This is a genomic window from Acidobacteriota bacterium (assembly GCA_039028635.1).
GTDB lineage: Bacteria > Acidobacteriota > Thermoanaerobaculia > Multivoradales > JBCCEF01 > JBCCEF01.
Genome location: JBCCHV010000022.1, coordinates 1 through 88,845 on the forward strand (window position 1 = coordinate 1; position 88,845 = coordinate 88,845).

Annotated in this window: 67 protein-coding genes and 2 tRNA genes; 26 read left to right on the forward strand and 43 right to left on the reverse strand. The window is 66.4% G+C overall.

The window, feature by feature from the left end; genetic code table 11:
- Positions 1-102: 102 nt before the first annotated feature.
- The 4 genes from AAF604_10720 to AAF604_10735 form a co-directional block, all read right to left on the reverse strand.
- Positions 103-1,029, reverse strand: coding sequence for a Clp1/GlmU family protein (locus AAF604_10720; protein MEM7050127.1), 927 nt, complete (start codon positions 1,027-1,029; stop codon positions 103-105).
- Between the two features lie 101 nt (positions 1,030-1,130).
- Positions 1,131-5,267, reverse strand: a complete 4,137-nt coding sequence (locus tag AAF604_10725) for a choice-of-anchor D domain-containing protein (protein MEM7050128.1) — start codon at positions 5,265-5,267, stop codon at positions 1,131-1,133.
- A gap of 141 nt (positions 5,268-5,408) precedes the next feature.
- Positions 5,409-5,861, reverse strand: a complete 453-nt coding sequence (locus AAF604_10730; protein ID MEM7050129.1) for a hypothetical protein — start codon at positions 5,859-5,861, stop codon at positions 5,409-5,411.
- Complete coding sequence (locus AAF604_10735) at positions 5,746-8,367, reverse strand: GTPase domain-containing protein (GenBank protein ID MEM7050130.1); 2,622 nt, start codon at positions 8,365-8,367, stop codon at positions 5,746-5,748. The genes AAF604_10730 and AAF604_10735 overlap by 116 nt, the downstream gene beginning before the upstream one ends.
- Before the next feature lie 294 nt (positions 8,368-8,661).
- Here AAF604_10735 and AAF604_10740 point away from each other — a divergent pair, with 294 nt between their 5' ends.
- The 3 genes from AAF604_10740 (at position 8,662) to AAF604_10750 (ending at position 11,007) form a co-directional block, all read left to right on the forward strand.
- A complete protein-coding gene (locus AAF604_10740) occupies positions 8,662-9,618 on the forward strand; it encodes a multicopper oxidase domain-containing protein (GenBank protein ID MEM7050131.1) in 957 nt (318 codons plus the stop codon).
- Positions 9,615-10,619, forward strand: a complete 1,005-nt coding sequence (locus AAF604_10745) for a multicopper oxidase domain-containing protein (protein MEM7050132.1) — start codon at positions 9,615-9,617, stop codon at positions 10,617-10,619. Before AAF604_10740 ends, AAF604_10745 begins: the two co-directional genes overlap by 4 nt.
- A 166-nt stretch (positions 10,620-10,785) precedes the next feature.
- A complete protein-coding gene (locus tag AAF604_10750) occupies positions 10,786-11,007 on the forward strand; it encodes a type II toxin-antitoxin system prevent-host-death family antitoxin (GenBank protein MEM7050133.1) in 222 nt (73 codons plus the stop codon).
- A 104-nt stretch (positions 11,008-11,111) separates the two neighbouring features.
- Here the strand turns inward: AAF604_10750 and AAF604_10755 are convergent, their stop codons facing one another.
- The 5 genes from AAF604_10755 to AAF604_10775 all read right to left on the reverse strand — a co-directional run bounded on the left by AAF604_10755 (position 11,112) and on the right by AAF604_10775 (position 14,759).
- The gene (locus AAF604_10755) at positions 11,112-11,759 is read right to left on the reverse strand and encodes a hypothetical protein (GenBank protein MEM7050134.1); all 648 of its coding nucleotides are present in this window, start codon (positions 11,757-11,759) and stop codon (positions 11,112-11,114) included.
- Between the two features lie 173 nt (positions 11,760-11,932).
- On the reverse strand, positions 11,933-12,361 hold the full coding sequence (locus tag AAF604_10760; GenBank protein MEM7050135.1) for a hypothetical protein: 429 nt from the start codon (positions 12,359-12,361) through the stop codon (positions 11,933-11,935).
- A 349-nt stretch (positions 12,362-12,710) separates the two neighbouring features.
- Entirely contained in the window at positions 12,711-13,637 is a 927-nt protein-coding gene (locus AAF604_10765) for a hypothetical protein (protein ID MEM7050136.1), read from the reverse strand.
- Positions 13,621-14,259 carry a hypothetical protein gene (locus AAF604_10770; GenBank protein MEM7050137.1) on the reverse strand — a complete coding sequence of 213 codons (639 nt, stop codon included), beginning with the start codon at positions 14,257-14,259 and terminating at the stop codon, positions 13,621-13,623. The genes AAF604_10765 and AAF604_10770 overlap by 17 nt, the downstream gene beginning before the upstream one ends.
- A gap of 68 nt (positions 14,260-14,327) precedes the next feature.
- Positions 14,328-14,759 (reverse strand): hypothetical protein, encoded by a 432-nt coding sequence (locus AAF604_10775; protein MEM7050138.1) that lies wholly within the window; start codon positions 14,757-14,759, stop codon positions 14,328-14,330.
- 270 nt (positions 14,760-15,029) lie between these two features.
- Between AAF604_10775 and AAF604_10780 the strand changes: the two genes are divergently transcribed.
- A complete protein-coding gene (locus AAF604_10780; protein MEM7050139.1) occupies positions 15,030-18,572 on the forward strand; it encodes a carboxypeptidase regulatory-like domain-containing protein in 3,543 nt (1,180 codons plus the stop codon).
- A gap of 6 nt (positions 18,573-18,578) precedes the next feature.
- On the opposite strand, the gene AAF604_10785 is transcribed toward AAF604_10780, so the two are convergent.
- Positions 18,579-19,010, reverse strand: coding sequence for a VOC family protein (locus AAF604_10785; protein ID MEM7050140.1), 432 nt, complete (start codon positions 19,008-19,010; stop codon positions 18,579-18,581).
- 97 nt (positions 19,011-19,107) lie between these two features.
- On the opposite strand from AAF604_10785, the gene AAF604_10790 reads away from it, so the two are divergent.
- From AAF604_10790 to tesB, 4 genes are read left to right on the forward strand one after another with little or no spacing between them, the layout of a single operon-like run.
- The gene (locus AAF604_10790) at positions 19,108-19,689 is read left to right on the forward strand and encodes a sulfur transferase domain-containing protein (GenBank protein ID MEM7050141.1); all 582 of its coding nucleotides are present in this window, start codon (positions 19,108-19,110) and stop codon (positions 19,687-19,689) included.
- Between the two features lie 19 nt (positions 19,690-19,708).
- Positions 19,709-20,131 (forward strand): hypothetical protein, encoded by a 423-nt coding sequence (locus AAF604_10795; protein MEM7050142.1) that lies wholly within the window; start codon positions 19,709-19,711, stop codon positions 20,129-20,131.
- Complete coding sequence (locus tag AAF604_10800; protein ID MEM7050143.1) at positions 20,128-20,685, forward strand: isoprenylcysteine carboxylmethyltransferase family protein; 558 nt, start codon at positions 20,128-20,130, stop codon at positions 20,683-20,685. Before AAF604_10795 ends, AAF604_10800 begins: the two co-directional genes overlap by 4 nt.
- A gap of 50 nt (positions 20,686-20,735) precedes the next feature.
- Complete coding sequence (gene tesB, locus AAF604_10805; GenBank protein MEM7050144.1) at positions 20,736-21,611, forward strand: acyl-CoA thioesterase II; 876 nt, start codon at positions 20,736-20,738, stop codon at positions 21,609-21,611.
- Positions 21,612-21,620: 9 nt separating this feature from the next.
- On the opposite strand, the gene AAF604_10810 is transcribed toward tesB, so the two are convergent.
- On the reverse strand, positions 21,621-22,214 hold the full coding sequence (locus AAF604_10810) for a gamma-glutamylcyclotransferase family protein (GenBank protein ID MEM7050145.1): 594 nt from the start codon (positions 22,212-22,214) through the stop codon (positions 21,621-21,623).
- Positions 22,211-25,006: a TIR domain-containing protein gene (locus tag AAF604_10815; protein MEM7050146.1), complete on the reverse strand. Its 2,796-nt coding sequence runs from the start codon at positions 25,004-25,006 to the stop codon at positions 22,211-22,213. Before AAF604_10815 ends, AAF604_10810 begins: the two co-directional genes overlap by 4 nt.
- A gap of 363 nt (positions 25,007-25,369) precedes the next feature.
- On the opposite strand from AAF604_10815, the gene AAF604_10820 reads away from it, so the two are divergent.
- The 3 genes from AAF604_10820 (at position 25,370) to AAF604_10830 (ending at position 34,552) form a co-directional block, all read left to right on the forward strand.
- Positions 25,370-27,865, forward strand: coding sequence for an Ig-like domain-containing protein (locus AAF604_10820; protein MEM7050147.1), 2,496 nt, complete (start codon positions 25,370-25,372; stop codon positions 27,863-27,865).
- A gap of 22 nt (positions 27,866-27,887) precedes the next feature.
- Complete coding sequence (locus AAF604_10825; protein ID MEM7050148.1) at positions 27,888-33,002, forward strand: RHS repeat-associated core domain-containing protein; 5,115 nt, start codon at positions 27,888-27,890, stop codon at positions 33,000-33,002.
- Positions 33,003-33,106: 104 nt separating this feature from the next.
- Positions 33,107-34,552 (forward strand): winged helix-turn-helix domain-containing protein, encoded by a 1,446-nt coding sequence (locus tag AAF604_10830; GenBank protein ID MEM7050149.1) that lies wholly within the window; start codon positions 33,107-33,109, stop codon positions 34,550-34,552.
- On the opposite strand, the gene AAF604_10835 is transcribed toward AAF604_10830, so the two are convergent.
- Positions 34,549-36,894 (reverse strand): DNA polymerase II, encoded by a 2,346-nt coding sequence (locus tag AAF604_10835; GenBank protein ID MEM7050150.1) that lies wholly within the window; start codon positions 36,892-36,894, stop codon positions 34,549-34,551. The two genes, AAF604_10830 and AAF604_10835, sit on opposite strands and share 4 nt — an antisense overlap.
- A 120-nt stretch (positions 36,895-37,014) precedes the next feature.
- On the opposite strand from AAF604_10835, the gene AAF604_10840 reads away from it, so the two are divergent.
- From AAF604_10840 to AAF604_10870, 7 genes are all read left to right on the forward strand, one after another.
- The gene (locus AAF604_10840) at positions 37,015-37,407 is read left to right on the forward strand and encodes a GntR family transcriptional regulator (protein ID MEM7050151.1); all 393 of its coding nucleotides are present in this window, start codon (positions 37,015-37,017) and stop codon (positions 37,405-37,407) included.
- A complete protein-coding gene (locus AAF604_10845) occupies positions 37,404-38,399 on the forward strand; it encodes an ABC transporter ATP-binding protein (protein ID MEM7050152.1) in 996 nt (331 codons plus the stop codon). Before AAF604_10840 ends, AAF604_10845 begins: the two co-directional genes overlap by 4 nt.
- Positions 38,400-38,408: 9 nt before the next feature.
- Entirely contained in the window at positions 38,409-40,298 is a 1,890-nt protein-coding gene (locus tag AAF604_10850; GenBank protein MEM7050153.1) for a hypothetical protein, read from the forward strand.
- Positions 40,295-42,289, forward strand: a complete 1,995-nt coding sequence (locus AAF604_10855; GenBank protein MEM7050154.1) for a prolyl oligopeptidase family serine peptidase — start codon at positions 40,295-40,297, stop codon at positions 42,287-42,289. Before AAF604_10850 ends, AAF604_10855 begins: the two co-directional genes overlap by 4 nt.
- Before the next feature lie 215 nt (positions 42,290-42,504).
- A complete protein-coding gene (locus tag AAF604_10860) occupies positions 42,505-43,830 on the forward strand; it encodes a hypothetical protein (GenBank protein MEM7050155.1) in 1,326 nt (441 codons plus the stop codon).
- A gap of 385 nt (positions 43,831-44,215) precedes the next feature.
- The gene (locus AAF604_10865) at positions 44,216-47,146 is read left to right on the forward strand and encodes a TonB-dependent receptor (protein ID MEM7050156.1); all 2,931 of its coding nucleotides are present in this window, start codon (positions 44,216-44,218) and stop codon (positions 47,144-47,146) included.
- Between the two features lie 117 nt (positions 47,147-47,263).
- Positions 47,264-47,563, forward strand: coding sequence for an isoamylase early set domain-containing protein (locus AAF604_10870; GenBank protein MEM7050157.1), 300 nt, complete (start codon positions 47,264-47,266; stop codon positions 47,561-47,563).
- 109 nt (positions 47,564-47,672) lie between these two features.
- Here the strand turns inward: AAF604_10870 and AAF604_10875 are convergent, their stop codons facing one another.
- The 6 genes from AAF604_10875 to AAF604_10900 form a co-directional block, all read right to left on the reverse strand.
- Positions 47,673-49,463, reverse strand: coding sequence for an alpha/beta fold hydrolase (locus AAF604_10875; GenBank protein ID MEM7050158.1), 1,791 nt, complete (start codon positions 49,461-49,463; stop codon positions 47,673-47,675).
- 287 nt (positions 49,464-49,750) lie between these two features.
- On the reverse strand, positions 49,751-51,073 hold the full coding sequence (locus AAF604_10880) for a hypothetical protein (protein MEM7050159.1): 1,323 nt from the start codon (positions 51,071-51,073) through the stop codon (positions 49,751-49,753).
- A 111-nt stretch (positions 51,074-51,184) separates the two neighbouring features.
- Positions 51,185-51,580, reverse strand: a complete 396-nt coding sequence (locus tag AAF604_10885) for a nuclear transport factor 2 family protein (GenBank protein ID MEM7050160.1) — start codon at positions 51,578-51,580, stop codon at positions 51,185-51,187.
- 48 nt (positions 51,581-51,628) lie between these two features.
- Positions 51,629-52,975, reverse strand: coding sequence for a 1-acyl-sn-glycerol-3-phosphate acyltransferase (locus AAF604_10890; GenBank protein MEM7050161.1), 1,347 nt, complete (start codon positions 52,973-52,975; stop codon positions 51,629-51,631).
- Entirely contained in the window at positions 52,972-54,300 is a 1,329-nt protein-coding gene (locus AAF604_10895) for an MFS transporter (protein MEM7050162.1), read from the reverse strand. The genes AAF604_10890 and AAF604_10895 overlap by 4 nt, the downstream gene beginning before the upstream one ends.
- Entirely contained in the window at positions 54,297-55,862 is a 1,566-nt protein-coding gene (locus AAF604_10900) for a sigma 54-interacting transcriptional regulator (GenBank protein MEM7050163.1), read from the reverse strand. The genes AAF604_10895 and AAF604_10900 overlap by 4 nt, the downstream gene beginning before the upstream one ends.
- Before the next feature lie 199 nt (positions 55,863-56,061).
- Between AAF604_10900 and AAF604_10905 the strand changes: the two genes are divergently transcribed.
- From AAF604_10905 to AAF604_10915, 3 genes are read left to right on the forward strand one after another with little or no spacing between them, the layout of a single operon-like run.
- A complete protein-coding gene (locus AAF604_10905) occupies positions 56,062-58,161 on the forward strand; it encodes a VIT and VWA domain-containing protein (GenBank protein ID MEM7050164.1) in 2,100 nt (699 codons plus the stop codon).
- Positions 58,158-58,799, forward strand: a complete 642-nt coding sequence (gene rrtA, locus AAF604_10910; protein MEM7050165.1) for a rhombosortase — start codon at positions 58,158-58,160, stop codon at positions 58,797-58,799. Before AAF604_10905 ends, rrtA begins: the two co-directional genes overlap by 4 nt.
- 15 nt (positions 58,800-58,814) lie before the next feature.
- The gene (locus AAF604_10915) at positions 58,815-59,216 is read left to right on the forward strand and encodes a hypothetical protein (protein MEM7050166.1); all 402 of its coding nucleotides are present in this window, start codon (positions 58,815-58,817) and stop codon (positions 59,214-59,216) included.
- A gap of 39 nt (positions 59,217-59,255) precedes the next feature.
- Here the strand turns inward: AAF604_10915 and AAF604_10920 are convergent, their stop codons facing one another.
- From AAF604_10920 to AAF604_10955, 8 genes are all read right to left on the reverse strand, one after another.
- Positions 59,256-59,921, reverse strand: a complete 666-nt coding sequence (locus AAF604_10920; GenBank protein MEM7050167.1) for a ricin-type beta-trefoil lectin domain protein — start codon at positions 59,919-59,921, stop codon at positions 59,256-59,258.
- A gap of 216 nt (positions 59,922-60,137) precedes the next feature.
- Positions 60,138-62,516 carry a serine/threonine-protein kinase gene (locus AAF604_10925; GenBank protein MEM7050168.1) on the reverse strand — a complete coding sequence of 793 codons (2,379 nt, stop codon included), beginning with the start codon at positions 62,514-62,516 and terminating at the stop codon, positions 60,138-60,140.
- Positions 62,516-63,136, reverse strand: a complete 621-nt coding sequence (locus tag AAF604_10930) for an ECF-type sigma factor (GenBank protein MEM7050169.1) — start codon at positions 63,134-63,136, stop codon at positions 62,516-62,518. The genes AAF604_10925 and AAF604_10930 overlap by 1 nt, the downstream gene beginning before the upstream one ends.
- A gap of 138 nt (positions 63,137-63,274) precedes the next feature.
- Entirely contained in the window at positions 63,275-63,832 is a 558-nt protein-coding gene (locus tag AAF604_10935; protein MEM7050170.1) for a DinB family protein, read from the reverse strand.
- Positions 63,833-63,836: 4 nt separating this feature from the next.
- Positions 63,837-66,554 (reverse strand): serine/threonine-protein kinase, encoded by a 2,718-nt coding sequence (locus AAF604_10940; protein MEM7050171.1) that lies wholly within the window; start codon positions 66,552-66,554, stop codon positions 63,837-63,839.
- Positions 66,551-67,126, reverse strand: a complete 576-nt coding sequence (locus AAF604_10945; protein ID MEM7050172.1) for an ECF-type sigma factor — start codon at positions 67,124-67,126, stop codon at positions 66,551-66,553. Before AAF604_10945 ends, AAF604_10940 begins: the two co-directional genes overlap by 4 nt.
- A gap of 10 nt (positions 67,127-67,136) precedes the next feature.
- Entirely contained in the window at positions 67,137-67,412 is a 276-nt protein-coding gene (locus AAF604_10950) for a DUF2277 domain-containing protein (protein MEM7050173.1), read from the reverse strand.
- 179 nt (positions 67,413-67,591) lie between these two features.
- Positions 67,592-69,775 (reverse strand): ATP-dependent RecD-like DNA helicase, encoded by a 2,184-nt coding sequence (locus AAF604_10955; protein ID MEM7050174.1) that lies wholly within the window; start codon positions 69,773-69,775, stop codon positions 67,592-67,594.
- 135 nt (positions 69,776-69,910) lie between these two features.
- On the opposite strand from AAF604_10955, the gene AAF604_10960 reads away from it, so the two are divergent.
- Positions 69,911-71,278, forward strand: a complete 1,368-nt coding sequence (locus AAF604_10960) for a sigma-54 dependent transcriptional regulator (protein ID MEM7050175.1) — start codon at positions 69,911-69,913, stop codon at positions 71,276-71,278.
- Positions 71,279-71,284: 6 nt separating this feature from the next.
- Positions 71,285-71,500, forward strand: a complete 216-nt coding sequence (locus AAF604_10965; GenBank protein MEM7050176.1) for a hypothetical protein — start codon at positions 71,285-71,287, stop codon at positions 71,498-71,500.
- A gap of 8 nt (positions 71,501-71,508) precedes the next feature.
- Here AAF604_10965 and AAF604_10970 read toward each other — a convergent pair whose 3' ends face one another.
- Positions 71,509-72,057: a hypothetical protein gene (locus tag AAF604_10970; GenBank protein ID MEM7050177.1), complete on the reverse strand. Its 549-nt coding sequence runs from the start codon at positions 72,055-72,057 to the stop codon at positions 71,509-71,511.
- Positions 72,058-72,191: 134 nt separating this feature from the next.
- On the opposite strand from AAF604_10970, the gene AAF604_10975 reads away from it, so the two are divergent.
- Entirely contained in the window at positions 72,192-72,632 is a 441-nt protein-coding gene (locus tag AAF604_10975; protein MEM7050178.1) for an SRPBCC family protein, read from the forward strand.
- Positions 72,633-72,647: 15 nt separating this feature from the next.
- Here the strand turns inward: AAF604_10975 and AAF604_10980 are convergent, their stop codons facing one another.
- From AAF604_10980 to AAF604_11035, 12 genes are all read right to left on the reverse strand, one after another.
- Positions 72,648-73,394 carry a pyridoxine 5'-phosphate synthase gene (locus tag AAF604_10980; protein MEM7050179.1) on the reverse strand — a complete coding sequence of 249 codons (747 nt, stop codon included), beginning with the start codon at positions 73,392-73,394 and terminating at the stop codon, positions 72,648-72,650.
- Positions 73,391-74,758 carry a phosphoglucosamine mutase gene (gene glmM, locus AAF604_10985; GenBank protein ID MEM7050180.1) on the reverse strand — a complete coding sequence of 456 codons (1,368 nt, stop codon included), beginning with the start codon at positions 74,756-74,758 and terminating at the stop codon, positions 73,391-73,393. The genes AAF604_10980 and glmM overlap by 4 nt, the downstream gene beginning before the upstream one ends.
- Entirely contained in the window at positions 74,755-75,432 is a 678-nt protein-coding gene (locus AAF604_10990) for a CdaR family protein (GenBank protein ID MEM7050181.1), read from the reverse strand. Before AAF604_10990 ends, glmM begins: the two co-directional genes overlap by 4 nt.
- Positions 75,429-76,214, reverse strand: a complete 786-nt coding sequence (gene cdaA / locus AAF604_10995; GenBank protein ID MEM7050182.1) for a diadenylate cyclase CdaA — start codon at positions 76,212-76,214, stop codon at positions 75,429-75,431. The genes AAF604_10990 and cdaA overlap by 4 nt, the downstream gene beginning before the upstream one ends.
- Positions 76,208-77,098, reverse strand: coding sequence for a dihydropteroate synthase (gene folP / locus AAF604_11000; GenBank protein ID MEM7050183.1), 891 nt, complete (start codon positions 77,096-77,098; stop codon positions 76,208-76,210). Before folP ends, cdaA begins: the two co-directional genes overlap by 7 nt.
- Before the next feature lie 7 nt (positions 77,099-77,105).
- Complete coding sequence (ftsH, locus tag AAF604_11005) at positions 77,106-79,097, reverse strand: ATP-dependent zinc metalloprotease FtsH (protein MEM7050184.1); 1,992 nt, start codon at positions 79,095-79,097, stop codon at positions 77,106-77,108.
- Positions 79,098-79,188: 91 nt separating this feature from the next.
- The gene (tilS, locus tag AAF604_11010; GenBank protein ID MEM7050185.1) at positions 79,189-80,589 is read right to left on the reverse strand and encodes a tRNA lysidine(34) synthetase TilS; all 1,401 of its coding nucleotides are present in this window, start codon (positions 80,587-80,589) and stop codon (positions 79,189-79,191) included.
- Between the two features lie 180 nt (positions 80,590-80,769).
- Positions 80,770-81,228 (reverse strand): hypothetical protein, encoded by a 459-nt coding sequence (locus tag AAF604_11015; protein ID MEM7050186.1) that lies wholly within the window; start codon positions 81,226-81,228, stop codon positions 80,770-80,772.
- A 10-nt stretch (positions 81,229-81,238) separates the two neighbouring features.
- On the reverse strand, positions 81,239-81,784 hold the full coding sequence (locus AAF604_11020; protein ID MEM7050187.1) for a hypothetical protein: 546 nt from the start codon (positions 81,782-81,784) through the stop codon (positions 81,239-81,241).
- 421 nt (positions 81,785-82,205) lie between these two features.
- Positions 82,206-82,709, reverse strand: coding sequence for a hypothetical protein (locus AAF604_11025; GenBank protein ID MEM7050188.1), 504 nt, complete (start codon positions 82,707-82,709; stop codon positions 82,206-82,208).
- A gap of 54 nt (positions 82,710-82,763) precedes the next feature.
- A complete protein-coding gene (locus AAF604_11030; protein MEM7050189.1) occupies positions 82,764-83,807 on the reverse strand; it encodes a pentapeptide repeat-containing protein in 1,044 nt (347 codons plus the stop codon).
- 447 nt (positions 83,808-84,254) lie between these two features.
- Entirely contained in the window at positions 84,255-85,130 is an 876-nt protein-coding gene (locus AAF604_11035) for a DJ-1/PfpI family protein (GenBank protein ID MEM7050190.1), read from the reverse strand.
- Between the two features lie 145 nt (positions 85,131-85,275).
- Here AAF604_11035 and AAF604_11040 point away from each other — a divergent pair, with 145 nt between their 5' ends.
- Entirely contained in the window at positions 85,276-86,280 is a 1,005-nt protein-coding gene (locus AAF604_11040) for a GlxA family transcriptional regulator (GenBank protein ID MEM7050191.1), read from the forward strand.
- A 455-nt stretch (positions 86,281-86,735) separates the two neighbouring features.
- Here AAF604_11040 and AAF604_11045 read toward each other — a convergent pair.
- From AAF604_11045 to AAF604_11055, 3 genes are all read right to left on the reverse strand, one after another.
- Positions 86,736-86,812: transfer RNA gene (locus AAF604_11045), tRNA-Met, on the reverse strand.
- Between the two features lie 207 nt (positions 86,813-87,019).
- Positions 87,020-87,358 carry a metalloregulator ArsR/SmtB family transcription factor gene (locus tag AAF604_11050; GenBank protein ID MEM7050192.1) on the reverse strand — a complete coding sequence of 113 codons (339 nt, stop codon included), beginning with the start codon at positions 87,356-87,358 and terminating at the stop codon, positions 87,020-87,022.
- 449 nt (positions 87,359-87,807) lie between these two features.
- Positions 87,808-88,401: a superoxide dismutase gene (locus tag AAF604_11055; protein ID MEM7050193.1), complete on the reverse strand. Its 594-nt coding sequence runs from the start codon at positions 88,399-88,401 to the stop codon at positions 87,808-87,810.
- Positions 88,402-88,639: 238 nt separating this feature from the next.
- On the opposite strand from AAF604_11055, the gene AAF604_11060 reads away from it, so the two are divergent.
- A tRNA-Val gene (locus AAF604_11060) sits at positions 88,640-88,716 on the forward strand.
- Positions 88,717-88,845: the final 129 nt, after the last annotated feature.

Genomic DNA, 88,845 nt, shown 5'->3' on the forward strand with positions numbered 1-88,845 from the left:
AGGCGCACGACATGTGCGTGCGCCTGAGGGGGGCGCCTTTAGCCCCCCTGAAACAAACAGCAGGCGCTGAACAAGTCGCTTCGCGACTTGTTCAGCAGCCTGCTAGCCGTCGAGGAAGTCGAGCTTGGTGTCGGGCGAGGATGGCCCTGGGACGGGTCGTTGGGGAGCGATCCAGGAAGACGCCAGGGCGCCGTCTTCGTCGAGCCGGAAGTCTCCAACCTGCGCCCAGCGCAAGGACTCCGCCGGTACTGCGGTGAGAATCTCGAAGCGGTCTTCGTGAATCTCCTGCAGGCGGCCGAGGCCCTGGCAGAAGCCCTCGGAATCGATCAGGCCGAGGACGGTGCCGATTTCCGGCTCTCGGGTGAGGACCGACGAGATGTCCCAATCGCGGCCGAGAAGCTGGCGGCGGGGCAGGACTCGGACCTCGGCCGAAAGGAAGTGAGCCCGCAGGCGGCCGTCTTGCCGCTGGCGTCGATCCTCGGCGCTGCGCGGCCGGGCACTCGGCGACACCGGCAGCCGGTAGATCTGGCAGGAGTCGGAAAGGAAGTCGAGCAGCGGCTCGATCTCTTCACCTTTTTGCAGCGCGATCACCTGGCGCGCCTCGAGGGCCCGAATCGCCTGTACGGCGAGCTCGCGATGGGCTGAGCCAGCGAGGCCGGGAAGATCGACGATCAAGGTGCGAGCGTCGGCCTTGCGAGCTCGCCGCGCCAGCATGGCGAGGCCGGCGACGCTCGGCGCGCGGCGCTGATCCGGGGCGGTCGAGCCGAGAAATACCGAGGCGGCGGGGGCGATCCAGGGATTGGTCAAGGCCATGCTCAGGCATCCCGGGGCGCCGATCGCCGGCAGTCCCGAGTCGCCGTCGAGCAGCGCGATGCGGCCCAGACCGCGACGTAACTGACCGACGAAGTAGCGCGCCAGGCTGGTCTTGCCGGTGGCCGGGGTGCCGAGCACCAGGATGGTGCCGCGTTCGAGACGGCCCAGCACTTCGTGCCAGGCGCTCGCCGGGTGAATGCGCGCCGCGGAGCTCATGGCGGCAACATAGCATTGCCCTGGCCCAGGCGAGGGAGGGGATGCGGGCCGGCTCCCAAGGGTCTGGAAGCCGGCCGTCGGTGAGGGGTTAACTCAAGCGGTCAGTTCATCAGCGGCACGAAGCGATCCATCTCGGCGACCGTAGCGCCGAGGATGCGGCGTTCCACTGCCTCCTCGACATCGGCCGGATCCTCCATGCCGGCGAGCACCGCTTCACAGAGCTCCCATTCGCTCGCGCTCGCCGTCTGGGCCCGATCGAGGATGGGCTCGATGACGGCCGGGCCGATCTTGATCAGCGCGGCGGCGGCCGCGGTCAGTTCATCTTCCTCGATGAGACCGAAGAGTCGGAACTCTTCCTCGAGGCGACCGATCAGCAACGGAATGGAGCTTTCGTCCTGCAGCTCGCCCAGCAGGTTGATGGCCAAGAGGGGCCGTGAGAACGGTTGCTGACCGCGGTAGTGGGGATTGCTGGCGATGATTCGCAACTGGTTCAGGAGATCCTGTCGATCAGAGGCAGTGATCTTTCCGCTGGCGAGCGCGGCGTAGATCGTCGCGGCTCCAGAGTGCCGAATCGTCCAGTTCGATGAGACGAGCTGGCTCAGCGCCTCCGAGAGATTGAAGGGTGATTCTGCGATTCCCGGACTTGATGGGACGACACAGGCCAAGGGTGAATTCTGGACAAGTTGATTTCCCGTACCTTCCGAGCTTTCAGTCCAGTATTGACCATTGCAGAAGGTCCGTGTGCTTGCGGACCACTTCTGAATCCCACCCGCAATTTGACCGTCGACCCGCAACCATTCGTCGAAGTTCAGGCAGTTGAGCAGGGTGTATGGGCCGCCTGCGCCGGCGCAAGGCTCCGTTCCGAATCCTGGAGTGTCAATGGAGAAGAGTCCGCAACCCGGAGGACCATCGAGGACGAGATCCTCATCAACCGTGCCATCGTTGTGGTCGATGTCGTCCGAACAATTGCCTTGCGGACAATGGCCCCGCAGGGGGACGAAGGAGTCGTTCCGGATCGTTCCGATCACTCCCTGGCGGGTTCTTCTGATATCGAACTCGCAACGCAGGTTGGGATCACAAGGAGTAACCCTCGCCTTGATTTCCATGTTCTTGAACCAGCCGATGGTTCCGGGGTGAGTGGTGAATGCAACCGGACCCAGGTTCGGCATTCCGAAATGCGTCGCCGTCGTATTCAGTGCCGCATTCATCGGGTCGGTGCGCCCCGAGCCTCTCCAATTGAGATCGACATCGACGACCGATAGGTCGATCGAGCTTCGGCAGGTCGTTCCGGTGGGATCGGTGTACTCGACCTCGAGCTCGATGTCGTCGGCCGATTGGCTGACGGCGTTGCCCCGCAGGCGCACACTGTCGGTGTCTGTCGGGCCTTCGATGGCGACCCGGTTACCGCCCTGCACCACCTGCCAAGAATAGTTGCCATTGGCCGGCATGCCTTCGGCCTTGAAGCTCTGGATCTTCGAGTTGACGATACAGGCCCTGGGTTGATCGAAGGTCACCATGCAGGGCTCCATCCCACACCCTTCGCCCGGTGTTGTCGTGCCGGCGTTGGGTGTCGATATGTTGAATGGTATGAAGTATTGCGACCCGGTGAAGCTGGTGCCGCTGGCCGCCACGCCGATCGGCTGCTCGCAGCAGTCGTTTTGCTCGACCTGGGCGAAGGTCAGCCCCTCCGAGGGCGGGCCTTGCTGGGTGACCTCGGCGCAGGGCCCGCCGACGATGGTGGTGGTGTCGGTGCTTCCAGAGGTGAATTCGTCGCCGCCACCGCCGGAGCAGAAGTCGATCTGGAAGGCGAAGCCGGCGCGCCCCGGGATCTCCAGTGCCGAAGTGATGCGCAGACAGAAGATTGGGAAGCTCCAGCCGCGGAAGTCGCAGCGGAAGCGGATGACCAGATCGATGTCGAGGAAGAAGGACAGCACGAAGGACCCGATATTGACCCGGTCGCCGAGGTTGAGCCCTTGCAGCACTGTGTCGCCGATGCGACCGGTGTCCGGGTCGAAGACCACCGCCACCTGCCAGTGGAACTCGGCGAGGTCGATCGGAATGCTGCAGATGATGCCGGGGAAGATCATTCGATTGTCCCCTTCCGGAGCCACCAGAACGCGGTCCTCGCTGGGGCTGAGATCCGGGTGTAGCACCACGACGTCATCGGCGCTCGCCACCGTCAGCTCGGTGTGACGCATCGAGAAGTCCTGGAAGTAGAGGGCCGGTTGCGGACTGCCTCCGCTGCGCGGCGTGGTGATGCCCTGCTCGACGAGAAGATTGCGAGTCAACAGGGTGGTTGCGCCCTGCGCCGTGACCTCGATCGGCAGCGAGATGGTTCGCCCGGCGGGATCCCGCACCACCAGATCGAGGGGCCCGAGGGCTGCGCCTGGCAGCACCTCCATCAGGGCGTTGAGGCGGTCTTGACGGCCGTTGTCGACGCTGAAGATCCGCACCCGGCCGGAGAGGCTCGGCGACACCGTCGCGTGGCGCAGATTGCGCCCGACGATCGACAGCACGTAGGCGTTGCCCAGCATCGGCTCCGCCGGCGTCCAGGCGTCCACCAAGGGGCCGACCGGTAGCACCCGGAAGGGTTTGCCGGCTTCACCGGCGTCGTTCGACAGCAGCAGGTTGTAAAAGTCGAGGATGCGGGTGTCGGTGGCGTCCACCAGCACGCGCATCTCGGTGCCTGCCTGGTTGATGCTCTCGATGGTGGCGGTCGGGAAGACGCGATTCATCGGCTGGCTGGGGTCCGGCGAATCGCTCGGAATCGACAGGGTGGTGCCGTGGAAATTGCTGCCGGTCAAGGTGATGATGTGGGTCTCACCGTGCACGATGCTCTCCGGTTCGAGACCGAGGATCACCGGGGCTGCGCCCTGGACCGGTTCTTCGGTGACCTCGAGACCCACCATGGTCGTCCGGGTTCTGCCGCCGGATCGTCCGCTGACGGTCAGGGTGCGGGTGCCGAGCGGGGTGCTGGCGCTGGTGAAGACCTCGAGGGTGGAGGTGTCCCCCGGCTGCAGCGTTCGGGGCGTGAAGCGTGCGGTGGCGCCGGCGGGCAGGCCGGCGAGAGACAAGGTGACGTCGTCGGAGAAGCCGTTGCTCGGCTCCACCTGCACCGTGTAGAGGGTGGTTTGACCGCGCTCGACGCTGCGGCTTCCGGGCGAGGCGGCGAGGGAGAAGTCCGCTCCGCTGGTGACCACCAGTCGGCTGGTGGCGCTGCGCGAGACGCCGCCGGAGGTGGCGGTGACGGTGAAGGTGCTATCCGACAGCGGCGTGTTGGTGCTGGTGTCGAGCTTGAGCTCGGTGGTGCCGCTGCCCTGGACGGTGCTGGGGGTGAAGCGGGCGGTGGTCGCCGCCGGCAGGCCGCTGATGCTGAAGGTGACCGTGCCGGTGAAGCCGAACTGGCCCGTGATGGTGGCGGTGTAGAAGGCGTTCTGGCCGGGCAGGATGGTGCGCACCGGCGGGCCGAGGCTGAGGCCGAAGTCGGAGGTGCGGGTTTCCGCGGTGACGAAGAACTCGTAGCGCGCAATCCCTCCCACGAAGAGCTCCACCTCACTGGTGACGCTGCCGAGGGCGGCGGCATCGAAGTGCAGCCGGAAGGTCGCCGAAGCGCCCGGAGCGACGTTCGAAACTTGGTTGTCGGTCACCGAGAATCTCGCCGGATCGTTGGCGTGACGAACCAGGGCGATGGGCGCCACCGAGAGCGGCAGGTCGCCGACATTGGTCACCGTGAAGGTGCGCTCGAGGGCTTGGCCGACGCCGGTGTCGCCGAAGTCGAAGGTCGAACCCTGGGGCACCACCGCGCCGTTCTGGCGCAGCTCGATCACCGGTCCGATGGGCGTCGCGGCGGTGGCTCGGGCGTCGAATTCATAGGCCCGAATGCCGCCGACCACCAGCGAGATCTCATTGGTGACGGTGCCGGTGTCGGTGGATTCGAAGGTCAGGTCGAAGCCGCCGGTGTCACCCGGCGGAAAGACCCCGAGATCGAAGTTGCCGGCGGTGAAGCGTCCCGGATCGAGGTTGTTGCTGAGAATCGAGACCTGGGTCACGTCGATGGTCGTCACGCCGACATTGCGCAGCGTGACCCGCCAGGTCCGGTCGACCCCTTCGGGGCCGCTGCCGAAGTCGTGGAGGGTGCCGTTCGGAACCACCGTGGATTCCATTTCGAACTGGATCTGGCCGCTGGCCGGCAGGGCCGCGACGAGGAGTAGGGCGAGAAGCAAGAGCCGTCTTTTCATGGGGTGCCTTCTCCGGAGATGGACAAGCGAAGGTCGGTCCATGGTGGCCCGACCCTCGCGCGGACCGAGCCGGGCTGGCTCGGCTTCTGAGGAGAACGCGCCGAAAGCGGCTGGAGTCTCTACACGGGCTTGCTTCGGGAATCAGGCGCTGTGGGACGAAGGCACCGCTTCGCCGAGCTGCGACTCCTTGGCGAGAGCGGTTCTTCGCAGGTCGGAGAGTTTCTCGAAGGTGTCCCGATAGCGCTCGATGTGTTTCTCGAGGCGCTGGATGTAGTGGTCGCTGGTGCGGTCGACTTGGTCCTGGAAGGCGTTCGTGAAGTGGTCTTCGACCTCCGAGTAGGTGGTGTTGATTCGCCGATGAATTCGATCCAGCAGGCGCTGGATCATGCGCGCTTCGATCTCTGCCAGATCTTGGCTGGTGTCGAAGGTCAGGGTTGCAGCGGCTTTGACCTGCTCGTCGAGGCTCGGGAGTAGTTGCTTATTGGTGCTGTCGCAGATTTCGATGATCTTGTCGTGAGCCTCCTGGAGGTCCGAACGCAGGGCATCGTTCTGCTTCTTGAGGACGGATGAGAGCTGGCTTTTCGCCTTGGCCATGGCCTCGGCGATCTCTCTCGTCAGCTGGTTCCTCTGCGCCTCGTAAGTGACTTGGAGCAGGCGTTGGTAGATGGTTTTTTGGTGGAGAAGGGAGTTGAGGGCCCAGGTCGCCGCGAAGGCGGCTACCAGAACGATGGCGGCCGGGACGGCGAGCTCTTGCAGGTCCGAAGTGACAGCGTCCCAGGAGCCTACGGTGACGACGAGTTGCAGGATCGCACCAGCGATGCCCAGCGACCGCTGTCGCCCACTTTGCAAAGACTTTCCGCTTGTTCGTTTTCTTGGCGCTCGCCAGAGCGTCCTCGATGAGGTTCTGGCGGTCTCGGGCGAGCTTTCTCACACCCTCCCGGTACTCCCCGAAGATCTGGGTGGCACGAACGATGCCAGCTTTGCGCGCTGCCTGGATCCGCGCGCTGCTTTGGGCTCGCAGGGTCTTCAGCTGGCCCGAGGTCTTTCGCGAGCTGTCGATCAGAAGGTTCGAGTCCGCCTCTAGGCGGTCGCGTCTTTTCTGCCAGGTGCTCTTCTCCTGCTCGACCTCCCGCACGAAGTCAGCCGCCACGCCTTCGATCGGCTCGATGACGGACCGGAGATTCTCCTCGGAGTCGAACTGATAGGTGGGTTCCGGCGCCATCTCGGCGATCAGGAACTCATCGGTGGACCGGGGGCCGCCATCGCCGTCTGCGAAGAGGAAGTCGAGTGCTTCCTTGGTCGGTAAGTAGACAAAGTCGTTCAGGTACCTGAACGACTCGGACTTCAAGCTGGCCGAGCTTTGCCGCGTGAGCGTCGCCAGTCCATCGTAGTTGCTCTTCACGTAGGCCTTGGCCGACTCGGCCGCCATGTTGCCGTATCGCAGGATTCTCTTGATGCTCTGCGGCAGACTCAGGCTCATGTTCTCCATCAGCTCGGCATGGCGGTTGAAGATCGTTTTCTTGATGTCGGCGCCGTCGTAGTAGGCGGCGGCGCCGAGGGCTGCGTCGTCGAAGTGGCCTGCCAGGTAGAGGGCGCGCTCTTCGGAGTACTCGCCGACGAGGTCCGCGAGGGGGAGTGAGTCGAACGCATCGCGGACGAGCTCTTCGAGATCGTTGCCCTGGCCTCGGAGGTCGACCAGCTTCGCCAAGACGGCGGCGGACTCCCAGCGTGCGTCAAGGCTGCTCACGATGGCCTTGATGAGGGTCAGCTTCAGATTCTCGATGTCGGTCTCGATATCTCGCGCGTTGAAGAGCAGGGCCGGCTTCTTGAGCTCGAAGCCTTCCTTGCGGCGTCCCTGTCGGAGGTCTTCGAGGTGTCGGTTCAACAGGGTGAGCTCCGGTGCTTTATAGCCGCGGGCGAGGGCGAGGGGCTCGATGGGGCGAAGATGGGACACCTCGAGGTTCAGGGGATGTTGGGAAAGCTGGGTGTGTGCCTTGCGCGATAGGGCGCCGCCTGCGCTCGCGATGGCGGTGGACTTGAAACGCGAGACGTCGGCCTTGATGACCGTGTTGGACATCTGGCTGAGCAAACTCATCAGGCTTCTGATGTGATGCTCGGCACGCGCCACGAGCTCGCTGAAGCGCCGGTAGGCGGACCGGATCTGCTGGTCGAGCTGCTGCTGCTTCTGGCTCTTCTTGAGCTCCGAACCGAAGGTCTCCTGGACGTGGCGGAGGAGCTTCTCGGTGCGATGTCGGTACCTCGCGTCGACCAGGAAGGTATTTCCTCCGACGGCAAAATCGATGTTCTTGACCACCAGGTCCCGGGCTCGGGCTTCTTCTTCGTCTCGGCAGTCGCGTTGCTCGAGCTTCTTGCGGGCAGCCTTCAGGTCGTCGGCGAAGCGCTGCAGGTCGAGGGTCGACCAGTCGAGCTGCTCGGTGTACTGATCGGCGCCGGTGACCACGAAAATTGTCGGAGTCTCGGGAAAATACCGAATCTTCACGGCGAGTGCCTCGACGGAGAGGGCGTCCAGCACCTCGGTGGGCTTGAACAGAAACAGCATGACGTCGGCGGCGCTCAGGAGATTGCTGATTCCTCGCTCGGTGAAGGCTTCCCAGCCGGTGCCCGGGGTGTCGATGAAGTTGAGCTCCTGGAAGAAGGGGTGGTCGACGGTGGTGACATCCAGGTTTTTGCTTTCCTGAAAGTGCCCGGAATCGCCCGAGTGGGTGATGTAGGTGAAGCGTGTGTCGACGCTGGTCGCACCCACCTGCCGGCGCAGCTCTTCCGGCGGCTCGCCGGCGAAAATGTGGTGGAAGAAGGCGTTGAGCAAGGACGACTTACCGCTGCTGTACTTCCCGATCACACCGACCAGGGTTGGGATCTCGATCCGCTTCGAGATGTTGTCGAGGGTCACCCTCAGGTCTGTGAGCCCTTGGAAGATGCGGCGCTTCTCCTCGAAGGCTTCCGCCGACTTCAGGGAGATTCCCAGGCGCGGCGAGGGGGTTCTCTGGAGATCGGGAAAGTCTTCGATTGCCTGGACGGAGGAGCGGATGAGCTCGAGCAGGTCATTGATTGCGGCGTGATGCGCCTGTGAACTGTGCATTGGAGGAGCTCCCGGGATGGACTTGGCGCCTGGGCGCTGGCGAGGTTCGCCAGCTCGGCGGGCAGAGGGTCCGAATTATTTTCGAGTCGACGACGCGATATTTCGAGCTTACTGTATATGCGATGGCGAGTGCCGGTCCGAGGTGTGAGCCCTACGCGACAGGGCCGACGCCCTAGGAGCGGGCCCTGGCCAACGCCTGGTAAGATCCGATTTGGACGCATCGGAGTATGCAGCGAGCCAGGAGGCTCGGGGGCCTCGCATCCTCACCGCGCGATCACGCAACGCGGAGACCACATGAAACGCAGAGAATTTCTCAAGTTGGGATTGGGGAGCGCTGCCGCCTTTTCGCTCTCCGGGCTGACCCTCGCCAAAGTGCGGCCGCGGGTCGGCGCGGCCACCATCAACGTCACCCTGGTGGCGGAGGCCTACACCAAGAACCTGATCGACGGCGGCACCGTCACCTGCTGGCGCTTTCGCGACGCCGCCGGCGGCGGGCCGGGCAATTTGGCCTCGGGGCTGATGGCCGAGGTCGGCGATACCGTCAACGTCACCGTCACCAACAACCTCGACCGCGCCATCAACTTCGTCGTGCCGGGGCTGCTCACCGGCACTGCCACGGTGGCGGCCAGCAGCTCACGGCTTTACAGCTTCACGGCGAGCGCCGCCGGCAGCTTCCTCTACCGTGACGACAACACCGCCGGCATCGCCACCGCCATGGGCCTCTCCGGGCCGCTGGTGGTCATGCCCGCCGGCATCACCGACCGGCTCTACCCCGGGGCGCCGGTCTTCGATCAGCAGTACACCCTGGTGATGCAGGACATCGACGACCGCCTCAACGCGGCCGTCGCCGCCGGCGGCTCGTACAACCTCGACAACTACGAGCCCAACTACTTCTTCTTGAACGGGCTGAGCTTCCCGGACACCAAGAACGACGCCGAGACCATGCTGATGATCACCACCGGCGAGGACGTCGCCATTCGCTTCATCAACGGCGGCACCATCTCGAGCCCGATGCACTTCCACGGCTACCACGTCGACGTCGCCACCCGCGACCGCGTGATCGAGACGGCGGTGATCGAGAAGGACACCGTGCTGGTGCGCGTCGACGAGTGTGTCGACGTCATGCTCAACGTCAGCCAGGCGGGCGCCTTCCCGCTCCACACCCACTATGTTCCCGGCGTGACCGCGAACGGCGTCTACACCAACCCGGTGGGCGGCGCCCTGACCATGATGATGGCGAGCGATCCATGAGAACTTTCGAATTCCTCGGCCCCAACATCGTTTCCCTGGGTGTGGTGATGAGCGGCATGCAGCAGATGGACGACGGCACCAACCTCGGCACCTGGTACTTCCGCGAGGGCAGCGGCCTCGGCTTCAACAACGATCGCACCGTGCCCTGTCCGGTGATCGAAGCCGTCGAAGGGCAGACGGTGAGCGTCACCCTGGCCTCGAACCGTCCTCACACCATCCACTTCCACGGCCTCGACGTCGACCAGGCCAACGACGGCGTCGGCCCGACCTCGGGCTACGTCGCGGCGGTGGTGCCGGGCGACGACTTCGGCCGCGTCAACGGCTACACCCGGCTGGTGTCGCCCTTCACCTACACCTTCACCGCGCCCCACGCCGGCACCTACATGTACCACTGCCATGTCGACACCGTGCTGCACATCGAGCGCGGCATGATCGGCACCGTCATCGTGCGTCCGCCGGACGGCTCCACCGACACCGTGTGGAACGGCGGGCCGACCTTCGACAAGGAATACGTCTGGCACCTGCACACCTTCGACAGCGCCTGGCACAGCATCCAGATCAGCGACTCGAACACCGTGCGCCACAGCCCCGATTACTTCCTGATCAACGGCAAAGACGGCAATCAGATCGACGCCGATCCGGCCAGCGCCATCGCCGCCGGGGCCGGCGACCGGGTGCTCATCCGGGCCACCAACGTCGGTTACCAGCCGGCCCTGGTCAAGCTCGGCGGCCTGGCCTTCGACGTCGTCGCCAGCGACGGTCGGCCCCTGGCCTCCACCCTCGCCGGCGTCACCGAGCAATGGGTCGCCCCGGGCGAGCGCTACGACCTCATCCTCACCATGCCGGCCTCGGCCAACGCCACCGCCATGGTCGAGTACTGGGACCCGCGCATCGCCAACATCCTCGGCACCGCCACCGCCCCGGTGGTCGAAGACCCCACCCTCTTCGCCGACGGCTTCGAAACCGGCAACACCAGCCGCTGGTCGAACACCGTGGAGTAGGGCGCTAGAGAAGGCGCGCGGCTCGCGGAGCTGCGTTGCCCTGGTGGTCGTAGGACGAACGGCCCATCGCTTCGGCGGTGGGCCGTTTTCTTTTCGGGGATTATTCCTATCCTTCCGGTGAGCCGTAGTCGTTGACTTGAGCTTCGCAGTTATCTACTCTGGAAAAATGCTCGAGATCGACCTCCAGAAAGCCGAGGCCCGGCTCTCCCAACTCCTCGAGCGGGTTGCTGGCGGCGAAGAGATCCTCATCACCCGCGAAGGCGAGCCTGTAGCGCGGCTGATTCCACCGACGCCGCGCCTGCTCGGCCGCGACGTCGGTCTCTACGAAGTTCCCGAGGACTTCAATGCTCCTATGCCCGAGGAAGAGCTGCAACGGTTCGAGGTCTGAGGTCCGACTCGGCTCAGCCCATCGAAGGCCCCGCCGTCTCTGCTGAGTCGACCAAGGCTTGCGAAAATCGAGTCTCCTGATTGAAGGGAACCGAGCCGACTCCATCAGTTGCAGCGGAAGAAGCCGCGGCTCATCTGAAACTTGATGCTCTGCGGATTGGGGCGGCCGCCGATGGTGTCGGCGACGTTCATGCCGAAGCCTTCCCAGCTAGCGCAGAAGCCGAAGCTGGTGCCGCCGGGGCAGTTGCAGCTGCCGCTGGCGCAGTGGTTGTTGTGGTGGCAGTAGGCGCCGGCGGCGCCGGTGCCGTCGTTGGGGGCGCAGCGGCCGCCGGAGCCGGTCCAGAAGTCGAGCTGGCCGACTTTGCCCTTGTCGGCGCAGTGGCCGGAGTTGCAGTTCTCGTTCTTGGTGCAGTCGTTGCCGTTGTCGCGGCGATCGGTGCAGGTGCCGGAGCCGCCGGAGCGCCAGTTGTTGCAGAAGCTGTCCGGCCCGCGCAGGCCGTTGTCGCAGCCACAGCGGCCGCTGCGACAGTGGTTGTCGTGGTGGCAGTACTCATTGGCCAGGCCGGTGAAATCCATCGGCGCACAACGACGGCCGTCGGCACAGTAGCCGGACTGGCACTCGCTGCTCTGGGCACACAGGGCGCCGTTGGTCTTGCTGCCGCGCACCGGATTTGACTGGCAGGCGGCGGTGGTGAAGAGGACGAAAAGGACGAGTAGGGACAGCAACGCCAGCTTGGCGGAAAGTTGATTCATGGTTTCCTCCCGAATCGATGTGAGTTCTGAAAGTACTGACCTCACAGGCGATGACCGATCGGGAAGCGTTACTCGCCCCCGGCACTCGGATCCAACGTGCCGGGGGCGACGATCCGACGTTTCCTCGGGGAGTCACGGCGGCTCCCAGCGAAGAAGCGAGGGTTACTGGGGTCCTAGTAAGAGGGTGGGAAGCCGCCCGAGCACGAGGTACAGCTCGGAGGGCACCAGCCTGCGGTGTAGGTGCAGCCGCCGCCACCGGAACCGGAGCCGAGCGGGCCTTCCCGCAGGCCCTCGAAACCTTCGACGGCTCCTTCCGTTTCGCGGGTCGATTCGTTGCCCGAGCTCGGTGGCTCGAGGGCGGTTTCGAATTCCGCCCGCCGCTCGTTGGCGAGGGCCGTCACGGTGTTCTGCCAGGCGTTGGCTTCCGAGCGCATTTCGGCCGTCATCGGCACGCCGCCAGCCTCCTTGAAGGCTTCTGAGCGTTGGACTTCAGAGATCGTCTCGCCGAGATAGATCGATCCCTGGGATTCCGAAATGATCGCCGTTGCGGTGAAGATCGCCACGGCGGCGAGGAGGAGGGTACCGAGTTGTTTGGGTCTCATGCTGTGTTTCTCCTCGTGGGCTGGGTTGAAAGGACCAAGAGCTCCCGGCCCACAGTCAGGAGATCTGGTATGTAATTGCTTACGGATTATTCTGTAACTAGTTACGCATTGATTCGCCGAAGGTTTCTCCGCGAGGTTCGCCTCGGGTGGAGTCAAGGCGCTTGGACGGCTGGAAGGGCTACTGCGAAAGGCCCTGCAGGAGCTTAGAGGCAGCGCCGGATTGGCGCCGAACTTGGATTCGAAAGGGGAGGAAGCGTTGCCTTCGAGCGGTTTCCGGCTCTTGGGAGGAAAGGTCAGCGAGGAGGGGCGAAGGGGAGCGCTTCGGCACCCTCCTCGGTCGCCAACTGGGCTAGATAATGCCCATCCGGCTCAAGGGAGGCAGAAGCAGGGAGGCCCAGCTTCCGGTGTAGACCAACATCAACAAAAAGACTCCGACATAGGCCAGGCGCAGTCGGTGGTTTTCTTTCGGGACGTGCGCGATCGCCATGATGATCAGCAGCCAGCCGAAGCCGATGACGGTGGCAACGGAGTAGGTGGTGACGGCGAAGAGCAGCAGGAGTGCGTGGCGCCAGACCACCGGTGGTCCCCAGCGAGCCGGTAGGAGGAAGATCAGCCCGATCAGCCCCTCGATGCCAATGGTCCACCAGGTGAGGAAGGTCGCCGTGGCGTCGAGCCGTGGCGTGCTGGCGAGCTGCACTTGCTCGATGATGCGTTGATCACGAGTTCCCACCAGTAAGGTTTTCTCGAGGCGATCGTTGCGATAGAAGTCCTCCGGATCGAGACCGCCCACGGCCTCCGCGACGCTGCCGAATCGGCCGTCCGTGAGCAGGGTGTGACGGAAGAAGCTGCCGTCGAGATAGTCCGGCGAGATGATCTTCCAAAAGGTTGCAAACACCATGCATAGGCCGATCAGCAGGCGGGCATTGTTCGCCAGCAGGCTGCGCTGCCGTTCGGTACCGCGGTGAAAGAAGATGATCGTCAGGACAAGCGTCCAATAGGTCATCAAATACTTGTGATTGTCGATCACGTACCAGTTCTGATAGTTGCTCGCGACCAGGAAGCAAGTGGCGAGAAACCAGAAGACTCCGCTGCGATAGATCGGCCGGTAGAGCAGCGCACCGATACACAGGACGCGCAAGGGAACGGTGAGATACCAATAGTTGCCGGCATAGAGGATCAGCAGGATCAGGGTCAGCCGGGGGGCGAGGTCGAGGGGGTCGATGTTGCGCAGGTCCTTCTCGGCGCGGAGAGCGAAGTCCTTAACGGCTTGCCACATGGATCGCCTCCTCGTCGTCCTGCGGCAACTCGAACTGGGCGCTGAGCCAGCGCTCGGAACGCAGGGTGTGGGTGTCGCCCTCGAAGGTCATGCGCCAGAGCTCGGCACGGGCCGATCGAAGGCCGAGGAAGGCTTCTTCCGGAGGCTCGGGCTCGCCCGACTGCAGCAAGCGGACTCGCGGTTGGTCGATGGGGCGCAGGGACTCTTTGGCGATTCCCGAAGGATCGAAGGTGCCGGCTCTCGGGGGTAGGGTGTCCGCCCCAGCGATCGAGGATTCCGACAAGCGAGCAATCGGATCGTAGTCCGCCCACAGCCACTGCGAGGTGGCGGTGGCTTCCGCGACTTTTTCGAGCAGGGGTTGGGATGGGATCACCTGCAGGCGCCGGATGGCGCTGCTGGCGAGGCCCGGAATCGGGACCTCGAGGTCGAGGCCGTCTTCGGTGACGATGAAGGTTCGCACGTAGCGCGCTCCAGGACTGTCGACGGTGCAAAACATCCCGAAACCACCACCCTTCCAGGGGCTCTGGCGGTAGGCGTGGGCGCGATAAATCTGTAAGAAAGCGATCGCGATCAACAGGATGGGGGCTATGTAACCAACCAGGGATCGGAGTTGGATCTTCATGGAGTGCTCCCGAGGTCAGTAAAAACGTGCCCGGCCCGCGGGCCGGACACGACGATGTCGATCAGGAATCAGTAAGCCGGCGGGAAGCCTCCGCTGCAGGACATGCAGCTCGGCGGGCACCAGCCACCCGAGTAGTTGCAGCCGCCGCCGCCACCGCCACCGGTGTTCAGCGGACCCTCACGCAACTCCTCGAAGCCACCGATGGCGTTCTCCGATTCGCGCTCCGACTCGGTGCCGTGGGTCGGCGGCTCGATGAACTCCTCGAATTCCTGGCGGAACTCGTTGCCCGGGTTGGTGAACTCGCGCTGCCACTCGGTGGCCTCGCGACGCACCTCGGTGCTCATCGGATTGCCGCCGGCCTCGATGAACTCTTCGGTGTTTTGCGTTTCCCGAATCTTCTCGCCGAGACTCCCGAACGCTTGCACGTCGCTGGTGACGGCGACGAAGGCGAAAATCGCCCCCGCTGCGAGGAGAAGTACTAGGAACTTGCTTCGACTCATGGTGCTGTTCTCCTCGTGGACCGGTGCCGTGAAAAATCACCCGGCAGCGTCGGTCCACGAAAGGCCGCCCCCGGGTGAAGAGCGATCAAAAACAGCCATGAAGGACATCTTCTAAGGCTAGATACGGGTCATGCGTACGTAAGTTCTTGTTTATTTTTCTTGAGCAGATCATTTGCCGATGACGTACGTATAGAAACCTATAGACCTGTTGGACAAAGTTCCGTGCCGCACTGCTTGGAATCGACTTCATGGAAGGAACGGAGCACCGAGATGAACCCTTCGACCCATCGAATCGTCTTGTGGCGGTCTCTCTGGAGTGGCGCTCTCGTCGCTGTTTTCACTTGGTCCATCGCGTTCGCCTTGCCAAGCTCCGCGGCGGAGATCACCGTTTCCGGCATGGTGTCGTCGGCCGGGGGAGAGCCTCTGGCGGAGGTCGCGATCGGCCTGCAGCCGGTGGTCGATCCCCATCGCCGCGCTCTGGAGGTGCGCCGAGGACGAATGCGCGGCGAAGCTGTCGTCTCAGGTCGGAGTCAAGCAGACGGCACCTTTCGCCTCGAAGTTCCTCGCGGCGGCCTGTGGCGGGTGGTGCTCGAGCATCCGGGGTGGATCTCGATGCGAACCGCTCCCTTGCCGCTGGTCGATGATCGGCTCTTGCCGCCGGTCGCTCTGGTTCGGGAGCAGGGAACGGAGGTCACCGTCGTCGATGAGTCCGGCCGCCCGGTTGCCGGGGCCCACGTGCGCGCCCTCGGCCTCGACGAGGCTCAGCGCCTGCAGCGCGGCGAGCTCTGGCAGTTTCTGCCGCGGACGGCAGTCACTGATGACACCGGCCGGGCGAGGCTGGCGCGGGCAGCCGAGGAACGTCTGGGCTTATGGGCGGTGGCTCCGGGTTTCTGGCAGCGGACCGGAGAAGTCGCCGGCCCCGCGGCGCGGCTGGTGCTGCCGAAGGGCGTCGAGCGCCGGGTCGAGGTGCGCGATGCCGCCGGCCGGCCGGTGTCGGGGGTGGTCGTCGGGGTCGGGGAGACGGCCTGGCCACTGGCCGTGACCGGTGACGATGGTCGAGCTGCCTTCGCCGGTCCGCGGCGTGGTCGCACGCCATTGACGCTGATCCACCCGGCCGGTTGGCGGGTGCCGGATGTTCTGCCACCGGTCGCCCCGGCGTCCTCGGGCCTGGTGACTCGCCAGCTTCCCCCAGTGAGCCGTTTTCAAGGCACCGTGAGTCGCCGCGATGGCCGGGAGCGGCTGGCCAACGCGCTGGTCTGGTCGGTGGCGCTCCCGGCGCTGGCGGTGCGCACGAACGCCCGGGGAGAGTTCGCTTTTCCACCACTGCCGGTCGGAGCGCCCTTTTTCCGCGCCACCGCCGCGGGCTCCCTCGCCCGCACCGTGCGGACCACCCTCGAGGCCGGTATTCCGGCGAGGCAGGCCATCGTCTTGCAGCCGGCGACCCGCATCGCCGGCCGGGTGACAGGCCGCCAAGAGGCTCTGGCGGGAGCCCTGGTGGAGCTCGAGCCGCGGGCCGCCGGCGCCGCGGCGCTGCGCTGGCGAACCGCTTCTGATGGTCGCTTTTCTCTACCGGGTCTCGATCCGGCGGCGGGCTATCGGCTGACCGTCTCGAAGGACGGCTACGGCAGCGAGCAGCTGGCCTTCGAACCCTTGCAGCATCGGGCCGATCGCACAGCGCTCTCGGTCGTGCTGGCGGCGGAGCAGATGGCGGTGGGGCAGGTGGTCGATGGTCGCGGGCGGGGGATTGCCGGCGCTCGAGTGGGGTGGAGCGATCGCCGGCGGCGTCAGGCGGCGCCCGTCGCCAGCGACCGCGAGGGCCGTTTCGAGCTGCGCGATCTGACCGCCGGGCCGATCACTTTGCAGGTCGAAGCGGCGGGTTTTGCGCCGGCGCTGCTGCGCGGTGTCGAGCTGCGAGCGGGCAACGGTCCGATCGCCCTCGGAACCATCGCTCTCGAGCCCGAAGCGGTGCTTGGCGGAAGGGTCGAGGATGGCCGCGGCCGGCCGGTCGCAGGGGCTCGGGTAGAGGCGGCTCGGCGATCGCTCGAAGGACTTGCCTTGCCGGTGGCGCGTTCCAACGAGCAGGGCAGGTTCCGACTCGTGGGCCTGGCCCCCGGGGAGCGCCTCGAGCTGGCTGTCGAGGCGCCCGGCTACGCCCGTCGTGCCGGCGACACGGTGGATGTTCCGCTCGATGCGGAGCTGGTGCTGGTGGTGGATGCAGCCGCCGTGCTGCGGGGCTTCGTCACCAACGACGGTGGCGAGCTGGTCGAAGGGGCCGAGGTCTGGGCGCGCCTCGGCGAGGCCGGGTCGCTGGCGGTGCGCAGCGATGCCGCCGCTGCCGAGGACGTGCGCATCGGACCGGTTCGGAGCGACCGCGAAGGTCGCTTCGAGCTCGCCGGCGTGCCCGGCGGCCTGGTCTCCCTGGGCGCCTATGCGCGCGGTTATCTGCGCCTCGATGTTTCGGCCTTCGAGGTCGACCCGGAGGCCCCGCCGGGCGAGCTCGAGCTGGTCCTCGAGCGCGGCGCACTGGTGCGAGGCAAGGTGTCGTCGGCGGCCGGGGCGGCGGTGGCCGGGGCGCGCGTTTTCGTCGATCGGGGCGTCGGGCGCGTGCGCGGCGAGCAGACCGGCGTGGTGAGCGATGGCGACGGTCGCTTCGAGCTACCGGGAGTGCCTTCCGGGCCGGTGCGGGTGGCCGCCAAGCATGATCGCCTGGGGGTGACCACGGCCGGTCTCGAGGTCTCCGCCGGCGAGCATTCTCTGGACCTGGTGTTCGAGGGCCGCGGTGCGATTCGGGGGCGGGTGATCAACGCGGCCGGCGTCGGGGTGGCCGGCGTCGAGGTGGTCGCCGACTCTGGCGAGCAGCGCTTCCGCGGCCGTAGCGATGCCCAGGGGACCTACCACCTGCCGACGGTCGAGGACGGCGAGTACCTTCTGACGGCGCGCACCGCTGGCCTGGCGCCGGCAGAGCTCGAGGAGCCGCTGGTGGTGGCCGGCTCCGAAGTGCTGGCGCCGGATCTCGAGGTCGGCTCCGGCGGCGCGATCATCGGCAATCTGGTCGGCCTGACGGACCAGGACTGGCCGCGGGTGCAGGTTCTCGCCCGCGGGCCCGGCACCGGCGCCGGCCAAGCCGGCGAGGTCGCCTATGGCGGCAGCTATCGCATCGCGCCGCTGGCCGCCGGCAGCTACACCGTCACGGCGCAGCTTCCGGGATCGGGGCGCCAGGCGCGGGGCCGGATCGAGATCGAGGCCGGAGCCGAAGAGGCGGTGCTCGACCTCGAGTTCGATGTCGGTTTGCGCCTCGCCGGCCGGGTTCTCGACGCTGGACAGGGGTTGGCCGGGGCGTCGCTGGTGCTGGTGGGCTTGGACCGTCCGGCGCGGGCGTCGTCGGAGTCGCGCTCCGGCGGCGATTTCGAGATCAGCGGTATCGATCCGGGGCTCTATCGCCTCGAGGTGGCGGCTCCCCGAGGCGGCGCCCAGACGGCGAAGCTGGTGGCGATGACCGCCGACAAGCGGCTCGAGGTGGATCTCGGCAGCGGCTCCCTCGCCGGGGAGGTGCTGGCCTCCGGCTCCGGCGAGAGCCTGGCCGATGTCGCCCTGCGCTTTCAGCCCCTCGACCTCGAGCTCGAGCCGGGTTGGCAGGGGCCCGCCGGCAGCACCGATAGTGACGGTCGCTTCGTCCTGCAGGGGGTCGCCGCCGGGCGCTATCGTCTCGAGGCCCTCAAGTTCGGCTATCAGACGGTAACTGTCGAGGTGGAGGTACGAGCCGGGGAATTCACCGACGGCCTGCGCCTCGAGCTGCCGCGCAGTGGGGGTTAGGTCGATTTACTGCTGGTAGAGCTCGACGGTGTTGCCGTCGGGGTCGCGGATGGCGCCGTGGACCTGGTCGCCGTCCGTCATCACCTCACCCTCCTGGCGGCCGCCGTGCTTTTCCGCCAACGCGATGACGGCGCGGACATCGGCGACGGCGAAGCCGAGCTGGTGTGAGGGGTAGCTGACGAAGTCTTCGTTCTCGCGCAGGGGGACCAGCTTGAGGGTGAAGCTGCCGAGGGTGCCGAACTGGGACCGGATACCGAAGGTGTCGACCTCGCGAAACTCGAAGCCGAAGGCCTGGCTGTAGAAGGCCACCATCGCTTCGGTGGCGTGGCTGCGCAGGGCGATGGTGGTGAGCTCGGCGCTGGTCGCCTCTTCGTTGGCGAGGGCGGTGATGGAGAGCATCAGGCCGAGGGACAGGATCAGGGCAGCGGCAAATCTCATCGTTCCTCCCTTCACAACATCCGGAGCGAGAGCCATCGAGGGTTGAGAGACGGCGTCGATCGGCTCGCTCCGATGCGGTCTGTGGCAGGATTGTGCCATGGAGATCTCGACCCCTCGATCGCGTTTCCTTCCGGGGCTGCTGATGGCGGCTTCGATCCTCCTTCTGATCGCCGGCGGCTGCCAGAGCTCGGCGGCTGGCGCCGGCTCCGGCAGCGCCACCGCGGTAGACGAGTCCGTCGACTGGCAGGGGCTGGTGCCCAACGCCCGCCAGCCGGCCGATGGCGTGGTGTCCGGCGGTCAGCCGACGGCGGACCAGCTCGCGGCGGCCCAGGAGGCGGGCTTCCAGACGGTTATCAATCTGCGCACCGAGGGCGAGCCCGGAGCGCGCCAGGCGGAGGTCGAAGCGTTCGGTCTGTCCTACGTCGAGCTGCCGATCGCCGGTGCCGCCGGCCTGACCCGCGACAACGTCGAGGCCCTGGCGGAGATTCTCGAAGAGGTCCAGAAACCGGCCCTGCTGCATTGCGGGAGCGGCAATCGCATTGGTGCCCTCTTCGCCCTCAAGGCATTCTGGCTCGATGGCGAAGCTCCCGAGGCGGCGCTCGAAAAGGGCCTCGACTCGGGCCTGACCCGGCTCGAGCCCAAGGTCCGCGAGCTGCTCGGCCTGCCGGCCGGAGAGTGACGGGCTCTCTCATCTCGCAGTGAAGCCGACGGCTCAGCTCGAAGGTGCCGGCGACGAGATCGCGGCAGAGCGGTCTGCCGCTCGCTCCTGGGCGGTGCCGTATCTCATTCTGCAGGGGCTGGGAATCGCCGCCTGGTGGATCTTGATGTGGAGCCTCCCCGAGTGGCGGCAGCCGTTCCGCGACCCGGCGGCGCCCTGGAGTGCCCTCGGCGCCTTCGGGCCGGCGGATTTGATGTGCGTGGCGGCCTGCCTGTTCGGGGCCTGGGGCGTGGCCCGAAGGCGGCCGTGGCGGCGCCCGGTTCTGTGGCTGCTCGCCGGCGCGATGGTCTACGCCGCCTCCTACTGCCTCGCTCTGACGGCGCTCACCGGGCACGCCGTGGCGGCGCCCCTGCTGATGGTGCCGGCGGCGCTGATCACGCTGTGGTTGGCGAGGGGCGAGTGAAGCCCCTCTGGCGGCTGGCCTTTCGACCCGCTCCGGAGCGGCCCGCCGCGGTTCACCTGGCCTGGACGGCGCTTCAGACGTTCCTCTTCTGGGGCTTCTTTCTGGCCCTTTGTCCCTGGTTGATCGTGCGCCTCGAATCCTCCTCCGGCCTGCCGCGATTCGCGCTGCCGGGGCCGCCGGGCTGGCCCTGGGGCCTCTTTGCCCTCGCCGGATCTCTCGGCCTGTGGAGTGGCTACACCATGTCGCGCCGCGGTCGCGGCACGCCGCTGCCGCCGCTGGCACCGGCGCGCCTGGTGGTGGCCGGACCCTACCGCTGGCTGCGCAACCCGATGGTGGTGGCGGGGCTGGCGCAGGGCGTGGCGGTGGCGCTGGCTTTGGGCTCCTGGAGTGTCTTGGTCTATGCCCTCGCCGGGGCGCCGGTCTGGCACTTCCTGGTGCGGCCCTTCGAGGAGCGCGATCTCGCCGAGCGCTTCGGATCCGAGTACGAGCGTTATCGCCGCCGAGTACCCCTCTGGTGGCCGCGTTGGCCAGCGGTGGAAAGGCCCGGCGAATAGGGCCGAAAGGGCGCTCGCTGACGGCGGGTTCGGGATAGGATCCCTCTCCCATGAGCGCGATTCTCGAAGACCTCATCCAGCTCCTCACCCTCGAACGGCTCGACACCAACCTCTTCCGGGGGCAGAGCCGCGACATCGGCACCAATCGGGTGTTCGGTGGTCAGGTGCTCGGCCAGGCCCTGGCGGCGGCCAGCAACACGGTGGAGGACCGCGTCGTCCACTCGCTGCACGCCTATTTCCTGCGCAAGGGCGACCAGGAATCGCCGATCATCTACGAGGTCGATCGTCAGCGCGATGGCCGCAGCTTCACCAGCCGCCGGGTGGTGGCGGTGCAGCACGGTCGGCCGATCCTCAACATGGCGGCCTCCTTCCAGGTGCCGGAGGACGGCCTCGAGCACCAGTCGGCGATGCCCCAGGTGCCGCCGCCGGAGAAGGTGCGCGACGTCAACGAGTACAAGAAGGAGCTGGTCGACCGGATCTCGGATTTCAAGCTGCCGCGCTACCTGCTGCACGATCGGCCCTTCGAGTTCCGGCCGGTGCAGCTGCCGCAGTTCATCGACCCGGAGCCGCGCGAGCCGCGGGCCAGAATCTGGTTCAAGACCACCGGCGCCATGCCCGACGACGACGCCCTGCATCGCTCCATGCTGGCTTATGTTTCCGACTACTACCTGATCGGCACCGCCACCCGGCCCCACGGTACCTCCGTCTTCGACCCTCGCCTGCAGCTCGCCAGCCTCGACCACGCCCTGTGGTTCCAGCGCTCCTTCCGCCTCGACGAGTGGTTGCTCTACTCGATCGAAAGCCCTAGCGCCTCCGGTGGCCGCGGCATCTCCCGCGGCAAGATCTACCGCCAGGACGGTGCCCTGGTGGCGGTGGTGGCGCAAGAAGGGGTGATGCGCATGTGGCCCGTGGAGGACGAGGGCTAGGGCAGAGGATTACTCAGCGGCCAGCTCCGCCAGCAGTCGCTGGGTGCGCTCCTCCCAAGACTCGCCGTAGGCCGTCGCCAGCGGCGTGACACCGTCCGCCAGGAAGGTCGTCCGGTCGAAGTCTTCGCCGAAGGTCCGACCGATTCGGTAGGCGCCGCGGCGACCCAGCTCGACATCGAGCCAGCGCGGCAGCAGGCGGGTCGGATCCGGCTCGATCCACTGCGCCGAGGGCGGTGCCGAGTACAGGCTGCCTTCGCCGATCGATTCTCCCGTTACGAAGTCGAACAGTGCCTCAACCCGCCGCTGGTAGTAGCGTTCGCGGTGATCGAGGCGGTCGAGTTCTTCGGCATCGACCTCGAAGGCCAGGGCGTTGAAGTGGTGCCCCTCTGCCGGCTCGACATTCATCGCGCCAGCCTCGATGCCTTCCTTGCCGAGCTCACAGCTCGCTTCGTAGTGGTCGGGTCGCAGGTTGAACAGCCGGCGGTAGTCGTGCACCACGATCGGTCGGGCGACCTTGGTACCGGCGCGGTCCGCGCCGATGGTGTCGCCGAGGGAGGCCTGGTCGAGGAGGGTGCCGTAGCCCACCAGCAGGACGCGGCTCATTGGCCGGCGGCGCCATCGGCGATGGTGATGGCGCGAACCGCCTCGACCGCGTTGCGGCGCTGCCAGTCCACCACCTCGTTCCGGGCGGCGCTCCACGCGCGGTCGCCGATCTGGTCTCGGGCTCCCTTCAATCGAGTCTCCATGGTGTCTTTGTCGGTGGGTCGCTGCGAGATTTCCATCGCCTCTCGGCGACGCTCGGCGAAGGCCGAAAGACGGGCAGCGGCTGGGCCGTCGCCGGCCAGGGCGGCGATCTCGGCGGCGATTTCCCAGCAGCGGAGAATCGAGGCCTGGTCATCGACTTCGTCGTAGAGCCGAATCGACTCGCGCAGGGTGTCGCGGCTGGCGACCAGGTCGCGGGTCATGAGATGAGCTCGAGCGATGCCCAGCAAGCTGTTGGCGACGTTGCGGCGGTCACCCACCAGCAGGCGCCGCTCTCGGGCCTTCTCGAAATAGACCTTTGCCTCTTCCGCCTGGTTCTCTTCGAGGGCGAGATTGCCCAGCCCGATCAGGGGGAAGCCGCTTTCCCAGAGGTTGCCTGCGGCCTCGAAGCCGGCGACGCTGTCTCTCAGCAGGGTGCGAGCCTCGGGGAAGCGTTTGCGGTACAGCTCGGTCTTGCCGAGGTTGTTGTAGGCCACCGCCAGCAGGCGGTCATCCTTGGCTTCTTCTGCCAGATGGAGGCCCTCGCGGAAATATCCCATCGCCTTGTCCGGGTCCCGGTGCATGGACAGGAGACCGACGTCGCCGAGGGCATTGGCCAGCCGGTCCGGTTTACCGAGGCGCCGCTCGAAACCGAGGACCCGGCGAAAACAGCGGCTCGCTTCGACGACGTCTCCCTGGCGATAGGCCAGCAGCCCGAGTCCGCTGAGCACCGAAGAGTGCAGCTCGTCCTCCACCCGGTCGTCCGCCTGCAGGGCCTCGGGATCGGTTCGCGTCTCCTCCGGCACCAGCCGGGTCAGCCGGCCTCTCCCCTCGTGGAAGAAGCCGCGCATCTCCCAGAAGCGCCACATCGCGATGCCGAGGCGGTAAGCCGTCTCGCGGTCGCCGGCAGCGCGCAGAGCAGCGCGGAGGTTCGGGTGCTCTTGGTCGAGGAGCTGGAGGCGCTCTTTCTGGCCGGTGGCGAGCATCTCTTGGTTGGCCGCTTCCGCAATGTCGAGAAAGTAGGTCGCATGGCGGGCCTGCACCAGTGGCTCCTCATCGGCATCTCGGAGTCGGCGCTCGGCATACTGACGGACGATCTCCAGGAAGTGGAAACGCTCGTTACCGTCCTTCTCCAGGAGGGACTTGAGGACCAGATCCTCGAAGGGTTCGAGGATGTCGTCGAGTCCCTCGCCGGTCGGCGGATGGTCTCCGCAGATCGCTTCCGCGGCCTCGAAGCTGAAGGAGCCGCGGAAGGCCGCGATCCGCCGGAACAGTCGCTTCGCTGCCGGTGCGAGCAGGTCGTGGCTCCAGTCGAGGGTGGCGTCGAGGGTGACATGGTGGGGGTTCTCTGCGGCCTGTGGGCTCTGCCGCAGGAAGCTCGGATCATCGAGGCGATCGGCCACCCGCTCGACGGCGAGCGGCGAAACTCGTGCGGCGGCCAGCTCGAGGGCGAGGGGGATGCCCTCCAGACGGCGGCAGATGCGCGCCACCGCGCTCGCGTTCGAGGGGTTCAGCCGGAAGGCCTCGTCGCTCCGCTGAACGCGATCGACGAAGAGCTGAACCGCCGGAACGCGAATCAGCTCCTGCGGCGGCAGCCCGCTGTGGCGAGGCACTTCGAGCGGTGCCAGTCCCAGCATCACTTCGCGTTTTCCCAAGTTCAGAGGCTCTCGGCTGGTGGCGAGAAACTTGACATCCGGGCACTCGTCGAGGAGGTAGCGCAGCAACTCGGCGCAGGCCGAGATCAGGTGCTCGCAGTTGTCGAGGACGATCAGTAGCCGCTTCTTGCGTAGCTGTTCGGCCAGCGCGCGGGTTGGCGGCTTCTCCGCCTGTTCGCGAATCGACAGGGTCTTCGCCACCGCCTGCGGCACCAGCGCCGCCTCCACCACCGGCGCCAGGGAGACGAGCCATACGCCGTCCGCAAAGGCGCCGATCTGGCGCCGGGCGACCTCGAGGGCCAGGGAGGTCTTGCCGAGGCCGGCGAAGGCGGCCAGGGTCACCAGACGATGGCCGCCCAGCGCCTTCTCGACCCGCTCGATGTCGCCCCCGCGGCCGACCAGGGGCTCCTCCGCGGGCAGGTTGTGAAGCGGCGCTGGCTTTTGACTCTCGGTTGCTTCTGGAACGCTCTGAGATCGAAGAGAGAACTCGGGCGGATTGCCGAGCGGTGGCTTTTCCACCGCTTGGCGGCCGTAGAGGTGAAGAAGCAACCGATCGAATTCTTCTCCTTGGCTGAGATCGAAGGTGGTGAATCCTCGGATCTCGGCTGGTATCAACCCGATGTCGGCGCGATCGAAGACCGTCGGGATGAGCTTCAGATTCTGGCTTGGCGAGTCGTAGAGGATCTGTTTGATCAGGGCGGCTTCCCAACGCACTCCCCGTCCTTCGCGGACCACCTCCTGCCCATCGACGTCGTCCCCTTCGAATCGCCGGGAGTAGGTGGAGTCGAAGAGGAGGAGAGTGAAGTCCGCCCGTCTGATCATTCTCGCGCACCATTCGGGCCAGCGCACGACAGGAGAGATGTAGTACTGGTCGATCTCGGCATCGACTCCTCTATCGCGGAGCCGCTTGGCCAGATCCTTCACGCGCTCCATGTGCTGAGTCGGACCGTGGGCGTAGCTGATGAAGACTCTGGGTGGTTGAGTGGACGATGTCGTCATGAAGTCATCCCTGAAGCGCGCTGAACCTCGATCGGCGCTGAGGGTCCTTCCTTTCGGCGCGAAACATTGAAGAAGATTCTTATCCCAGCATACCGAACATAGGCCTCGTGCCACCACGAGCCGTTACCTCTTTCCAGCGAGGTCGCGGTCTGCTAGCTCGGCCTTCTCACCGGATTGCTCGGAGACGATGCGGTAGACGAACTCCTCGATCGGTCGCTCGAAGAGCAGGCGCTCGTCGAGTCCTCGCAGGCTGCGAGGACTTTCTAAGGTCGGTCTAAGGAGACCTAAGTTGATCCGCTGCAGGACTTTCGGCGATTTTCGTCGGCAGCTTCGTACGCCGCGAACTTCGACCGGAGGTCTCTCTTGTTGCAGCGAAAAACCGTCCTACTCCTCGTATTTGCTCTCTTGATCGGCGGGATTCCCTCGCTGGGGGACCAGCCGCCGGAGGCCGAGAACTTCGTCGTTCCCGGCTTGACGGCGGATGATCTGCCACTCTTCATCGATCTCTTGTCGGTGGCTTCGGATGTCGATGGCGACCCATTGGGCTGCCGCTTCACGTCGCCTCCCAGCCCCGCCCTGGGGACGCTGGTGCCGGGACCTTCGCCCTGCACCTGGGTCTACGATCTCGATCTGACCGAGGTGCAGCCCTCGGTAGAGCTCGAGTTCGAGATCTTCCAGCTCGCCGACCCGAGCCGAGCGGTGACCGCTTCCCTCGAGCTGACCTTCACCAAATCGGCCCCGGGGAATCCCACGGCGACGGCCCTTGGGCCGACCGCGATTCGCCTGCTGTGGTTCGATGTCCAGGACGAGCTGCGCTACGAGATTTATGGCGGCATGGATAGCGGGGGTCTCGGGCCCCTGGTCACGCTGGACCCGGTGGTCGGTGGCAACGTCCTCTACTGGGACCACACGGATCTCGAAGCCGGAGAGGAGTACTTCTACCGCATCGATGTCTGCTACGCGGACGGCTGTGTGTCATCTCCGATCCTCTCGGCGATGACGCCGGCGTTGCCGGTGGGGCAGGCACCGATCGCCGTCGACGATGAGTTCTCCGTCGCCCAGGGGCAGAGGCTCTTCATCCCCTATGAGCAGCTCCTGGACAACGACGTCGATCCCCAGGGGGACCGCATCACTTTCCACGATTGGGAGCTTGTCAGCCTCCAGGGCTCCAACGAGCTGGACCAAGTCGAGGATGGCTTCGTCTTCAGATCACATCCTTCGACGGTTCTCACCGGCAGTCCCGACGTCTTCCGTTATCGCATCACCGATGGCCAGCACTACTCGGACTGGGCCACCGTGGAGCTGTTCATCGTTCCCCGGCTACCGGCCCAGGCAGAGCCCGATTTTTTGCAGGCCGAGTTCGGTCAAGTGCTCGAAATCTCTTACCAGGACGATCTCTTCGCCAACGACTTGGGTGTGCTCGAAGCGGTCACGCTGCACTTCCGGCAGCCGCAGCATGGCCGTCTCGACTTCTGCTGCGCCCCGGACCGGCTGCGTTACGTCCCGGATCCTGGGTATAGCGGCCCGGATTCGTTCTGGTACTCGATCCGGGGGGGCGGGGAGAGCTTCGCCTCCGCCGAGGTCGTGGTCGACGTGGTCGCTTCGAGCGTGGTACCCGCGACTGCCTCCCGGCCGGATGAATTCTCGCTGCCGCTCAAGCCCGACGCGGCCGGCGTGACGCGGGCTCCTCTGCTTTTCTCGGATCTCCTGCTCAACGACCAGGGGCGTGACCTGGTGTTCGGTTTTCCGATCACTCCGGGAGCCCAGCAGGCCGGCGGCGAGATCACTCTGCTGACCCCCGGCCATGACCCGGCGAGTGGGCCGGCACCGCCGGGCTACGAAGGAGTGGTCATCTACGAAACCGACCTGGCGGCGATTCCGCCCTGGGCGTCCGGTGGCGTGGTGCGGGACAACTTCACCTACCAGGTTCACGGGGCCGGCAGCGTTGCATCGACGCACCAGCCTGAGCTCGCGTTGCGAGTGGTCGAGCCCGTCCTGATGGCGTCGGATCCGGTGGTGGTCCACGACCTCTTCGCCGTCCACGAGGGTGAACGCTTGGCGCTCGGTTGGGGAGATCTCCTCGACAACGACCTGGTCGACCGCAGCGGCAGCAGTCCGGTCTATTCGCTGCGCTTCGGGCCTCCGGTGCATGGCGAGATCGCCAAAGTCACCAGTCAGGGCGGCATGGTCTACCAAGCTCCCCTCGGCTTCGTCGGCATCGACCATTTCACCTATGCGATTCAGAACGGCGCCGATGCGAGCTCTCTCCGCCTCGGGCGGGTGATCGTCGAAGTGCAGGACGGCCGGCCGATCGCACGCGACGATGCGGCGGCGACACCGCAGGACTTCCCGGTGACGGTGCCGGTGCTCGCCAATGACGAAGACGTTCCGACGGGTGGTGCGTTGACCATCGTCGGCGTCGGCGATCCGGTGCTGGGCTACACGGTGGTCACGGCGAACGGAGAGATCACCTATGTGCCACCGCCGGGAGTCTCGGGCCAAGACACCTTCGCCTACACGGTGCGGGACGCGGTGGGCAACCAAGCGTCGGCCATCGTCACCATCGACATTACCGGGCCGAACCAACCCCCCATTGCGCGCGACGATCGCGGCGTCTACGTGCCGGGAGCCGAGAACACTTATCGGCCGCTGGCCAACGACCTCGATCCGGACGGTCATCCGATCTCCATCGAGTCCTTCACGCAGCCGGAACAGGGCTCGCTCGTCGTCGAGGGCGATCGCTTCTTCTATCAGGGACCGGCCGGCGGCTTGATCGGAGGTCGGGATCAGTTCACCTACACCATCTCGGACCCCTTCGGCGGGTCGGCGTCCGCGATCTACTACATCTTGCAGAACTGATCGGATCGAAAGGAAAAAGAACATGAAGAAGATACTGACCTGCATTTTCCTGGTGTTTCCGGTCGCGTTGTTGGCGCACGTACCAGATCCCAGTACGGAGAGGGGATTCACGCCGGATAATGTTTATGAAATCGGCGAGATTGATCAGGTGAGCCTGTTCAACGGCAACCTCACGGTGACCTTGCCCTTGGGGCCCGAGTATCAGGTTGGGGGTGGCTTCACCTATCGCTTCGCCCTGGTCTACAACAGCGGAATCTGGGACTACAGCTACGACCAGCAGTGTGCCGTCAACCTGCCGCCGTGGACCTGGAGCGGCCACAAGCGGGACCAGGGGGTCAACGCCTGCTCGACGGTGGTCGCCCCGGCCTGGCAGTCCAACGCCGGCCTCGGCTGGCGTTTGAGTCTCGGAGAGTTGCTGCCGCCTTGGGTTGCTGGCAATCTTGACTCCGGGAACTGGATGTATATCGATTCATCCGGGGCGGAGCACTTGTTCCTGGGTGAGCTGCACTCGGGTGTCGGTGGGACGGAGAGCACGGACTGTGCGGAGACCGCCTGCTACTCGACGGACGGGACCTACCTGCGGTTGCGCAAGCTGACCGATACCCGCTACGCCATCAACTATCCCGACGGCCGCACGATGGTCTTCGACGAGGCGCCGGACGGTTCGTTTCGTCTCTACAAGATCAAGGATGCCTACAAAGTCGGCTCGGTACGCCAGAACGTCGTCACCGTGACCTACCCGAGCCCGGACCGTTGGGTGATTCAGGACACCGACGGTCGCCGGCACGAAGTCGATCTCTGGTTGCCGACCGCGGACTTCAGGGCGCGGGTTCGGGAGCTTCGGCTGGCCTCCGTCGGCAATCGGGTCTCGACCTTCACGTTGAACTATGACCAGGCGGAGATGCTGCCGGGCTGCAGCCAGGACGAGCAGCAGATCGTGACCCTCTATGAGTTGCCTCGCCTCCGCTCCCTGGTGCTGCCGGACGGCGCCAGTTATGCCTTCGAGTATCAGGCCATGGCTCCTTCGGCGAGCCGCTGCTCGAACGAGGCGGGATTGTTGAGAAAGGCCGATTTGCCCACCGGAGGACGGATCGAGTGGGAGTACGATCTCCGCTACAAGAACCCGGTGTTCGTCTGTGATCCGGCTCCCGGATCGGGGCCGGAACGGGAGTTCATGATCAATTCCAAGGTCGGGGTGGTGAAGCGGACCCTCTTCGAGTCCAGCGATGGTCGCGAGTCGGAGCAGTCCTATGGGGTCTGGCAGTACGATCAGCGGCTTCCCGAAGAGCTGCTGCCGATGAACTTCAATCCCAACTGTACGGAAAAGCCCTCGGAAGTGACGACGGTGGTGGTGCATTCGATCGGTGAGGATCGTGACGGCGACGAGAAGTTCTCCCACGCCGAGCACTTTTTCTCCGTCTACTCGGGCGCGCCGGCCGGCCCCTTGGGGGATCCCGGTGACTATGGCTTGCCCTACCACGGCGATGAGAGTGAAGGGGTGCGGTTGGGCCCGGATCAAACCCTTTACAAGCTGCAGAGCCGCCTCTGGGAGTGCGACCACGACGACCCAGACTTGCGCGCCGGCTGCGCTCCGCTGCGCAGCAACTATGTGCGCTACGAGCGCAGCTTCCCGGGTTGTGATCCGGCGGGTGATCTCTGCACGCCGGTCAATCATCGGGTCGTGGGCGAGGCGACGGTCTACGAGGATGCGCAGCACCAGGGCGAGACGATCTATCACCGGGTCGATCGCAGCTGTTTCGACGGCTTCGGCAACTTCCGCCGCGAGGTGCTGGGGGGCAACTTCCCCGATCAAGGCCCGGTCAACGGCGGCAATCACAAGGTGATCGAGCGGCGCTACAACCCCGAGCGTGGCGTCTATCCAGCGACGGCTCCGGAGTGCACCGGTCTCGGAGCCTTCGCTCTTCCGGGGCCCGGTGAGGGCTGGCCGTTGGGCACCTATGACCGTGAGGCGATCACCGAAAGCGGCGTCGGCACCACCGTGACCCTCTATGACTTCGACAGCGCCGGTTTCTTGCGCGGGACTCGGCGCCTGGAAAGCGGCAACGGCTGCTCCGGGCCCGGTTGCCAGCATCAGGGGCCCGGTGATCTCGTCACGCTGCGCACTCGGGACGAAAAGGGCTGGCTTCTCTCGGAGTATTTCTACGGCGGCGATGGCAACGACTCGAGCGCAGTCCGGCTCGACCAGGCGCCTCCGGCGGGTTGGGAGTACCGCCTGCGGCACCAGTACCTGTTTGAGAGCGACACCATCGAGCGGACGTCGGCTTTCCTCGACCCGGCGGAGAACGAGGTGCTGATCACGGAGAGGGCCTCCCTCGATGCGGACACTCGATTGCCCATCGCCACCTGGGATGCGGCCGGCCTCGCGACGTCCTATGCCTACGACGATCAGGGCCGTTTGACCCGCCTCGAGCCGCCCGGCGAGGCGGCGACGGTGGTGACCTATCAGTCCACCACGGCTCCTTTCGAGACCACCGTCGAGAGAAAATCCGGCGGCGCGGTGCTGTTCGACGAGCTTTACACTTACGATGCCTTCGGGCGCCTGGAAAGCCGCGAGCGCAGCACTCCCGGCGGTCGCCAGCGCAGCGAGCACCGCTATCTCGCCAACGGCTGGAAGCAGAGCGATTCGGAGGTCGTCGGTGCCGCCAGCTCGAATCCTCCGCAGACCAGCTACCTGGAGTACGACCCCCTCGGCAGGGCGCGCTGGATCGAGCCACCGGACGGCGAGAACTACGCCACCGAGATCGAGCTCTTCGGCGATTGGCTGACGAAGACGACGCAGAGGGTCAAGCGGGGCGCCGGTGCCATGGTGCCGACCAGCCGGTGGCAGTGGCTCGATCGTCAAGGGCGGCTCTACAAGGTCGAGGAGCTCAGCTCCGGTACGCGCGAACCGACCTTCTACAAGTACGACAACGAAGAGCGGCTGCGCTGGGTGCAGGTCGGAGCGACCGCTTCCGGCGTTTTCCAGCGGCGCACCTTCGACTATGACCATCGTGGCTTTCTGAAGCTCGAGTGCCATCCGGAGTTGGGGCAGGCTTCGGCGCCGGCGCTCGAAAGCTGTATTACGCGCCAGTACGACTCCCAGGGCAATCCGCTGGAGCGGCGTTTCGTCGCCTGGAGCGGGCCGCAACCGCCTTGGTCCTTCGACTTGCAGTACCGCTATGACCGAGCCGGTCGGCGGACCCAGGTCCTCAACCAGGGTGAGCGATTGAAGGAGTATTTCTACGGCCGCGATGCTGCCTTCGGCCAGGGAGGCATCGGACGACTGGTACAGACCAAGCGCCTGAATCGCCTGCCCGTCGGCACGCCCCTCGAGGTCGGCGTGCTCGAGGAGCCGGTCACCGTCACCGAGACCCTGTTTTATGAGCAGGACTCGCCTCGCATCGCCGGTCGTGAAGTGCGGTCTTCCAGCGGTCGAGTTTTCGATCAGTCCTTCCGTTACAACGCCCTCGGCCAGATCGTGTCGGAGGACTATCCCCTCTGCCTCTATCCCGCTGGCTGTGGCCAGGCGAGTCCCGCCCGGACGGTGGACCGGCTCTACGATGAAGGCTGGTTGACCGCCATTCCGGGATTCGTTGGAGGCGTCTCGTATCACCCCAACGGCCTTTGGTCACAGATTCAGCACGCCAACGGCGTGACGGATCGACAAACCCTCTATCGGCTCGATCTCGGCGGCCTGGCCTTGCCGGGCTCCCTGAGCACGACGGGTATCGGGGGGCCGCGCGGCGATTGGTCGAGCGGCGCGATGCACTACGACGGGGCTCGCAACCTTTTCCAGGTCGGTTCGGACTCCTTTTTCTACGATGGCGTCGGTCGTCTCGATCAGGCCACGATCGAGGTCGAGGAAGGGCAAGGAGCCCTGGACTCCCGGAGCTACTTCTACGACATCTTCGGCAATCGCACGGCGGTCACCGGCAACGGCGCGCCAGGTTTCTTGGCCGTCGATCCCGCCAGCAATCGGATGCAGGCGGCGACCTACGACCAGGCCGGCAACCTCACGACCTGGCGCCACCAGTACCTGTGGGATCCGCTCAGCAAGCTGGTGCGTGAGAGCGGCACCGGCGTCGACCGCAAGATGCTCTACACGGCCGACGACGAACGGGTCGCGGTCCTCTCCGGAGACGAGGAAGAGTGGACCCTGCGCGGCCTCGACCATCGGGTGCTCCGGCGGCTGCGTTTGGAGGGCGATGCCTGGGTTTGGGATCAGGACTACGTGCATCGCGCCGAGGGGCCGGTGGCGGTCGTCAAGCCCACCCCGGGGGGTGGCGAGACGACCCATCACTTCCACCTCGACCACCTCGCCTCGACCCGCGTCGTGACCGACGAGCAGGGACAGCGCGTCACCAGCTCGAAGCACTGGCCCTTCGGCGAGATCGCCTGGAGCGAGACCACCGAAGCGAGCCCCGAGCAACTGCGCTTCACCGGCCACGAGCGGGACTTCGCGAGCGATGACCGCGACGACCTCGACTACATGCACGCACGCTACTACTCGCCCTGGAATGGCAGGTTCCTGAGCGTCGATCCAGTGCTCGGGACGCCCACGCTGCCCCAGAGCTGGAACCGCTACGCCTACGTGCGCGGCAATCCGGTATCGCTGACCGATCCGACAGGGATGAGGACCTTTGGAGCCATTTTTAATGCCTGGTTTGCAGCAATTGCTGGGGGGAAGGCGGAAGCGGGATTCTTCATCGATAGCGACGGCGTACTCGCTTTTGTGTCGACGTTTGGACCGGGTGGGGGAATGGGGTTCGGGTATGGGGTTGCCGCCGAAGCGACAGATCATGAAACGGTACAAGATTTGAGAGGTATCTCTCTCGAGGTGGATGCAGATTTCGGTGTCGCGGGAGGAGGCTTGGAAGCCTCGGTGATCAATGTCGAAGATGGAAAGTATGTCGTCAATGATGAACCGAAAGGAAAGGGCGGCGATGGCGGGGTCGGGCCTGGTCTCGGAGCTTTATTCACGGTAACCACGACCCACGTCTTTCCCATCGTCGATCTTCCGACACCGAAGGAGATTTTCCTCAAGCTCGTCGACTCCTTCAATAAGGCGATGAAGGCGGAAGTCGAGCGGACCGCCGGTTCCAAGGATCAGGTCAAGCTCGATGAGACTCCCCCATAGTGAGGGCTTGAGCAGTTCCGCCATCGTTGTCTCGCTAGGGGGTCTGCGCCTTTGCGTATATACTTCTTGCTCCGAGAGCTCTTCGAACGAGCTCTCGGCCAGAGATGACGACGAAAACCGCTTCGCAGAAAGACCTCACCATCGGTGATCTGCGGATTTCGCGCCGCCCTCCCGGCTGTACTCGGGAGGGCGTTGTGCTTTCCATTCCACCCAAGGCCTTCGAGCTGCTGGTCACCCTCGCCGAGAGCGACGGACAGACCGCCACGCGAGAGGAAATCAAAGAGCGGGTGTGGGGAGCGGAGGCTTTCGTAGATCACGAGAAGGGCATCCACTTTCTGGTTCACCAGCTCCGCAATGCGCTCGATGATCGCGCCAGCGCGCCGCGCTACATCGAAACCTTGCCGCGCTACGGCTATCGACTGATCCCGCCGGTGGAGGAGGTCGCGCCGAGGGCGGGGCGGGGCTGGTTCGGTAAGCGCGTCGGGGTGGCGGCTGGCGCGCTGCTGCTGGCGGTGGCGGGACTGGCTGGCTTCCGTGCCATCGGCCACGATCGCCAGGCCGTCGAGTCCGCAGCACCGGCGCTGTCGCCGGTGCTGCAGGAAGCCTACGACTCCGGCCTCTACCACCTGGACCGTCACCGCGAGCTGGGGATCGAGATCTACCCCAATCAGGAGCTTTTGGAGCGCTCGCGGGACAATCTCGACCGAGTGGCGCAGGCGGCGCCCGACTTCGCTCCCGGCCATCTCGCCCGGGCCGAGGTGCTGTTCCTGCTCGGCGAGACCGCAGCGGCAACGGAGGCCCTTGCTCGCGGCTTGGCTCTGGCGCCGGATGCGATCGAGTCGCTGGTGATGGCCTCGAGCTTCAACTTCTATCGGGCTCGGCGCTTCGATCTCGCTCTCGAGCAGGTCGACCGAGTTCTGCTTCAGGTGCCGGATCGGGTCGAAAGCCTGGTGCTGCGGGCCGGCATCTTGACGGCGATGGGGCGTCACGAAGAAAGCGCCGCGGTCATGCTCTCAGTGCAGGAGATTTCGCCGCGGTCGCCTCGAATTCTAGGCTCGGCCGCCCTTTTGGCGACCTACGGGGGTAGCTACGAAGAGGCGATTCGCTGGGGGCGCGAGACCCTCGAGCTCGAGCCGCGGGACCCCATCGGCTGGCACGCCATCATCCGGTCCTACGCCGCTTCCGACAGAGAGCAAGCGGCTTTGGCGAGCGTCAACGAGTTCTTGAAGCTCTGGGGACATCCGCCCGAAGCCGTGGCCTCGCTGACGGAGTACGAGCGGCTGCGCCTCGCTTCCGAAACGCCGAATCCGGTGGCGGCCGAGAACCAGCTTCGCCGCGGCCTGACCCACTGGTGGCTGGGCCATGAGGACCAGGGTTTCGACCTTCTGCTGGCGGGATGCCGCGACGGTGGCATCGGAGAGCTGCCTTTCCTGCAGGCCTCTCCCGGCTTCGCTTCGCTACGCCGAAGCCGGCGTTGGGGTGAGCTGGAACGGTGTGTTTTCGACTCGGTTCCGGCAATGGCCTCCCCGACGCGGCTGGCCAGCCGTTAAAACAACGACAGTTGGCGATCGTCGCCGATCACCTTGGCGAAGTCGAGGCCGAGGATGGCGAGCACCGGCTCGGCCACCGGGCGGACCTGCTTGTCGACATAGTGCTGGTAGTCGAGGGGGCCGTCCCACTGCTCGGCCGGCTCCGGGCCGTTGGGAGTGATCAGGTAGCGGATCACTCGCGGCGCCTTGCCCGGTAGCTTGCGGGCGGCGGCGACGTGGGGCGGGGTGGTGGCGGTGTACTCCTCGGGCTTCTTGCGCAGCGCTTTGCGGTAGACGAGCTGATCGTCGAACTGGCCGGCGCGCAGCTCGGCGACGGTGCGCTCGAGGTACTCCTCGACCGGTCGCTCGAAGAACAGGCGCTCGTAGAGTTCACGTTGGACGGCGCGGGCGAGGTCGGTCCAGTCACGGCGCACCGCTTCGAGGCCGGTGAAGGAGACCTTCGGGCCGTCGCGGTCGTCGACCAGCCCGGCGTAGCGCTTGCGGGCGCCGCCGGTGCCGTGACGCACCGGCGCCAGCAGGAGCTTGAGGTAGAGGCGTTCGAACTCGAGCTCGAGGCGACTTTCGACCTTCCAGGTGTCAGCGATGTGGTCCGCCAGGTCGCCGTTGAGGCGCTCGACGAGGTCGCCTCCGAGGGCCCGGGCGGCGCCGGCGTCGGCCGCGCCGGAAGCCACGAACAGGCTATCCGTGTCGCCGTAGAGGACGCGATAGCCGTAGTCCTCGATGCGCTCCTTCGACCACTGCAGGATGTCGCGCCCGAAGGCGGTGATGGCGCCGGCGACGGGCGGCGAGTAGAAGCGGCAGGCGGAGGTGCCGAGGACGCCGTAGAACGAGTTCATCAGGATCTTGATGGCGAAGCTGGCGACCTCGTCGCCGGCCGCCTTGGCGGCTTCGCGGCGCGGGAAGAGGCGATCGAGAAGCTGCGGCAGAATGCCCGGCTGGCGACGGAAGAGGGCGCCGTTGGGGGCGCGGATGGGATTGTCGTCGGGGTCTGCCCGGTGGTAGCCCAAGGGGTCGATCTGGAAGGTGCGGATGATGCTGGGATACAGGCTCTTGAAGTCGAGCACCAGCACCTGCGGCCAGAGGCCCGGCTCGGGCTCGAGCACGGCGCCGCCGTAGTTGACTTCGGTGCGACTGCCCGAGCCCTCGCCGAAGGCGGTGCCGCGCGGCCGGGCGACGGTCGGGGCGACGACGGCGCGGCGCTTGAGCTCCGAAAGGTAGAGCATGTCGAAGGCGGCGATGGAGCCGGAGACGCGATCCGGCGAGAGGCCGGTCAGCAGGCTGCGCTGGCAGGACAGCTCGACGAGCTTCAGCTTGGCGAGAATGTCGAGCACCAGCCGCGCATCGACGGCGTTGTAGGCCACGAAGTGCTCGCGGTCCTGGTGGAAGAGGCGCAAGATCTCGTCCGCCCGGTGTTTGCCGGAGAGCAGCTTGCCTTCCCCCAGGACCTCGCGGGCGACGGCATCGAGGGCGTAGCTCTCCATCTTGATGAAGGCGCCGCGCAGGAGGCGAATGCCGTCGAGCACCAGGCGACCTGGGAGGCTCGCCTGGGTGCCGCCGCCGCGCTGGGGGCGGAGGCGCAAGGGCGCGCCACCGCGGCCGAGGGCGAGCTCGACGCCGTGCTCCTCGGCGAGGCGGGCGAGGACCGGGAGGTCGAACTCGAGAATGTTCCAGCCGGTGAGGATGTCCGGATCGAGGGCGGTGAGGCGCTCGACGAAGGCCTCGAGTAGGGCCTTCTGGGTGGCGAAGGGGCGTGCCGTCGGCGGGCAGTCCATGCCCTCCGGCGTCCACAGCAAGACTTCCGAGGTGCCGGCGCCTTCGAGCGCGACGGAGAGGAGCTGGCGGGCCCGCGGATCGGTTTCGATGTCGAAAGACAGCACCGCGAGCTGCGGCAAGGCGGCATCGTCGACGGGGGCCGGCGCGATCTCGGGATTCTCGAAGACCCGACCGAGCCCGGCCGCGAGGCGGCTGTCGCCGTCGATCAGGACTTCGCCGCGGATACCCCGCTGCACCAGGTAGCGCACCGCGAATCGCACGTCGGCCTCGAAGCAGGCGATGCCGGCATCGAGCAAGCGATCGCGCAGGGCGGGAGTGTCCGGCGGCGTGCGCACCTCGACGCGTACCGTGGGCTGGTCAGCGAGGGTGCGCTGGTCGCTGGGCTGGGTGGCGATGCCCAGGGCCTCGGCGCGCGGCGCTTCCGCCGCTTCGATGTAGAAGGCCGGGCGGTCGCGGTCGTCGCGCACCAGGAAGGGCTCGCCGCTGCTCAGCTTGCCGTAAAGGTGGACCACCGCCCGTCCGCGCTCTAGGCGGTAGGTGGAGTCGAGCAGGAAACCGCGGTAGGCCATGGCCCCGTCAGGGTACCGCGCCGGGCCGGTCGAGGGCTGGGGGTTGACAGAATAACGTGTATCGAGTGTACTAGTACGCATGGTACACCTGTCGACACCGGTCCAGGGAAAGCTCTCACCATGATTCAGGTGGTCACCGGGGACGCGCGTCCGGTCTTCCGCCAGATCGTGGACGGCCTGCGGATGAAGATCGCCACCGGCGAGCTCTCTCCGGGTACTCGACTGCCGAGCGTGCGGGGTCTCGCCCTGCAGCTCACCATCAACTCCAACACCGTTGCCAAGGCCTATGCCGAGCTGACTTCGGAGGGACTGATCGAGTCTCGCAAAGGGGTCGGTGTGTTCGTCTGCGAGCCGCGGCAGCGTTTGAGCGATGACGAGCGGCGGCGGCGCCTCGACGAAGCGCTTCAACACTTCGTCAGCGCCGTGGTGGCTCTCGGCTACTCGCCCCAGGAGATCCTGGCGCGACTCAGCTCGGAGCTCGAGCCCCTCGTTGCGAAGGAACCGAAGCCATGATCGAAGTTTCCACCCCTCGAAGCTCCGTCGACCGGCCGAAGCCGGCGCCATCGGGCGAGCCTGCCGAAAGTCCAGGCCCCTCCGGCGACTGGGCCCTCGCAACCCGCGACCTGACCAAGCGGTTCGGTCGCAAGGTCGCCCTCGATGCCCTCTCCCTGGAGGTCTCCCGCGGTGGCGTGCACGCCCTGGTGGGCAGCAACGGTGCCGGCAAGTCCACCCTCTTCCGCATTCTCCTCGGCCTGATGCGGCCGAGCGCCGGCGACAGCCAGGTCTTGGGCTTCGACAGCCAGCGCTTGACGCCGCCGGTCCGCGGGCGCATCGGGCTGGTGCACGAAGAGCACACCCTGCCCGGTTGGATGAGCGTGGCGCGCCTCGAGGCGATGCATCGCCAGCTCTACGGCCGCTGGGACGAGGCCGTCTATCGCGAGGTTTTGGGCCATTTTCACGTCTTGCCGGAACAGAAGGTCCGCCAGCTCTCGCGCGGCGAGCGCGCCGGGGTCAACCTCGCCATGGCCCTCGCCCAGCAGCCCGACCTGTTGATTCTCGACGAGCCCACCCTCGGCCTCGACGTGGTCGCCAAGCAGGCTTTTCTCGAAGCCCTCTTGTTCGTCGGCGAAGAGCCCGATCGCACCGTCCTCTATTGCTCTCACCAGATGGACGAGATCGAGCGCGTCGCCGAGGATCTGATCATTCTCGAGCGCGGGCGATTGATCAGCCATTCGCCGCCGGAGGATTTTCTGGCGCGGGTGAGTGCCTGGAACGTGACCTTTTCGTTCGGACCTCTGCCGGTGATTCCGGGCCTTCTCCAGGCGCGTCGGATCGATGGCCAGCAACAGGTCATCGTGATCGACGCCGAAGAACACTTCCCGGAGCTGTTGCACAGCCTGGGGGGGCAGGACGTGCTGCGCCTTCCGCTCGGTTTCGACCGCGCCGTCAACGCCTTCTTGACGCGCAACCACTCGACGCCGGACGCGTCCCTCGAGCAGGGCTAGGAGATCGTCATGGGGCATTTGATCCTGAGTGAGCTGAGTCGCTTCCGCACCCTGGTCCTGGCGTTTGGAATCTCTCACCTGGTGGCGCTCCGTTTGCTCGCCACCTTCACCGATCTGTTCTCGCCGTCGACCGCCAAGCTGATCGTCGGGGTGTTCTTCTATGGTCTTGCCGGGCTGGTCTTCGGCATGCTTCAGATCGGTCCCTATCGGCGTCCCAACCAGTGGGCCTACCTGGTTCATCGGCCCCTGTCGCCGCGCCGTATCTTCGCGGCCCTGACCATCGCCGGAACGGTGATCCTCGGGCTGGCCTTGGCGCTGCCGATGGCGCTGGCGACCTTGTTTCTCGATGTCGGCTCGGCGCAGGGCCTCGACGGCCGCCATTGGTTGATGACGCCGTTTCTCTACGGCGTCGCGGTGGCCTTTTTCCTCTGCGGTCAGTTTGTGCTGCTGAGCCGAAGTCGTGCTGCCGCGCTGGTGCTGTGCTGGCCCGCCTTCTTCCTCGCCCCGGGGGCGGTGGGTGGTTGGGCCTTCGTGACCATGGCCTTGGTGCTGTTTTGGCTTCTGGTGGTGGTTTCGTCGGCCTTCAAGCCCAACCTCGGCACCCATGTCGAGAGCCCGGTCGCCCTGGTGGCCACCGCATTGCCTTTGCAGTATGCCTTTCTCGGCCTCCTGCTGATCAGCGCGAACTTCGTCTACTCGATGGTGGTGATCACTCAGCAGGCGGGACTGCGGGGGCTCCCGACGTTCAGTTGGAACGACTACTACGGCGAGGGCAGCTACCCATGGGTTCTCACCCTGCCGGAGAAGGAGGGCTTTGCCCACGGCCTCGCCGAGGCCGCGGGCGCCGAGGCGAAGTTCCTGGCGCGTCAGATCGAGCTGGCGGACGTGCAGTGGGTCGCGCCCCGGATCCTGCGCCGTCCGGTCCGGGGACAGCTCATGTTCCAGGGCGATCCTGCGCCCCTGATCGACCGTGAGCGCGGCCTGCTCTGGACTTTTCGCCACGACGCCATGGTGTTTGCCGGCATCGAAGCCCGCACCGGCGATGCCGCCGGCTGGCTCGGAGCTTCGGGCGCTCCGGGCGATCTGCCCACGGATCTCGAACCCTTCTCTGAGGTGCCGGTGGTGGCCGGGTCCTTCGTGATCACGTCCCAGGAGTTGCGGACTCTCGATTCGGACAGCGGCGAGCTGATGCCCCGCTGGCGTGCCCCGGCCGGAGAGAAGCTGGTCTCGTGGCCGACCCACGAAGCCGGCGTGACGGCTCTGCTCACCGACCAACAGCTCTACCTGTTCACTCCGCGACGAGACGACGAGTCCTTGGTGGCGCGGGCGGCGGTGCCGTTGCCGACGTCCCTCGACAACTTCTTCGGGGCCCACGTCGCCGAGCTGGTCGACGGTTGGGGAGTCGCATTCCTGAGCGGTCGGCGCAGTGACCACGGCTTCGCCGAGACTCGCCAGGTGGTGGGAGAGGTGCTGCTCGACGGGCCCTGGCAGGTGGTCGCCGAGCGACCGTTGCGGGTCGGCATGAGCGCCAAGACCCGCTTCTTCGCCTTCGTCGTCTCTCCTGCTCTGCGCACCTTCCACGATCTCGCCTGGTCGGCGGCGGCACCGCGGCGCCCGAATCGCGTGTTGCCCGCGGAGCTGATCGACCGCCGTCTGCCGGCCGGGGTGTGGCCGGCGGCGTTGGCGGTGGCGCTGGCTTCGGCCCTCCTGGCCGGCTGGCTGGGGCGGCGCCGAGAGCTCACTTCGCGGGCGCGGTGGATTTGGACCCTGGTCGCCTTCCTGACCGGTCTTCCGGGGCTGCTGAGCTTTCTCTTCCTGACCTCGCGGCGCGAATCGGAAGCTCCGTCCCGACGCCGCTGGCTGCCGAGGACGGGAGCATTGCGCGAGGCGGCGTCTTGAGCCGGCAGTGGTGGCTCGGGTCCGTCCTCGTCGGCGTCGTGTTGGGCGTTGTCGGATGGGCGCCGCAGCCGGCCCGGGCGGAGCTGTTGCCGGCGGAGCGCTTCCTGGCGCGATCCGTCGTGTCCTCGGCGGTCGCCTCGCCGAGTGGCGACCGCCTGGCGTTCGTGATGCGGGAGGCGCAGGGGAGCAGCGTTTGGCTGCTCGAGGCGGAGTCGGAACGGCGCCATCGCCTGTTGGCAGCGCGCTCTCTGTCGGCCGTGGCCTGGTCCGCCGACGGGGCCGGGCTGGTGGTCGAGATGGACCAGCGTTTGGCCTACGTTCCCGTCGATGGCGGGCGTCCCCACGTCTTCTACCGCCTCGAGGAAGGCCGGGACGAGCACTACCGCGGTCCCGACCCGGTGGTTCCGGGCGCGGTTCTGGTCACCGAAACGGAACCGCCTTTCCGGTTGGCGAGGGTCTTCGTCGACGGTCGTCGCGAGGTGCTCTGGCAGGGAGACCGGCGGATTTCGGACTTCCTCGTGAACCGCGACGGTGCGCTGCACTGGATCGAAGAGATCGATGGCCTGGAAAAGGTGGTGCGGCGCGCGCGGCCCGCGGCTCCGGAGCTGCTGCGTTGCGGGTTCCGGAGCGCTTGCGGCCTGCTGACGGCGGCTGCCGCGGATCGGCTTCTGGTCTGGCGGCGCTGGCAGGGGGATCTGTGGGCGATTACCGAGGTGGACGGGGAGAGCGGTGCCGAACGTTTGTTGCACCGCGATCCTCTCGGCTTCGCGGACCTGGCGCGAGTCAAGCTCGAGCCGCGAACCGGCCGCCCTCTGCTTGCGGTTCACCATACCGATCGGATGCGCAGCTATGCCCTCGATCCGGCTCTGGCGGCGACTGTCGAGGCGTTGCAGCGCCGCTTTGCCGGCAGAAATCTGGTGATCGAGCCGCGTCCCGCCGGGCGCTATTGGTGGCTGATCGAGCTCGGCGACGATTTACAGCATCCGCGGCATTTCGTCTACGAACCGGCGATGGATCGCCTGCGAGAAGTCCTCGGCGCAGAACGAGCCGCCGGCGACCCGCTGCCGGACGATGTTCTGGTGCGGCGTCGCGCGGTGCGCTACCGCGCCAGCGACGGCTTCGAGCTCCACGGATTCGTCACCCTGCCTGCGGGGCGCGATCCGGCCGATCTTCCGCTGGTGGTGAAGGTCCATGGCGGCCCCTGGAATCACGTTCGCCCCGGCTGGGATCCCCATCTGCAGTTCCTGGTCAGCCGGGGATATGCCGTCTTCGAGCCCAACTTCCGGGCGTCGACCGGCTACGGTCTGCTCTACACCTTGGCCGGTGGCGCCGACTTCGGTGATGGGCGAGTGCAGCAGGACATCGTCGAGGGCGTCGATCATCTGCTCGCGTCAGGAATCGGAGACGCCCGGCGGGTGGGAATCATGGGTCACTCCTTCGGGGGTTTCTCGACCCTCGGAGGGCTCGCCTTCACACCCCGCAAGTTCCGCGTCGGCATCGCTTCGGCGCCGCCGATCGACCTCGTGCGCACGATTCGCGAGTACGACGACCAGGCCACCTTCGCCAGCGGCCTACCGCTCAAGGATTTGCTGCGGCGGTATTTCTTCGACTTCGAGGATCCGGCGACGGCGCAGGCGATGCAGGAGCGCTCGCCGCTGGCCCATGTCGGCGAGACCGAGCGCCCCCTGCTCGTCCTGGCCGGGGCCCGTGATGTCAAGGTGGCGGTCGCCGATGTCCGCCACTATGCAGCGGCACTGCACGACCGCGACCACGACGTCAGCCTGCTGGTCGATGGACGAGCCGGCCATGGCTTCGATCATCGCCTGCTGCGAAGGGCCTACCTGCACCTCGTCGAGCGCTTCCTGGGACATCACCTGGGCGGTGCGATCGGCCCGCCGGCGGACGCCGAGTTGGTGGAGTACCTGAACCGCAATCTCGATCTCACCGGCGAAAGCCTGGCGGCGGCCCTCGCCGTCCCCGAGGGAGGTTGAGAGCGGGAGGGTAGTGGTCGAACCAGGGATGTCCCGCGCCGTGAGCCGGCCCACTTCGGGCCGGCGGCCCAGGACGGCGGCCCAGAACGGTTGGCGGAAACCGCCTGCGAGCTCCGTATACCGGTTAGGAACCCCTCCGATCCGGACCGGTGGCATCCCCGGTCGCCAGCAACCTGGCGATCAGGAATGCCGCCGCAGGCGAAAGGACTCGATCGATGCACTCTGCCCTCTCGTTGCCCCAGCGTTTCTTGTTTCGCTGGCTGTTGGCCTACTCTCTGCTCTACACCCTGCCGTTCCCCCTCGACCGCCTGCCGTACCTCGGCGATTCCGTCGGCGAGGCGGTGCGTTCTCTGTGGACCAAGGCCGGCGTGTGGTTCGGGCAGCGGGTGGTGGGTATCGAGGGGGAGATCTACACCGGCACGACCGGCAGCGGCGACACCACGCTGGCCTATTTGCTGGTGGCACTGGTCGGATTGGTCTCCCTCGCCATTGCCGTCGTCTGGTCGCTGGTCGATCGCCAACCGCGCAACTACCGTCGTGCCGGGCGCTGGCTCGCCCTCGGAGTCAGCTTCTACCTCGGCGTCGTGATGCTCGAGTACGGCTTCGCCAAGCTGATTCCCTCGCAGTTCCCGCGCCCCAGCCTGCATCGCCTGCTGACTCCCTATGGCGACTCCTCGCCGATGGGCCTGGTGTGGACCTTCATGGGGCAGTCGCCGGTCTACACGGTGTTCGCCGGCGCTGGCGAGGCGTTTGGCGGTTTGCTGTTGTTCTTTCGCCGTACGCGGACCTTGGGAGCGGCGGTGCTGACGGCGGTGATGACCAATGTCGTGATGATCAATTACTGCTACGACGTGCCGGTCAAGCTCTACTCGAGCCACCTTCTGGCGATGGCCATCGGCCTGCTGCTGCTCGAGCGTCGGCGCCTGATCGACTTCTTTCTGCGCTCGCCCGGAGGCTCTGGCCTGGGCATCGCCTCGCGCCGTGGCCGCCTCGCCCTGGCGGCCTTCGGAGTGCTCCTGGTGGGCACGGTGATCTACACCGGCATCGAGCGCTCCGGATCCCTCTACCGGGAGTACGGCGACGGCCGCGACAAGCCCGACCTCTGGGGCATTCATGAGGTGGTGTCGTTCGTTGCCGAGGGCGCAGAGGTGCCGCCCCTGTTGACCGACGAAAACCGCTGGCGGGCCTTGGTGATCGATTGGCCGCGGCCGATGTCCTGGGGAGGCACCGAGCGTCCGGGCATGGTCACGGTACAGAACATGGACGGCCGCCTCGCGCGCCATCGCCTGGTCTTCGACGAGGGCGAGCGCACCATGACCTTCCTGCCGCCCGAGGCCGCCTCCCTGCAAGCCGTGCCGGAGGATGAGCGCGCCCTGCTCGACGTCCTGCGCTGGCGGCAGCCCGAGTCTGGAATTCTGGAGCTCATCGGTCGGTGGCGGGGGCAGGCGGTCGAGATTCGTCTCGCCACCCGTGCCCTCGACGAGATGGAGCTACCCGGTCGCGGCTTCCACTGGATCAACGAGTTTCCTCGCAACCGCTGATCGTTCGTTCTCTCACTCCGCCGCTCGGAGGTGGAGGGGCGATGCGCAAATCCCACGCGGGGCAAATTTCGTACAATTAATAGAATATTTCAAATTAATGATAGTAAATGTATTTGAGCTCAGAGGTGCCTCTATGCTTCGGCGTCATCCGGTAGTTCTTTGGCGGATCCTGGGAATGCGCGATCCCAGGGTGCCCCGTGCCGAGCTCCTCTGGCGCCGAGTCCCGACGCGCTCCCCACCTGCTTGCTGATTCTTGGACTCGCGGCACGGGCCGCAGCTCGAAGGCCTCGAACCGCTCGTCGTCACGGTTCGGGAATCGCAGTCCCGTGCCCTGGTGTCTCGATGGCGACCACTTCGAACCAACTCAGGGGCCAGGAGGCAAGCAATGAAACTTCGCACAGGCATTTTGATCGTCTTGTCGGCGTTCGTCGCCGCGGCTTCGGCCAGCGGACAGTTCGCCAACGCCGATCTCACCGGCCGGGTGACCGACGCCCAAGGGCAGGCGCTGCCGGGTGTTCTGGTGACCGCGACCCAGGAGGCCACCGGTCGGCAACGAACGGTGGTGACGGCGGCGACCGGTACCTACATCGTGCACGGGCTCAAGCCCGGTGACTATCGGATCCGGTTCGAGCTCGAGGGTTTCCAGGGACGCGATCAGAAGGGGATTCGGCTGCTCGTCGGCCAGACTGCGCGGGTCGATGTCGAGCTCCAGCTCAGCGCCGTCGAGGACACCGTGACGGTGACGGCGGCGGCCCCCATAATCGAGCTCGAGTCGAAGGAGATCGGTGGCACGATCACCGGCGAAGAGTTCGAGGTGCTGCCGACGCAGAACCGCAGCGCCCTCTTGTTCGCGGGTCTTTTGCCCGGCGTGACGCCCTCTCCGGACACCGAGTCGACCTCCTCGGACTCCTTGTTCGTCAATGGCCAGACCGACTTCAACAACTCCTTCAACGTCGACGGTGCCAATAACGACGACGACGTCATCGGCGCCATCGCCGGCGCCCAGACCCGCACCTCGATCGAGGCGATCCAGGAGTTCCAGGTTCTCACCACACAGTTCGATGCTGAGTTCGGTCGTGCCCTCGGAGGGGTGCTCAACGCCATCACCAAGAGCGGCTCGAACGACTGGTCGGGAGCCCTCTTCGGCTATCTCCAGGACTCCTCGAACAACGAGAAGAACTTCTTCACCGAGGTCAACAACCTCGAGCGCCCAGACACCAGTTACGAGAACCTCGGGGTCTCCGTCGGAGGCCCGATCGTGCGCAACAAGGCCCACTTCTTCGTCAACTTCGAGGACATCAGCGACCAGGAGGGCATCGTGCGGTCCTTCGTGGCGCGACCGGAGAAGAACTTCTCGACCAGCGAAGACAACTCCCTCGAGAACTTCCTGGTCAAGGTCGACTATCAGCTCACGCCGAGCTATCACCTGGCGGTGCGCTATCTGCGCGAGGAGTCGCCCCAGTTCAACCAGATCATCGGTGGTCAGGAAACCCTCGAAACCTCGCGCGAAGAGGACGATACCGATTCCAACTGGATCGCTTCCCTCGACACCGTGATCGGAAATTCCGCCCTCAACATCGCCCGCGTCGCCTTCACCAAGGAAGACGTCGCCTTCGCCAACCCGGCCTTCAACGGCAACGGTCAGAGCTTCTCGGCGCAGCGCAATCAGCCGGTGCGGGAGGATCGGCCGGGAATCAACCTGGGCTCGAGCGCCGTCGCCCAGGCGCGGGTCAACCGCGCCCTGCAGTTCGACGACACCTTCTCCCTCTGGCTTCCCGATTGGCATGGCGAGCACGACCTGCGCTTCGGGGTGCAGTACTCGGAGCGTGAGGAAGAGTTCAGCAACTTCGGCACGGCGCAGGGGGAGTTCGATTTCAACGTCGACCGGCCCTTCGATCCCAGCGATGTCTCTACCTACCCGTTTGCCTTCACGGTACGGGTCGCCGGGCCGCAGACCGCCGAGATCCCCAAGAACGACGTCACCGGGCTGTTCATCCAGGACGACTGGAAGATCAGCGGTGATCTGGTCCTCAACCTCGGCCTGCGCTACGACGAGGAGAGCGTCACCGATGGTGGTGACGTGGCGCCACGGCTGGGCTTCGCCTGGTCGCCGACGGAGTCCGGCAGAACCGTGATCCGGGGTGGCTTCGGGCGCTTCTACGATCGCCTGCCGCTGTTTCTCTACGACGACTTCTTTCTCGATGCGGTCAGCTTGTCGAGTGGTTTCCTCCAGCGCTTGCCGTCGGCCGGCGCCGATCAGCAAGGGTTCTTCGACCTCGCCCAGGCGAACGGCGTCACCACCCTCGACGAGCTGCGCGACCTGTTGATCGCGATGATCGAGGGTGGTGCCGGGAGCCTGATCAATCGTGCCCCAACGGTCGACAACCCGGCGCGACAGCAGCCCTATGCGGATACGGTGAGTCTGGGATTTCAGCACGAGATCGTACCCGGCCTGGCGGCCACCGTCGACCTGGTGCGGGCGGAGAACAAGGATGCCCTGGTGCGGGGCGACCTCAATCCGTTCTCCTCCGCCCAGGGCGGCCGCCCGAACCTCAGTGTCCTCGACGGCCAGCCGGTCGAGCTCGACAACATCACGACCATCTTCAACCTGGGAGAGCGCGAGTACACCGCCATCCAGGGATCGCTGCAGAAGCGCTTCAACGGCACCTGGGGCGGCCGCCTGGCGGTGACCTACTCGGAAGGGGAAGGCAACTACGACGGCGATCCCGGCGATTTCGCCTATTTTCAGAGCCGCACCGAAACCGGCTTCGACTTCGATACCGGCCGCCTCCTCGGAGAATCACCGCGGCTCAACCTGGGGGACCGGCGCAACGATCAACCGGCGCTCTTCGATCGCGACTGGAACATCGTGCTCTCGGGTCAGTACCTGGTGCCCAAGACCGGCTGGCGCCAGAGCGAGGGGCTGATCATCTCTGGCGTGGCGCGCTATCTCTCCGGAGACCGCTTCACCGTGCTCGACAACTCGGCGCGCCTCGACAACGGCAACCGCGCTCCGGCGGCGGGCGGCGACTACGCCGGCGACCCCGGCCTCGGCCGCTCCCAAGACGTCTCCTTCGACGGCGGTCTCAACGGTGCCGAGAACCCGGGGTTCCTGCAAGTCGATCTCAGCTTCCGGTACCGGATCCCGATCGGAGAGAAGCTCAAGGTGAGCCTGCTGGCGGACGTCTTCAACGCCACCGATCGGGTCAACTTCACGACCGCCGGCGGCACCCGCGAGGGCACGCCCAACTTCCTGGTGCCGAACGTCGCGCGCACGGCGAGGGCTTTCCAGTTCGGCCTGCGAATCGATTTCTAGCCATTGCGACCACTTCGTCACGGCCGGCAGGCACAGGAGGCCCGGATTTCGTTATGATCCGGGCCTCGGCCCGGGTTCTCTCCGGGAAGAATCCCAGAAAAAGTTCAGGAGATAGTTGTGATCAAGAAGAGCTATAGCAAATCCGGTCGTGCCTGCCGCGTGACCTTCCGCCTGCCGCAGGAGGAAGTCACCGGCGAAAAGGTCGCCCTGCTGGGTGACTTCAACGAGTGGAGCCCCGAAGAGCACACCCTCGTGCGGCGCAAGAACGGCACCTTCAGCATCACCCTGTCGGTGGATGCCGAACAGGAGTACCGCTTCCGCTACCTGGTCGACGAAAGCCAGTGGCTCGACGACCCCGAAGCCGACCGCGCAGTGCCCAACCGCTTCGGCGGCACCGATGGCCTGCTGGTGGTTTGAGTTCGTGGCGTGAGGTGCCAGGGCACCGATCGCCAGAATCGCGGTAGTACCAGAAAGCCGCGGGGACGCTCATTCCCCGCGGCTTCTCTCGTTCGGCTCGGGCTGGCCTTTAGTGCGAGCTGCCCTCCGCGGCGCCGCCGGCTGCCTTCCCGAAGCGCTTTCCGATCCAATCGCTGATCTGCTCCAGGGCGTGGGGCGCGAAGGTCTCTTCGATGGTGCCGTACTCGGCGACGGCGCCGGTTTCGGCGTGCTGGAAGAGGTGGTTGAGGTCTTTCAAGATCTCGATCTGAAAGTCCTGGTTGCCGGCCTTGGTCAAGGTCTTCTCGAAGATCTCGGCGTTGACCTGGGCTGCCACCTGAACGTCCTTCTCGCCAAAGAGGGCGAGGACCGGCAGCTCGAGCTGCTCGAGGTAGACCGCCGGGTCTTGGCGCATCAGGGAGCGGAACCAGGGGGTGCTGGTCTGGCGGATTCCGATCTCGATGGCGTCGTCGGTGATGCCAAGGGCGGCGAGGTCCGCCTCGGAGAGGGTGGCGAGCTGCTCCTCGCTGCGCTCCCTCATCTTGGCCATCAGCGCCTCACGGTCGAGGCTCTCGTCTTTGACCAGGGCGAGATCCTCCGGCTGGGTCGCGGTGACGCGCTCGATCAAGTCCGGCGAAACGCCGCTGAGGCGGAGGGCGTCGCCGGTCTGGCGTACGAGCAGCTTGTCGAGGGCTTCGCCGGGAGGGGCCAGGAGCACGAGAAAGTCGAGCTCTTCACTCTGAGTGGCGACGATCGGGCCGGAAAGGCCGCCCTCGCTGTGACCGACGATGCCGACGGCGCCGCGGTCGATGCTGGGCTGCTGGGCGAGGAAGGCGACGCCGGCGGCGGCGTCTTCGGCGAAGTCGATGACGGTGGAGCCCATGTGACTGCCGCTTGAGCCGCCGACGCCGCGGTCGTCATAGCGCAGTGAGGCGATGCCGTGGCGGGCGAGGTGGTCGGCGATCACCAGGAACGGCTTGTGCCCCATGAGTTGCTCGTCGCGGTCCTGGGCGCCGGAGCCGGAGACGAAGACGACCGCCGGAAAGGGGCCTTCGCCGGGTGGCGTCAGGAGAGTGCCGGCGAGCTCGACGTCGTCCGCCTGGTTGCGAAAGGTGACGTCTTCGGCTTGGTACGGGAAGGGGGGCTCCGGGTGCTGCGGCCGCACCAGAGAAATCGCTTCTTCGATGCGAAAGAAGGTCAGCTCGAGCTCGCGACCCTGGTTCCAGGTGCCCTCGAAGGCGGAGCCATCGGCGTTCAGGGTGCCGTTGTAGGAGCCGTTGATCGCCCGGATCGTGAAGCTCAGCTTGCGGTCCTCGAAGGTGATCTCGTCGACCGGCATCTTCGCTCCCTGGTCGATGCTGTCGAGGGTCGCCATCAAGGCGCCGTCGTCCTTGGCTCCAACCTCGAGACCGAGCCGGAGCTGCACCTGGCCGAGGTCGAGGGTACCCTTCCAGTTACCCTCGGCTCCTTCTCCGGGCATGCCCTTTTCGGCGACCGTCTCCTGCGGGGGCTCGGTCGCGGCGGCGGCGCTGCGCGCCAGGGAGAACTTCAGGGATTGCGGTCCTTGGGTGAAAGACCCGGAAAGGGTCTCACCGTCGGCCGACAGCTTGCCGTCGAAGGTCGGAGTGCCGGGAACGCCGGCCATTTCGAAGTGAACGGATTCGCCTTCGGCCTTGACGTTCGACAAAGCGAAGCCCTTCAGGCCCTGAGCCGGGATGTCGATGGTGCCGCTTTGGGCCGCGGCGTCGAGCTGCACGTTGATGCCGAGCTCACCGTTGGGCAGCTCGATGGCGCCCTGCCAGGAACCGGTGGCGGACTTTTCACTCGCCAGGGCGGCGCCGGCCAGCAGCAAGGCGGCGGTGAGGGTGAGGAGATTTTTCATCGTATTCCTTCCTTGCGGCCCCGCAACTTTGGGACGCATCGTTTCGGAGCTCTTCGAGCGGATCGTCGCTTGTTTCTACGCCAGCGCGAGAGGGTTCATTCCTTCGCAGTCGAAGAGCGATCTCGAGCGCTCCGGGAGATGTCTTATATGCTTGTCATTGAGACAAGTTTGATTGACATTCTTGAGCGTATTCGACGGCATAAGGGAAGTCAAGCTTCCTTGTCATTTCCCGTAGTGTCTAACTACCGTGCCTGGCTGCGGTCCCTGGTTGCGGTGCTTGGCTGCGCCTAAGGGATCGTCGCCGACCAGGCGTCCAGGTTGCCCGACTCGAAGCCGTCGAGGAACAGGGTGCGGGTGGGATGGGCTTGTCCGAAAACATCGGAAAGGGACGGGCTGTCGTCCCAGACGACGACGAACTGACCGTTGTCGAGGGCTGCGACGTCGGGGTTGCTCTGTTCAGTGGCGTCCACGCCGACGGCTTCGGGAGGCGCCGCCGGCCGGCCGTTGGGGAGAATCTGGCGGACGAAGACGCGGGGCGGATCGGTGTCCCGCTGCCAGGTGACGACGAAGCCGCCATTGCCGGGAATCGCCGTGACCTGCGGTTGGATGGCGAGGCCGGTCGCCGATTCGTCGAGCGCGATCTCCGGCCCCAGCGGAGTGCCGCTGGGATCGAACAAGCGACCCATGATCTGTTGGGCGCCTACCGCGAAGTGCTCCCAGACGGTCAGGAAGGCGCCGTTCTCTTGCGCTGCGACGGCCGGAGCTCGCTGCACTCCGGTGGTTTCGACGGCGAGATCGAACTCGCTGCCGAGGGGAGTGCCATCGGCGGCGAAGCGCCGGCCCTTGACGTCGCCGGCACCGCTCGAAGAGTCGGCCCAAACGGCGACGTGGCCGAGGTTCGAGATGCGGGCCAGCTCGGCGTCGGTCTGGCTGGGGAGGGCTGCGGTCGCGACCGGCATTTCATCGCCCGGTAGCGTGCCGTCGGGCTCGATCCGGCGCTGCAGAAGACGACGACCGGCGGTCGAGGGAAAGCCGGCGTCCCAGACCACCAGGAAATCGCCGTTGCTGTCGGTGGTCAGAGAGCTGCGGGCGAAGAACCGCAGGTCATCGTAGTCGCGCGGCTCGCTGACCTCGAAATAGCGGAAGAACACCGGATCGCCCATCGCATCGAAGACTCGGATGCGGACTTCGTTGTGACCGGGGCGATTCGTGTTCTCGCTCCAAACCACCGCGAACTCGCCGTCGTCGTTGATCGCGATGTCTTCCGGGTCGAGGTAGCTGTCGATGTCCGGCGGCTGGTTGTAGCCGTCGCTGAAGCCGGCCCGGAAGCCTGGTCCCGCAGGTGTGTCGGGAGCCTCGAAGGATCGCACCCGCGCGATCTGATTGACGTAACCGTAGCCGTCGTCACCGGAGTTCTCCCAGGCGACCACGAAGCGTCCGTTGGTGCCGGCCGCGATATGGGGGCGCTCGTGACTCTGGAAGTCGAGGCCGAAGTCATCGTCGCTGATCTGGAAGACCGGACCGGGGGCCTGGGCCCAGTAGACCGAAGTGGAGACGACGACGAAGATCAGCCCGGCCAGCAGCTTCGATCCGCTCTGCTTCGAAAGCACGACAACTCCTTCGAGAAGTATTTTGTGATCGGCGCGCTTTATTCTATACCGAGGGTATTTCCGATCGATGACGTCAGTGCGAGGGCCGCGTTGCCCGCTCTGGCGCCGGGCTCAGATCTCGAGCACTCGCGCCGCGTCCGGGTCCGGTCCGATTTCGGTCCAGTGGACCAGACGCAGCTTCCAGTCTTCGCCGCGGCGGCGGAAGACATCGGTGAAGGCGACCCGGGAGTTGGCGCCGTCGCCATTGGGGAGCTGGAGCTTGGCGTTCTGAATGCCGGCGACGATGCCGGTGTCGCCCCAGTGCTCGATCTCGAGCATCTCGAGCTTGAGCTCGACGATGCGATAGGGCCCCTGGGTGGTCGCCTGCAGATAGGCCTCACGGCCGAGATGCTCACCACTGGTGGCGAGGGAGTTGAAGTCTGCATCGAGCAGCCGCTCGAGGGTCTCGGCGTCACGCTCCTTGAGGGCGGTGAGCAGGGTTTCGGTGACGGCGCGCAGTTCTTCCATGGTCGGCGATCCTTCCGAGTAGGGAGGGTTGTTCCAAGTCTGGGCTTCTCAGGTTTCGAGCTCGTAGACGGCGCGGTAGAGCTCGACCGCTTCGGCGACCTTTTGGCGTACCTGGCCCCGGCGGTGGCGCAGCTCATCGGCCAGGCCGCGGCGGGTGCCGAGCTTGAGGAAAGCGCGAGTCTCGCTGAGCAGGCGGGTGCGGTCGTCGTGGAAGCGCAAAGCTCCAGGCCCGGTGAGGGGCGCCAGCAGTGCGACTCCGAGTGCGGCCCAGCCATTCCAGAGGAAGCCGGCGGCGGCGGCCTCGATCAGCCAGGCGATGGGGTAGACGAGCAGCGCTGGGAAGATCTTGTAGGTGGCGAGCTGGTCCTCGTCGCTCTTGCGGCTGGCGATCATCGAAACCGCCAGGTAGGGCAGGCCGTTGAGCAGCGTGCCGACCATCGCGACGGGCAGGCGCACCAGCATGCGAAAGGCGCTGCGCAGCAGGTGGCGAGAGACCGAGGGCAGCGGGTAGCGCGCCGCCACCTGGCGATCTCGCAGGCCCGATTCTTCGAGCAAGGCCTGGTAGCCGGCGACGGCGGTTTCAACCTCGGCGACGCGCTCCGGGTAGCGCTCCACCAGCTTGCGATAACCACTGAGGAAGGCTCGCCGGGCGGCGAAGGTACGACCGAGCTCGCTGCCCTGGGGCAGGTCCGGGTCGCGACGCTCGAAGATCTCGACGGCGCGGGCGATGCGCTGGGCCTGGTCCCAACTATCGAAGTTGAGGGTGACTTCCGCCAGGCCCCGGGACAGGGTTTCGGTGAGGGCTGCCACCGCCGCGCGATCGTCCGCCTGATCGGCGACGATCGCCAGCGGGTCGATCTCTTCTCCCACTCGCACTAGCAGCCGAGAGCGAAATTTCCCCTTGTTGTCGAAGATCAGGCCGATCGGCACGACCCGCAGGTCGAGGGGGCCGAACTTCTCTTCCGCGGCGAGGACGATGCGGGCGGCACCGGTCTTGAGGGGCAGCAGCGCCGGCTCGTTGTGACTGGTGCCTTCCGGAAACAGGGCGACGGTGCCGCCTTCCGCGAGCACCTCGTGACAGCGCGCGAAGGTGTCGGCGTTGCGGCTCATGTCGACCTGGTCTTGGCGCCGGTAGATCGGAATGACCCGGGCGCCGTTGAGCAACGGCCGCAGCAGGGCGATGTTCCACAGGGTGCTCTTGCCGAGAAAGCGCGGAATGCGCGGCAGGGTGCCGAAGAGCACCATGGCATCGACCAGGGCACTGACATGGTTGGCGATCAGGACCCGCGGCCGATCGTCGAGCAAGACGTCGGCGCCCTCGACCTCGATGCGGCGGAAGAACAGCCGCAGCAGCAGGCGATCGAGCCAGCGGAGAAGGCGTACCGTGCGAGTCATGGCGTCGGGCTCGTCGACGCCCCCTCGGCGCGCTCGTTCCAGGCGCTGGCGGCGGCGAGGCCGCGCTCCTCGCGCACCAACTGCATGCCGATCAGGCCGAGAACGAAGAACAGGCCGTTGGCGAGGATGGCGATGCGCTGCGAGCCGGACCAGGACGACAGGGCGCCGAAGACGAAGGGTCCCAGCATGTAGGCGCCCTTGCCGGCGAGGCCCCAGAAGGCGAAGAACTCGCCGCTCTTGGCGACCGGCGAGAACAGCCCCACCAGACCGCGCGAGGCGGATTGCAGGGAGCCGATGCCGAGGCCAGCGGCGATGGCAATGGCCCAGAAGAAGCTCTTGGTCTGGCAGAAGTAGGCGGCGACGGAGACGGCGATCCACAGCACCAGGCTGATCTGGATGGTGCTTCGGGCACCGAGTCGGTCCTGGATGGCGCCGAAGACGAAGGCGCCGCCGGCGGAGAAGAGCTGCAGCGCCATGAACAGAACGATCAGCTCGCCGGAGGTGAAGCCGAGGGTGCGCTCGGCGAAGATCGAGGCGAAGGCGATGATCGTCATCAGCCCGCAGGAGAACAGGAAGAAGACAGTGAGGAAGCGCACCAGCTCGGTGAAGTGACCGATGGCGCGGGCGGTTTCGGCGAGGTGGCCGAAGCCGGCGCGGGCCGAGGCGACGAAGGACCAGGCGGCGGGCCGCGGGGCGCGCTCGCGCAGGAACAGGAAGGTCGGCAACCCGCTGATCAGGAAGAAGGCGGCGGTCACCAGCCAGGCGAGGCGCAGGTTGTCGACGTTGTCGCTGGTGAAGCCGCCGGCCAGCAGCGGCCAGCAGGCGGCGAGGCAGGCGAGGCCGCCGAAGTAGCCCAGACCCCAGCCGAATCCGGAGATGCGGCCGATGTTCTTCGGCGTCGAGATCTCCGGCAGGAAGGCGCCGGCGAGGTTCTCACCCATGGCGTAGGCGATGTTGGAGATCACGAACAGAGTCAGGCCGAGGGTGACCTGGCCCGGTTTGACCCAGAAGAGGGTGGCGGTGCCGGCGACGCACAGCAGGTAGGTGGCGGCGAGAAAGAACTTCTTGCGGCCCGAGTCGTCGGCGGTGGCACCGACGATCGGTGAGGTCGCCATCACCACCAGGTTGCTGATCAGGATGCCGAGGCCCCACAGAAAGTCGGCCTGATCACCGGGGGCGACGAGCTTGGTGAAGTAGACGCTGAAGGCGACAGTGACGATCAGGGTGGTGTAGCTCGAGTTGGCGAAGTCGAACATCGCCCAGCCGACGATCTCTCGCCGGCGCACCGCCGGAGCGGCCTCGTTCCGCAAGGCTGGGTTGGTCATGACGGCGCCGATTGTCGCAGGTTTTCGAGCCGCTGGGGGTCGACTTTGGCTTTCACCGTGCGGCGGTCGAGGCCGAGACGGCGGGCCGCCGCTTGATAGCTGCCGGCGTCGGCGTAGACCAGCGTGCAGTAGCGGCCGAGGACTTCGTCGGCGGAGAGGTCGCCGCGAGCGATCTCTTCCGCCAGGGCACGCCGGGGGTCGCTCGGCGCGGTCACCTTCGCCGGTCGGTAGTCACGACGAATCAGGACGTTGCGCAGGCATTGGCCGAGCTCGCGCACGTTGCCGGGCCAGCGATACTCGCGGCCGAGGTTTTCCTCCACCCAGGCCTGGACCTCGCTGGCGAGGGCCGGGGCATCGTCTGGGTCGACCAGGCGCGCTGCCAGGGTGGTCAGAAGGTCGCCGAGCTCGGCCGGATCGTCGTCGAGGCGTTCCGCCAGGGACGGTGTCTCGATGGTGTCCGAGCACAGCCGGTAGTAGAGGTCCTGGCGAAAGGCGCCCCGGGCCATCTCCGCCGCCAGGTCGCGGTTGGTCGCCGCCACCGCCTTGCCGAGGAAGCGCCGCGAGCGATGCTCGCTGCCGGTTTCCCCGAGGCGTTGGAAGGTGCGGCTTTCGAGCACCCGCAGCAGCTTGACCTGGATCGGCAGGTCGATCTCGCCGATCTCGTCTAAGAAGACGGTGCCCAGCGGCGGGCAGATCTCGAGCCAGCCGGTGCGGTCCGTGAGGGCGCCGGTGAAGGAGCCGCGGCGGTGACCGAAGAGCTCGGACTCGATCAGGGTGGGCGACAGGGCCGAAAGGTTGAGCGGGTAGAACGACTCCTGGAAGTGCTCTTCGAAGGCGCCGCTCGAGGCCTGGAAGGGGACGTAGCGGGACAGCCCGATGGCGCGCGCCACCAGCTCCTTGCCGGTCCCGGAGGGGCCGGTGACCAGGGTGGTGATGTCTCCCAGGCGATCGTAGAGGGAGGTCTGGAAGCGCCGCAGGTCGTGGGTGAAGATCGACTCCCAGACCCGCGCCCGCAGCCGCGCCGCCGGCATCGAGCGCCCCAGGATGTGGCGGTGGATGTAGTGGAAGGCGCGGCGCACCTGGAAGAAGCAGGCGAACAGGTGAGCCGGCGCCAGGCGACCCTCCCGCGGTACGCCGGCGGGGCCCAGAAGGTCCTCGAGCTCCTGCGCGAAGGTGCGGTAGAAGGGCGCCTCGAGGCGCGCCGCGCCCTTGCCCTCGGAGCGCAGGATCGATTCCACGAAGGAGCGCTGGTGGCGGTAGTAGAGGTGGTAGAGCACCAGGTCGGCGTAGAGGCGCCGGTCGGCGGCGCTGCCCTTCTCGCCGTCCGCCAGACGCTGGCGCACGGTGTGGACCAGGTCGGTGACGCGGCGCTCGAGGGCGAGCAGGTTGGGGCGGTCCGGCTCGGCCCCCGGCGGCGCGATCCACACCGCATCGGCGGCGACGAACTCGTCTCCCAGGGCTTGTTTCTCCCAGGCGATGCGCTGGCGCAGGAAGGGATTGCAGTGGGTCAGCTCGGAAAGCGCTTCGGCCACCGAGCGCTCTTGGGGTGTGAAGAGTGGCATCGTACATCGAATGTACAGGTGATGTTCTCTGAGTGTCAACAAGTGCAATCTCCTCGACTGGCGGTAACCGTGATCTCTTGAGCCTTAAGCCCTGTCAAGAAAGGAGTTGCAAGGCGTAGACCAGCGCTGGCACGGACCTCGCTCTGAGGCAGAGGGCGGTGAGTCGCTTTCGGCTCACCGGTTCCTCGGAGGCTTGGTCATGACCCATCGCACTCTTTTCAATGTCGTTCGCGGGCTGCTCATCGCCCTCCTCGTCTGGTTCGGGGTTCCGGTGGCCCAAGGCGCCGGCCTGCTGATCGCCGAAGACGGCTTCGGCGGTGTGCTCGAGATCGAGGAGCACTCGGCCCGGGTCACCATCGACAACGGCATTGCCGTGACCGAGGTCACCCAGGTGTTCCGCAACACGGAGCGCCGGGCGGTCGAGGCGCTGTACACCTTCCCGGTGCCGAAGGGTGCCTCGGTGGCCGGCTTCACCATGTGGATCGAAGGCAAAGAGATGGTCGGCGAGGTGCTCGAGAAGGAGCGCGCGCGAGAGATCTACAACAGCTACAAGCGGGTGCGGCGCGACCCCGGCTTGCTCGAGCAGGTCGACTACAAGACCTTCGAGATGCGCATCTTCCCGATCGCCGCCGGCGCCGAGCAGCGGGTGCAGGTGACCTACTACCAGGAGCTCGATGCCGATGCCGGCTGGGCGACCTATGTCTACCCGCTGGCGACGGTCTCGCGACCGGGCGTCGATGCCCGGGTTCATGGGCGCTTTGCCCTCGACCTCGACGTGCGCTCGGAGATCCCCATTGTCGAGCTGGACAGCCCGAGCCACGGCTCCGACGTGGTGGTGGCCTATCCCAGCGCTCACTTCGCCCAGGCGAGCCTCGAGGCCGCCGGCGGAGATCTGTCGCGCGACCTGGTGCTGGCCTTCAAGGTCGAGCGGCCGCGCACCGGCTTCGACCTGGTGACCTCGCGGCCGGACGGCGAGGATGGCTACTTTCAGCTCAGCCTGACCGCTGGTGAAGAGCTTGCCGAGCAGGTCGGAGGCATGGACTATGTCTTTGTCCTCGACGTCTCCGGCAGTATGGGCGAAGAGGGCAAGCTGAGCCTGTCGCGCCAGTCCCTGGCGGCCTTTATCGAGGCCCTCGGTGAGAACGATCGTTTCGAGGTGATGAGCTTCAACCTGGCTCCCACCGCCCTCTTTCAGCGGCTGGAGGCGGTCGAGGAAGGGTCCCTGGGCCAGGCCAACCGGTTCCTCGGCGAGCGCCGGGCGCGTGGTGGTACCCGCCTGCAGCCGGCGATGGAAGCGGCCTACCGCTACAAGGCCGCCGACCGGCCGCTCAATGTGGTGGTGCTCTCCGACGGCATGTCGGCCCAGAGCGAGCGCACCCAGCTCCTGCAGCTCATCGGCCAGCGACCGGCAGGCACCCGGGTATTTTCGATCGGGGTCGGCAACGAGGTCGACCGGCCGCTTCTCGAGCAGCTCGCCGAGGACGCCGGAGGGTTGGCGGCCTTTGTCTCCCGCGGCGCCGACTTCGAGCGCCAGGCGCGCGCCTTCCAGCAGAAGCTCACCCGGCCAGCGGCCACCGACCTCGAGCTGAGCTTCGCCGGCGGTGACCTCTACGACATTGAGCCGGCCCGTTTGCCGAGCCTCTACTACGGCAAGCCGTTGCGCATCTATGGCCGCTATCGCGGCGGGGGTCCGGTGACTCTGCGCCTCTCCGGGGTGGTGGGGGGCGAGATGCTCGACAAGGAGCTGCAGATCGAGCTGCCGGAGTATCCCGGCGGGCGGCCGGAGATCGAGCGCATGTGGGCCTGGCACCGGGTGCGCAGCCTGCAGAAGGAGGCCGATCGCAAGGGCAGCCGGGATACCGTCGTCGACGAGATCGTGCGCCTCGGCGAGGACTTCTCGATCGTCACCGAGTACACCTCCTTCCTGGTGCTGGAGAACGATGCCGAGTACCAGCGCTGGCAGATCGAGCGCCGCAACGATCGGCGTCTGGGGCGTGATCGTCAACGCCAGGCCGAGATTCGGGCCGAGCTGGAGAGCCTCCGCCAGCGCGCCGCCTCCGGCATCGGGCCGGTGGATCCGGCGGCCAAGGAGGCGGCGCCGACTCAGATCGCGGCTCGCCGTGACGTCGCCTCGGCGGTGCCCAATCCGAGCTCGCCTCCGGCGACCAGCGAACGCAAGGGTTGGGACCTCGATGTCGGGGGTGGGGCCCTCGATCCGCTGACCGTGTTCGTGTTGGTGCTGCTGGTCGGGGCAGGCGGTTGGGCGCTGCGTCAGCGTCCCAGCGAGGGGCCGTGGTGAGACCTTTGAGGGATCTCTGGGAGGGCGGCCTCGCCCTCCATGGGACGGCCTGGATCTTCGTTCTGCAGGCGATTCCGGCGTGGGCCGATGCCCTGCAGTACGACCGTCGGCGGATCGCGGCGGGTGAGGTCTGGCGCCTGGTGACCGGCCACCTCGCCCATTGGTCCTGGGGCCACGCTCTGTGGGACGGCGTGGCCTTCGCCCTGCTCGTCGCTCTTGCGCTGCGGCTCGACCGGCGCCGCTTGCCGGTCGTCCTGTTGGCCTCGGCCGTCGCCATCTCCCTGGCGGTGTGGTTCGCCGAGCCGGGGCTGCGCCTTTATCGCGGCCTTTCCGGCATCGATGCCGCCCTCTTTGCCTTCGTGGCGGCGGCGTTGGTGCGTCGCGGTGGCCGAGCGCGGCTGGTCGGCGGCATCGCCTTGCTCTTGCTGGGCGCCAAGATCGCCTGGGAGATGACCACCGGAGGCACGCTCTTCGTCGCCGCCGTGGATGCCGGTTTCGTCACCGTGGCGCTGGCCCATTGGGTGGGTGCGGCGGTTGGGCTGGCGGTGGGCTTCTCGCGGTCGCAGACGGAGCGCGCCCTTGGCCGTCCCCGCCGGCTGTCCTGGGTTTCCCGGCAGCTTCGAGGCAGCGCCTCTTGAGAAGGGAGAAAGCGAATGTTCGTCTGGTTGCTGTTGGCGACGGTGGCGGTGTCCTTGGGCTGCAGTCTGGTGGTTTCCCGGGTGTTCGACCGGCCGCTCCGAAAGATCTTCGATGCTCTGGTCAGCGAGTCTTTGGCAGCGGCCTGGCACCGCTATGTCAAGTTCGCGATCTATGTCATCGGGGTCTCCGGCGGGGTGTCGATCTACCACCTGCAGAAGTTCGCCGACGGGATGGGCGGGCTGACCCGGGATCGCTGGCTGCTCGAGAGTTTGCGGGCCTTCCAGTCTTCCCTGGAGAGTCTGGCGATTCTGCTCTTGGTGGTCTTTCTGGTGGCGCTGGTGGCCTTCGTGATCCTGCGCGGCTTCGAGCTGATGGTGTCGCGACGTGCCGCGAAGCAGGCCGAGGGGACGGACTAGGCCCCCTCGGCCCGCGGCAAGGGTGGCAGTAAGGCTCGATCAGTCGAACGGTGACTCGATCATGCAGTCGGCGCAGTTCTCGGTCTCGTCGAGCTCACAGAAGCCGTCGTTGTCGCAGGCGGCGTGGCAGTCGGAGCAAGTGGCTTCAGTTTCGCTGCCGTTGCAGATGCCGTCGTAGTTGCAGGTCGCGCAGTTGCCGAAGGGGCAGAGGCCCGGCACGACCCAGCGTTGATTGGTCTGATAATGACAGGGGTACTGCTGCACGTTGTCGCTCGGACCATGGAGGCGCTGGTCGAGGCAGAGTCCGCTGCGCTGATTCTTGAGGAAGAAATCGCTGCCGTTGAAGAGCAGGTCCCAGATCTGGCGGTTCCCGGAACCGCAGAAGTTTTGCTGGACGTTGGCATTGGGGTGTGACGACCCGCCGATCACTTCGAGACAGAACCCGCTGTGTTGGGCCCGCAGACGGTAGGCGGAGCCGCCGAGCGGCACCAGCTCCCACTGCTGGTTGCCGCCGTTGTGGCAACCGTAGACCTGGACGTTGGCCGTGGCATGGGGGCTGTTGCCTTCGACGTCGAGACACTTTTGACTGTAGACGTTGCGAATCTGACGGTATTGCTGGGCGTCGGCAGGGGCGGTGGCTGCCATCAGGATCGCGAGGGCGATCAGCGACAGGGCGAGGGCAGGGATCACGGTTTGCGTTCTCATGACGATGACTCCTTGATCGGTGACAGAGCTCCGAGGCGCCATCGCCTCGGGACGACGCCCCCGAGGCTTTGCGACGGGCCTGGCCCTTGCCGGAAGCGAGCATCCCTCTCGGGCGCGCATCCGGGCGCTGTCGGGTTGGCCGGATCGGGGGCTGTCAGAGAACGCGAGAAGACAGCCGGATGAGCAACATCGAGTTTCTGCGCAGCGGGAAACTGTTCAGGTAGACGGCAGGGCGGAGAGCTCGCGACGAGCCTGTTGCAGGAAGTGGTCGTCTTCGACCGCGGTGCGCTCGAGGTCCCAGAGGGCGGCTTCGAGGTGGCGGCGCGCCTCGGTGGTTCTTCCGATCTCCGCCAGGCAGCTCCCGAGACGCAGGCGGCTGACGGCCGTCAGCCAGTTGCCGGCCGGCAGACTCGCCGCGCGCAGCTCGAAGGCGCGCTGTGCCAAGGGGATACAGTCCGCGGGGCGTCCGACGTCTTGGTACCCGCTGGCGAGGCCGAGGGCGAGATAGGAGATGCGGGGATGGTCAGAGCCGAGCTCCGCTTCCGCCAGTGCGAGATTTTCCTCGGCCAAGGGGATGGCGACCGCCGGGCCGCGGCTGCGGACCAGCACCGTGGCCAGGTTGTGGCGCGCGTGGATGGTCTCGAGATGGCCGCGGCCGAAGTGTTTCTGGTTCAGGCGCAGCCCTTCGCGGGCGCTGGCTTCGGCTTCTCCGGCAGGGTCCGATGGCTCGACCTCGATCAAGGCGACGGCGAGGGCCTTGAGGATCGATGCTCGCAGGCCCGGATCGGCGTCGGGCACTCGTTCGACGAGCCTCAGGGCGCGGCGCGCGGCTTCGACCGCGCGATCGAACCGCGCCCAGAGGTAGTACAGGGTCGAGAGCTGAATCTCGAGCTTGGCGCGCTCTGAAAAGTCACCGGAGCCTTGGCTGAGCAGGAGGCGGCCGCGCTCGAGGGCCTCGGTGGCCTCGGCGTAGAGCTCGAGCTCGGCCAGCGCCCGGCCGTGACTTTCGAGGAAGCGGGAGAGCTCGACGTCTTGCCGGTCGAAGGATCCTTCGGCGGCGCCGCGCGCCGCGGCGATCATTTTCTCGGCGGACTCGTAGTGACCGGCCGCGAACATCATCTCGCCGATCAGCAGGCCGAGCTCGGCTTCGGATCTACCGTTGGCGGCTTCTGTGAGATGGCCACCGAAGAGATCGAGGCTGCGCTGGAGAAGCTGTTCCTCGGGGAGGTTGAGCTGGCTCACCAGGTTCAGGAGGACGAGCTTGGACTCCAGCGGCTGGTCGAGCCGTTGTATGCCGGTAATGGCCTCCGCCAGGCGTCCGGAGGGCATCAAGCGCTCTTCCGCAGGCTCGGCGAGCTGCTCGATGAGGGTCAGAGTCTCTTGTCCTTGCTCCGCCAAGCGCCAGGACTGAATGCCGGCGGCAATGGCCAGGATGAGCGAGGCCAGGGCGAGGCCGACGACGCTCAGCACGACTCGGTGGCGTTTCACGAAGCGCTGGGCTCGATAGCGCTTGCTGCCGCGCCGGGCCCGGATCGGGCGGTCCTGAAGATGACGCTCGAGGTCGTCGGCCAAGGCCTGGGCCGAGGCGAATCGCCGGCCCGGCTCCCAGCGCAGGGCCTTGGAGGCGATCTGATCGAGATCGCCCCGTAGGCGCCGGACGATTTGCTTGGAGCTCGACTGTCGCTCGGCTGCGACGGTCGCCTTGCCGGCGACCAGGGACGACGGCCGGGGCGGATCGCGATCATCGGCGGTGGCTCGCGGCACCTCGCCGGTCAACAGCAGGAAGAGCAGCAGCCCGGCGGAGTAGATGTCGCTGGCGACGGTGACGGTCTGCCCGGCGAGCTGTTCCGGGCTGGCGAAGGCCGGGGTCATGGGAACCAGGTAGCTGGCGGTGGCGGTGACGTCGTCGCCGAGCAGCTTGGCGATGCCGAAGTCGAGGAGCCGAAGATTGCCGCCTTGGTCGACGAGCACGTTCGAGGGCTTGAGATCGCGATGCACGACGAGGTTCTGATGGGCGTGCTGCAGCGCTCGACAGAGCTGCTGGATCAGACGCAGGCGGTCCGTGATCGCGAGCCGGTGCTGCCGGCAGTAGACGTCGAGGGGTTGGCCCGAGACGTACTCCATCACCAGAAAGGGCCGACCGTCGGCGAGCTCGCCGCCATCGAGCAAGCGCACGATGTAGGGATGGTCGAGGCTGGCGAGGAGGCGGCGCTCGACGGCGAAGCGGCGCCGGCCATAGGGGTCGAGGCGGTGGGCGTGGAGAACCTTGATGGCGACTTGCTGACCGGCGAAGAGCTGCTCCTCGCGCCGACCGCGATAAACGCTCGCCATGCCGCCATGGCCTTCGAGGACGAGGTCGGAGTATCCCGGGACCTCGGGTAGCGGCGCCGGCTGTGATCCGGCGGGCGGACCGAGGTCGAGGCCGTCCCAGCCCGAGGGTGACTCGGCCGCTGCGGCCAGCAGCTCGGCCAAGAGATCGCTGAGCTCCGGATCGGCGGCGCGCTGCGCCGCGAGAAGATCGCGCCGCTCCGCGGTGGTGAGATCGACCGCCTGATGGAAGAGCTTCTCGAGCTCCGACCAGCGGTCGGCATCCACTAGGTGGCGCTCCCGGTGCCGAGAGCACGCTGCAGCCAGGCGCGGGCCAGGCGCCAGCGCCGAATCACGGTCATCGGGGTGACCCCTTGGAGGTGCGCGATCTCCTGGTTGTTCAGGCCGGCGAAGAAGCGCAGCTCGATGAGCTGGGAGAGCTGAGGATCGTGCCGGGCGAGGTCCGTCAGGGCGTCGTCGAGGGCGAGGATCTCGAGGCTTCGGGGGCTGCCGCCGTGGCGGGCCGGATCGAGGGTGGTGACGGTGGCTTTTCTCTTGTCGGTCCGGCGCGCCCGCGCCCGATCGACCAGGATGCGGCGCATGATGCGGGTGGCGATGGCGAACAGGTGGCCGCGGTTGTGCCAGCGAGCGCGATCTTGGTTCAACAGCCGAAGCATCGCCTCGTGGGCGAGGGTGGCTGGGTCGAAGGTGGCGGTGGGTGGCTCGCTGGCCAGGCAGCGGTGGGCCATGCGGTGGAGGTCACGGTAAACGGCGCTCAGGGCTTCGCCGAGGGCTTGCTCTTCGCCGCGGCCGTGACGCCGCAGGATGGCCGTGACGCTTCCCGGGCGGGAGTCCCTGCCTGGGGCGCGACCGTGAGTCGAACTCGGAGGACGACTCTCCGGACTCATTCGGATTCCTTTCGGAATGTAGAAATCTAAATTTCCTTGAATTATTGCATGGGCTCTCCCGTTGGCCCATGCCCCATCGGGGCCGGCAGCTGGCTCGGGGGTTGGGGTGGCCCCGGTCGTGGCGGCCCGCCTGGGACGCTACCCGCTGCGCTCGACCACTCGGCGGGCGTGGTGGGCGTTGTGGTAGAGGGTGAAGAAGAGCATCTCGCGCACCGTCAGCTTGCCGAGGATGGGATGCGGCAGGAGGCAGCGGTCGAGGGCCGGGTCGCGCCAGCGCTCGAGCTGGTGCAGCAGCTCGTTGCTGCCCTTTTGCCAGAAACCCAGGATCTGCGCCTTCCAGGCCGCCGGCGTCAGGTCCGGGGTGTGGGCCGATGGTGCGAAGGAGCCCGCTTGGGCAGAACCGTCGGCGAGGGCGGCGAGGTATTGCTCGCGCACCGCTTCGAAGGGCCGAGAGCCACCCTGCGAAGCGCCGAATCGCAGGCGCAGGAGAAGCTTGGGAATCGCCATCCCCTGGCCGACGGCGCGCACCGATTTGTTGAGATGGCGGAGGTGCCCCTCCGGCGACCAGAACTCGCCCTGGGGAGCGAAGAAGGTCTCCAGGGGAAGGTCCGAGAAGTGCTGGTGGATCTCCGCCTGCAGCCTGCCGAGGCCGGCGGCCAGCGTCTCGCGGTCGGTGGGGGTGGTGATCTCGAACATGGGGTCAGGGTCGTTGACTTTTGAGGCTTTCGACGGCTCGCCGATGACGTCGCAGAACTTCCGGATGGAGATCCTGCGGCAGCGGCTCGAGATTGGCGAGGAGGGCGGTGCCTTCCTGATGACGGCCGAGCTCTCCGAGGCAGCGAGCGAGGGCGATCTGCGGCATCAGGATACCGTGAACGTCGTCCGGCGACAGGCGGTGGCCCAAGTCTCGGGCCTGCCGCAGGAAGGGCTCCGCCTGGGCGGCTTCGCCGCTGTCGAGGAGGAGCCGGCCAAGGCGCACCAGCGGGACCATCAGGGCGGGATTGTCGAGGCCGAGGGCCTGCTGACGGATCTCGACCACCCGGCGGTAGCGCTCGATGGCGCCATCGGCGTCGCCCACCGCCTGGTCGATCTGGGCCAGGCTGGCGAGCAACAGAGCGGTGCGCGGGTAGAGCGGGCCGAAGTTGCGCTCGAAGATGCCGACCCCTTCTTCGAGATCACGGCGTGCCGCTTCGAGCTCACCGGCGCGGCGCGCCGCGAGGGCGGTCCGGTTGAGGCCCTCGGCGAGCTCCGGATGATCCGGCCCGAGGCTGCGCCGCAACCGGGCGAGGGCGCGACGATGGGTGCGGAGCGACTCGGTGTAGCTCGCCTCGTCCTCGAGCAGGGAGGCGAAGCGGCTGAGGTGGATGGCGACCTCCGGATGGTTTTCGCCGAAGGTGCGCTCGAGCTTGGGAAGGGCGCTCTCGTAGTGGCGCCGTGCCTCCTCCGTTTCGCCGATCTGGGTCAGGCCGTCGGCGAGATCGGCCTGCACCCGGAGGCGGCGCGGGTCGTCGCGGTCGGGGTCGTCTTCGAGGATGCTCCAGGCGGCCTGATAGAGGCCTTCGGCAGTCTCGTAGTCGTGGCGCTGCCAGGCCAGCAGGCCGAGGTGGTGGAAGGTGAAGGCCACCTGGCGATGACGCGGTCCGAGGCGGATGCGCTGAATGGCGAGGGCACGTTCGAGGGCCCGCCGTGCCGCCGGGAACTCTCCCCGGGCGGTGAGGCTACGACCGAGGCCATCGAGGGGGGGCGCCAGGCTGATGTCTTCGTCCCCGAGCTCGGCCTCACGCAGCTCGAGGGCTTGCTCGAAGAGCGGTTGCGCGGCGGCCGGGTCGCCGCTTTCGAGGCGGACCTCGGCGAGGGCGACGAGGGAATCGGCGAGCGGCAGTGGCTCGCCACCGCGGCGCAGCGCGACCGCCTGCTCGAGCAAGAGTCCGGCTTCGCCGAAAAGTGCCAGGTCGCAGTAGACCTGGCCCAGTCGGGTGAGCATCTCGCTCTGTAGGGCGGGCTCGCCATCGAGCTCGCGTTCGATCCACGAGGCGCCGCGATCGAGCAGCTCGCGGGCGGTGACCTGCTCGCCGCGGGCGCGAGTGGGAGCGGCATCCTCGAACAGCTCGGTGAGAAACGACGCCACCTGCCGCGCCTGCTCGGCGGCGCGCTGGGCACGATCGCGCTCGCGCGCCAGGCCGAGGGTGTAGAGGGTGGCGGTGGCGAGCAACAGGAGGATCACGCCGAAGGTCGCCAGGCTGGCGGCCAGATGGCGACCTAGAAACTTCCGGGCGCGATAGGTCCAGGTCGCCGGCTGCGCCGAAACTGGCCGACCGGCAAGGTGGTGCTCGAGGTCTTCGATCAGCCGGGCGACGGAGTCGTAGCGCCGCTCCGGTTGCTTGCTCAGCGCTTTGAGGACGATGTTGTCGAGGTCGCCCCGCAGGCGCCGCCGCACGGTCGGGTCGCGGGGCTGGGAGGCAGCGCCCGAGGGCCGCCGCGGCGGATCGTCGCGAATCGCCTTGGCGATCGCCGACGGCGAGTCGTCGGTGGGACGGTAGGGCAAGTCGCCGGTGAGCACCTGATAGAGCAGCAGGCCGAGCTGGTAGATGTCGGACGAGGTCGTCAAAGACTCGCCGCGCACCTGCTCGGGGCTGGCGTAGGCCGGAGTCATGGCGCCGCTGCGGGTGCGGGTGAGGGCCGCCGAGCCCCGGTGGGCGAGCAAGCTGGCGATGCCGAAGTCGAGCAGCTTGGGTTCGCCGGTGGCGGTGACCAGCAGATTCGAGGGCTTGAGATCGCGATGTACCACCAGATTGCGGTGGGCATGGTCGACGGCCCCGGCGGCGGCGATGAAGAGACGCAGGCGATCGGCCACTGGAAGATCTCGGCGGTGGCAGTACTGGTCGATCGGCTCGCCGGCGACGTGCTCCATCACGAAATAGGGGCGGCCCTCCGCCGTGGTGCCGCCGTCGAAGAGCTGGGCGATGGCCGGGTGGCGCAGATGGGCGAGGATCTGGCGCTCGCGCTGGAAACGCCGGATGCTGTCCTCGCCAAACAGCCCACTGCGGATCAGCTTGAGGGCGACGCGGTGCTCGAACTCGCCGTCGGCGCGCTCGGCGAGGTAGACCACCGCCATGCCGCCGCGGCCGATCTCCCGCACCAGCCGATAGCGCCCGATCTCGGTTCCCGGAGCAGGGTCTTCCGCGGCCAGGGTGAGGGCCAGGGCTTCGCCCGCCGGATCGAGGGCGCTCTCCGATTCGGCGGCGCGCAGCAGGCGCTCGACGAGGGCTCGCAGGTCGCCATCGTCGCCACATTCGCGGGCGAGGTAGGCGGCGCGCTGGTCGGGGGCGAGGTCGAGAGCGCCGTCGAGCAGGTCGTCGGCTCGCTGCCAGCGGTCCGGCGGCGGGGGGCCCCCCGAGGGGTCCGAGGGAGAGCTCACGCCGCGTCGCCCAGCTCTTCCTTCAGCCAGGCGCGGGCGCGCATCCAGATCCGCTGGGCGGTGCGCAGAGAGACCCCCAGGGCTTCCGCCGTCTCCTGCTCCGAGAGGCCGGCGAAGAAGCGACACTCGACCACCCGGGCGAGGCGTTGGTCCCGCTCCGCGAGGCGCTCGAGGGCGGCGTCCAGGGTGAGCAGGCGAGCGCTGCCGCCGTCGAGGGCGAGGGCGCCGAGGCGCTCCTCGTCGAGGGGCAGAGGTCGCTCGCCACCGCCGCGCTTGGCGGCCCCTTTGCGGCGCGCGATCTGGATCACCACCTGGCGCATGGCGCGTGCCGCCAGGGCCAGGAAGTGACCGCGGTCCTTGACCTCGAGGCCGGACGGATCGATCAGCTTGAGGTAGGCCTCGTGTACCAGGCCGGTGGTCTGGAGGGTCTGACCGAGGGGACCGCGGCGTAGGTGGCCATGGGCGATGCGTCGCAGGTCCTGGTAGACCAGCGGCATCAGCCGGTCGAAGGCTTCGCGGTCGCCGCGACCGTAGGCGCGCAGCAGAGTGGTGACCTCCTGCCGACTTTCCATGGCTCGAGCCCTAAACGCGGTCGGCGAAGCGCTTGGCGGCGCGCGCCCGGGCCTTGGCGATCTCGACCTCGCGGTTGCGCTTCGGGGCGCGCGTTTCGAGCCGGCTCATCAGCCGCGCGGCGACTCCGGAGATCTCCTCGACGGCCTCATCGAAGGCTTCCTGGTTGATCTTCGAGGGCTTGCTGAAGCCGCTGATCTTGCGCACGAACTGCAGCGCCGCGGCGTGCAGCTCGTCGTCCGTCACCGGCGGATCGAAGTTGAACAGCGGGCGAATGTTGCGACACATGTTGGGAATCCTCCTCGGCTTCAAGGTAGCGACCGTCGACCAGGGCGTCAAGATTCGAGAGACGGTGATTCGGCCCCGTCATCGAACAGCTATGCAAAGCGGTTGCAGAACCCGCCATGGGAGGGGAGCGGAGCCTGAGCGGCACGAGTCGCGCCGGAGGAGGTGGCCTAGGGGCGCCTTCAACTCGGCCGAGACGCCAGCCGCTCCGCCAGGCGGGTGAAGCGGTCCTGCAGATTGCCGTTGCGCACCGCCACCCCGAGGGCGCGGGTCTCGCCGACCAGCACGGCGAGCTTCTTGGCGCGGGTGAGGGCGGTGTAGAGCAGGTTGCGCTGCAGCATGATGTAGTGCTGGTTGCTGATCGGCAGCACGACACAGGGGTACTCGCTGCCCTGCGACTTGTGGATCGAGCAGGCGTAGGCCGGGGCGAGCTCGTCGAGGCTGGCGAAGTCGTGGGCCACCGGTCGGCCGTCGAAGGTGATGGCGACCTTGCGGTTCTCCTCGTCGATCGCCTGCACCCGACCGAGGTCGCCATTGAAGACGTCGAGGTCGTAGTTGTTGCGGATCTGCATCACCTTGTCGCCGACCCGGAAGACGCGGCCGGCGCGGCTCACTTCGTCCCCCTGCGGGTTGAGGCGCTGGCGCAGCGCATTGTTGAGGTTCTCGGTGCCGAGCGGTCCCCGGTTCATCGGGGTCAGCACCTGGACCTCCTCGACCGGATCGAAGCCGAAGCTCTTCGGAATGCGCTGCGCCACCAGGTGAGCCAGGGTGTTGATGAGCTCTTGGGGATCGCTGCGCTCGATGAAGAAGAAGTCGGCCAGGCGGCCGTCGGCGTCGGGCCGCGGCGTTTCGAGAATCGGCATGTCGCCGGCATTGACGCGGTGGGCGTTGACCACGATCAGGCTGCGCTCCGCCTGGCGGAAGATCTCCGTCAGGCGCACCACATCGACGGCGCCGGAGGCGATGCAGTCGGCGAGCACCTTGCCGGGGCCGACGGACGGTAGCTGGTCGACGTCGCCCACCAGCACCAGGCGGGCGCGCTCCGGCAGCGCCTTGATCAGGCTGTAGGCGAGGTGGGTGTCGAGCATCGAGGCCTCGTCGACGATCAACAGGTCGGTGCTGAGCGGATTCTCCGGCCCGCGATCGAAGCTCATGCTCTGGGGATTGAACTCGAGCAGGCGGTGGATGGTGCGGGCTTCGCGGCCGGTGGCTTCGGCGAGGCGCTTGGCGGCGCGACCGGTGGGGGCGGCGAGCAAGATGCGGCGTTTCTTGGCGGCCAGAATTCGCACGATGCCGCGGATCAGAGTGGTCTTGCCGGTGCCCGGGCCGCCGGTGATCACCAGCACCTTGCGGGTCAAGCCCCGGCGGATGGCCTCCCGTTGCTGCGGCGCGAGGTCGATCGCCTCGCCGGCGGCAAACCAGTCGAGGGCCCGGTCGACGTCGATCTCGGGGCCACCGGCCTCGGCCTCGAGCACCGCCCGCAGGCGCTCGGCGAGACCCGACTCGGCGAAGTGCAGGATCTTGAGGAACACCGCCAGCTCGCCATCGCGACGCTCTTCCACCACCACCTCGCCAGCCTGGCGCAGTGCCTCCAGGGCCTCGGCGAGGCGCGCTTCGTCGATCGCCAGCAGCTCGATCCCGGCGTCGAGGAGCTGGCCCTGGGGGCGATAGACGTGCCCCTTGTCGGCCGCTTCGGAGAGCAGATGGAGCAGCCCGGCGCGGGCGCGCTGTGGGGAATCGGCGGGCAGCCCGAGGGCGCTGGCGATGCGGTCGGCACTGCGAAAACCGATGCCCCAGACCTCCGCCGACAGGCGGTAGGGGTCTTGCCGCACGATGCCCATGGCGTCCTTGCCATAGGCCTTGTAGATCTTCACCGCATGGTGCGTCGCGACCTCGTGGGACTGCAGAAAGATCATCAAGTCCTTGATATCTCGCTGCTCGATCCAGGACTCGCGGATCTTGAGTCGTCGGGTGGTGCCAATGCCGGAGACTTCGCCGAGTCGTTCCGGGTGGTTTTCGATGACGTCCAGGGTGTCGAGGCCGAAGTGATCCACCAGCCGCTTCGCCATCACCTTGCCGATGCCCGGAATCAGGCCCGAGCCGAGGTACTTGCGCAGGCCGGTGAGGGTGTTGGGGGTGAGGGTGAGGTAGGACGAGACCTTGAACTGGCGCCCGAACTTGGGATCCTCGATCCAGCGTCCCTCGAGGCGCAGGCTCTCGCCCGGCTGGACCCCCAGCAGGTTGCCGACGGCGGTGCTTTCCTCGCCGTCTTCGCCGACCAGGCGAACCACGCTCCAGGCGTTCTCGGGATTCGAGTAGACCACCCGTTCGAGGGTGCCTTCGAGATGGCTGAGGGCTTCGTTCATGGGGATTTCCGCCGCTGCCCGGAGCTTTCTCGGGAGGGCGCCGCCGGGCCGCGCGACCGGGGCCAATCTTACCCTCGACGCCTTCCCGGACGTGTGCCAAAATGGCCGCCTATGGCTCGGAAACCCTCTGTTTTTGTGATTGACGACGAGACCGGCTCGCGCGAGTCGATGGCCATCGCCCTCGAGAAGGCGGGCTACGAAGTACGCACCTTCGACGATGCGCGCAATGCCCTCAAAGTGCTCGAGGACGACCCTCAGCGAGCCCAAGTGGTGGTGACCGATCTGCGCATGCCGGGAATGGACGGGCTGGGTTTTCTCGAGGCGGTGCGCGAGCAAAAACACCCCCTGGCGGTGATGCTGGTGACCGCCTTCGGCAGTATCGATTCGGCCGTCGAGGCGATGCGGGTGGGGGCCGACGACTACCTCACCAAGCCGGTCGACCTCTACGAGCTGCGCACCCGAGTGGCCAACCTGGTCGAAAAGGAGCGTCTGCGCGAGGAAGTCGACAGTCTGCGCCTACAGCTCGACAAGCGCTACGGCTTCGAGAGCATCATCGGCCATTCGCCGGAGATGGAGGCGCTGTTCGAGAAGATGCGCATGGTGGCGCCGACCCGCGCCAGCGTGTTGATCACCGGCGACAGCGGTACCGGCAAGGAGCTGGTCGCCAACGCGCTGCACCAGGGCAGCCCGCGGCGCGCCGAGCGCTTCTTGGCGATCAACTGCGGCGCCATTCCCTCGGACATCCTGGAGAGTGAGCTCTTCGGCCACGAAAAGGGTGCCTTCACCGGAGCCGTGTCGCGCAAGATCGGCAAGTTCGAGCTCGCTCACCAGGGCACGCTGTTTCTCGACGAGATCAGCGAGCTCTACCCGGAGCTGCAGGTCAAGCTGCTGCGGGTGCTCGAAGAGCGCCAGATCATGCGGGTCGGCGGGGCAGAAGTCCTCGATGTCGATTTTCGCCTGGTGGCGGCCACCAACCGCGACCTCGAGCAGGAGGTCGAGGAGGGACGATTCCGCGAAGACCTCTACTACCGCCTCAAGGTGGTGACGCTGGAGATCCCGGCGCTGCGCCAGCGCCCGAGCGACATTCCGCTGCTCGCCGACCACTTCCTCAAGCAGTACTGCGAAGAACAGGGCAAGGAGCCCAAAGTGCTGAGCCCGGAGGCCCTCGAGGTGTTCACCCGCTTCCCGTGGCCGGGCAACGTTCGTGAGCTGCGCAACCGGGTGGAGTCGATCGTCGTCTTCCACCAGGGTGAAGAGATCAGTCTGCAAGATCTCCCGGTCGAGATGCGCGACACGGCCACCGTGTCGTCGGCCGGCGCGCCGGTGCAGCCGGTCAACGCCAATCCGCGGACGATGGCCGAGATCGAGCGCCAGGCGATCTTGGAGACCCTGCAGCGCACCGGCGGCCATCGCGCCAAGGCGGCGGATCTTCTGGACATTGGCTTGCGCACCCTGCAACGCAAGCTGAAGGACTACAAAGAACAGGGCTACGCGGAGGACTAGAGAGCCATGGAACTACCGTCGGAAGTCCTGATCCACAACCCCCAGATGGGCCTCAAGGGCAGCCCCGGCACCCTGCTGCAGATTCACACCCTGGGTTACTACGAGGTCAACGTCTCCTTCGGCGATCGCACCCACCGGGTGCTGCTCCCCATCGGCGACACGGTGCTGATCAACAAAGAGCCCGAAGAGGCCTCGCCGCTGGCGATCGAGATCGAACGCTAGCCCGTCCGCTACCGGCGACGTTGGATGGGGCAGACGAAGAAGCGCTTGTCGTCGCAGTAGCGGCCGCGGCACTGCATTCGGATGGCGCCATGGTTGCTCGGGAAGCGGACGCTCGGCGTCTCCTCCGAGACCCAGGGCGTCCAGCGACAGTCCCTGCCGCCGTAGGAGCGCGGGAAGGCGTCCCGTAGAGCGACGCATTCGAGGGCGAGGTTGTCGCAGTAGCGACCATTGCACGCCAGGCCGGTGATGAAGGCGGGCTCGCCATGCGGCAAGTCGCCGCGCTCGAAGGGGTTCGAGACATGACAGCTCGCCGTTCCTTCCCCCTCCTCCGAAACGAACCGGCGGCTCCACTCGATGTCGTAGAGGTCGTAGCTCCGCGAGCCACAGCGGAGGGCGAGGTTGTCGCAGTACCGTCCCGAGCAGGTGATTCCCGCGAGCAAGTTCTTGCCGCAGGTGGACGGTGGATTCTCTTCCGAGAAGCGCTGGGCGCCGGCCGGGAGACAGGCCAGCAAGAGGGCTGCGGTGGCGAGTGCGCGAGTCAGGCTGGGGTGTCGCATGGAGGGCCTCCTTGGAATCGTTGCTGTCTTGGGCGGAGGCCCGGGCCGCGGCGTTACGGGGTCGAGGGGCGGCGGGATATCCTCTAGGGATCGTTTGAACAGAAGGTTCGATCCATCATCGAGGGGGGAGAGTCATGGCGACGATCACCATTCGCCGTTCGATCGCGGCTGCGCCGGCGACGGTTTTTCAGGCGGTGGCCCATATCGAGCAGTTCTCGGAGGCCATACCGCACATCACCAAGGTCGAGATGCTGTCGGAGGTTCGGGAGGGCGTCGGGACGCGTTTTCGCGAGACCCGCTTGATGAAAGGCCGCGAAGCCACCACCGAGCTCGAGGTCACCGAGTACGAGCCCGATCAGCGGGTGCGGCTGGTGGCCGATAGCCACGGCACGGTGTGGGACTCGCTCTTCACCGTCAAGCCGGAAGGCGCCGGCAGCGTTCTGACGCTGACCATGGAGGCGCGGGCCTACCGCTTATTGTCCAAGCTGATGAACCCGCTGATCAGCGGCATGATCAAGAAGGCCGTGGGCGAGGACATGGACGCCGTCAAGGCCTTCTGCGAGCGCGACGCCTGATCGACCAAACGGCCGTCAGGGCTGGGCGCCTGCCGCCATCGCCGACAGCATCTCCCGCACCGCCTCGCCGAGGCCGAGGCGGACCGAGCGTGAGATCAGCCAGTGGCCGATGTTGAGCTCTTCGACGGCCGGAATGGCGGCGATGGCACCGACGTTGGCGGTGGTCAGCCCATGACCGGCGTAGACCTCGAGGCCGGCAGCGGCGCCGGCGGCAGCGGTCTCTTCGACGGCGCGCAGGTTTGCCGCCGACGGGTCCTTGGTGTAGGCGTCGGTGTTGATTTCGAAGCCGGCTGCCGGCGCGCCGGCGGCGACCAGCGCGGCGAGGCGCTCGACCTGCGCCGGGTCGGGGTCCAGGAAGAGGGACACGGCGATGCCGCCGGCGGCCAGGCGCTCGATCGCGGCAGCCACCCGGTCGCCTTGGGACGCCAGGTCGAGGCCGCCTTCGGTGGTCACCTCGTCCGGTCGCTCCGGTACCAGAGTGACCTGTCCCGGTTGCCAGTCGAGGGCGAGGGCGATCATCTCTTCCTCGGCGGCGATCTCGAGGTTGAGCTTGCCCTGGACGGTGCGCACGAGAGCGGCGACGTCGTCGTCTTGGATGTGGCGACGATCGCCGCGCAGGTGGACGGTGATGCCGGCGGCACCGGCGGCTTCGGCGTCGCCGGCGGCTTCGACCGGATCCGGGTAGACCGCCCGGCGAGCCTGCCGCAGGGTGGCGACGTGGTCGACATTGACCGATAGCTGCACGGCGCGGTCGTCACTCACGGTCTGGTCTCCAATCGGACCGCGCCGATGGCGCCATTGATCGCTTCGGCGATGTTGCCGGCGAGCTCTTCGATGGTGTTCTGGTCCGGTCCCTCGATCATGATTCGCGCCAGCGGCTCGGTGCCGCTGTAGCGCAGCACCAGCCGGCCATCCTGGCCGAGCTGATCCTCAGCGGCGCGGGCGGCGGCGGCCACCGTCGGCAGGCTGCCGAGGTCCGGCTTGTGGGCGACGGTGACGTTCTGCAGGACCTGGGGATAGCGCTCGAAGGCGGCGAGTTGCTCACTGACGGGCCGCTCTGCATGGCGCACCAGGGCGGCCGTCTGCAGGGCGGTGAGCAGGCCGTCGCCGGTGGTGGCGAGATCGAGATGAACGATGTGTCCCGATTGCTCGCCCCCCAGCACCAGGCCGTTACGGCGCAGTGTCGCCACCACCTCGCGGTCGCCGACGCCGCAGCGTAGGACCGTGACGTCGAGGGCGCGCAAAGCGCGCTCGAGGCCGAGATTGCTCATCGAGGTGACGACGATCGCGCGCCCCGACAGGCGTTGCTGCTGCACCAGGTGTCGGGCCCACAGGTAGAGGATGGCGTCGCCGTCTCGCACCACACCGTGGTCATCGACCAGGATGGCGCGGTCGGCGTCGCCGTCGAAGGCGAAGCCGAGGTCGGCGCCGGTCTCCCGGATGCGCGCCGCGAGGGCTTCCGGATGGGTCGAGCCGTAGCCGCGATTGATGTTCTGGCCATCGGGCTGGTCGGCGATCACCTCGACTTTGGCGCCGAGCTCGACGAACAGCGGACCAGCGAGCTCCGAGGCCGCGCCGTGGCCGGTGTCGAGCACCAGCCGGAGGCCGGCGAGAGGCCTTTCATTGCCGAGGGAGGCGAGCAGAGAAGCGCGGTAAGGGCTCGGGTCGAGGCGCTCGAGCTCGCTCACCGGCGGCAGTCGGGAGTCCGGGGTTAGCTCGCCGGACGAATTTGCGAGGCGCCCCTCGAGCTCGCGCTCGGCCTCTTCGCTCCACTTGAACCCCGCCCCGTCGATCAGCTTGATGCCGTTGTCCGGGTAGGGGTTGTGGCTCGCCGACAGGGCGATGCCGGCGGTGGCCCCGGTCTGTCGGGTCAGGAAAGCGATGCCCGGCGTCGGCAACACGCCGGCCGATTGCGCCGCCACCTGCTGGCCGGCGAGGCCCGAGGCCAGCCAGCGGGCGAGGGTCGGAGAGCTGTCGCGGGTATCGCCCCCGAGGACCACCCGCGAACCGGCCCCGAGCTGCTCGCCGAGGGCGCGGCCGAGGGCGCAGACGGTGGGTTTGTCGAGGGGATACTGGCCGAAAGGCGCGCGCACACCGTCGGTCCCGAAGAGTCGGTTCTGGCTCATGGCGAAGCTCCCGGTGGCGTCGTCTCCGGCTGGGTGACCTCGAGGGGGACGTAGACCACGATCTGAGAAGACTGCATCATTTGAATCAAAGGGTCTGGGCTCACCACCGACGTATTGGCCTCGAAGTCGAGGGCGTGGCCGTTCAAATCGATCGGCTGGGTGGCCAGGGCGGTGATGCGCTCGAGGCGCGAGCGCGGGCCCTCCACCAGGATCTGCGACGGGATGACGCGATAGTCGCCGAGCAGGGCGCCGGCCGCCGGCTCGCCCACGAACACCGGCTCGATGGGCAGGTTGAGGGTTTGTTTCTGGTCGACCTCGAGCTGCACCTGGCTGGGGGTGATGGCGACGATCTGGAAGCCGTCCGGCATCGACACGTCATCCGGCGTCAGGTTGATGCTGGCGACGCCCGGCGATTCCTCGGACAGATCCAGCCGCACCCTCACCTGGCGCTCGTCGAGCTCGCTGATCAGCGTATCGGGACCGCTCAGGATGATCGAGATCCGAACCCCCGGATCGAAGATCACCAAGTCGAGGGGGTTGTTGAACACAACCTGCGCATCGACCACCTTCTGCCCCCGCGCCTCGCGCTCGTCGAGGGAGATGGTGAACCACAGGCCGATGGCCAGGGCGAGGGCCAGGATACGCAGCCCCCAGGTCTGTGCCCGTTCGCTCATTCGGTGCCTCCGCCCTGCGGATAGAGGTCCGTGATCAGGAGCTTGTAAAGGGTGTTGCGCAGTCCCTTCGAGTCGAGATCGCGGGTCAGCTCGCCCTCGAAGGCGATCGAGATGGTGCCCGTCTCCTCGGAGATCACGACCGCCACGGCGTCGGTCTCCTCGCTGATGCCGAGGGCCGCCCGGTGGCGCGTGCCGAGGTCGCTCGAGACCTCCGGGCTGAAGGTTAGGGGCAGGAAACAGGCGGCGGCGGCGATGCGGTCGTCCTGAATGACGACGGCGCCGTCGTGCAGCGGCGTGTCCGGGCTGAACAGGTTGATCAGCAGGTTGTAGGAGACCTCGGCGTCGAGGCTGACGCCGTTCTCGATGAAGGTGCGCAGGCCCTCGAGGCGCTCGACGACGATCAAACCGCCGGTACCGCGGGCCGACAGGGTGGTCGCGGCCAGCACGATCTCGTGAAAGGTCGACTCCACCTTCTCCTGCTTGGCGAGGCCCCACAGCGGGTTGCGGCCGAAGTTGGCGAGGGCGTGGCGAATCTCGTGCTGAAACAGGATGACGGTGGCTACCGGCAGCAGCAGCAGCAGGCTTTCGAGAATCTCCTGGAGGGTCTCCAGGCGGGCCAGCCGCGCCACCACATAGACCAGGCCGACGAACACGATGCCGAGAAGGGTCTGGGCGGCCCGCGTGCCGCGCACCAGCAGCAGCAGGTTGTAGATGACGATGGCGACGGCCAGGACATCGATCAGGTCGCGCACCGTCACCAGCCCGAGGAAGTCGCTCAGCACGATGCCTCCGTGGGCTCGGCGATGGCCTGCCAGGCGGTCAGGAAGCGCACCGTCTCGTCGACATCGTGCACTCGCAGCAGGGCGGCGCCACCGGCCGCTGCCCAGGCCGCCGCCGCCAGACTCTCGGGCTGACGCTCGGCGGCCGGCCGGCCGGTGAGGTGCCCCAGGAAGCTCTTGCGACTCGCCCCCACCAGCAGGGGGCTGCCGATGGCGTGGAAGCGCGGCAGGTGATGCAGGATCTCGAGGTTCTGGCGGTAGGTCTTGCCGAAGCCGATGCCGGGATCGAGGACGATCTGGTCCTCGTCGACGCCGGCGGCGCGGGCGCGGGCCTTGGCGCTGGCGAGCTCGTCGCCGATCTCCTGCAGCAGGTCGTCGAAGGCGATCTCGCGCTGCATGGAGGAGATCTCGCCGCGGCTGTGCATCAGCACCAGCGGGCAGCCGGCGGCGGCGACGGCGCGGCCGAGGACGGGATCGCCCAGGGCGCTGATGTCGTTGATCAGATCGGCGCCCTCGGCGAGGGCCGCCTCTGCCACCGCGCCCTTGCGGGTGTCGACGGAGAGCGGGGCCTCGGTGGCCCGGCGCAGAGCGCGCAGCACCGGCAGCAGGCGCTCCTTCTCCTCCTCCGGCGGCACGGTGGCGGCGCCCTCGCCGTAGACGCCGCCGCCGGGGCGGGTCGACTCGGCCCCCAAGTCGAGCAGGTCGGCACCGGCTTCGAGCATGGCGTGGGCGTGGTCGACGGCGCGCTCGGGATCGAGCCACAGACCGCCGTCGCTGAACGAGTCGGGCGTCAGATTGAGCACCGCCATGACGCGGGGAGGGCCGCCCAGACCGAGGACACGTCCGCCCGGCAGGCGGAGGCGAGGGGAAAGGGCGGCGGTCTTCAAGGACGGATCAGCCTTCGCTGGGGGAGCCCGCGGGCTCGACCGCCTCCTCGGTCGGCTCGCCCACATCGCCGTCGCCCGGGGAGGCTGCTTCGGTGGCCGCGGCCGGCGTCGCCTCGGCGACCGGCTCCGTGGCCTCGCTAGCGGCGACTTCGAGCACCGGCTGCGGAATCGTCGGCCGAACGTCCTGGCCGGTCATCTCCTCGATGGTGTCGTAGACGTACTTGCCGTCGATCGACTCCTGGTCGAGGAGAGCGAGGGAGAGGCGCTCCAAGACGTCCCGGTACTTAGTCAGGATCTCGTGGGCCTTCTGGTAGCCGGTGTCGACGATGGTCGCGACCTCGCGGTCGATTCGCACCGCCGTGTCCTGGCTGTAGTCGGCCTGCTGGGCGACCTCGCGGCCGATGAAGACGGGCTCTTCCTTGCTGCCGAAGGCGAGCGGCCCGAGAGACGACATGCCCCACTCGCAGACCATCCGGCGGGCCATGTCGGTGGCGCGCTCGATGTCGTTGCCGGCACCGGTGGTGATGTCGTCCTGGGTGAGCTCTTCGGCCACTCGGCCGCCCATCAGGATGGCGATCTGGGTCTCGACGTAGGTCTTCTTGTAGGTGTACTTGTCTTCCGTCGGCAACTGCATGGTGAGGCCGAGGGCCCGGCCGCGCGGAATGATCGTCACCTTGTGCAGCGGGTCCGCCTCCTGGGTGAAGGCCGCCACCAGGGCGTGGCCCGCCTCGTGGTAGGCGGTGACCCGCTTCTCGTCGTCGGTGAGCATCAGGGTCTTGCGCTCGACGCCCATCAACACCTTGTCCTTGGCGAACTCGAAGTCCTCCATCTCGACCGCCTTCTTGCCACGGCGGGCGGCGATCAGGGCCGACTCGTTGACCAGGTTGGCGAGATCGGCGCCGGCGAAGCCAGGGGTGCCGCGGGCGATCACCGCCAGATCGATGTCGTCCGACAGCGGGATGTTGCGGGTGTGGACCTTGAGGATGCCGAGGCGGCCGTTGATGTCCGGCCGGTCGACCACCACGCGGCGATCGAAGCGGCCCGGGCGCAGCAAGGCCGGGTCGAGGACGTCCGGTCGGTTGGTGGCGGCGATCAGGATGACGCCCTCGTTGGACTCGAAGCCGTCCATCTCCACCAGCAACTGGTTGAGGGTCTGCTCGCGCTCGTCGTGGCCGCCGCCGAGGCCGGCGCCGCGGTGGCGGCCGACGGCGTCGATCTCATCGATGAAGATGATGCACGGGGCGTTCTTCTTGCCCTGCTCGAAGAGGTCGCGCACGCGGCTCGCGCCGACGCCGACGAACATCTCCACGAAGTCCGAGCCGGAGATCGAGAAGAAGGGCACGCTGGCCTCACCGGCGATGGCGCGGGCGAGGAGGGTCTTGCCGGTTCCCGGCGGGCCCATCAACAGCACGCCCTTGGGAATGCGGCCGCCGAGCTTCTGGAACTTCTGCGGCTCCTTGAGGAACTCGACGATCTCGGAGAGCTCCTCCTTGGCTTCCTCGACGCCGGCGACGTCCTTGAAGGTCACCTTCTTGCCGGAGACGCTCAGCGGCTTGGCGCGGCTCTTCCCGAAGGACAAGGCCTTGTTGCCGCCGCTCTGCATCTGACGCATGAAGAAGATCCACAGACCGATCAGCAGCAACACCGGACCCCAGGCGATGAAGAAGGTGTAGAGGGGGTTCTGGGCGGTCTTCTTGCTGTCGATCTCGATGCCCTTCTCGCGCAGCTCGGTGGTGAAGCCGGAGTCCGACTCGAAGGGAAGATCGAGGGTGAAGGGGTCGTCCTCCTGGTAGCGATTGCCACCGCGGAACTTGCCTTCGATCCGTTCCTTGTCCTTGATCAGGACACTCTTGACGTTGCCCTGCTCGATCTCCGACTGGAACTCCGAGAAGGTCAGCTCGTGGGGTTTGGCAGCGCCGAAATTGAGCAGGTTCCAGAGCATCATGACCACCAGCAGGATGGCCATCCAGAGGAACAGGGTGCGTAGAGTTTGGTTCAAGGGCTAGTCCTCTCGAGGAGCGTCTTCGTTCTCGTCTAGGGAACGAAACGGCTGAAGGGAGCTGCAGATTCCATCCGCGCGGACGGGATCCTCATCGGGCAGGCTCCAGCTCGGCTATCCAGACGATCCTCTGGTCTCCGATTCGGAAGCGGTCGTCCATCGTGACGCCGGGTACCCAGGCGATTTGGCGGCTGTCCTCGCCGAGGCAGAGGAGTGGGATGCGGTCGCGGTCATGGCGAGGGACTTGCCGGTCGATCAATAGGTCTTTCAGTTTGCGGCGCCCGGAAGAGCCCAGGGGCTGCAGCCGATCTCCGGAGCGGCGGTTGCGCACCGTCACGATGTCTCCGGGCTCGATCGGCAGTGCCAGCCCGGCGCGATTCGGGGCACCCTGAAACATCCATGATTCGACGGTGCCCCGCGTCAAGCGAAATCGCGCTCCCAGCTCGTCGATTTCGACTTCTCCGGGGGCTGTCAGAGTATACGTGAAACGGGCCGTTTTTGGCTCCGGCCGCTGCACGGCGAGGCGCTCCCCGCGCTGCCGCCAGCGCCAGCCATCGCCACAGTCGCAGCTCACCGGTCTTGCGCGGCGCCGATCGAGCTGTCGGGTCAGCTCTCCCTGAGCTCGCCGCGACGGCGGATAGGGCCTGCCGGCGGCACGGTGCAGGCGGGCCAGCGCGAATGGCCGAAGGCCTGGCGGCAGGGCCTCGAGGTCGGCCAGGGCGAGGGTCCCGTCGTCATCGAGCGGAGCGTCGCGCGCCAGCACCGCATCGAGCCGCGAGCGCACTCGTCGCGCCGCTAGCGACACGCCGACCAGGCGGTCTCGCAGGTTGTGGGGCGGAGGGTCGGCTCGAGGGTCCTCCCGTTGACGCGCCTGGAGATGGGGCAACAGCCGGTGGCGCACGAAATTGCGCTCCAGCTGCAGATCGCGGTTGCTCGGATCCTCGATCGGCCGCAGCCCGTGAGCCGCCACCAGCGCCCCGAGTTGCGCTCGCGATCGGTCGAGTAGTGGTCGCAGTAGCAGGACCCCCGGCGCCAGCTCCCGCTCCGTCGCCATCGCCGCCAGGCCTTCGAGACCGGAGCCTTGTAGCAGCCGCAGCGCCACCGTCTCCGCCTGATCTTCGAGGTGGTGTCCGGTCAGCACTGCCCGGCTCCCCAGGCGCCGCGCCACCTCCACCAAGAACTCATACCGCACCCGCCGCGCCGCCGCCTCCGCACCCGAATCGCCCAGCGCCACCGCTCGCCGCTCCGCTACCCACTCCACTCCCAGTTCCTCGGCCAGCCGCCTGGCCCGCCGCGCCCGCTCCGCCGATCCCGCCACCAGCCCATGATCCAAATGCGCCGCCACCAACCGAACCCCCGCCACATCCCGCGCCACCAGCAAAAGCGCTAGCGAATCCACCCCGCCCGAGAAAGCCACCACCAAGGGCTGATCGTCAAGGGGACCCAAGCGGGAAGGGAGAAAGGTCGTCAGCTCGACCGAGGGTGTGGGCATAGCGACAGCCTACCGCCTGCCCTGAGCCCAAGTCCCAGGAACCTAACAACTTCGGTGTCTCGAGACACACTTTGCGGCGGCGTCACCGAGGACGGCGTTCCCTACCTGGTCATGGGGGGCGCCAGGCTGGTGCCGCACTTCCTGCGGCGGGGCACTTGGCGGGATTAAAGCTGTGGCGATTCAGCGAGTCGCGAACTTGGCGGCGACCAGCCTGAGGCCGATCACGTTCTCCGGTCCCGTCAGTCTGATGACCTGGTCGGAGAGTTGGACCGTGCGTTCACCCTTCTCGAGGTGAAGCCTCTCGATGAACTGGCCTTCTCTGGCCTGGTGTGCGAGTAGCCCGTCCATCTCGAAGATGTCCAGCTCTGCAGAATCGCCTCGCGTTCCGATGATCGAGGCTCGAATGCCAATGACGGGGCCGCCTGGCTTGAACCTCAGCGTGGCGTATTCCCCGTCGGGGATCATGTGCTCGGAGCGTGGTTGGCCGTTGTGGCTCAGACCAACGATCAAGACGTCGGCACCTTCCGTGTCGACGTTGGCGTACCACGCTTTGTGGTCGGCAGGCTCCTGCGAGGACACGAGGCTGGGCGAGAACGCTGCGACAGCAGCGACGACCAAGCAAGTGAGGATGCGGTTCATGTCGTTGTCCTTAGTTAGGCTCAGATCCGATTGGAGAATTGAAGATACAGCAAGAACCACAGATAGTGCTGACGCACGAGGAGCATTCCAGGACTTCGTCGCAGACTACGCAGCACCGGCGCGGGCGTAGGTCGGCATCCATCGCGATCTCTTCGATGCCAATGAGCTCGATGTCGAAGCGCTTGCCATCGTGAAGAACCGCCATGCTGGCGTTCGACCGTGGCGCAAGCGTCAGCAGGCCGACCGGGCGGGCATGCTCGAAGCCTTCGATCTCCTCGACCTCGGTCAGCAAGAGGTGGATTTGGCTCTTTTTCCCTGGAATAGGCTTTGGGGTAAGCCTGAGGAAGACAGACTCGCCGAGCTCGCCGAGAGTGGCATCCTCCCCGAGCGGAATTTGGAACTCGGTCAGTCTTTCCGGAGTCTGAACTCGGAGACTCACCACCGATGTCGTCTGGCTTGCGTTCTCAGCAAGAACCGACAATGGCATCGCGGTCACCCAAAGGGTGAGCGCGATCAGCAGTCTGGGAACGACCACACCGCGATCTCCGGTCGTCACGGCTCTTTGTTCTCCTCGGGACCCCCGATACAACCGGCCCAAGGAGAATTCTCATTCTCTTTAGGGGGATCCGTAGTAGCTCAAACAATCAATAGACAGAGGCAATTTTAGTGGTTGACAGCATTTGTGTCAACTGATCTCCCCCGGCAACCCGTGCTTGTCCTGTCAAGTCGGAGCAGGTGGCGGCGAAAGATCGACCCGCCAAGTGCCTCTCGACTCTCGGCAGATTAGCGAGTAGAGGTTCCCGGTCAGCCTGGCGCCGAGCTGATTTCGTCGACTCTCAGCTCAAACGGTCCATCGCCGTGAACGCAGGGTTTCGCGGCCCTAGGCCGATGTCAGAATGGTTGATCGCTCTTGAGTTGGTGGGTATGTCCGTCACGGTACTAAGCGTGAAGGTGCATGAGAGCCCTTGCTTCGCTGCCTAGAGAGCTTCAATCTCAATGTGGACGCTGTCTAGGCTGAGTTTGATTGGACCATCACCATCCTCGAGGTCGAAGTAGACGCTCGAACCGGGAGTCATCGCAACGCGCGACAACGTCCTGGTGGTTTGGGTGGCTTTTCCCCGGTCGAAGATGTGGATGAGTTGGATATCCACAGCGGTGTCTCCTTCTCTGCGAAGGACTTGGGGGATGAGACCTAGTGCGTCGCCCTCTGATCCTTCGATGAAAGTGACCTGACCCTCTCGGGAGGTGATCGGAATAGTCCAGTCGCTACCATCGCTGGATCCCGTGAGGGTAAGTGAAACTCGGTAGTTCTGGGACACCATCGATTCCGAGCCGGGTCCAGCAGATTCCCAAGGAAGTTTAAGGGGTCGCCAGCTTGAGGTGGCGCCCTGGAGTACTAGTACCAGTGCGGCTCCGGCGAGTCCACTGACCAGGACCAGCCTCAGGTTTTTGGCCCAGCCGCTGGTTGCTCCGACCTTCATGGCATCCCCTTGCGGAACTTGCATCGCCTTCGTTATGGCTTGAAGAGCATGGAATCAACCCTTCGAGGGTACCAGCTCGCTGTCAAAGGCTGTCCAGACAAGCTCGTCAATGGGGTAACACCAGGGCGGGGATCTCATCAAGTAAGCTGGAAGCTTAGGATGTTGGCCCGCATCCCATCGCCCGGAGCAGATTTGATCGGTCGTCAGGCCTTTGACTCCACTGAGATCAGCACCGGATAGCTGGGCATTCTCGAGAACGGTGTTTGTCATGTCGACATTCTCCAAGAACTGCGCGGTGCTCAGGATCGCACTACTCAGGTTGGCTCCAGAGAAGCTGATATCAGAGTATGGCTTGTCGCTCCGACTCAGGACCACGCCGTGCATCGATGCCGCAAGGAACCAGGTGTTGCCGAGTTTTGCCGACGTCAGATTCTGGCCGGGTAGGTCGGCCTGACTAAGGTTGACACTTCTCAGATCGATGCCGTCGAGGTCAATACCTGCCAGTGGAGCATATTTGAGGTCGATTCTGTCTTGAGTTCCTCTGTCGACTAGGGATCTCTGCCCCCAGGCGCTCTCGGGCATGCGTCGCTCTAGATCGAGCAGAGACACTAGGGCCGATCGGCGAACAGCCGGTGGTGTCGGAGGCTCACAGCCGTGAGGCACACCTTCGGAATTTCCACAGTTTCCGTAGATGAGCTCAAGGTGACCGGTCTTTCGGGTGTCGTAGTCGCTTTGGGTTTCTCGGTCTAGCTGCTTCTGCAGGATCCAGACTTGAAGGATCAACACGCCGAGCACAAGCACCGAGAGTGTTCGTCCTAGCCAGTGCGCGAGCCTAGCGCCGGTAGTCGTCCCCGACGAGCCTTCTAGTCCAAGGGCTTCGTCTAGGTCCTTGAAGGCTTGCCTGGCGTGAGCTGCTCTGACCTCGATCGTCTGAAGATCGTTCTCCAGCTTCCCGACTTGCACTTCTAGCGGGGCCAACTCTTCCTTGATGGATTCGCCGACCTTTTGCGTGGTCGCATAGCCTCTTTTCGCAAGCTCCTCGGAGATCGCCTCAATCAGCTCTTGTTTTGACGGGTCTTGATCCCCAGGTTTACTCACTTACCCTTCCGAGCTCGGCCCTGGGCGGAGATAGCGGGTCAGCGGGTCGAGAGTCGACCTAGAGATACCGCACACGATCCTGCACTGAGATGGACTTTTCATTTAAGGCTCAAGAATTTTACATAATTCCTGAGGCGGGTGGTTTGCCCGGGCTCACAGGAGCCTGGGAGGTGCCGCCTCCCGCCCTCCACCTCCCGCGCCGCCAGCAAGAGCGCCCGCGGATCCACCCCACCAGAAAAAGCCACCACCAAGGGCTGGTCGTCAAGGGGACCCAAGCGGGAAGTGAGGAAGGCCGTCAGCTCGACCGAGAAGGCCGGTATGCCGACAGCCTCCCGCCCAGCGGGCGAGTGGCTTCAACGGCGCTTACTTGCCTCGGGGAGGTTGGGGTGCAGCGCCAGGGGCGGCGACTCCAGCGGTTGTTGAGTCAAATCCAGCGGCGACGTCGAATCACTGCCTGGAAACCGAAGTGTATTCGCCCATGTCTTCGGCCGCAGCGGCGCACATCGGCATGAGCGTGTCGCTCGCCGGGCCAAGCCACCTCTGCATCTTGGTCAAGATCTCCGGGCCGGCCTTTTCCGGCGTGCCGGCGTCGAAGGGGGGCGCCGGGTCGTACTCGAGGGCGAGCTGTGTCATCTTCGCCACGTCCTCGCCCAGAAGCTCCGCCAGCAGCACGAGACCGAAATCGATGCCGGCTGTCACGCCGCCGCCTGAGATGCGGTTGCGGTCGGTCACGACCCGCGCTGCCACCGGTGTCGCCCCGAACAGCGAGAGGGCCTCGCGGGCGGACCAATGCGATGTCGCTCGATACCCCTGGAGCAGGCCCGCCGCCGCCAGAACGATCGAGCCGCCGCAGACGCTGGTGACATATTTCGCTCGCTGCCCACGGTCGGCCAGGAAGCGGAGCACCTCGGCGTCGCGCATGATGTCGAAGGCACCGCCCGGCACGAAGAGCACGTCCAGATCTTCCGGGCAATCGCGCAGGGTCGAAGTCGCCTTCATGACAATGCCGCTGTCCGTCTCGAGCAGGTCGGTGTTTTTCCACACCACGTGCACGTTGCACGACGGGGCGAGAACCGTATGTGGACCGATCAGGTCGAGGACAGTGACTCCCGGATAAAGGAGCATCGCCACCTCCGGCTTGCGCCCTCCATGCAGGGGCGGAAGTTTGAATTTTGCCTCCTGCAAGGCACCGTCGTCCGCGGCGGCACGGTGGGCTCCGCCCGCCATGGCTGCGGCGCCAGCAGCGGCGGCTGCGGCGGCAACGAAGCGTCTGCGGTTGATGGTGGTGATCTCGGTATTGACCTCAGGGTTGTGGGTCTCCATGGCCGTCTCCTCGGGGTTGATGTCGAGGGCCGGGTCCGTCGCCCGACCGCACGGCTAGTGTCGTTGACATTGCCGGTGGCGTAAATGACAATGTTCCGACAGATTCGGCCATTCTCCGCAGCCGTCCACCGAAAGGAAGCGATCCATGGGCCTTAAGCTCGAGACTCCGATATCGGGCACTCCCAGACGCATCGTATTTCTCGCGTTTCCGCAAGTCGCCCTGCTCGATCTGACGGGGCCGTGGGAGGTCTTCTCGCTCGCCAATACGCTCGCCGGCGCTGAGCCGTCGCCCTACACCTTGGAGCTGGTGAGCGCCGGCAAATCCAAGACGATCCACTCCTTCGGCGGCATCTCGATGGAAGGCCACCGAACGGCGAAGAGCTGTCGCGGTGCGATCGATACGATGGTGGTTCCGGCCGCCGATCCAGAGCTTTGGCGCAGCGGGTCGCCTGCGGAGTCTTTGAAGATCCTGCGTCGCTTGGCGGCGCGGTCACGCCGGGTGGTGTCGATCTGCGCTGGGGCCTTCTTGCTGGCGGACGCCGGACTCTTGGACGGCAAGAAGGCCACGACGCACTGGCGCGGAGCCAAGGAGCTCTCGACGCGCTTTCCGAAGGTGGATGTCCAGGCTGACTCGATCTTCGTCAAGGACGGAAACGTCTACACCTCCGCCGGCGTCACCGCCGGCATCGACCTCGCGCTGGCCCTCGTGGAGGAAGATCTGGGGCGGGCGCTGGCACTCGACTGCGCGCGGCATCTCGTGGTCTTCATGCGTCGTCCGGGCGGCCAGTCCCAGTTCAGCACCACATTGGCGGCGCAGCAGGTGGAGCGAAACTCGATCAACGAGCTGATCGCGTGGGCTGCGGATAATCCGTCGAGCGATCTCTCCGTCGAGTCGATGGCCGAGCGGGTCCACATGAGCCTGCGCAACTTCTCGCGGGTCTTCAGAAGGGAAGTGGGAGAGACACCCGCCGCCTACGTCGAGAAAGTGCGCGTCGAGGCGGCGCGTCGGCGTCTCGAAGAGTCCGACCATTCCCTCGACGCCGTCGCGGCGAGCTGTGGCTTCGGCAGCGCGGACTCGATGCGACGCTCCTTCCACCGCGTAGTCAAAATCGCCCCGAGCGACTACCGCCGAAGGTTCTGCCAGCCTTGAGCTCCGCCTCGCAGGCCAGTCACGCCAGGTCGTAGCCGGTCCGGCGCTGTCCGTCGATGCCTAAGAGCCCGTCACCCAGAGAAGCGCACGGCGCCTCCTGCCTATGGAGGAAATCCTCCGGGAACGAGGAAATGGTTGCTCTGAGACTTGCCGTACTCTGGAGAGACCTCTGCGAGGTCTCTCCAGATACACCGAGTCCCTTCACCGGCATCGTTTCGACTGACCGTTAGGGAATGAGAATGTTTGCCCCGGGACTTGCCGTGTCTTGATCCGCCTCGTCGAGGCGTATCCAGACACACCGAGTCCCTTCACCGGCATCGTTTCGACTGACCGTTAGGGAAGGAGAATGTTCGCCCCGGGACTTGCCGTGTCTTGATCCGCCTCGTCGAGGCGTATCCAGACACACCGAGTCCCTTCACCGGCATCGTTTCGACTGACCGTTAGGGAAGGAGAAATGGTGGCGGTGAAGGGACTTGAACCCCCGACCTAGCGGTTATGAGCCGCTCGCTCTAACCGGCTGAGCTACACCGCCATGAGGTAGAGAGCCGACCCGTGAGGGCAGGCTCGTCGGCCGTTTCCGGCCCGGCCGCGAAGTATACTGCGGGGTCTCCGGGGAATCCAGAGGTCGGCGGCTTTCCTCTCCCAGACGCAACGATGCCCGGCTCGGAGGCCGGGCAATATTCGCTGCGGAGTAGAGGGGTAGGGCTGGCCGCGCGGACCCCTCGAACATTCGGTCGGCTTAGCGCAGCGCCTCTTGGCAGCTGCGGAACTGGCCGAAGAACTCGCGCATGGAGGTCTCGAGGGCGTCGTCGTTCAGGCGATAGATGACGTTCTGGCCCTGGCGCTGGTCGACCACCAGATCGGCCTCCTTGAGAACCGACAGGTGACGCGAGATGGTCGGCTGGGAAAGATTGAAGTTGCCCACGATCTCGCCGACGGTGCGCTGCTGCGACTCGAGGAGGCGAAGGATCTCCTGGCGGGTCGCGTCGGACAGGGCCTTGAAGACCTTGGTCAGCTGACGCTCGTCGCGGCTGTGAAGGTGAGGGGAAATTGGGGTGACTTTGAGCTGTTCGGCCATTTGAGGTTACCTCCTTCTGGATGAGGGGCGTAGCACCTGACTGCGTTGCCAGGAGTGTAAAAGGAGGGCGGTTGAAAAATTGTTGAATTCGACGTCTTGCTTGGGCACGCGTCTGCTCAGTGCATGAGCTGAGTCGTGCAAACTTATGAATATCCAACTTTTAGATCTGCAAAGAATCCTCTTTCAGGAATACAAGTTCACGGGCTCTTTGGGGCCGGAAGGCTCTTTTGGGCGGTCTTTTCTGTCCCGAATTCAGTCCCTCGAGACACTGAGCGACCCTCGGCGAGGGTGATGAAGGGGTCGTCATCTTGCGCGACCGGGTGTCGCGGAAGGGCGGCTCGGGTTGAGGCCCGAGGGCTCCGGCAAGGCGGGGATCTGAGCGGGGAAGGAAGACCAACGCGGGTCCGAGGGAGCAACGCTCCCTCGGACGGCAAGGACGTCTTGGAGACCTAGAAGCGGCTTTCGACGGCGCGCCAATCGATCACGTTCCACCAGGCGGCGAGGTAGTCCGGGCGCCGGTTCTGGTAGCGCAGGTAGTAGGCGTGCTCCCAGACGTCGACCCCGAGGAGAGGCGTCTTGCCTTCCATCAGGGGACTGTCCTGATTGGGGCGGGCGATCACCTCGAGCCGACCGCCTTCGGCCACCAACCAGCCCCAGCCAGAGCCGAACTGGCCGCCAGCGGCGCCGAGGAGCTTCTCCTTGAGGCCGTCGAGGCTGCCGAAGGCGTTGTTGATGGCCTGCCCCAGGGCCCCTTCCGGTGCGCTGCTGCCGCCCGGCGTCATCGTGGCCCAGAACAGGCTGTGGTTGGCGTGGCCTCCACCGTGGTTGCGCACCGCACCGCGGATGCCCTCGGGGAGCGAGTCGATGCCGCGCAGCAGATCCTCGACGCTCTTCGACTGCAGGTCGGCGTGACCCTCGAGCGCCTTGTTGAGGTTGGTGCAGTAGGCGTTGTGGTGCTTGCTGTGGTGAATCTCCATGGTCTGCGCGTCGATGTGCGGCTCGAGCGCATCGTAGGCGTAGGGCAGGGTGGGAATCTCGAACATCGAAACCTCCTCCAGGGAATATCGGTCTCAGGTAATTGTCGACGGGCGGAGTGCTTCGCCTGCTGCCGGGCCGCTCCCTCGGTGGAGGGCGGCGCGGTGTCGGGAAGCCATCTTCGGGCCCATTATTTCATGCCAAAAAGCCTCTCGAAACAGGCCCTTGTCAGGTCCCGCCGGGTGCGCCGATCTGGTCGTTGACTTGGCTTCGGCTCTTCTGTACCATTGCGATCCTCGCGCCGCTGGGAGGTTAGCTCAGCCGGTTAGAGCACCTGCCTTACAAGCAGGGGGTCGCGGGTTCGAGTCCCTCACCTCCCACCATTCGGGCGTGAGCGGATGCGGAAAGCGCGTCCACGAGTGGCCGGCTAGCTCCGGTCGCTCCCCAAGAAAACGGGGTCGTAGTTCAGTTGGTTAGAATGCCGGCCTGTCACGCCGGAGGTCGCGGGTTCG

Excerpts from the sequence above, each read along its gene's own strand:
- AAF604_10720 (MEM7050127.1), bottom strand. The coding sequence starts at position 1,029 with ATGAGCTCCGCGGCGCGCATTCACCCGGCGAGCGCCTGGCACGAAGTG.
- AAF604_10725 (MEM7050128.1), bottom strand. The coding sequence starts at position 5,267 with ATGAAAAGACGGCTCTTGCTTCTCGCCCTACTCCTCGTCGCGGCCCTG.
- AAF604_10730 (MEM7050129.1), bottom strand. The coding sequence starts at position 5,861 with ATGGCCAAGGCGAAAAGCCAGCTCTCATCCGTCCTCAAGAAGCAGAAC.
- AAF604_10735 (MEM7050130.1), bottom strand. The coding sequence starts at position 8,367 with ATGCACAGTTCACAGGCGCATCACGCCGCAATCAATGACCTGCTCGAG.
- AAF604_10740 (MEM7050131.1), top strand. The coding sequence starts at position 8,662 with ATGAAACGCAGAGAATTTCTCAAGTTGGGATTGGGGAGCGCTGCCGCC.
- AAF604_10745 (MEM7050132.1), top strand. The coding sequence starts at position 9,615 with ATGAGAACTTTCGAATTCCTCGGCCCCAACATCGTTTCCCTGGGTGTG.
- AAF604_10750 (MEM7050133.1), top strand. The coding sequence starts at position 10,786 with ATGCTCGAGATCGACCTCCAGAAAGCCGAGGCCCGGCTCTCCCAACTC.
- AAF604_10755 (MEM7050134.1), bottom strand. The coding sequence starts at position 11,759 with ATGAATCAACTTTCCGCCAAGCTGGCGTTGCTGTCCCTACTCGTCCTT.
- AAF604_10760 (MEM7050135.1), bottom strand. The coding sequence starts at position 12,361 with ATGAGACCCAAACAACTCGGTACCCTCCTCCTCGCCGCCGTGGCGATC.
- AAF604_10765 (MEM7050136.1), bottom strand. The coding sequence starts at position 13,637 with ATGTGGCAAGCCGTTAAGGACTTCGCTCTCCGCGCCGAGAAGGACCTG.
- AAF604_10770 (MEM7050137.1), bottom strand. The coding sequence starts at position 14,259 with ATGAAGATCCAACTCCGATCCCTGGTTGGTTACATAGCCCCCATCCTG.
- AAF604_10775 (MEM7050138.1), bottom strand. The coding sequence starts at position 14,759 with ATGAGTCGAAGCAAGTTCCTAGTACTTCTCCTCGCAGCGGGGGCGATT.
- AAF604_10780 (MEM7050139.1), top strand. The coding sequence starts at position 15,030 with ATGAACCCTTCGACCCATCGAATCGTCTTGTGGCGGTCTCTCTGGAGT.
- AAF604_10785 (MEM7050140.1), bottom strand. The coding sequence starts at position 19,010 with ATGAGATTTGCCGCTGCCCTGATCCTGTCCCTCGGCCTGATGCTCTCC.
- AAF604_10790 (MEM7050141.1), top strand. The coding sequence starts at position 19,108 with ATGGAGATCTCGACCCCTCGATCGCGTTTCCTTCCGGGGCTGCTGATG.
- tesB (MEM7050144.1), top strand. The coding sequence starts at position 20,736 with ATGAGCGCGATTCTCGAAGACCTCATCCAGCTCCTCACCCTCGAACGG.
- AAF604_10810 (MEM7050145.1), bottom strand. The coding sequence starts at position 22,214 with ATGAGCCGCGTCCTGCTGGTGGGCTACGGCACCCTCCTCGACCAGGCC.
- AAF604_10815 (MEM7050146.1), bottom strand. The coding sequence starts at position 25,006 with ATGACGACATCGTCCACTCAACCACCCAGAGTCTTCATCAGCTACGCC.
- AAF604_10825 (MEM7050148.1), top strand. The coding sequence starts at position 27,888 with ATGAAGAAGATACTGACCTGCATTTTCCTGGTGTTTCCGGTCGCGTTG.
- AAF604_10830 (MEM7050149.1), top strand. The coding sequence starts at position 33,107 with ATGACGACGAAAACCGCTTCGCAGAAAGACCTCACCATCGGTGATCTG.
- AAF604_10835 (MEM7050150.1), bottom strand. The coding sequence starts at position 36,894 with ATGGCCTACCGCGGTTTCCTGCTCGACTCCACCTACCGCCTAGAGCGC.
- AAF604_10840 (MEM7050151.1), top strand. The coding sequence starts at position 37,015 with ATGATTCAGGTGGTCACCGGGGACGCGCGTCCGGTCTTCCGCCAGATC.
- AAF604_10845 (MEM7050152.1), top strand. The coding sequence starts at position 37,404 with ATGATCGAAGTTTCCACCCCTCGAAGCTCCGTCGACCGGCCGAAGCCG.
- AAF604_10850 (MEM7050153.1), top strand. The coding sequence starts at position 38,409 with ATGGGGCATTTGATCCTGAGTGAGCTGAGTCGCTTCCGCACCCTGGTC.
- AAF604_10860 (MEM7050155.1), top strand. The coding sequence starts at position 42,505 with ATGCACTCTGCCCTCTCGTTGCCCCAGCGTTTCTTGTTTCGCTGGCTG.
- AAF604_10865 (MEM7050156.1), top strand. The coding sequence starts at position 44,216 with ATGAAACTTCGCACAGGCATTTTGATCGTCTTGTCGGCGTTCGTCGCC.
- AAF604_10875 (MEM7050158.1), bottom strand. The coding sequence starts at position 49,463 with ATGAAAAATCTCCTCACCCTCACCGCCGCCTTGCTGCTGGCCGGCGCC.
- AAF604_10885 (MEM7050160.1), bottom strand. The coding sequence starts at position 51,580 with ATGGAAGAACTGCGCGCCGTCACCGAAACCCTGCTCACCGCCCTCAAG.
- AAF604_10890 (MEM7050161.1), bottom strand. The coding sequence starts at position 52,975 with ATGACTCGCACGGTACGCCTTCTCCGCTGGCTCGATCGCCTGCTGCTG.
- AAF604_10895 (MEM7050162.1), bottom strand. The coding sequence starts at position 54,300 with ATGACCAACCCAGCCTTGCGGAACGAGGCCGCTCCGGCGGTGCGCCGG.
- AAF604_10900 (MEM7050163.1), bottom strand. The coding sequence starts at position 55,862 with ATGCCACTCTTCACACCCCAAGAGCGCTCGGTGGCCGAAGCGCTTTCC.
- AAF604_10905 (MEM7050164.1), top strand. The coding sequence starts at position 56,062 with ATGACCCATCGCACTCTTTTCAATGTCGTTCGCGGGCTGCTCATCGCC.
- AAF604_10915 (MEM7050166.1), top strand. The coding sequence starts at position 58,815 with ATGTTCGTCTGGTTGCTGTTGGCGACGGTGGCGGTGTCCTTGGGCTGC.
- AAF604_10920 (MEM7050167.1), bottom strand. The coding sequence starts at position 59,921 with ATGAGAACGCAAACCGTGATCCCTGCCCTCGCCCTGTCGCTGATCGCC.
- AAF604_10930 (MEM7050169.1), bottom strand. The coding sequence starts at position 63,136 with ATGAGTCCGGAGAGTCGTCCTCCGAGTTCGACTCACGGTCGCGCCCCA.
- AAF604_10935 (MEM7050170.1), bottom strand. The coding sequence starts at position 63,832 with ATGTTCGAGATCACCACCCCCACCGACCGCGAGACGCTGGCCGCCGGC.
- AAF604_10945 (MEM7050172.1), bottom strand. The coding sequence starts at position 67,126 with ATGGAAAGTCGGCAGGAGGTCACCACTCTGCTGCGCGCCTACGGTCGC.
- AAF604_10950 (MEM7050173.1), bottom strand. The coding sequence starts at position 67,412 with ATGTGTCGCAACATTCGCCCGCTGTTCAACTTCGATCCGCCGGTGACG.
- AAF604_10955 (MEM7050174.1), bottom strand. The coding sequence starts at position 69,775 with ATGAACGAAGCCCTCAGCCATCTCGAAGGCACCCTCGAACGGGTGGTC.
- AAF604_10965 (MEM7050176.1), top strand. The coding sequence starts at position 71,285 with ATGGAACTACCGTCGGAAGTCCTGATCCACAACCCCCAGATGGGCCTC.
- AAF604_10970 (MEM7050177.1), bottom strand. The coding sequence starts at position 72,057 with ATGCGACACCCCAGCCTGACTCGCGCACTCGCCACCGCAGCCCTCTTG.
- AAF604_10975 (MEM7050178.1), top strand. The coding sequence starts at position 72,192 with ATGGCGACGATCACCATTCGCCGTTCGATCGCGGCTGCGCCGGCGACG.
- glmM (MEM7050180.1), bottom strand. The coding sequence starts at position 74,758 with ATGAGCCAGAACCGACTCTTCGGGACCGACGGTGTGCGCGCGCCTTTC.
- AAF604_10990 (MEM7050181.1), bottom strand. The coding sequence starts at position 75,432 with ATGAGCGAACGGGCACAGACCTGGGGGCTGCGTATCCTGGCCCTCGCC.
- tilS (MEM7050185.1), bottom strand. The coding sequence starts at position 80,589 with ATGCCCACACCCTCGGTCGAGCTGACGACCTTTCTCCCTTCCCGCTTG.
- AAF604_11015 (MEM7050186.1), bottom strand. The coding sequence starts at position 81,228 with ATGAACCGCATCCTCACTTGCTTGGTCGTCGCTGCTGTCGCAGCGTTC.
- AAF604_11025 (MEM7050188.1), bottom strand. The coding sequence starts at position 82,709 with ATGAAGGTCGGAGCAACCAGCGGCTGGGCCAAAAACCTGAGGCTGGTC.
- AAF604_11035 (MEM7050190.1), bottom strand. The coding sequence starts at position 85,130 with ATGGAGACCCACAACCCTGAGGTCAATACCGAGATCACCACCATCAAC.
- AAF604_11040 (MEM7050191.1), top strand. The coding sequence starts at position 85,276 with ATGGGCCTTAAGCTCGAGACTCCGATATCGGGCACTCCCAGACGCATC.
- AAF604_11050 (MEM7050192.1), bottom strand. The coding sequence starts at position 87,358 with ATGGCCGAACAGCTCAAAGTCACCCCAATTTCCCCTCACCTTCACAGC.
- AAF604_11055 (MEM7050193.1), bottom strand. The coding sequence starts at position 88,401 with ATGTTCGAGATTCCCACCCTGCCCTACGCCTACGATGCGCTCGAGCCG.